This window comes from Chitinophaga hostae, assembly GCF_018224885.1.
GTDB classification, from domain to species: domain Bacteria; phylum Bacteroidota; class Bacteroidia; order Chitinophagales; family Chitinophagaceae; genus Chitinophaga; species Chitinophaga hostae.
In genome coordinates this window covers 1-115,343 of record NZ_JAGTXB010000011.1, presented here as the reverse complement: position 1 = coordinate 115,343, position 115,343 = coordinate 1, and the positions used below count along the sequence as shown (strand labels likewise).

Annotated in this window: 94 protein-coding genes (1 of these 94 running past the window's edge); 45 read left to right on the top strand and 49 right to left on the bottom strand. The window is 47.6% G+C overall.

Annotated elements, in window-relative coordinates; genetic code table 11:
• A protein-coding gene (locus KE626_RS21485) for an ABC transporter permease (protein ID WP_211975024.1) crosses the window boundary here: on the bottom strand, positions 1 to 1,158 show its start. Its footprint begins 1,245 nt before the window's first position; only the first 1,158 of its 2,403 coding nucleotides appear in the window; its start codon is at positions 1,156 to 1,158; its stop codon lies beyond the left edge, outside the window.
• A gap of 399 nt (positions 1,159 to 1,557) precedes the next feature.
• Here KE626_RS21485 and KE626_RS21480 point away from each other — a divergent pair, with 399 nt between their 5' ends.
• Together KE626_RS21480 and KE626_RS21475 are read left to right on the top strand one after the other, a co-directional pair.
• On the top strand, positions 1,558 to 4,824 hold the full coding sequence (locus KE626_RS21480) for a SusC/RagA family TonB-linked outer membrane protein (protein WP_211975022.1): 3,267 nt from the start codon (positions 1,558 to 1,560) through the stop codon (positions 4,822 to 4,824).
• Between the two features lie 12 nt (positions 4,825 to 4,836).
• Entirely contained in the window at positions 4,837 to 6,309 is a 1,473-nt protein-coding gene (locus KE626_RS21475; RefSeq protein ID WP_211975020.1) for a RagB/SusD family nutrient uptake outer membrane protein, read from the top strand.
• A gap of 110 nt (positions 6,310 to 6,419) precedes the next feature.
• Here KE626_RS21475 and KE626_RS21470 read toward each other — a convergent pair whose 3' ends face one another.
• Positions 6,420 to 6,836 (bottom strand): hypothetical protein, encoded by a 417-nt coding sequence (locus KE626_RS21470; protein WP_211975018.1) that lies wholly within the window; start codon positions 6,834 to 6,836, stop codon positions 6,420 to 6,422.
• A gap of 313 nt (positions 6,837 to 7,149) precedes the next feature.
• Between KE626_RS21470 and KE626_RS21465 the strand changes: the two genes are divergently transcribed.
• A complete protein-coding gene (locus tag KE626_RS21465) occupies positions 7,150 to 7,761 on the top strand; it encodes a hypothetical protein (RefSeq protein WP_211975016.1) in 612 nt (203 codons plus the stop codon).
• On the opposite strand, the gene KE626_RS21460 is transcribed toward KE626_RS21465, so the two are convergent.
• From KE626_RS21460 to KE626_RS21445, 4 genes are all read right to left on the bottom strand, one after another.
• Entirely contained in the window at positions 7,753 to 8,223 is a 471-nt protein-coding gene (locus KE626_RS21460) for a MarR family winged helix-turn-helix transcriptional regulator (RefSeq protein WP_211975015.1), read from the bottom strand. The two genes, KE626_RS21465 and KE626_RS21460, sit on opposite strands and share 9 nt — an antisense overlap.
• A 5-nt stretch (positions 8,224 to 8,228) precedes the next feature.
• The gene (locus KE626_RS21455; RefSeq protein ID WP_249207619.1) at positions 8,229 to 8,726 is read right to left on the bottom strand and encodes a GNAT family N-acetyltransferase; all 498 of its coding nucleotides are present in this window, start codon (positions 8,724 to 8,726) and stop codon (positions 8,229 to 8,231) included.
• Positions 8,727 to 8,875: 149 nt separating this feature from the next.
• Positions 8,876 to 9,667: an alpha/beta fold hydrolase gene (locus KE626_RS21450; RefSeq protein ID WP_211975014.1), complete on the bottom strand. Its 792-nt coding sequence runs from the start codon at positions 9,665 to 9,667 to the stop codon at positions 8,876 to 8,878.
• A gap of 235 nt (positions 9,668 to 9,902) precedes the next feature.
• Complete coding sequence (locus tag KE626_RS21445) at positions 9,903 to 12,377, bottom strand: hypothetical protein (protein WP_211975013.1); 2,475 nt, start codon at positions 12,375 to 12,377, stop codon at positions 9,903 to 9,905.
• Between the two features lie 382 nt (positions 12,378 to 12,759).
• Between KE626_RS21445 and KE626_RS21440 the strand changes: the two genes are divergently transcribed.
• The gene (locus tag KE626_RS21440) at positions 12,760 to 13,137 is read left to right on the top strand and encodes a VOC family protein (protein ID WP_211975012.1); all 378 of its coding nucleotides are present in this window, start codon (positions 12,760 to 12,762) and stop codon (positions 13,135 to 13,137) included.
• A gap of 94 nt (positions 13,138 to 13,231) precedes the next feature.
• On the opposite strand, the gene KE626_RS21435 is transcribed toward KE626_RS21440, so the two are convergent.
• Together KE626_RS21435 and KE626_RS21430 are read right to left on the bottom strand one after the other, a co-directional pair.
• Entirely contained in the window at positions 13,232 to 13,762 is a 531-nt protein-coding gene (locus KE626_RS21435; RefSeq protein ID WP_211975011.1) for a YbhB/YbcL family Raf kinase inhibitor-like protein, read from the bottom strand.
• Positions 13,763 to 13,844: 82 nt separating this feature from the next.
• Entirely contained in the window at positions 13,845 to 14,711 is an 867-nt protein-coding gene (locus KE626_RS21430) for a helix-turn-helix domain-containing protein (protein ID WP_249207617.1), read from the bottom strand.
• Positions 14,712 to 14,820: 109 nt separating this feature from the next.
• On the opposite strand from KE626_RS21430, the gene KE626_RS21425 reads away from it, so the two are divergent.
• Positions 14,821 to 15,396 carry a Crp/Fnr family transcriptional regulator gene (locus tag KE626_RS21425; protein ID WP_211975009.1) on the top strand — a complete coding sequence of 192 codons (576 nt, stop codon included), beginning with the start codon at positions 14,821 to 14,823 and terminating at the stop codon, positions 15,394 to 15,396.
• Between the two features lie 3 nt (positions 15,397 to 15,399).
• On the opposite strand, the gene KE626_RS21420 is transcribed toward KE626_RS21425, so the two are convergent.
• The 3 genes from KE626_RS21420 to KE626_RS21410 form a co-directional block, all read right to left on the bottom strand.
• Positions 15,400 to 16,074: a DUF4386 domain-containing protein gene (locus KE626_RS21420; RefSeq protein ID WP_211975007.1), complete on the bottom strand. Its 675-nt coding sequence runs from the start codon at positions 16,072 to 16,074 to the stop codon at positions 15,400 to 15,402.
• 94 nt (positions 16,075 to 16,168) lie between these two features.
• Positions 16,169 to 19,063 (bottom strand): polysaccharide lyase family 8 super-sandwich domain-containing protein, encoded by a 2,895-nt coding sequence (locus KE626_RS21415; RefSeq protein WP_211975005.1) that lies wholly within the window; start codon positions 19,061 to 19,063, stop codon positions 16,169 to 16,171.
• Positions 19,064 to 19,139: 76 nt separating this feature from the next.
• A complete protein-coding gene (locus KE626_RS21410) occupies positions 19,140 to 23,108 on the bottom strand; it encodes a two-component regulator propeller domain-containing protein (RefSeq protein WP_211975004.1) in 3,969 nt (1,322 codons plus the stop codon).
• Between the two features lie 285 nt (positions 23,109 to 23,393).
• Here KE626_RS21410 and KE626_RS21405 point away from each other — a divergent pair, with 285 nt between their 5' ends.
• From KE626_RS21405 to KE626_RS21390, 4 genes are read left to right on the top strand one after another with little or no spacing between them, the layout of a single operon-like run.
• Entirely contained in the window at positions 23,394 to 26,510 is a 3,117-nt protein-coding gene (locus KE626_RS21405; RefSeq protein WP_249207615.1) for a SusC/RagA family TonB-linked outer membrane protein, read from the top strand.
• 10 nt (positions 26,511 to 26,520) lie between these two features.
• The gene (locus KE626_RS21400; protein WP_211975003.1) at positions 26,521 to 28,554 is read left to right on the top strand and encodes a RagB/SusD family nutrient uptake outer membrane protein; all 2,034 of its coding nucleotides are present in this window, start codon (positions 26,521 to 26,523) and stop codon (positions 28,552 to 28,554) included.
• A gap of 17 nt (positions 28,555 to 28,571) precedes the next feature.
• Positions 28,572 to 29,483 carry a DUF5017 domain-containing protein gene (locus KE626_RS21395; RefSeq protein ID WP_211975002.1) on the top strand — a complete coding sequence of 304 codons (912 nt, stop codon included), beginning with the start codon at positions 28,572 to 28,574 and terminating at the stop codon, positions 29,481 to 29,483.
• 3 nt (positions 29,484 to 29,486) lie between these two features.
• Positions 29,487 to 30,722, top strand: coding sequence for a glycoside hydrolase family 88 protein (locus KE626_RS21390; RefSeq protein WP_211975001.1), 1,236 nt, complete (start codon positions 29,487 to 29,489; stop codon positions 30,720 to 30,722).
• Between the two features lie 73 nt (positions 30,723 to 30,795).
• On the opposite strand, the gene KE626_RS21385 is transcribed toward KE626_RS21390, so the two are convergent.
• Positions 30,796 to 31,248, bottom strand: coding sequence for a DUF1569 domain-containing protein (locus KE626_RS21385; protein ID WP_211975000.1), 453 nt, complete (start codon positions 31,246 to 31,248; stop codon positions 30,796 to 30,798).
• Between the two features lie 134 nt (positions 31,249 to 31,382).
• Here KE626_RS21385 and KE626_RS21380 point away from each other — a divergent pair, with 134 nt between their 5' ends.
• The gene (locus KE626_RS21380) at positions 31,383 to 32,369 is read left to right on the top strand and encodes a GlxA family transcriptional regulator (protein ID WP_211974998.1); all 987 of its coding nucleotides are present in this window, start codon (positions 31,383 to 31,385) and stop codon (positions 32,367 to 32,369) included.
• 7 nt (positions 32,370 to 32,376) lie between these two features.
• Here the strand turns inward: KE626_RS21380 and KE626_RS21375 are convergent, their stop codons facing one another.
• The 3 genes from KE626_RS21375 to KE626_RS21365 all read right to left on the bottom strand — a co-directional run bounded on the left by KE626_RS21375 (position 32,377) and on the right by KE626_RS21365 (position 35,485).
• Positions 32,377 to 33,531 (bottom strand): tetratricopeptide repeat protein, encoded by a 1,155-nt coding sequence (locus KE626_RS21375; RefSeq protein WP_211974996.1) that lies wholly within the window; start codon positions 33,529 to 33,531, stop codon positions 32,377 to 32,379.
• Between the two features lie 46 nt (positions 33,532 to 33,577).
• Positions 33,578 to 34,495 carry a helix-turn-helix domain-containing protein gene (locus KE626_RS21370; RefSeq protein ID WP_211974995.1) on the bottom strand — a complete coding sequence of 306 codons (918 nt, stop codon included), beginning with the start codon at positions 34,493 to 34,495 and terminating at the stop codon, positions 33,578 to 33,580.
• A gap of 84 nt (positions 34,496 to 34,579) precedes the next feature.
• Complete coding sequence (locus KE626_RS21365; protein WP_211974994.1) at positions 34,580 to 35,485, bottom strand: NmrA family NAD(P)-binding protein; 906 nt, start codon at positions 35,483 to 35,485, stop codon at positions 34,580 to 34,582.
• A 193-nt stretch (positions 35,486 to 35,678) separates the two neighbouring features.
• On the opposite strand from KE626_RS21365, the gene KE626_RS21360 reads away from it, so the two are divergent.
• From KE626_RS21360 to KE626_RS21310, 11 genes are all read left to right on the top strand, one after another.
• Positions 35,679 to 36,461, top strand: a complete 783-nt coding sequence (locus KE626_RS21360) for a helix-turn-helix domain-containing protein (protein WP_211974991.1) — start codon at positions 35,679 to 35,681, stop codon at positions 36,459 to 36,461.
• A 94-nt stretch (positions 36,462 to 36,555) separates the two neighbouring features.
• Positions 36,556 to 37,368, top strand: a complete 813-nt coding sequence (locus tag KE626_RS21355) for an alpha/beta fold hydrolase (protein WP_211974989.1) — start codon at positions 36,556 to 36,558, stop codon at positions 37,366 to 37,368.
• 577 nt (positions 37,369 to 37,945) lie between these two features.
• Positions 37,946 to 41,137, top strand: a complete 3,192-nt coding sequence (locus tag KE626_RS21350; protein WP_211974987.1) for a SusC/RagA family TonB-linked outer membrane protein — start codon at positions 37,946 to 37,948, stop codon at positions 41,135 to 41,137.
• Positions 41,138 to 41,152: 15 nt separating this feature from the next.
• Entirely contained in the window at positions 41,153 to 43,042 is a 1,890-nt protein-coding gene (locus KE626_RS21345; RefSeq protein ID WP_249207613.1) for a RagB/SusD family nutrient uptake outer membrane protein, read from the top strand.
• A 24-nt stretch (positions 43,043 to 43,066) separates the two neighbouring features.
• The gene (locus KE626_RS21340) at positions 43,067 to 44,248 is read left to right on the top strand and encodes a DUF5000 domain-containing lipoprotein (protein ID WP_211974985.1); all 1,182 of its coding nucleotides are present in this window, start codon (positions 43,067 to 43,069) and stop codon (positions 44,246 to 44,248) included.
• Positions 44,249 to 44,276: 28 nt separating this feature from the next.
• Positions 44,277 to 45,362, top strand: a complete 1,086-nt coding sequence (locus KE626_RS21335; RefSeq protein WP_211974983.1) for a DUF4998 domain-containing protein — start codon at positions 44,277 to 44,279, stop codon at positions 45,360 to 45,362.
• 20 nt (positions 45,363 to 45,382) lie between these two features.
• Positions 45,383 to 47,419 carry a beta-N-acetylhexosaminidase gene (locus KE626_RS21330; RefSeq protein ID WP_211974980.1) on the top strand — a complete coding sequence of 679 codons (2,037 nt, stop codon included), beginning with the start codon at positions 45,383 to 45,385 and terminating at the stop codon, positions 47,417 to 47,419.
• 35 nt (positions 47,420 to 47,454) lie between these two features.
• On the top strand, positions 47,455 to 49,338 hold the full coding sequence (locus KE626_RS21325) for a family 20 glycosylhydrolase (RefSeq protein ID WP_211974979.1): 1,884 nt from the start codon (positions 47,455 to 47,457) through the stop codon (positions 49,336 to 49,338).
• 34 nt (positions 49,339 to 49,372) lie between these two features.
• Positions 49,373 to 52,138, top strand: a complete 2,766-nt coding sequence (locus tag KE626_RS21320) for a glycoside hydrolase family 78 protein (RefSeq protein ID WP_211974978.1) — start codon at positions 49,373 to 49,375, stop codon at positions 52,136 to 52,138.
• A gap of 16 nt (positions 52,139 to 52,154) precedes the next feature.
• Entirely contained in the window at positions 52,155 to 52,331 is a 177-nt protein-coding gene (locus KE626_RS35210; protein ID WP_428845039.1) for a VanZ family protein, read from the top strand.
• A 144-nt stretch (positions 52,332 to 52,475) separates the two neighbouring features.
• Positions 52,476 to 53,171: a peptidase associated/transthyretin-like domain-containing protein gene (locus KE626_RS21310; protein ID WP_211974976.1), complete on the top strand. Its 696-nt coding sequence runs from the start codon at positions 52,476 to 52,478 to the stop codon at positions 53,169 to 53,171.
• A 93-nt stretch (positions 53,172 to 53,264) separates the two neighbouring features.
• Here the strand turns inward: KE626_RS21310 and KE626_RS21305 are convergent, their stop codons facing one another.
• Positions 53,265 to 53,759 carry an SRPBCC family protein gene (locus tag KE626_RS21305; RefSeq protein WP_211974975.1) on the bottom strand — a complete coding sequence of 165 codons (495 nt, stop codon included), beginning with the start codon at positions 53,757 to 53,759 and terminating at the stop codon, positions 53,265 to 53,267.
• A complete protein-coding gene (locus KE626_RS21300; protein WP_249207611.1) occupies positions 53,756 to 54,091 on the bottom strand; it encodes an ArsR/SmtB family transcription factor in 336 nt (111 codons plus the stop codon). Before KE626_RS21300 ends, KE626_RS21305 begins: the two co-directional genes overlap by 4 nt.
• A 109-nt stretch (positions 54,092 to 54,200) precedes the next feature.
• Here KE626_RS21300 and KE626_RS21295 point away from each other — a divergent pair, with 109 nt between their 5' ends.
• The gene (locus KE626_RS21295) at positions 54,201 to 55,310 is read left to right on the top strand and encodes a calcium:cation antiporter (RefSeq protein ID WP_211974973.1); all 1,110 of its coding nucleotides are present in this window, start codon (positions 54,201 to 54,203) and stop codon (positions 55,308 to 55,310) included.
• A 30-nt stretch (positions 55,311 to 55,340) separates the two neighbouring features.
• On the opposite strand, the gene KE626_RS21290 is transcribed toward KE626_RS21295, so the two are convergent.
• The 11 genes from KE626_RS21290 to KE626_RS21240 all read right to left on the bottom strand — a co-directional run bounded on the left by KE626_RS21290 (position 55,341) and on the right by KE626_RS21240 (position 70,248).
• The gene (locus tag KE626_RS21290; protein ID WP_211974971.1) at positions 55,341 to 56,018 is read right to left on the bottom strand and encodes a hypothetical protein; all 678 of its coding nucleotides are present in this window, start codon (positions 56,016 to 56,018) and stop codon (positions 55,341 to 55,343) included.
• 7 nt (positions 56,019 to 56,025) lie between these two features.
• The gene (locus KE626_RS21285) at positions 56,026 to 56,574 is read right to left on the bottom strand and encodes a pyridoxamine 5'-phosphate oxidase family protein (protein ID WP_211974969.1); all 549 of its coding nucleotides are present in this window, start codon (positions 56,572 to 56,574) and stop codon (positions 56,026 to 56,028) included.
• A 47-nt stretch (positions 56,575 to 56,621) separates the two neighbouring features.
• The gene (locus KE626_RS21280; protein WP_211974968.1) at positions 56,622 to 57,149 is read right to left on the bottom strand and encodes a 5' nucleotidase, NT5C type; all 528 of its coding nucleotides are present in this window, start codon (positions 57,147 to 57,149) and stop codon (positions 56,622 to 56,624) included.
• Between the two features lie 269 nt (positions 57,150 to 57,418).
• Positions 57,419 to 58,180 (bottom strand): 3-keto-disaccharide hydrolase, encoded by a 762-nt coding sequence (locus tag KE626_RS21275; RefSeq protein ID WP_211974966.1) that lies wholly within the window; start codon positions 58,178 to 58,180, stop codon positions 57,419 to 57,421.
• Between the two features lie 82 nt (positions 58,181 to 58,262).
• Positions 58,263 to 59,414 carry a Gfo/Idh/MocA family protein gene (locus KE626_RS21270; protein ID WP_211974965.1) on the bottom strand — a complete coding sequence of 384 codons (1,152 nt, stop codon included), beginning with the start codon at positions 59,412 to 59,414 and terminating at the stop codon, positions 58,263 to 58,265.
• 28 nt (positions 59,415 to 59,442) lie between these two features.
• Positions 59,443 to 60,483 (bottom strand): sugar phosphate isomerase/epimerase family protein, encoded by a 1,041-nt coding sequence (locus KE626_RS21265; RefSeq protein WP_211974964.1) that lies wholly within the window; start codon positions 60,481 to 60,483, stop codon positions 59,443 to 59,445.
• Between the two features lie 22 nt (positions 60,484 to 60,505).
• Positions 60,506 to 61,705 (bottom strand): class I mannose-6-phosphate isomerase, encoded by a 1,200-nt coding sequence (locus tag KE626_RS21260; RefSeq protein ID WP_249207609.1) that lies wholly within the window; start codon positions 61,703 to 61,705, stop codon positions 60,506 to 60,508.
• Between the two features lie 4 nt (positions 61,706 to 61,709).
• A complete protein-coding gene (locus tag KE626_RS21255) occupies positions 61,710 to 62,789 on the bottom strand; it encodes an aldose 1-epimerase family protein (RefSeq protein ID WP_211974963.1) in 1,080 nt (359 codons plus the stop codon).
• Between the two features lie 29 nt (positions 62,790 to 62,818).
• Positions 62,819 to 65,512, bottom strand: a complete 2,694-nt coding sequence (locus KE626_RS21250) for a c-type cytochrome (protein WP_211974962.1) — start codon at positions 65,510 to 65,512, stop codon at positions 62,819 to 62,821.
• 101 nt (positions 65,513 to 65,613) lie between these two features.
• Positions 65,614 to 67,095 (bottom strand): RagB/SusD family nutrient uptake outer membrane protein, encoded by a 1,482-nt coding sequence (locus tag KE626_RS21245; RefSeq protein ID WP_211974961.1) that lies wholly within the window; start codon positions 67,093 to 67,095, stop codon positions 65,614 to 65,616.
• A gap of 24 nt (positions 67,096 to 67,119) precedes the next feature.
• Positions 67,120 to 70,248 carry a SusC/RagA family TonB-linked outer membrane protein gene (locus KE626_RS21240; protein WP_211974960.1) on the bottom strand — a complete coding sequence of 1,043 codons (3,129 nt, stop codon included), beginning with the start codon at positions 70,246 to 70,248 and terminating at the stop codon, positions 67,120 to 67,122.
• A gap of 246 nt (positions 70,249 to 70,494) precedes the next feature.
• Here KE626_RS21240 and KE626_RS21235 point away from each other — a divergent pair, with 246 nt between their 5' ends.
• The gene (locus KE626_RS21235) at positions 70,495 to 71,238 is read left to right on the top strand and encodes an SGNH/GDSL hydrolase family protein (protein WP_211974959.1); all 744 of its coding nucleotides are present in this window, start codon (positions 70,495 to 70,497) and stop codon (positions 71,236 to 71,238) included.
• Positions 71,239 to 71,443: 205 nt separating this feature from the next.
• On the opposite strand, the gene KE626_RS21230 is transcribed toward KE626_RS21235, so the two are convergent.
• On the bottom strand, positions 71,444 to 71,971 hold the full coding sequence (locus KE626_RS21230) for a hypothetical protein (RefSeq protein WP_211974957.1): 528 nt from the start codon (positions 71,969 to 71,971) through the stop codon (positions 71,444 to 71,446).
• A gap of 130 nt (positions 71,972 to 72,101) precedes the next feature.
• Here KE626_RS21230 and KE626_RS21225 point away from each other — a divergent pair, with 130 nt between their 5' ends.
• A complete protein-coding gene (locus KE626_RS21225; RefSeq protein ID WP_211974956.1) occupies positions 72,102 to 72,620 on the top strand; it encodes a 3'-5' exoribonuclease domain-containing protein in 519 nt (172 codons plus the stop codon).
• 36 nt (positions 72,621 to 72,656) lie between these two features.
• On the opposite strand, the gene KE626_RS21220 is transcribed toward KE626_RS21225, so the two are convergent.
• Together KE626_RS21220 and KE626_RS21215 are read right to left on the bottom strand one after the other, a co-directional pair.
• Positions 72,657 to 72,884: a VF530 family protein gene (locus KE626_RS21220; RefSeq protein WP_211974954.1), complete on the bottom strand. Its 228-nt coding sequence runs from the start codon at positions 72,882 to 72,884 to the stop codon at positions 72,657 to 72,659.
• A gap of 33 nt (positions 72,885 to 72,917) precedes the next feature.
• Entirely contained in the window at positions 72,918 to 73,949 is a 1,032-nt protein-coding gene (locus KE626_RS21215) for a GntR family transcriptional regulator (RefSeq protein ID WP_211974949.1), read from the bottom strand.
• Positions 73,950 to 74,130: 181 nt separating this feature from the next.
• On the opposite strand from KE626_RS21215, the gene rhaT reads away from it, so the two are divergent.
• Genes rhaT through KE626_RS21180 form a run of 7 tightly spaced genes read left to right on the top strand, consistent with a single transcriptional unit; the run spans position 74,131 to position 86,102 of the window.
• Positions 74,131 to 75,186 (top strand): L-rhamnose/proton symporter RhaT, encoded by a 1,056-nt coding sequence (gene rhaT / locus KE626_RS21210; RefSeq protein WP_211974948.1) that lies wholly within the window; start codon positions 74,131 to 74,133, stop codon positions 75,184 to 75,186.
• A gap of 43 nt (positions 75,187 to 75,229) precedes the next feature.
• Positions 75,230 to 77,356 carry a bifunctional aldolase/short-chain dehydrogenase gene (locus KE626_RS21205; RefSeq protein ID WP_211974947.1) on the top strand — a complete coding sequence of 709 codons (2,127 nt, stop codon included), beginning with the start codon at positions 75,230 to 75,232 and terminating at the stop codon, positions 77,354 to 77,356.
• Positions 77,357 to 77,390: 34 nt separating this feature from the next.
• The gene (locus KE626_RS21200; protein ID WP_211974946.1) at positions 77,391 to 78,665 is read left to right on the top strand and encodes a sugar isomerase; all 1,275 of its coding nucleotides are present in this window, start codon (positions 77,391 to 77,393) and stop codon (positions 78,663 to 78,665) included.
• Between the two features lie 15 nt (positions 78,666 to 78,680).
• On the top strand, positions 78,681 to 80,078 hold the full coding sequence (locus tag KE626_RS21195; RefSeq protein WP_211974945.1) for an FGGY-family carbohydrate kinase: 1,398 nt from the start codon (positions 78,681 to 78,683) through the stop codon (positions 80,076 to 80,078).
• Positions 80,079 to 80,112: 34 nt separating this feature from the next.
• Positions 80,113 to 81,048: an alpha/beta hydrolase gene (locus KE626_RS21190; RefSeq protein WP_211974944.1), complete on the top strand. Its 936-nt coding sequence runs from the start codon at positions 80,113 to 80,115 to the stop codon at positions 81,046 to 81,048.
• A 10-nt stretch (positions 81,049 to 81,058) separates the two neighbouring features.
• Positions 81,059 to 84,307: a glycosyl hydrolase gene (locus KE626_RS21185; protein WP_211974943.1), complete on the top strand. Its 3,249-nt coding sequence runs from the start codon at positions 81,059 to 81,061 to the stop codon at positions 84,305 to 84,307.
• A gap of 22 nt (positions 84,308 to 84,329) precedes the next feature.
• A complete protein-coding gene (locus tag KE626_RS21180; RefSeq protein ID WP_211974942.1) occupies positions 84,330 to 86,102 on the top strand; it encodes an alpha-L-rhamnosidase-related protein in 1,773 nt (590 codons plus the stop codon).
• A 43-nt stretch (positions 86,103 to 86,145) separates the two neighbouring features.
• On the opposite strand, the gene KE626_RS21175 is transcribed toward KE626_RS21180, so the two are convergent.
• The 7 genes from KE626_RS21175 to KE626_RS21145 form a co-directional block, all read right to left on the bottom strand.
• Positions 86,146 to 86,598, bottom strand: a complete 453-nt coding sequence (locus KE626_RS21175; protein ID WP_211974941.1) for a MarR family winged helix-turn-helix transcriptional regulator — start codon at positions 86,596 to 86,598, stop codon at positions 86,146 to 86,148.
• Between the two features lie 22 nt (positions 86,599 to 86,620).
• Positions 86,621 to 87,040 (bottom strand): SRPBCC family protein, encoded by a 420-nt coding sequence (locus tag KE626_RS21170; RefSeq protein ID WP_211974940.1) that lies wholly within the window; start codon positions 87,038 to 87,040, stop codon positions 86,621 to 86,623.
• Between the two features lie 135 nt (positions 87,041 to 87,175).
• The gene (locus KE626_RS21165) at positions 87,176 to 88,534 is read right to left on the bottom strand and encodes a Gfo/Idh/MocA family oxidoreductase (RefSeq protein WP_211974939.1); all 1,359 of its coding nucleotides are present in this window, start codon (positions 88,532 to 88,534) and stop codon (positions 87,176 to 87,178) included.
• A 226-nt stretch (positions 88,535 to 88,760) separates the two neighbouring features.
• Positions 88,761 to 89,189 (bottom strand): MarR family winged helix-turn-helix transcriptional regulator, encoded by a 429-nt coding sequence (locus tag KE626_RS21160; RefSeq protein ID WP_283093170.1) that lies wholly within the window; start codon positions 89,187 to 89,189, stop codon positions 88,761 to 88,763.
• Positions 89,190 to 89,213: 24 nt separating this feature from the next.
• Positions 89,214 to 89,891 (bottom strand): type 1 glutamine amidotransferase domain-containing protein, encoded by a 678-nt coding sequence (locus KE626_RS21155; RefSeq protein WP_211974938.1) that lies wholly within the window; start codon positions 89,889 to 89,891, stop codon positions 89,214 to 89,216.
• Positions 89,892 to 89,902: 11 nt separating this feature from the next.
• Positions 89,903 to 90,328, bottom strand: coding sequence for an organic hydroperoxide resistance protein (locus KE626_RS21150; RefSeq protein ID WP_211974937.1), 426 nt, complete (start codon positions 90,326 to 90,328; stop codon positions 89,903 to 89,905).
• Between the two features lie 155 nt (positions 90,329 to 90,483).
• Complete coding sequence (locus tag KE626_RS21145; protein ID WP_211974936.1) at positions 90,484 to 92,010, bottom strand: M60 family metallopeptidase; 1,527 nt, start codon at positions 92,008 to 92,010, stop codon at positions 90,484 to 90,486.
• A 304-nt stretch (positions 92,011 to 92,314) separates the two neighbouring features.
• On the opposite strand from KE626_RS21145, the gene KE626_RS21140 reads away from it, so the two are divergent.
• The 5 genes from KE626_RS21140 to map all read left to right on the top strand — a co-directional run bounded on the left by KE626_RS21140 (position 92,315) and on the right by map (position 95,793).
• Positions 92,315 to 93,178: a TIGR02452 family protein gene (locus tag KE626_RS21140; protein WP_211974935.1), complete on the top strand. Its 864-nt coding sequence runs from the start codon at positions 92,315 to 92,317 to the stop codon at positions 93,176 to 93,178.
• Positions 93,168 to 93,713 (top strand): riboflavin biosynthesis intermediates N-glycosidase, encoded by a 546-nt coding sequence (ybiA, locus tag KE626_RS21135; protein WP_211974934.1) that lies wholly within the window; start codon positions 93,168 to 93,170, stop codon positions 93,711 to 93,713. The genes KE626_RS21140 and ybiA overlap by 11 nt, the downstream gene beginning before the upstream one ends.
• Before the next feature lies 1 nt (position 93,714).
• Positions 93,715 to 94,248: an RNA 2'-phosphotransferase gene (locus tag KE626_RS21130; RefSeq protein WP_211974933.1), complete on the top strand. Its 534-nt coding sequence runs from the start codon at positions 93,715 to 93,717 to the stop codon at positions 94,246 to 94,248.
• A 251-nt stretch (positions 94,249 to 94,499) separates the two neighbouring features.
• Positions 94,500 to 94,931, top strand: coding sequence for a preQ(1) synthase (locus KE626_RS21125; protein WP_211974932.1), 432 nt, complete (start codon positions 94,500 to 94,502; stop codon positions 94,929 to 94,931).
• 97 nt (positions 94,932 to 95,028) lie between these two features.
• Positions 95,029 to 95,793: a type I methionyl aminopeptidase gene (gene map, locus KE626_RS21120; protein ID WP_211974931.1), complete on the top strand. Its 765-nt coding sequence runs from the start codon at positions 95,029 to 95,031 to the stop codon at positions 95,791 to 95,793.
• Positions 95,794 to 95,795: 2 nt separating this feature from the next.
• Here map and KE626_RS21115 read toward each other — a convergent pair whose 3' ends face one another.
• Positions 95,796 to 96,827 carry a sialidase family protein gene (locus KE626_RS21115; RefSeq protein ID WP_211974930.1) on the bottom strand — a complete coding sequence of 344 codons (1,032 nt, stop codon included), beginning with the start codon at positions 96,825 to 96,827 and terminating at the stop codon, positions 95,796 to 95,798.
• A 79-nt stretch (positions 96,828 to 96,906) separates the two neighbouring features.
• On the opposite strand from KE626_RS21115, the gene KE626_RS21110 reads away from it, so the two are divergent.
• Complete coding sequence (locus KE626_RS21110; RefSeq protein WP_211974929.1) at positions 96,907 to 98,085, top strand: THUMP domain-containing class I SAM-dependent RNA methyltransferase; 1,179 nt, start codon at positions 96,907 to 96,909, stop codon at positions 98,083 to 98,085.
• A gap of 62 nt (positions 98,086 to 98,147) precedes the next feature.
• Here the strand turns inward: KE626_RS21110 and KE626_RS21105 are convergent, their stop codons facing one another.
• Together KE626_RS21105 and KE626_RS21100 are read right to left on the bottom strand one after the other, a co-directional pair.
• Positions 98,148 to 99,260 carry an alpha/beta hydrolase gene (locus KE626_RS21105; RefSeq protein WP_211974928.1) on the bottom strand — a complete coding sequence of 371 codons (1,113 nt, stop codon included), beginning with the start codon at positions 99,258 to 99,260 and terminating at the stop codon, positions 98,148 to 98,150.
• Positions 99,261 to 99,423: 163 nt separating this feature from the next.
• Positions 99,424 to 99,897 (bottom strand): Lrp/AsnC ligand binding domain-containing protein, encoded by a 474-nt coding sequence (locus KE626_RS21100; protein WP_211974927.1) that lies wholly within the window; start codon positions 99,895 to 99,897, stop codon positions 99,424 to 99,426.
• Between the two features lie 169 nt (positions 99,898 to 100,066).
• Here KE626_RS21100 and KE626_RS21095 point away from each other — a divergent pair, with 169 nt between their 5' ends.
• Both KE626_RS21095 and KE626_RS21090 read left to right on the top strand, forming a co-directional pair.
• Entirely contained in the window at positions 100,067 to 100,933 is an 867-nt protein-coding gene (locus KE626_RS21095; protein ID WP_211974926.1) for a class I SAM-dependent methyltransferase, read from the top strand.
• A 112-nt stretch (positions 100,934 to 101,045) separates the two neighbouring features.
• Positions 101,046 to 101,690, top strand: a complete 645-nt coding sequence (locus KE626_RS21090; RefSeq protein ID WP_211974925.1) for a hypothetical protein — start codon at positions 101,046 to 101,048, stop codon at positions 101,688 to 101,690.
• Here KE626_RS21090 and KE626_RS21085 read toward each other — a convergent pair whose 3' ends face one another.
• On the bottom strand, positions 101,691 to 102,128 hold the full coding sequence (locus KE626_RS21085; protein ID WP_211974924.1) for a nuclear transport factor 2 family protein: 438 nt from the start codon (positions 102,126 to 102,128) through the stop codon (positions 101,691 to 101,693).
• 95 nt (positions 102,129 to 102,223) lie between these two features.
• Between KE626_RS21085 and KE626_RS21080 the strand changes: the two genes are divergently transcribed.
• Positions 102,224 to 102,454 (top strand): DUF3820 family protein, encoded by a 231-nt coding sequence (locus KE626_RS21080; protein WP_211974923.1) that lies wholly within the window; start codon positions 102,224 to 102,226, stop codon positions 102,452 to 102,454.
• Positions 102,455 to 102,565: 111 nt separating this feature from the next.
• Here KE626_RS21080 and KE626_RS21075 read toward each other — a convergent pair whose 3' ends face one another.
• Positions 102,566 to 103,030, bottom strand: coding sequence for a bactofilin family protein (locus KE626_RS21075; protein ID WP_346344446.1), 465 nt, complete (start codon positions 103,028 to 103,030; stop codon positions 102,566 to 102,568).
• A gap of 9 nt (positions 103,031 to 103,039) precedes the next feature.
• Positions 103,040 to 104,119 (bottom strand): ParM/StbA family protein, encoded by a 1,080-nt coding sequence (locus KE626_RS21070; RefSeq protein WP_211974921.1) that lies wholly within the window; start codon positions 104,117 to 104,119, stop codon positions 103,040 to 103,042.
• A gap of 145 nt (positions 104,120 to 104,264) precedes the next feature.
• On the opposite strand from KE626_RS21070, the gene KE626_RS21065 reads away from it, so the two are divergent.
• Together KE626_RS21065 and KE626_RS21060 are read left to right on the top strand one after the other, a co-directional pair.
• The gene (locus KE626_RS21065; RefSeq protein ID WP_211974920.1) at positions 104,265 to 104,762 is read left to right on the top strand and encodes a hypothetical protein; all 498 of its coding nucleotides are present in this window, start codon (positions 104,265 to 104,267) and stop codon (positions 104,760 to 104,762) included.
• 89 nt (positions 104,763 to 104,851) lie between these two features.
• Positions 104,852 to 106,711, top strand: a complete 1,860-nt coding sequence (locus tag KE626_RS21060; RefSeq protein WP_211974919.1) for a M1 family metallopeptidase — start codon at positions 104,852 to 104,854, stop codon at positions 106,709 to 106,711.
• 26 nt (positions 106,712 to 106,737) lie between these two features.
• Here KE626_RS21060 and KE626_RS21055 read toward each other — a convergent pair whose 3' ends face one another.
• From KE626_RS21055 to KE626_RS21040, 4 genes are read right to left on the bottom strand one after another with little or no spacing between them, the layout of a single operon-like run.
• Positions 106,738 to 107,760 carry a DUF4249 family protein gene (locus tag KE626_RS21055; protein ID WP_211974918.1) on the bottom strand — a complete coding sequence of 341 codons (1,023 nt, stop codon included), beginning with the start codon at positions 107,758 to 107,760 and terminating at the stop codon, positions 106,738 to 106,740.
• Positions 107,761 to 107,762: 2 nt separating this feature from the next.
• Entirely contained in the window at positions 107,763 to 110,339 is a 2,577-nt protein-coding gene (locus KE626_RS21050) for a TonB-dependent receptor (protein WP_211974917.1), read from the bottom strand.
• A 58-nt stretch (positions 110,340 to 110,397) separates the two neighbouring features.
• Positions 110,398 to 111,375: a FecR family protein gene (locus KE626_RS21045; protein ID WP_211974916.1), complete on the bottom strand. Its 978-nt coding sequence runs from the start codon at positions 111,373 to 111,375 to the stop codon at positions 110,398 to 110,400.
• 47 nt (positions 111,376 to 111,422) lie between these two features.
• Entirely contained in the window at positions 111,423 to 111,986 is a 564-nt protein-coding gene (locus tag KE626_RS21040; protein WP_211974915.1) for an RNA polymerase sigma-70 factor, read from the bottom strand.
• 494 nt (positions 111,987 to 112,480) lie between these two features.
• Between KE626_RS21040 and KE626_RS21035 the strand changes: the two genes are divergently transcribed.
• The gene (locus KE626_RS21035; protein ID WP_211974914.1) at positions 112,481 to 112,693 is read left to right on the top strand and encodes a hypothetical protein; all 213 of its coding nucleotides are present in this window, start codon (positions 112,481 to 112,483) and stop codon (positions 112,691 to 112,693) included.
• Here KE626_RS21035 and KE626_RS21030 read toward each other — a convergent pair.
• The gene (locus tag KE626_RS21030) at positions 112,674 to 112,880 is read right to left on the bottom strand and encodes a hypothetical protein (RefSeq protein ID WP_211974913.1); all 207 of its coding nucleotides are present in this window, start codon (positions 112,878 to 112,880) and stop codon (positions 112,674 to 112,676) included. The genes KE626_RS21035 and KE626_RS21030 overlap by 20 nt on opposite strands.
• 90 nt (positions 112,881 to 112,970) lie before the next feature.
• On the opposite strand from KE626_RS21030, the gene KE626_RS21025 reads away from it, so the two are divergent.
• Together KE626_RS21025 and KE626_RS21020 are read left to right on the top strand one after the other, a co-directional pair.
• On the top strand, positions 112,971 to 114,329 hold the full coding sequence (locus tag KE626_RS21025) for an acyl-CoA dehydrogenase family protein (protein ID WP_211974912.1): 1,359 nt from the start codon (positions 112,971 to 112,973) through the stop codon (positions 114,327 to 114,329).
• 75 nt (positions 114,330 to 114,404) lie between these two features.
• Positions 114,405 to 115,160: an SGNH/GDSL hydrolase family protein gene (locus KE626_RS21020; RefSeq protein WP_211974911.1), complete on the top strand. Its 756-nt coding sequence runs from the start codon at positions 114,405 to 114,407 to the stop codon at positions 115,158 to 115,160.
• Positions 115,161 to 115,343: the final 183 nt, after the last annotated feature.

Below are 115,343 nucleotides of genomic sequence, written 5' to 3'. Positions count from 1 at the left end.
AATCAACGGTTGAAATAACACCGTGATCGTAAAGTTTTTATCTGCCAACTGGTTAAACAACGGTAGCAGTATCATTACCAGCAACATGGAAAGCAGGAAGGCCATGCTGCTCATGCTGCAGGCTTCTATCATAAACTGCGTGATCAGCTGGGAGCGCCTGGCGCCGATCACTTTCCGCACACCTACTTCCTTGGCGCGTGTAGCAGCCCTGGCTGTGGCCAGGTTTACAAAATTGATACCCGCAATTAACAGGATAAACAACGCCACAAATGATAATACGCGTACATAGAAAGCGTCCCCGTTTTTGCTGAGTTCATAACGGAGGTTAGAATAAAGATGTATGGAAGATAAGGGCTGCAGAAAGTACGTATAGTCCTGGTTGTTAGCCTTTATTTCTGCACCTACATATTGATAAGCGAGACGGGCAATTTGTTGCTCAAATGCCGCAGCGGATGCACCTGGTTTTAACTTGACAAAAGTTTGCACCGCTGTGCCATGCCAGTTATCGGTAGTTCGTTTGAACCATTCCTGCCGGTTAACCGCGACCGAAGAAATAATAAAATCGGGTCTGAAATATGTATTAAAAGGAATGTTTTTAAGCACGGCTGTCACCCGGTAGTGTTTATCACCAATGGTAATTATTTTATTGAGATAGTTACTGGCATTGGCTTCCCTGCCAAAGTATTTTTCCGCTTTTTCGGCCGTCAGCATCACCCCGTCTGCCTCGTTCATAGCGGTACGTGAATTGCCGGCCAGGAGCGGATATGGCAGTACTTCGAGCATATTGCTGTCTGCCAGGAAAACAGCTTTTTCCACGATCTGTTTTTGGATGCCCGTACCTACTACGGCATTGTTGAAATACTCGAAGATGCGCGTAGCGGTTGCCACCTGCGGATACACCATTATCGCCTGCTGCAGGTTACCCGGCGTAGAGGCAAACCGGATCGCGGGGTTGGTCTTGGTTTTTACTGTTTCACCAATCCTGTAAACATCCTGTTGCTGCGGTATCCAACGATCATAACTGTACTCGTCTGTTACATAAATGGCAATGAAGAAACAGGCAGTAAGCCCCATGGTAAGACCTGTAAGATTCAACAGGCTATGGGTGATGTTTTTACGGAAACTCCGCCACGCTATTTTTAACTGGCTTCTGAACATACAGTGAAATTGTAATCATCCGGTAGCGAAGTAAATGCCAAGCTCGGAGGTGTTGATTATCAGCAGCTAAAATAAATGATGATCGTCCGCTTTCAGTAGCAGGTGTTCATTTCCGGACACTCGTTTTACCGGCCATGTAGTTTTAGCGCTTTGTTTGTAGCCAGTAAGGTAAATTTATCTACACAAAATAAACCCGGTATATAATAGTCTATTAATTTTGTGGACTAAAAAAGTGTTGTTACTTTTAACGCTGAATGAAAATTTAATGTCGCGCAATTAGCCCGAATCTTTTATAAACAGTTTTATCAACTGGCCCTTGCATATCAGTGAGCATTTTAACAGATGCTTTCTCTTCCGCAGGCATAGCAATAGCCTGTGGCGGGGCCTCAAAAATCACCTATGGACTCTTTTTACTTTTGGTCTTTCAAGAAAAAATGGAGGAGCATATTTTTGCTCGTTACTTTATTGGCTCCATTATATCTGCTGGCACAGGAAAAGCGTGCAGGCGTTACCGGTATAGTCCGGAACGAACGGCAGGAGGGCATTCCCGGCGTATCCGTAGTGGTGAAAAATGAAACCACCGGCGCTACTGCTGCTGCGCAAACAAATGCCGGCGGTGCCTTCCGCTTTACAAATCTGACTGCCGGCGGTCCTTACAGCATACAGTTTTCTTCTATCGGTTACGAGCCAACGTTGCTGACCGGTATCACTTTGTCAGATGGATCGCCGCAACAGTTGAATACCACGCTGAAAGAATCTACTTCTTCGCTGAACCAGGTGGTAGTAGTGGGTTATGGTGTACAACGGAGGAAGGAAATTACCGGCGCCGTTGCCTCTGTACGGGCCGCAGATCTGAAAGATCAGCCGGTTACCAGTTTTGAACAGGCCATTGCCGGTAAAGTACCGGGCGTGCAGGTACTGCAAAATACCGGTGCGCCGGGAGGCAGCATCAGCGTACGTATCAGGGGATTGAACTCCATCTCTGCTGGTATCGATCCGTTATACGTAGTGGATGGGATTCCGTTATCGAACGACCTGAAAAACCTGCAGGGATCTACCGATGTAGTCAACATTACCGGGCAGGCATCTTTCCAGAAATCACCTGATCCGCTCAGCACTATCAACAGCGATGATATCGCTTCCATCGATATCCTGAAGGATGCTTCATCTGCCGCCATTTACGGCTCCAGGGCCTCTAATGGCGTGGTGTTGATCACTACCAAAAAGGGGAAGACTTCCGGGCCGCCATCCTTTGGCTATAGCATGTACGCGGGCTTTCAGCAGGCCAGTAAGAAAATAAAACTGATGGATGCCTATCAATGGTCGAAGTTTAGCTTTGATGCAAAGAATAATGCTTACCTGGATGCCAAACCATCCGGCAGTATTACAGACGATAACGCTACCAGGGGGAATTCAAACTTCCAGATCGCTCCTGAAATACTGCCTTATCTTGCAGGTACCCAGGGGCTGACCAACACCGACTGGCAGGATGCCCTGTTCAGAACCGCGCCTATACAGAACCATACGCTGTCGGCCTCCGGGGGCAGTGATAAGTTCCAGTACTATATTTCCGGTAATTATCTTGATCAGAAAGGGATCATCCTGGGGTCAGGCTATAAAAGATACGGACTCAGGGTAAATCTTACTGCTGAGCTGACACAGCAACTCCGGATAGGCGTATCCGTGAATCCCACCTTCGATCATTATGACCTGATCAACAGTGAGGGGCCATGGACGTTCGATGGCATACTCAGCAATGCCCTGAAGGCATCGCCGGTGTTCCCGGTATATAATGCCGACGGATCGTTGGCTACCAACCGCCAAAACGTTTGGGCTTATGGCTACTCCGGTGGTGAAAACCCTGTTGCACTGGCCACCCGGATAAAAGACAAGATGGACCATGTGCGCAATCTTGGTAGTGCCTGGGCGGAATATGAAATCATCAAAGGACTAAAGTTTAAAACATTCTTTGGCTCAGATATCAATCACTTCAGCCGTAACTATTTCCGGCCGTCTACCCTCGGAAGTTATAAACCGGTACAACAGGCAGCGCCTACCATCCCCAAAGGCTCGGCCCAAACGGCATTGTCTACCAACTGGCTTTGGGAAAATACACTCAGCTACCAGTTCAGCATACATAGTAAACACCGCTTTGATGTATTGGCAGGTTATACTTCCCAGAAGAACGTAACCAAAGCCAACGAAACCGTTGGTACCGGTTTTCCTAACGATGCCGTACAAACGATCAATGCGGCGACCATTACCAGTGGCACCTCTACAGAATCGCAGTGGTCGCTGCTTTCTTACCTGGGCAGGATCAACTATAACTACGCTGATAAATATTTTGTTTCCGCCAGTATCCGCGCTGACGGTTCCTCCCGCTTCGGGGCCAACAACAAGTGGGGATATTTCCCCGCGGTATCCGGTGGATGGCTGATCAGTAACGAATCCTTCTTTAACATAAAAGCCATTTCGGAACTGAAAGCCCGTGTAAGCTATGGCACCTCGGGTAACTTCCAGATCGCTAACTATGCTTCCTATGATCTGTTGTCGTCTAACGGTTATGTGCTGGGCAGCGGCAATGGCACCGCTGTAAACGGCGTAGGGTCCTCGCAGCCGGCTAACCCGGATCTTACCTGGGAAAAAACGGTGCAGTTAAATGCTGGGTTAGACATAGGCCTGTTTGGTAACAGGATCTACCTGAGCGCCGACTACTACCGCGCCACTACCTCCGACTTGTTGTTGAACGTACCGGTGGCGCTGAGTTCCGGCTTTGGTACTGCCCTTAAAAATATCGGTAAAGTACGTAACAGCGGTGTGGAGTTTGGGCTGAATACCCGTAACCTGACCGGTGCTTTTGTATGGAACAGCAGCTTTAATATTGCGGCCAATAAAAATGAAGTACTGCAACTGGGCGCCAACAATGCGCCTATCATTTCTGACGGGGGTAATGGCACCATTTCACAATTGTATATTACCCGGGTAGGTTCGCCTATCGGCAGCTTCTATGGCTATGTAAACGGAGGCTCTTTCAAAGACCAGGCGGCGATAGACGCTTATCCGCATTACGCTACCACCAGGCCCGGCGACCGGAAGTTCATTGATGTAAACGAGGATAAGAAAATTGATGCCAACGACAGAACAGATATCGGCAGCTATTTCCCCAGGTTCATCTGGGGGTTTTCGAATGAATTCCGTTATAAGGGATTTGACCTTACAGTAGCATTGCAGGCCTCGAATGGTAATAAAGTGATGAACCTCCAACGCCGCTTCCTGTACAACGGCGAAGGTAACGCCAACCAGATGAAGGAAGAACTCGGCTATTGGAAATCACCTACGGATCCTGGTGATGGAAATACCATCAGGCCTAACCGTGTAACCACCGGCAACAGCGCGCAACCCAGCTCATTCTTTGTTGAAGATGGTTCGTATGTGCGTTTACGTAATATCACTATCGGCTATACGTTTAATCAGCACCTGTTGCATAATAAGATACAGGGATTGCGGCTGTATGTTTCCGGGCAGAATATTTATACCTGGACCAACTACACCGGCTACAACCCGGAAGTGAATGCGAGACCGGATAGCCCGTTGTCGCAGGGAGAGGACTATGGAACTTATCCGTTACCAAGAACATTCACCGCAGGTATCAATCTTTCATTTTAAAAACAGGAACTTATGAAGTTAAATATCACAAAAGCAATAGCAGGCTTGTCGCTGGTAACGGTTATATCTTCCTGCAGTAAAGATTTTATTAACCTGGCGCCGGTATCCAATCAAACTACCGCCACTTTTTTCAAAACAACCAACGACTTCCAGCAGGGGGTAAACGCTATCTACGACGGGTTGCAGAGTATCCGTACTTATGGCAAGTCCAGTTACTACCTGATGGAAGTAAGAAGTGATAATACGGATATCCTTGACCGGGGAGCATTGGGTGGTGTGGCCTCGCAAATTGATCTGTTTACGGAAACGACCACCAACCCGTTTCTTACGGATGTATACGCAGGATCTTATGTAACCATATCACGGGCCAATGCAGTGCTGGACCAGGTAGATGCCGCCGCTATCCCGGATTCATCCAAAAAACAGTTTAAAGGCGAAGCCCTGTTCCTGAGAGCATTTGTTTATTTTGACCTGGTACGTTTATATGGAAAAGTGCCGCTGGTGATCAGAACAGAAACCACCGCCGAGGCACAGCATGATAAACGAAACGACGTAGCCGAAGTATACGGACAAATAGAGAAGGACCTGCAATCTGCTGCTGCACTGCTTCCTGGCATATATACCAATGTGAATGATGGTGGCAGGGCTACCGCGGGTACAGCCAATGGATTATTGGGTAAGGTGTATATAACGGAGAAGAAATGGGCCGCCGCCACAGCGGTGCTGAAAAACGTGACCGGCTATACGTTGTTGTCTGATTACGCGGCTTTGTATAACCCGGCTAACGCGGTTAACGCTGAAGTGCTGTTTACCGTGCGCTTTAAAAAAGGGTTAAGCCCTTCTGAAGGGAATACCTATTTCACCGATATGGTGCCGTTTTCGTTTTACTATAATGGTGTCGCCTATGGGGGATCCAATAACAACCGGCCCACCAATGACATGGTATCCGCTTATGAGAAAGATGACAAACGCCTCATAGCCTCACTGGATACCGTATCGCTTAAAAATGCCACTACCACACAACGTGGTAACTATGTAAAGAAATACCTGGATGTACCCGGTGCTACCGGCGACGGTGGCAGCAGTTTCCCGGTATTGCGGTATGCGGATGTGTTGTTATTGCAGGCCGAAGCCCTGAATGAACAGGGCTATAGCGCGGCTACTGGCCCCGGCACCGCTTTTGATTACCTGAACCAGGTAAGATTGAGAGCCGGGTTGAAAGCCAGAACGACTGCTGAATTGCCTGACCAGGGCAGTTTCAGGGATGCTGTTTTCAGCGAAAGAAGGGTGGAGCTGGCGTTTGAAAACAACCGCTGGTTTGACCTGATCCGTTATTCAAAAGGGCTCGCTATACTGCAGGCGCATTTGCTGAAAGAATACAATCTTTCAACACCGGTGCTTACACCTGCGCGGTTATTATTTCCCATTCCGCAAAGCGAAATAGATATTCATAACGATCCAACCAATTTTCCTCAGAATCCATGACGATAGGCGGTTTGCGCTAAGCGGCGCTGCGTAAAGCGTTTTGTTTTTGTATGGCCGGGAGCACGGGGTGTGCTACCGGCCCGGGTATCATTTTACCGGTATTGAAATGATCATGGCCGTTTAAAATGAATTTCCAGTTTCATATGACGATGTTTGTTATTATAAATTTCGTCATCTTCCCGGAATATCACTAATTGCTGGGCCGTGAGCGTTTGTATCCTGAACGTAATGGCGTCGCCATTGGCTTCCTGCAGTGTCAGTTCCTTGGTTTCGCGGTCGATGGTATAAGATTCGTATCGTTGTCCGCCGTCATCGATGGTGCCGTTTTCCTTGAATAGCATTACATCGGAAGGGACGAAGGAGCTGTCTGTTTTTTCAAATGATTTCTCATCGTTTTCGGTGGCGCTGATAATGGATTTTACGGGGAGCCATTTCCCGGTAATCTTGCCATTTGTTTGACTGGTTGGAATGTTAGTACATTGGATGTGCAGAAAACAGACCAGGAAAAGTGTATATATACTGTTCATATTTTGTATCTTTAGAATGATCAGATGTTAAATCCCATCAGGATATCATAAAGTAGGACGAGGGCCATGTGTACAGGCCGGTGATATTTATTTGTTGTTATGCGGATGATCAAAGGTGTTGAATGACTACTCTTTCGTATTCCGGGAACTTTTCTTGTTCCCATGTGCTGTGAAACGCAGCGTTATTGGAATGTATGGATTGCTTGCATATACCTGAACCTTTATTACGCAAAGGTAGCTAAAATCGGGGTGAGCGGTAATAAGGACCAGGTATCTTTTCCACATATTGTTTTATCATTAAAAAGTTGGCGTTATGGCAGATAATATTGCAGCACCGTTTATACCGGCGCAATATACGGGTGAGGCGACTACCACTACAGAAACGCGGGCGTTGGTGCATGAAGCGGCCGCCATTGCCTTTTTTAAAACTGCCGTTGCGCGGCTGGTGGATGTAAACAATTGGGCCTCGTTGAGCGGGGGACTGTCGTCAGAATTTCAGTTGACCGACCTGGCGGCCAAACCGGCAGAGGGACCTGCGGAAACGGGGATGTATATACGAATAAACATTCCCGGACCCGGCACCAATGCGGGGAAGGGGTTCGACTGGGTAAAGGTGGAGCAGAAAGAGCATGTGATGTTAAATGAGCACCAGGAGGTATATTTTATCCGGGCCCGGCCTTCCGAGCATCCTATACAAAAGAGCGCCGGGATAGCGCATTTTCTGCGTAAAGAAGCCAGTAGTTCTTTTGTATTGGAAAGAAACGGGAACGAAATAACGGCGGCTGTATACGGGCGTAATGAAGTGCCCAATACCCAAACTGCTGATATTGGCGATAAGATCAGGAATGCAGTAGTAGGATCCAGCGGCGCCATTGGCATATCTAAGTTGCAATGGAAGGCACTGGTAAAAGGCTTATTAGAGTAGCCGTTCCCGTTCGAGGAAACCCCGCGTTTTCAATTGTTGTTCTACTTCTTCAATCGCTTTCATCAGGTTATTTTTGGTATCGGTAAGCGCTGTCAGGGCCACCACCATCCTTTTCCATACCGGCTGCATCTGCACCACCAGTTCCTTTCCCTTTTCCGTGAGTTGTATCAGTCTTTTCCGCTCGTCGGTTTTATCTTTTTTGGAGCGGATCAGTTTTTGTTTTTCCAGTTCTTTCAGCAGGCTGATGGTAGAGGGATGAGAATAGCCGATCTCATTGGCAATTTCCACTACCGGCAGTACCGGTTTCAGGTGCAGGGTATAGATCACCGGAAACCATTTCGGCTCAAACTCGATGTTATTGGCTTTGTAGATCAGCTGTCCTTCTTTGCGCAGCTGATCACTGAGCCGTTGCAACCGTGTAGAAATCGCCAGTATGCCTGACTCATCAATCACATTCGTCATATCCGTTAGTCGTTAAGGTGTAAGTGATAGAATACGTTATCGGCATTCATCACAGGAAAATACGAAGGCAAATCCGTTTTTTTGATTTCTTTAAAATTATTACGTTCATAAAAACGCCTCGCAGCAGCGAGTTTGTCGACCGTGCCCAGGTAAAGATCCGTTATCTGCACCGTTTTGCAATAAGCCACCAGCTGATCCAGCAGCTGCTGGGCGATACCCGCTTCTTTACCCCGGAAATTTTTCTTTACAAACATTTTGCGAATAGCGCCGGCGTTATGACCGGTGGCAATCAGGGCAATGGTGCCCACCAGTTCGTTGTTCGCAATCGCGCCCCAGAAACCACCGCCTGTCTGGTGATAATTGGTTTCAATATCGTGCAGATCCGGCTGATCTTCGATGGTGACCGGTACATTGAATTCTATTTGCTGGATAGGCAGGATCAGGTCAATGATCTGCTCACAGAATTGATTGTCAATGGTTCTGATAGTATATGCCGTACTCATTTGTATTGATTTATGGTATAAAACTACGTAGTTGACTACATAAATAAAAATTTATTTTAGAATTGGGTAGTTGAAGCTGCATTTGCAGCATATCTGATTCATACATTATCAGGAAGAAAGAGGGCATGCGGGATGCATTCCTCGTAGTATCAGATTGAAGCTAAGAATGTTTTGATGGCAGTGGCAAACCGTTCGGGCTGGTCGAGGTGGAGACTGTGACCTGCTTCCCGGATCTGTTCCACGCGGAGTTCCGGATTAAACTGTTGGAGCTCCTCCGCAACCGCAGTTGACACCACGCCTTTATCACCAAATATGAGGAGGGCCGGAACGTTGCTGTTACGCAGCAGCTGTTTGTAGTCGGGGTTAGGTGGGGTGAGCACATCAAAAGCGGCCATGCTGGTTTGAAGTCTTGCCCGGGCAAATAGTTCCAGTGTTTCCTGCGACCGGGTGGGATGCCTTACCCGGGCTGCCGCCAGTACCTCCTCATACGACAGGTCAAGTATCTTCCTGTGCTGGTCGGCAACATCGCTGTCATACACTTCACGTTGAACCTCCGGGCTCAGGAATGTGGGATCTGCCAGGATCAGGGCGCCGAGCAGACCGGGGTTGCGGGCGGCCACCACAGCCGCAGTCATTCCTCCCATGGAATGCCCGAGCAGGATGGGGCGCGGAAGTGTCAGGGCTGTTATCAGGCCGGCAACATCGTTTGCAAGATCTTCGTATTGATATCCATTGTCAGGTACGTCGGAGTTGCCATGTCCCCTGGCATCCGGCATAATGATGTCATAGTCTTTTTTCAGTGTACGTGCCAAGCCTGTCCAGCACAGGCCATTGGTCATCAATCCATGGAGCAGTATCAAGGGAGGTTTGCTGCCACCGGTTCTTGTATAATGTATACAGATGTTATTTGTTTGGCAGACGGCTGTTTTCCAGGCGGGCATTTGCTGTTTTTTCCGGGTTGTGAAGTTCCCGGTAAAGGTAATTAGTTATGCGGATTTTTCGGGACAAATCATCGCTGAGAATGGCGTAATGTGATGTTGGTAAGGGTTTGGGGGTGGTCGGTTTTTACCGGAGAGTATCGGATGGAATTGTTCCTGTAACCATTGCTGCAGAGATCAGGATGGATCTCCGCAGCAATGAAGGCATAGTGATACCTGTTCAGTTGCAGGCAGCCGTTTAGTGGTTCGCCCGGATTAATTCAGGCTGTCCGCTCGCACGGATTTCCAGTTTCACATCAGCACCATTTTCGCCTGAGTATTTCCCATCGAAAACAATTTCATTTTTATCGGCCGACAAAACCGGCAGCGGCTTACTCAGTTCCACTGTTTGTACTAACTGCCATTGCTTATTGTACAGTCGTATTGTTTTGCCGTCGCATTTCAGGAATTGGTTTCTCTTCAGGCTTACCGGCAACACCAAAGCATCCTGGTGATTGATGGTGATCGATACCTGGTCGAAAGTAACATCAGGATCATAATCTTTATCCTTGCCACCAGCAAGTGAAATAATAAATGCGATGGGTTGGGAAGCGGCCGGATTATTAAACTGGAATGTTGAAAAAACAGGTTCCCCGGGTTGTTTCATTTGTTGGGTATGCTTGAAGTAGGCATTGTACACCGGTGTTAGCCTGTATTCATTATTGCCGGTCATCTCCAGGTGAAATTCATGTTTCAAACTCCGCATCTGCTCTTTCCGGGCTTCGTTAAAGATATTCTTCATACGTGCCTGTTCCCAGGTTTTGATCAATCCGAGTACCTCATCTTTCATACCGTGTTTCTTCAATGTTTCCAGGCTGGTAGCCAGTCCGAAACCGGCGTTATACCCGGCGCCCATGGCGAGCATCCATTCTATATCTTCCGGCGTGGTTTCCGGGCGCAGGCTGAACCAACCTAACATAGACGGCATCAGGTTGCGGCGGAAAAACTGCTGGTTCTTGAGGCGTAATTGCAACTGGCTTTCCCTGAAGCCTGCATACCAGGGTTCTCCCCAGTTCATGCGGGTATAGATATGCCAGAAGTAATGACCGGGAGTGCTGGCATCATTGATCACTTTCCCTCTTAATTCGGGCTTCAAATGATCGTACCAGTTTTTAGTAAATAGCTGTTTGGCATATTGGCCCATACCGGAAGACAAACAACCTTCGAGTCCATCGAAAGAAATCTGCATCAGGCCTGTTTCATTGAAAAGGTTAGCGATGGTGGTCGACATTTCCTCCTGCAGCGCGTAATCGGTAAGAAACACCTTATAGGCGTGATCAGCCAGTTTGTTTACCGTATCATTTTGCTGATGCGATGCGGCGGTGGTACCAAAGGCGCCGCGCTGACAGTCCAGCAATTTCCACGGGGCCGCAGCAGAAACGCTTCCGTAACGGATAATTTCATTACCGATGGTGATTGCCTTTAATGTATTATTTTGAAATTGATTGAAGAAAAGAGGATCTTCAATTCCGACTTCTTTTGCATTGGCATCAATCGCTGCACTGAGCTTTGAATAGCCTGCTTTTCCCAACCGGGTATCAGGTACCGGTGTTACATATGGGTCATTGGTGGTGATAAAGTTGGATAAGGTATGTACACCTAATCGCACGCCCTTAGCCTTCGCTGCTTCCACGCAGGCTTTCATGCTTGCCCAGTTTTGCGGAAACTCCTTCGCATGCAGCTTGAAGTGACCCCAGGTATCAAAAGGGTCGCCATGATACAGATAACGAAGGCCGGCCTGTTTGGTAACCGCTATGGCCTCCTGGAGGTTGTCAACACCAAAATCCATGATCAGGTATGATTCAGATGCATGTAATGCCTGTTTACCCCATTCGCCGTCCAGCAAAGGATGGGGCAATCCTTCTTTTACTTCAATCTGGGAAATGGTGGGTAATATATCCCCATTCGTTACGCCGAAAAGAGCAATCTTGCTGCCAATAACGCCCCCATCTTTAAAGGCGGGAGCCAGGTAAGCGGAATACCCCCAGTTCTCTACCACGCGGTCTTTGTCGCGGTTACGGCAATATGCCTGCAACACAGCCCCGAAATCTGTAGGGCGTGCTACATCGCCCCTGAACAACTGTTTCTTCAGGTCATCTTCTTTTACATCCACTTTATTACCGCCATCAAATACATCATACGATGGCTCATTGTCGGCTTCTGAATTTGGATATCCTCCCAGCGTTTTTATATTCAACGCCTGGATACCGATAGCAAATTCCCTGTTGCGCACAACACCCACGGTTTCGCCCACCGTATCTGCAATCGTGGTAGGATATGGGCCCCATAACACCAGGTCAATATTTTGAGATGGCGTAAGACTCACCAGTTCAAAACTGATATAGCTATCGTTGCGCTGCACTTTTATCTTTGCTTCAACGCCGGCCGGGTAAGATAACGCCAGCTCTGACTTTTTAGGATTCCATTCACAGGCCTGGGAGGGAAGTATATTCCCGTCCTTTTTGATGCTCATCAGGGAAGTCGCCTTGCCGGCAAACAGGAATTCCTTTTGCAATGCGAGGCTTTTCATACTGGTCAGCTTTCCGGAATTATCCAGTTGAAGGCTCCATTGCCTGGTTTTGAAGGCTACCTGCCCGCTGGCCGGCAGCACTGCTACTCCTACGCTGACTGCCAGGAAGAGTAGTAGATTTTGGAAGAAACATCTTGGTTTCATTTCGATATTTTACTTAAGTGAAGGGTGCGTATTTGCACAAACGTGTAAGTTGCAGCTTTTAATCCTGTTATACTACCGTATTTTTTGCTTTTACTGCCGCTTTTTTTGCCCATAACAGCCGGCCTGTCTCTAAAAAAATTTATCTGGTCAGATAACTGCCTTATATTGTAATCAATTTCATTATTACTGCCGTCTAAAAAATGTAGCAAAGAGGATAGTACCTGTTGGAACGGGATGCTCTGAAAGAAAGTTTTATTTTATTATTGTTTAATAGCAACAAATGATAAAAAGAACACTAATAATTTTGGCGCTTGCGACATCATTCGGTTTTGGTTTCGCATTCAATACAGTTTTGACTAAGACAACCAAAAAACAAATCAAAATGAAACGAGTAACAGGAATCGGGGGCGTTTTCTTTAAATGTAACGACCCGGAGAAAATCAAACAATGGTATAAAACCCATCTCGGTTTTGATACCGATCAATATGGAGCAAAGTTTGAATGGCGGGAAGATGAGGACTCCACAAAGAAAGGGTCTACGATATGGAGCCCTTTTCCCGAAAAGACTAAATATTTTGAGCCTTCATCGAGGGACTTTATGATTAACTACCGCGTTGAAAACCTCGAGGCGCTCGTTGAAGAATTAAAAAAAGAAGGAGTGACCGTATTGGATAAAATAGAAGCCTACGACTATGGAAAGTTTGTACATATTCTTGATGTAGAAGGAAACAAAATTGAATTATGGGAGCCGGTCGACTGACGGCAACCTATCTCACTAAAAAAATCAGCAAAAGGATTTATGATGACCATAAATCCTTTTGCTTTTTGGTACCAGTACAAACGATGAGGGACTGCTAATGTTTTTGCCCGTATACCAGCAGAGAAGCCTTTGCCAGGGTAATGGGCTGTATATTGAAGCCAACAAATGCCGGGGTCACATTTTTATCCAGTTCCAGTTTTTTACTTAATGCATACACGGTAATAACATAACGATGTGCCGGGCCGTCGGGCGGGGCAGCTCCTACGTAACCCGGAGTGCCAAGGTCGGTATTGCTTTGCACCGCGTCTTCCGGCATTAAATGCAGTGAGGGATCTCCTGCACCGGCTTTAAGTTCCTGTGCAGTAGCCGGAATATTGAAAACCACCCAATGCCAGAAACCACTGCCGGTTGGGGCGTCCAGGTCATACACCGTTACCGCAAAACTGCTGGTATTCTCCGGCGCATTTTCCCAATACAGTTGGGGTGACTGATTTTTGCCGGAAAATCCCATACCGTTAATATACTGGTTGTCGGTAAATTGTCCTCCAAGCTCGTTGCTCTTCAATGTAAAAGTTGCCGAAAGGGCATTGCTGCCGGATAATGCAGCTCCTGTTAATGTTGCCATAATCATTTGAATTTTTATCAAAGGTAGCCGCGGAAAGGGCCGGCAACAGATAGGGCGGCGTTCAAAAAGTGTTGTTAAACGTTCAATTTGAAAGTTGGTATTGCTTCGGCGTTATTCCATGAATTTGTTTAAACGACTGAATGAAGCTGGATAGGTTCTCATAGCCCAGTTCGAAATAAATTTCGCTTGGTTTGCATTCCCCCTGTTTAAGTAGCTGAGCCGCTTTCTGCATCCGTTTTTCAAGCAGCCATTTATTGGGAGAAGTGCCGTAAATTTTGGCGAAGCGACGTTTGAAAGTGGATAGACTCATATTACACAGAAAGGCCAGTTCGTCTACTGTTACCGCATTGGAAATGTTATCTGTCACTGCATGACGGATCAGTAAATCATCGTCGGCATGGTAGCCGAAATTGCGGAGCTGCCGGAGTTGCTCAGGATAGCGCTCACTTATATATAGCAGCAATTCCTCCAGTTTTACTTTTCGCATTTCGGAAGATAGCGGCTGCCCGGCGGCCAGCATAAAACCGAGCGACTCAATAAAGTTTACAAGGAATCCGTCTTTTTCAAATACCAGGAACGGCACTTCATTGTTTTGCTGATGGGATGTTCGGGGGGAGACCGGATGACGAATGAAGAAATCTGCCAGTACTTTATCTTCGCAAAAAAGCAGTATACTCCTATAACGGCCATCAGTTGCTGCCATCTTCTCGCTCATCAGGCAGTTACCGGACGACAACAATAAAAACTGGTCAGGGTTGATGGTTACCCGGGTGCCGGCGTATTGAACACTTTTCTGCCCTTCGAGTAAAAAGCTGAATAAGTTTTGCTGCAATTTGATCCTGGCGTTGATGCTCACTACATCTGAGTTATATCGCATGATGGAAATGGGTTCCACCAACAGTTGTGAACCGGCGGAATGGAAATGAGCGGATGCCATTGACTTCTTCATAATGCTACCCGGTTTTAACAGCAGCACAAAGGTAATCGGATAAATAAAATAAACGAGATTTCGCCTGATAACAAAGATCAAATGCTACTTTTACATCAATCGGAAAAAAATGGAAAATGAACTGTTGGCATTTTTATCAAAACTGGATGTATTTACTGGTAATGAAATAGATGAACTGGGAAACCTGTTGACCGTTAAAACAGCAAAGAAAAATACAGTAATAGTTAAGCAGGGGCAAGTTTGCTGCGATTGCTATTTTGTACTGAAGGGCTGTTTGCGGCAATATGTTATTTCAGACGGCGCCGAAAAAACAATTGCCTTTTACACAGAGGAACAGGCAATTAATTTTTATACCAGCGCTGTACAAAAGAAACCATCACAGAGCTTTTTGATCAGCCTGGAGGATACTGTTTTACTGGTTGGAAACCCCGAAATAAACGCAGGAATGTTCGCCAGGTTTCCCAAACTGGAACAGCTCACACGGAAAATGATGGAAGAATATTTTGGACAGACACAGGATTCATTTGCTGAATTTATGACCTCCTCTCCGGAAGAACGTTATCTGAATTTGTTGACAAAAAGACCGGAGCTCATGCAAAGGGTTTCACTATCCCACCTCGCCAGCTATCTTGGAATAACGCCGGCGTCTTTAAGCAGGATCAGAAAACGGATCATCAAAAAATAATCATCAGGCGCACAGGTATTTTTTTCGGCAGATATAAATAAGCCAGACCGCTAATGCCATCTCACCAAGGGCCATGGGCAAAGCCAGTATCATATCAACCTTATTGCGATAAACTTCATACAGTGGCCATAGCTGATGACTGACATTCGTAGATATATAACAAGCTCCTGCAAAGAGCACCAGGAATACCAGCGTTTTGGGTACAAAGCCTGCGTTTTTGAGCACCATACCCAGTATGCATAAATGAATACCGAAAATGATCAGACCAAGGGACCACGTATGTAGAAATAAGTCCAGGTTATTCATCACCATCTCTTTATCCTGTGGCGTATCCTGCAACTGATGCCCGGCTGATACCAAATACGTAATCGCTTTACCCAGTATTGCGGCGTACATCAATCGTGATGCGGCACTTATCAGTGAAAGTAACGGGCTTGCCTTTTTAAACAGCGCATATAATGCCAGGGCAACAATTACATCTAAAATCAAAATAATAATAAATGAGGCTATCACCGATGTTAAAAGCCAGCTTGTATTATTGAGACGGCTTACCGTGGCATCGCCGTTGCCGGCCACATATAAACGCTCAAATGCAAAACCATAGCCAAATCCGGCAACCACTGCCATGGTAAGCAGTGAGATGCCGGCAATTGCAGATATTCTTCTTTGACTCATCATAACACAAAAATATTCCAACAGGGCATTACATTTTTTAACTATAGTTAAGAAATGCGGTGATTGTTACCATCCTGTGGAAAATTTCCTGCCAGACTTACATCTTCACCACTTTTTTCACCAGTTGTTTTCCCTTGCTGCTTAATATCAGCAAATACATCCCCGGTGGCAGATCATTGACTGATATCTCAAACTGTTGCCGCCCATCGGGTTGTTTCACTTTCACTGTTTTGCCGGCAGCATCGCGGAGCTCCGCTTTCTGCCAGCGTTCGGCGCCGTTTACATAGATGAATGCACCTGCCGGATTGGGAAAGATGCTGATCCCCGTTTTTGTATCTGTGGTTTTTTCTAACGTCATTATCCGGGCAGTGTTACCGGTACTGCAAACCAGCATGGGCCGCCGGGAAGAGTCACTGCTTTCACGCGAGTTAAAGATGGCATCGGTGGTGGCGCCGGCCAGCGCTGATACCAGCTTTAAAGTAAGCACACCATCCGTTGATTGCTGGGAGAGGGCGATGCTGGTTACATCCCACTCGGCGAAGTTGCCCGCTGCACGCCCCATAATGGTATCTACCGCACTGGTAGCCGCCGGCATATTGTTGTAGGTGATCCCGGATTCGGTCCAGCTGTCGTTGCTCACATATTGCGCCACCCAGGGAACGCTTGATATACTGGTGTTAGCATAGTTCACATACATCCGCAGTTTTATCTGGCTGGTGCCCGCAGGCAGTGCGCCTACATTAAACCTGAGAAATATTTCCCGTGTATAGCTTACCGTTGCATCCTGCTTCAGTACAAGAGAGGCGGTGCCATAGTTCACGCTGCCGTAGGTGGAACCCCCTCTTACGTAGGCATCTGCCACTGCAGTAATAACGGCAGCCGGGGAGTAAACAGGCGTTTGGCTGTTGACCAGGTATTGAACGGACGAACCGGCAAAGGGTCCGGAAGGCAGATTGGCCGTTAGCTCACGTGTTTGCGAAATACCCGGAAGGTCCAGCAATATGTTAACCGGCGAGGATGACTGTGCGGGATCAGCAACAGTAACTTTCACATTTGGGGTACCCACATTGCGTAGCATCAGCGCACACGGACGATCAACCGTAACCGTCAGCGAATCTTTATGGAAAGTACCTGCCTGGTAAAACACCATCTGCCATATATTCAACGTGCGGTGATATACCACCTGCGCATTGGCCGTATTCTGCTCAACGCTTACTGCTGCGGTATCATATGTACTCATGTTTTGCCCGGGTAATACATAATACACATAGGCGCCGTTGGTTGGTGAAGTGCCATGATTAAACCAAAGCTGAAACACATCCATGTTCTGTACAGTGCTGCTGCCGCCATTGTTGATGCTTTGCCAGGTACCGGATTGCGATTGCATGCTTAGCTGCAGCTGGCCGCCCGCAGGAAAGTAATAGCTGATGCCGTTGTGCGTGATCCATTTTAAAGTGTTGTTGTAACTGTAGGTACCATTGGCAACGGTATTCACCGCGCCATTCACGTTGGCAGATACAGCGCCGTTGAGGAGACATTGGTTTACAGTGGTATTGATGGGCTGTGCGGCGGTGGAACTGATACCCGCACCTAAACAAACGATTTCGTTGTCGAAGAAGAACCAGGCTTTGCGGGCCTGTGTATTATAATCAGAGAATTGGAGCGCTGACATGCCATACAGGGAGTCGGATACGCCGCCCGCAAAGGCAGTGGCGCCGAAATTGACGCCCCAGGGGCTGCGTACGGGGATAGTGGTGATATAGGGAACAGTGGTACCTGGTATCCTGCTCCAGTCCCATACAGGAGGAATGTTATAGTATTCGTTGCCGGCGGCGGCAATATGTGTGGATCCATCCGACAGGTAGTACCCTTTCAGGTTCTCGCCGTTGCCGTTTTCCTGCTTGGCGGTACGGGTGGAGGTCATATGTACCCCAAACAGGTAGCGGGTACGATGATGTAAGGTGTAGTCTGAACGCCAGAAATGAGTATGCAGGGAGGGCAGCAAATACCCTGGCGGCTGGGTACCATTCAGTCGCGCGATGTTCTCGTCGTATTCCCCGATATGGGCGGTATCCAGCACTTTAAGTTTTTCCAGGTGGGCGGTAACGCCAACGGCTAATTGATTTACGCGGCTGATGCTGCGGCCGTTGGTGCCATAGTCGATATAGCGGGAACGGATGGCCTTGAGGAAACCGTTCCGTACAAAGTTGCTGAACACCGACAAACGGGTCCCTGACAAAGCATAGGAGGTGCCACGGAGATAATATGCGATTTTGGTTTCGCCTTCCACGAATACAGAACCATAACCAAAGAAATACAATTGAGGACCATGCTGCTGATAGGAGTAGTCGTGCTGTATCCCTTCCGCAGTGGTGAGCATGAGGGGGTAAAATACCTGGTCAACACTATATTGCATCAGGGAGTCGTTGGCGGTCAGGCACGACCGGTACATAAAATGGGTGGCCACATCCAGCTTGTTGGCGCTGGTTTGACTGCCCGGGTTGCCGCGGTTCATCTGGGTAAGCAGGGCGGTACGCAGGCTACCCAGGCTTTGCGGCACTGTATCCAGCAGGATGAGGATTTCACCGATGCGTTGGGGATTGGAGATCTGGTTATGGTACCAGTTCCAGCTTTGCGGATCGGCGGTGTTCCAGTAAGTGAGACTATTTACGATAGCGGTGAAAAGGGTACTGCTGTGATAATATGAACTGGCTGATTTCGTATAGGCCTGTGCAAACGTCTTTACCCGGTTGATGTGTACATCGGCTGTATAAGAGGTGGAGCTATAGGCATAGTTCACATCCGGCCAGGCGCCATTGGTTTGCAAGGTAGCCAGCGTACCGGTTACGCTATTGTCTAAGGTAGTGGTGTTGCTCGCTTGTGAGAGCAGCTCCGACCGGATCCGGTCCATAATAGTGACGTAGGCAGTTTGCCCCCATGCACAGGACGCATGACAGAAAAGGCTGAGGATAAGCAGCAAGTTTATTTTCATAACAGTGGGTTTGAAACAAATCTAATGATCCCTGTCTGTTGGGCGGGGTGGTTTTTACAAGTAAAAGGGGGGATTTTTATAAATCGGCTGCTTCGGCAAACTCCGAAGGCGTTTTCCCAAACTGTTTTTTAAACTCCCGGCTAAAATATTTCCGGTCGTTGTAGCCAACCATGTAGGCCACCTGGTACACAGTATGTTGACGGGTACGTATAAGGGTGGCGGCTTTTTTCAACCGGAGGGATTTTACAAAGTCGTTCACCGACATATTGGTAACGGCCTTCAGTTTTTTATACAGCACGGGTTGACTCATGGCTACTTTACGGGCCAGCATTTCCACGCCAAATTCGGGGTCGTCCATATGTTCTTCTACCAGGGTTATTACCGTTTCCAGGAAGGCATTATCCACGCTGTTGGAAAGGGCATCGGGTATGGCTGTTGTTGTTTGCAGCTGCCGGCTAACGCGTTCGCGTATTTTTTCACGGGAGGTGAGGAGGTTCCGGACGTGGAGTGCCAGCACTTTGGTGCTGAAAGGTTTGGTGAGATATAAGTCCGCCCCGGTTTCCAGGCCGCTGACATGATCTGTTTGCGAGCTTTTGGCGGTCAGCAGTATTACAGGTATATGACTGGTGCGTGCATCGGTTTTAAGTGCCTGGCAAAACTGCAGCCCGTCCATTTCCGGCATCATCACATCGCTGATCACTACATCGGGGATCTGTGCTGTGGCGGTGGCCAGTCCGTCTGCCCCGTTTGCGCTTTCCAGTACCAGGTATTGGTCCCGGAAGGTTTGGCTGATAAGCGCGCGCAGTTCGGGATTGTCTTCCACAATATGAATAGTAAAAGGTTGCAGCGCGCCAACGGCGATGGCATCAGGATCCATGGCAGGAAGCGGTGCCGTTGCCGGCATAACGGGCATCGCAGCTGCGGTGCTTATGGTATGTTGGGAGCCATCAAAATGTTTGGCGCCCGGTGGCAGGGAAACTGTAAAACAGGTACGTCCTTCTTTTTCCGGGGTAGACGGTTCACTTTCCACGCTGAGCATGCCTTTGTGCTGCTCCACGATATTTTTGGAGAGCGCCAGCCCTATGCCGTACCCGGTGTTCTGTACGCCGTGATCCTGTACCTGGAAGAAGTTGGTGAATAATTTGTCGAGGTAGGCAGGCGCAATACCGCGGCCATTATCGGTGACGGTGATCACCGCAGTTTGCCGTACCTGCGTAACATGCAGCTGGATGCGGCCACCATCAGGCGTAAATTTAAATGCGTTGCTGAGTAGATTGAAAAATACTTTTTCCAGCTGTTCGCGGTCGAAATAAACCAGGGCAGTTTCCATATCATGCCGGAATTCCATACTGATATTCCGGTCAAGGGAAATTTCGCGGAAGCTGGTGTATATCTGGTCGAGAAACGGGATCAGATCCTGTTCCTGTATATGCAGTTTGAGGTGATTGGTTTCCGCCTTGCGGAAGTCCATCAATTCGTTCACCAGCTTCAGCAGCCGGTCGGCATTGTTGCGCAGCTGCGAGAGGGTGGATTGCAGCGGATCATCTTTCTTCAGCACATCCATCATCTTTTCTACCGGCACCAGCAGGAAGGTGAGGTGCGTACGGATTTCATGGGAAACATGTGTGAAGAAATTCAATTTCACCTGGTGCAGCTCTTCTTCCTTGCGCAATAATGCCCAGAGGAAAAAGAAACGGGTAACGAAGAATAACAACAACGCAAAACATAACAGGTAAATGCCGTATGCCCACCAGGTTTGCCAGAATGGTGGCAGAATAGTGATGCTCATCCTGGCGGGTTCACTCCAGATGCCATCGTTGTTGGCGCCTTTTACCCAGAATGTATAATGACCGGAAGAAAGGTTGGTATAGGTTACCGCCGGATTATCCGTTTCTATCCAGTCGCGGTCCGCACCCTCAAGCCGGTATGCATAGCGGTTTTTGTTGCTCTTTACATAGTTGAGCAGCGCAAACTCCAGCGTAAAAACTTCCTGGTTATGATGGAAATATAACGCATTTGTATAGCTGATATCCTGTTGTAACAGCCCATCCTGGCGCCCGATGCCTACCGGTTTGTTGAAGAGCCGCAGCCCGGTAAAGCGGATGGCAGAAGGGCGGGAGTTGGTAATGATCTTCCCGGGAAAGAAGCTGGTAATACCGTTGTATCCACCGAAGAGGAACTCGCCCTGGCTGTTGCGCAGAAAGGAATTGTAATTAAACACATTGCCCGCGATACCGTCACTAACAGTGTAGGTCCGAAAGGATTGAGCTGCCGGATCAAAACGGACAAGTCCATTATGAGTGCTGATCCACAGGTAATGCTGGTCATCTTCCAGGATCCCGATCACATTATCGTTTGGCAAACCGTCTTTTTCTGTGTAGTGCCGGAGGAGTTTAAAGTTGGGATCATACTTCATCAATCCGCCAAAATACATACCCACCCAGATATTATGTTGAGCGTCTTCCTGTATGGAATTAACATAACCCGGTTGGATCAGCCGCATGAAGTCTGCTTCAAAAACATACAGATTACTGATGGTACCAATGAGGATGCGGTGGCGTGAATCTTCTAAAATGTACCGGATCGATTGTTTGGCAGCAATGCCGGTCAGGATAGAATCGGCTTGTTTTTCCAGCTCGTGGCCGTTGCGGTGGAGCAGGTACAGATGGTTGTTGGTGCCCACCCAGAACCTGTTCCGGCTATCCTCCAGCAGCGCCGTTACCTCGCTGGAATAAGTATTCGGATCCCTGGTATCATAGAAATAGCGTCTGAAGTTTCCCTGCTCCAGCAGGTTCAGGCCGCCGCCATGAGTGGCAGTCCATATGTTGTGATCTTTGTCTTCATATACTACCTTCACCAGGTTGGATCCGAGACTGGTGGGTTGGTCATTATGTTTATAAGAGGTAAACTGCCGGGTAACCCGATTGTAATAATTCAGTCCTCCGCCTTCTGTGCCAATCCAGTAGTTGTGCTGGGTATCCTCGAGAATACTGCTGATCACGTTGTTGCTGATACCATCGAGGGGGGGATGTTGTTGCCAGGCTGTAAAAGAGGAGCCATATGGATGTACCATATTTACGCCGCCAAAATAGGTGCCCATCCAGATCACACCGTTGCTATCTTCATAAATACTGTGGATGGAATTCTGACTAAGGCTATTGCTGTTACGCGGTTCCTGCTGATAGTGCCTGCTGGTCATATTCACCGGGTCTACAATGCTCAGCCCTTCCTGTGTGCCGATCCACATGTGGCCGGCCTTGTCGCGGAGTATACGTCTTACATTATTATTAATAATGGCAGGTTGCTGCAGTGGAGAAAAATGATGGGTAGTAGGATCATATATACTAACCCCGCCGGTTTGCGTGGCCACCCATAATTTGCCTGACGCGTCTTCCGTGATGCTGGTAATAAAATTCATGGTCAAACCGGAAGCCTGTCCGTCTTTATGCCGGAAGGTTTCAAAATGGTTGCCGCTCATTTTGGTAAGACCATTACTGGTGCCGATCCAGATATTCCCCTGTCGGTCTTCATACACACAACGCACCACATAAGCGGCAATGTTATCCGGGGTGAAGAATTCCTGCCGTTTACCATCCAGGAGGTAAAGTCCATTGTTGGCGCCCACCCAGTGCCGGCCTTTGCTGTCTTCGTAAATGCAATTGATATTTAATTGCTTGCCTGGATCAAGCTCCACACGTTTGAAACGATCGAGCTCGGGATCATAGGTAGCCAGTCCCGCTGAGCTGCCTACCCAGAAAAGGTTTTTCCGGTCGCGGTACAAACACATGATCTGGTTGCCGGGAAGAGAGAAGCTGTCTCCGGCCTGCTGACGGTAAATTTTAAAACGATGTCCATCGTAACGGTTGAGACCATATTGTGTACCATACCAGAGAAATCCCTGGGCATCTTCTGCAATTGACAATACAGCGTTATGGGATAAGCCGTGTTCAACGGTGAGATGATTGAATGTCACTTCCTGCCCGCTGCTTTTTGTAAAGGCAGCCAGGATCAGCAGGCATAAGAACAGGAAGCACCTCGAAATCATCCTCTAATATAACAATTGTATTTACCTCAAAGGGTGTTTTTATAAATATTCTCTTTTTACTATTTTGATAATCAGCAGATTGGAGGGGGATTTATAAAATTCACCCCATTCATTTATGATTGTCACCCCCTGATCCGGCATCGTTACCACATATTTGTGCATCACGAGTATTTCCGCACAATTCCACTTTTTATGATGACTAAGACATGCCAATCAACCAACAGGGGAAGAGGGTCTTGCTTCGCCTTCCTTTATCTTTTTGCAGGAGTCATATGGATGTTCCTTATGCCGTTTTCTCTTTTTGCACAACAGAAAAAAACAATATCCGGTACTGTAAGCGCCAAAGATGGTACGCCGCTGATAGGGGTAACAGTAATGGTGAAAAATGAAAAAACGGGTACAAGTACCGACGGCAACGGGCATTTTAATATTTCGGCAACACCCGGAGCCACGCTGGTATTTACTTTTATCGGTTTCGGAAAAGTAGAACAGCCGGTCGATAGCCGTGCAGCATATGATGTACGGATGAGTGAGCAGGCCGGTATGCTCAATGATGTGGTGGTAGTGGGATATGCTACCCAGCAACGTAAAGACCTGACCGGTGCGGTAGGTAGTGTGAATATGAAAGATTTTGAGAAGGCGCCCGTAAAATCGTTCGATGAGGCGTTGGCAGGCAGGGTAGCTGGGGTAGCTGTGGCGAGTAATGATGGTCAGCCGGGATCGATCTCCAACATCGTTATCCGTGGCGCAGGATCTATCACACAAGATAATTCCCCGCTGTATGTAATTGATGGTTTTCCTACAGAAAGTTCAAATGCAAACGCTATCAGCCCCGGTGATATTGAATCCATTGATGTATTGAAAGATGCATCTGCTACTGCCATCTATGGCGCCCGTGGCTCCAACGGTGTTATCCTCATTACCACAAAAAAAGGGAAAACAGGCCCGCCGCAGGTTACCTATAACGGTTATTATGGCTGGCAGCAGATACCCAATAAAATTCCATTGCTAAACGCTTATGAATTTGTCAGGTATGTGGGAGATATCAATCCTGGTATCTACGATTCCGTGTATCTCGCCGGAGGCGCGAAACTGGAAGACTACCGTAATAAGGAAGCCACAGATATGCAGGATTTTATTTACCAGGTGGGTCAAAACCAGAACCACGATATTGCGGTGCGCGGTGGTAACGACAAAACCCGGTATTCGCTCTCCGGTAATTTTAATAATCAGAAGGGGATCATTATCAATGGTGGCTTTAAACGTTACCAGGGCAGGTTTTCACTCGATCAAACCGTGAGCAGCAAATTGAAGGTGGGTATTAATGTCAACTATGCCTACAATGAAACTTTTGGTATCCCGGTATCTGCCACCAATTTCTATGCATCCGCCACTACACTTTATTCGGTATGGGGATTCCGTCCCACGACCAGTATTTATGGCCGCGACAGCGCGGTGAACCTGGTCGACGAGTTTTACGATCCGGGAAATGAGCTGGCGAACAACCAGGATTACCGCGTAAACCCGTTACAGAATATTCAGAACCAGTATACGATGAATAAGGTGAACAACCTTTTCGCTAACGCATACGCCGAATACGCCATCACCAAGGAACTGACCTTGCGCATAGCTGGTGGCATCAACAATGTGAATACAGAAATTGACATCTTCAATAATTCCAAAACACAGTCCGGCAGCAAATGGAACTCCAATGGAGTGAACGGCAGTGTTGATTTCCGGCCTACCTCCTTGTGGCGTTCTGAAAATGCGCTTACCTATCGTAAAAACTGGAACAAACTCCACCACCTGACCGTACTTGGCGTATTTGAAGCACAAGGATATAAAAATTCGCAACGCAAATTTTCTGCTAATCAAATCCAGAATGAAGATCTCGGAATGGATGCCATTGATCTGGCCGCACCAGCCAATACTTCATTGACTTCACTCAGTTCCAGCTGGACAATGGGTTCCGGCGCGCTGCGGGTGAACTACGATTATGATTCGAAATATCTTTTCGCGGCCTCCCTTCGTGCAGATGGATCTTCCAAATTTGCGGCCGGCAACAAATGGGGCTACTTCCCGGCAGTATCAGCGGCCTGGCGCTTCAGCAGCGAGCCGTTTATGAAAAATGTACGTTTCATCAGCGATGCCAAGATCAGGCTGGGCTACGGTGCGTCGGGGAATAACAGGGTGGGGGACTTCGCCTACCTGTCGCAGTTACAGCTTACCAATAACCAGTACTGGTATGCTGCAGGTAATGGTCCCCTGGGCATTGGAGCGGTGATGATTTCTTCCGGTAATAAAGATTTGCGCTGGGAAACTAATGAGCAAACCAATATAGGGCTGGATCTGGCTCTTCTGAAAAACAGGCTCACACTGACCGTTGACGCGTATTTGCGGACCACAAAGGATCTGCTGCTGTATGCTGCATTACCCTATGCACATGGAATCGAGAATGCGCAAGGATTTAAAAACGTGGGCCAGCTGCAAAACAAGGGACTGGAGATCACAGTAACCGGCGTGATTGCCGACAGCAAAGCGTTCAGCTGGAACAGCAGCTTTAACATCAGTTTTAACAGCAACAAAATACAATCGCTGGCAGAAGGACAACAATCCATTCTTTCCGGTTCCGGCACTTTTTTCAATACCACTTACTCCGGCTTGTTCCCTTATATTTCCGTGATTGGCAGGCCGCTGGGCGAAATGTATGGATTAGTGTTTGATGGCGTATACCAGTATGGTGATTTTGATGCGATGCCAAATGGCACCTACCTGCTGAAACCTGATGTGCCCACCAATGGCGCCGCGCGAAATGCTATCCGTCCAGGTGATATTAAATACAAGGATCTGAATGGTGATCTGCAGGTGAACAACCAGGATTACACTATTATCGGCAGCGGTTTACCAAAACATACAGGCGGTTTTAGCAACGATTTCCGTTATCGCAATTTTGATCTGAATATATTGCTGCAATGGTCGTATGGTAATGATATCATCAATGCGAACCGGTATGTATTTGAAGGTGGTATTGTGAACAATCCCAACCTCAACCAGTTTGCTACTTATGCCAACCGCTGGACGCCCACCAATCCAAGTAACACCCTGTTCCGTGCAGGCGGTATGGGTAATGCAGCCTATTCTTCCCGCGTAATTGAGGATGGTTCCTATCTGAAACTGAGAACCGTTTCGCTGGGATACAACGTGCCCGGTTCTTTGCTGAAGCGTGCGAAAATAAAAAATGTACGCATCTATGGCGCCGCACAAAACATTTATACATGGACGAAGTATTCCGGTATGGATCCGGAAGTGAGCGGAAGACCGGGGAATCTTACCCCCGGCTTCGATTATGCCGTTTACCCGCACTCATTGTCTTATGTGACCGGTTTAAATGTAACCTTCTAAAATGATGAACATGAAACGTATTTGCATCCTGGCATGTATAGCAATAGCAGGGCTTACTTCCTGCAAAAAATTTCTCGATACCAAACCAACGGATTTTTATACCAGCGACAATTATTATGGAACAGAAGCGCAGCTGCAGCAGGCCCTGAATGGCGTGTACGGCGATCTGATGCGCCCCGAACTTTATGCGCAGGTAATGGGTTTCAACTTTGTATCCACTACAGACGAGGTGATGTCCAACCGCACGGCAGACGGCGATGCGCGTGGATTGCGTTATAACTATGATGCATCGCTTGTACATATTGCCGGCATCTGGCGCTATGCATACGTGGGTATCAATAATATTAACGCCTTGCTTGATAATATCGACAAACCCGCAATGGATGCTTCCCGCCGTAATATTATCAAAGGACAGGCCTTGTTTCTGCGTGGCTTCCTGTATTTTATTCTTACCAGTAATTATGGAGATGTGCCGCTGGTCCTTCACACACCCGCCATCAATGATGTAAACATGCCCCAGGTTAAACAGGCGGATATGTATAAACAGATTGAAAAAGATATGAAGGAAGCGGAGATATTGTTGAAAGACTATACCGTTACCCAGGCGAAATTTAATGACGTGGTAACACTCACCGCCGTGCAGGCCATGCTGGCACGCGTGTACCTTTACTGGGCCGGTTATCCGCAAAATAATACCACCAAATACCAGGATGTGATCACCTATACAGATAAGGTAATCCTTTCCGGGCTTCACGCATTGAATCCCGATTATCGCCAGGTATTCATCAACCTGGCCAGGGACCAGTACGATGTGAAAGAAAATATCTGGGAGCTGGGCTCTCTGGGCGCAGCTGCCGGTGTAGTGAACAAATCGGGAAATGACATCGGCAACTTTGTAGGTATCCAGTCTACAGTTACGGCGTTGGATTCTACTTCCTACAATGCTGCGGCATGGGTGTGGGTGACCAAAAAATTATTCGATTCGTATGAGGTGGATCCTGGCGGGGTGGCGGCTCCTAACAAGGCTTCGCTGGATATTCGCCGTGACTGGAACTGTGCCGGCTATATCTATACCGGAACAAATCCACGTGTAAAAGCAACCCGTCCGAATCCCTGGCAGATGTGTGCCGGCAAGTTCAGACGGGAGTATGTGCCGCAGGCCATCCGCAACACCAATGGTGTAGGCGGTACCTACAATATCAACTGGCCGGTGATCCGTTATTCAGATGTATTACTGATGCGCGCAGAGGCGGAGAACTACCTGAACGGCCCTGCGAATGCTTATAACTATATTAACCAGGTAAGAAAAAGAGGATATGGATTAATGAATGGGAACGTGGTTAAATCCATTACCATGGTGAAACTGGGAGATGGTTATACCCAGGCTCCTGCCGTAAGCATCACCGGCGGCGGTGGCAGCGGCGCCACCGGAACTGCTATTGTTACCGGCGGCAAAGTAAACGGTATTTATCTCAGCAATCCCGGCGCATTAACGCCAGGGTCTTATTATACCTCCTCTCCGGTTGTAGTGATTGGCACTTTCTGGACGCCAGGCATCAGCTATGCAGCGGGTATGCAAATTACCAACAACGGAATGCTGTACACCGTAACAACGGCAGGTACTTCCACCAATACAGCACCAACTCATACCACGGGTGCTTCTGATGCTGCTGTAACCGGCGCCGTATTTACCTATGCGGGAGAGGCGGCCACCGCTACGGCCACTATCACAGTGGGCAATGAATCTGATCTTACACCGGGGCTTAACAAAGAGGCATTTCAGCAGGCCATTCGCGATGAACGGATGCGCGAGCTGTGTTTTGAAGCAGTGAGGAAGGCCGACCTGATCAGGTGGGGAAGTTTCGTGACAGACATGCAGAACTTTGCGGCATGGGCTACGTCCAACGGCGCAGGTGTAACATCTACCGGCAACCCTAACGGTTTGCAGGGGATACGCAATGTGAGTGCCCGGCATGTGATGTTGCCGAAGCCAACCTATGAGCTTAACCTTAACCGCCTGTTGACACAAAACGAAGGCTGGTAATTAAAAAAAGTACAACCATGAAAAAATCACTCCTCATATTATTGCCTATCCTGGCGGCAGCCTGTTCTAAAAAACTGGAAGTAGCTGCACCGGATTTTAATGTTACGTTAGATCCTGCACGGCGCGTAGCAGACACGTTTACTTATCGATTGGGAGATACGACCCGCTTCAAATTCAGCGGCGCCGCAGGTAATATCGCATTTTACTCCGGGGAGCCCGGCAAGCGTTACGATGGGCGCAGCGCTGCTTATAAGCTTGGCCGCATTATGCTGAGCTTTTCTTCCAAAGCGGAATTCGGTACACAGGCGAATACCCTGCAGGTATTGGCGACTAACAAACTAAAGGGCCTCGATTCTGCTGCCGTAACGGATGCTGCATGGACAAACATCAGTAACCGTGGCACACTGGCAAGCAATGCTACCGTGGCGCCTTTTGGCGCAGTTGATGTCACCGACCTGGTGGCAAACGAAAATGATTCATTATTCATAGCTTTTAAATACAGCGGTGTAACGGGTACCACCCAACGTACCTGGACGATCACCGAATTTACAGTGAACAATGTATTGCCGGAAAAAACTGTTTTGTTAAGCTCCTTGTCAACAGACGTTGCTTACTGGACACGTTACGGCAATGTATGGAGCCCTGCCAATGGCCGGTGGACAGCATCTGCTACGGATCTTAAAATCACAGGAGGTAACAGCAGTGCATCCGGCAATACCAGCTGGATTGTCACCAGGCCATTGTATGCAGGCCGTGTTCCGGGCGATGTGAGCACCGGCATTAAAAGTATCAATGAACCGGACAAGCAGGAATATGCTTATGTATATCCGGCTCCCGGCGTATACAGGGTCGCCTTTGTGGCGTTTAACCACACGCTGGATGAAGAAAAAAGTGTGATACGGGAACTTATCATTAAAGTGACACCATAGCATATGAAACCATTGCTTTATCTTATTTTAGCCGCCGGCCTGACTGCCTACACTGCAGGCGGGGAGATGGATTTTATCAGCACTAACGCGGGCTTTGCGCAGCAACAGCTCAGGCATATGCTGAAGGATACGGAATCCCGTGATAGCCTGGCTTTTCCCCGGACCATCAACAAGGAAGGGAAAATGATCACCACTTCGATGTACGACTGGACGCCCGGCTTTTTTCCCGGCTCGCTCTGGTATGCCTACGAACAAACAAAGGATCCCGTGTGGCAGCAGGAAGCTGTAAAATGGACGGAAAAACTGGAACCGCTGAAAGATTTTACCCAGCACCATGATCTTGGTTTCATGATGTATTGCAGTTATGGCAATGCTTACCGGTTAACCGGAAACAAAGCATACAGGGATATCCTTATCCAGGGCGCCCGTTCACTCAGCACGCGTTTCAGCCCGGTAACCCGGAGCATCAAATCCTGGAATGCGTTTAAGTCATGGCATGGGCAGCAGATGTATTATTACCCGGTGATCATTGACAACCTGATGAACCTGGAGTTGTTGTTCTTTGCTTCCAGGGAAACCGGCGATACCAGCTTTCGTCATATCGCGGTAAGTCATGCGGAAGCCGCCATGCAGCACCAAATACGCCCGGATTACAGCTCATATCATGTTGTATGCTATGATACGACCAATGGTCAGGTACTTGCCCGGGAAACCGCGCAGGGATTTGCGGATAATTCTACCTGGTCACGCGGTCAGGCATGGGGTATTTATGGATTTACGATGATTTACCGGGAAACAGAGGATCCGCGTTTCCTCAAAACGGCGGCCGGTATGGCCGACTGGTTCCTGGACAACAAAAATCTTCCGGCCGACAAAGTACCTTACTGGGATTTCAATGCCGAGGAAGCAGGATTCAAACCAGGCATACGTTCCAATGCCAACAATATAAAAACAAAATACCGGGATGTTTCTGCGGCCGCTATTGTGGCATCAGCCTTGTTTGAACTGAGTCGCTATGTCGACAACAGCAAAGCTGCTAAGTATCGCCAGGCAGCCATCACTATGTTGCATTCGCTGGCGGGAGCCGCGTACAGGGCGCCTGCGGAAAAGAACGGTAACTTTATACTGATGCACAGTGTGGGAAGCATTCCGCACAATGCCGAGATCGATGTGCCGCTGGTGTATGCGGACTACTACTTTATGGAGGCGTTGCAGCGGTATAAGGCTTCGCTAAATTAGCATCCCGGGGTCCCCACACGGTCCTCTTTAAAGGGCCATGTGGGACTTCGCAGGGCGCCGTATAAAGCTGCCGCTACGCGTTAAACTGCCGCAGGTGATGGTCGAAATGCTTATAGGCAAGAATGCCGATTTCGTCTACTTTCATTTTGCCAAAGAAATCGTGTACAAAACCCGGGTTCGAATAATGGGCATATTCAGCTACCTGCTCCATCCAGAGCTTTTTTTCACGTTCTACGTCACCGGTCTTTTCTTTTGAAAAAAAGGCGGATCCTGCGGGCATATTTTTTTTCATTGGACTGTCATCTTTCACCATTCCCTTTAATGCCATTTTACCAAAAATCCACCCCAGTAAGCCCTGTGTATAGTCATATTGTTTCTTTCCCAGGATCCAGTTGTTCCAGATGGTGCAATGCTTTGCCATTTGATAAACACTCATTTTGCCCCACTGTGGAGTGCTTTTGGGAGTGAGAGAATTAATTCTGCCAATCAATTCCTCCCTGGTTGTGTTGTCAAATATTGTCTTCATAACAGTTTGTTTAAGGTTTCTGAAGCAAAATTATGACGGCATCTAAAGGTCATCACTGTGCTAAAGTGACAATGAACAGTGCATTTTGTGCCATTTTTTTTGTGTAGTTTTAACTAAGCAATACCCAAATGGTAATGAAACATATTTCAATTATAATATACGAAGAGGTGTTACCGACGGCGGTTTCCACCACAGCCGCTTTACTGGCCAGCGCAAATGAGGCTGTTGTAAGGAAAGGCCTGCCAGCTCCTTTCCGGATAGAGCTGGTGGGGGTGCGGCTTAAAACTGTGCAGCTGAATATGCCTATACGGTTTGACTGCAGCAAAACGCTTGCTGATGAATTTGACACAGATATCGTTATCATTCCGCCAATGGGTACCGATCCGGCAGGTATCGACTCCCTGCTCAGCAAAAACCGGGAACTCATCGGCTGGGTAAAAGATAAATATGATAAAGAAGCGGAGATCATCAGTCTCTGCACCGGAACTTATTTCCTGGCAGAATGCGGCCTGTTAAATGGAATGCCGGCTACCTCTCACTGGGGCGCCATTGAAGACCTGCAGCAACGATATCCCTTAATCGATTTTAAGGCGGAACATGTGGTTACCCATTCCAAAGCTATTATAACCGGTGGGGGAGGGTTTTCAGCTTTAAATGCGCTGCTGTATTTTATAGAAACACACTGTGGTAAAGACATTGCAGTAGAGCTGAGCAAATACTACGCGCTGGACTACGGCCGAACCTCCCAAAATATTTTCACCATCTTTTCAGGACGCCGCCAACACAATGATGATGACATACACAAAGCACAAAGTTATATTGAGAAGAAGTTTGAATCAGATATTTCTGTGGAGCAAATTGCCAGGGAAGTAAATATGAGCAAACGGAATTTTATCCGCCGGTTCAAGAGCGCCACCTCGTTAAGCCCCATAGAATTTATTCAGCGCATAAAAGTAGAAGCCGCAAAAAAAGCGTTTGAATCCGGAGAAACCAATATTGCAGCAATTACTTATAGTGTGGGTTATAACGACCTGAAAACATTCAGGACGGTATTTAAAAGAATCACCGGTTCTACGCCGGTGGAATACAGGAATAAGTACAGGACCAGGACGGTGGCTTAGGCAGCGGTTATTTTGCATCACAAAACTCCCGCCTGGCATCCAGGATCATTTTACCGTTGTCGCCCAAAAATATAGCTTGTTTTAAATCAGCACAGATAATCACCCGTTCGTTTGCAGGGATATCCGGGACATCCTTGGATGCTATAACAGTTACGTCCCTATTTCCGGACAATTTTCTGCCGCTGCCCAACTGGTATTTCCTTATTCGCGCAAAAGCCCTGTTGGACAAGGCTCTTTCAAAATAGGGTTCAAATACCAGGGCCTTGTTGAAGTCAAGGATAGCTTCGTCAAACAGGAAGTTGTTTAACTTCATAGTACCCCTCGCAAAATAAGCCTCGGCATAGGTACTATCAAGATCTATGGCTTTTGAATAATTTTTGATGGCCGCTTTATAGTCGCCTTCCTTATAGGAAGCATGCCCCTTGGTCATCATTTGCTCTATCTTCTCCAGGCGTTTATCAGCCGTGATGGTCCCGTTTTTTGCGATCTCAACCGCCCGTACCTGACCGGTGGAATAGTAGACGGTTGTTTCACCATCCATTGTTCCATCCCTGAAAGAACTCCGTTGTCTTACCTGTCCGTTAGGAAAATACATTTCCCAAACGCCGGTTTCTTTTCCGTTTACAAATTCTCCTTTCTGTTTTAGTACTCCATTTTCGTAGTATTCTTTTTCGGTACCATTTTGGATTCCGTTGACATAATAATTTTCTGCTGATACCAGGCCATTTGAGTAATATTTCGTTAGAAGCCCTTCTGCTTTCCCGTTTTGAAAAGCTCCCTCATGTTGTTTTCGTCCGCTATAATAATAGTCTATGAACTTGCCGCTGTAAAGATTACCGTGGAAATACCATACTCCATTCTTTCTTTCCATTTGTTTTAGAGACGGAATATTTTTCGTGTCGTCAGACCGGGTACGATAGGCTTTTGTAAAAATGAAAATGGCTCCGGCAAATTTATCGTAGCCCAGGGCATTCAGGGAGTCCCTGTTTTTAATAACGGTAATATCAGCTACGTCTGCTTCTATAACCTGGTTATCTTCTTCAGGGTCCTCTATTACCGGGATAGAGTCAACAATGTACATGATAGCTTCCCTGGTATTTTGCGCAACGGAATAAAGGCTGCAGGCAAGGAATAAAACCAATAAAAAAACAATTTTTTTCATGGTATGGAATTGGGTTGTGCTAAAAGTAAGCTATTATAGGCAACTATCAATTAAACGACCTCCGGAACTCCAACGGCGAAAGACTGGTTTTACTTTTAAATAACTTACTGAAAGACTGGGAGTGCTCAAACCCTAATTCATAAGCAATCTCACTGACAGATAACGTTGTAACAGATAATTTCTCCTTGGCTTTTTCAATCAGTTTATCATGAATCTGTTGCTGAACAGTTTGCCCGGTTAATACCTTTAACAGGCTGCTTAAATATTTAGGCGACAGGTTTAGTGCGCCGGCAATATGCTGCACAGTGGGTAATCCGTTTTTTACCAGGTCGTCGCTGTTGAAAGCAGCTGTCAGCAAATCTTCCAGCTGATCGAGGATTTTATGATTGGAAATTTTCCTGGTGATGAACTGGCGGTGATAATATCTCTCCGAGTAGTTCAACAGTGTTTCTATCTGCGAAATGATGATTTGCTGGCTGAATTTATCAATGTTGGAATGATATTCCTGCCGGATGTTTTCAATAACATTGTTAAGCGTGAGTTCCTCTTTTTCGGAAAGAAATAATGCCTCGCTGACCGAATAGTCAAAATATTTATACTGCCTGATAGTCTTTGCCAGGGAAGTATTCCACAAAAAATCGGGATGAACCAGCAGCATCCATCCGGAACGTTCTTCTGTTGTTTTTGCATCCGTTTCAATCCTGAAAACCTGGTTGGGCGCCATGAAAAACATCACTCCTTCATCAAAATCATATTGCTGTTGTCCATACAGCATTTTTCCGCCTATCCCGCGTTTTATCGAGATGGAATAGAAGTCAAATATACAGCTGGACTTGGCTCCTGGCCTATGTTTGATAGCAGCATAATCCACCACGCTGATGAGTGGATGTTCCGGCTTCGGCAAACCCCGGAGCTGATGAAATTCGCTGATCGTTTTAATTCGGTGTGGTGTTATATCTGCCATAGTGTTTTAAATCTGTTGAGGAACCAGGTGTGCAGATGCATATGATTCCTCAACAGGTTTGTTTCCAGGGTGAAGGTAACTATTTTACTGTTGATGATAAACTGCGGCAAATTCCTTTACAAACTCAGTAAATCTGACCTCGCCTAATACCGGTTTGTTCCGGTAAAAATCTTCATACAAAACACCGGAATGCATGGCAGCCTGCATTTCTGCAAAGCCTTGTGCTACCTGGGCGTTCATCCCGATTGCCAGCCAGTTATCCAGTAATTCATCGTCGGGAATCACCGACCATTTTAAGTCAGGTTTGCCGATAGCGGCGCCCAGCAAAGAGGCGATCTCATTCGGTGATACTTCATCGCTGGCTACGTAACGGATTTTTCTTCCCTCAAAAGGTGTCGAAATTTCTTCGGCAATGACGGTTGCAATATCTACCGGTGAAACCCAGGGATGTTTTTTATCGCCGCCGTAGTTCTCCGCAATAGCGCCCTGACCTTTGATGCTGCGCATAAACGCGAAGAAATTAGTGTAGAATCCTACCGGACGGATAAATTTAATGGATACATCTTCCGGCAGTTGCTTCAAAATCTGCTCTACATTGTAATGGAAAGCAAGAATACCGTTGCCTTTGTCCATATGCGCACCCACGCTGCTGAGATGTACCACCTGTTTCACGCCCGAGGCTTCGATGGCCTGTTTGTAGTTGTACCCGATCTCCGTGATAGTGCCGATGAAATCAAGATCTTTGTTAAAGAAGCCGCCAACGGCATCGAGCGTTTCCATTAAATACACGATATCTGCTCCCCGGAAAGCAGCCGATAAAAAGTGAGCGTCCTGCATAGTGCCAATGGCAGCCTTTGCACCTAAAGCCTCGATATCTTTTTGTCTTTCGGCGTTGCTGCTGATAACGGTAACCGAATGTCCTTTTTTTACCAGCTCTTGTGTGAGCGGTTTCCCAATATGCCCTAACGAGCCTGTAAGTACGATGTTCATATATTGTTTTTCTGTTGATGCAAAAGTCCACCACAAACAGAAAACGGGTGTAACCAAAGCACGCTTTGTTGTAGTCAAAAGGAGGAAAAAGGAATAATAGCAGCTGCTGCCATTTGTGATTAAGCGGGAAGCTGTTCCTGAAATACCCTATATTGAGAGATCCCGGGGCATGCGGGTAAACAAAAATATTTGCTTGGTTAAACATGAAATCATAGCGCCAGGAGCAACATTAAGTTCTTATATCCGGTACTTCTGGACATTGGAGGTAGCGCGTAAAACTACCGTTGAATTGCCGGTGCGGACATTCGTAGATGACTCCCCGGGAGCAGTGATCGAATTTTCAACAGGCAGGCAGGAGTTTTATCCAAGGAGATCCATGCTATATGGACAAACAACTTCACCCACAAAAAATACAGACAATCCCTCGTTTCTCGCAATAGGGGTACTTTTCCAGCCATGGGCCATAAAAGAGTTATTTGGCATCAATGCCCACGAATTAACCAATCAAAGAATTCGCTTGGATGAATTTCTGCGGATGCCTTTTACCGAAATTATTTCATCAAAAAAAACCATACCGGATATTATAAAAGTGCTATCACATTACCTGGCAGGGATGGCTGATGTAAGCAACCAGGATGCCCTGATACGGCATTGTATCCGGTACATAAAAACAGGCGTGGCAACAATAACTGTTAAGGAGCTATGCGATTGCTACCGCCTTTCAGAAAGACAATTGGAGAGAAGGTTTTTGTCGGCCATAGGCGTTACACCCAGACACTATATCAAAACAGCCCGTTTCAAGGCCGCTATCGGGATGATGGCTGACCGGTCGTTCGATAAACTATCGGACATCGCCTACCGGTTAAATTATTTTGACCAGGCGCATTTCATCAGGCAGGTGAAAGACCTTTCCGGTTTGACTCCCGGGCTATTGCAAAGCCGGTTACATACAACGGTGGCAAACATCATCCTGTAACCACTGGTCATTGTCGGAAACTTACAATTATCGATAGCAGATGGCAGGTATTTTTGCAGGAGATATTACTGATTGATAAAAGTAAACTGACAAGATGTACAATGATAGCATCAGGAATTTAATGCTCCCGGCACTCGCCACGCTATTGCTCATGCTGAACGAATCCTGTAACATCATGAAGCAACGACCCAAAGATACATTTGTATTGGTACACGGCGGCTTTCATGGAGCCTGGTGTTGGGATAAGCTAAAACCGCTAATGGAGAAGAAGGGCTTCAGGGTGATCACTCCCGATCATACTGGGCAAGGGAAGGAATTGTATCATTATACAGATAACATTGGCGCCCTGCTCGAAAAGCAGGAGCGGCCGGTCATGTTGCTTGGTCATAGCTCCGGTGGAATGGTGATTACTGAACTGGCGAAAAAATATCCCGGCAAAATAAAAGGCCTGATCTATTTGTCAGCATTCCTCTTACCGGAAGGGATGTCTCCACCGGAAATTATGCGGAATGATACGGTATCACTGATGTCATCTTCGTTAATAACGGATGAAAGCAATGGCACAATATCAGTCGATAAAAAGAAGGCAAAGCAGTTGTTTTATGCAGATTGTGAAGATGCGATAGCACAATGGGCGATTGACAGACTAAGCCCGGAGCCGGTTGTGCCCATGGGCAACAAAAAGCCGGGTCAAAAGAATATGGTATCCCCGCAGCCGATACCCCGGTTTTATATTGAGACGCTGAACGATAACGCCCTGGGGATCAGCAGTCAACGGCATATGCAGACGCTCTCTTCCTGTGATAAAATATATACACTCAGCAGCGGGCATTCACCGTTTTTGTCGCAACCCGCTAAACTGGCCACCGTATTGACTGAAATAAGTGACTTCATTAATGAGAAATAATATTAGTTAAAAAATGAGATAGTCGTCCGGATATGAAAACTGCCCCAAACACGAGGTACCTGCCGGAACAGGATGGGGCAGGATGCCGGAAACAAATTTGTTTTTTAATTTGCTATCACTTTCTGAGAAGAAAGTATCTGAAAAGCCGAAGATTATACAGTGAACAATCATAGTTGCAGCAATAAAGGGAAATAGTATTGCAGAGATCCCCGAGTTTCCTTTGTTGCTTCAGCTACGACGCTATGCTGTACGGACTGTTTCAGTTTCACGTTTTTAGTACAACCAAAAATGTAGCGAAAGATTTACACGCAATTGGTATGCGGTGAAATGATCGTGTAATACCACTTCCACATTAGCAAATCAGGTATTTCTACATCTTGTCGTCGATGTTGACAGCAGGTGGCTTCCCTATGACCGGAACCGCCGGTGATCAGCTATTCCGGCAGCAGATGGATCGGATGCCGGATATTTTTATAATAAGATCAACTGAAATCCACAAACGCTTCAACAGCCCGGTATCTTCGAAACAGTAGCACCACATTTATCCATCTCATCAAATTGTAATTAGCGCTGCGCTATGAAAAATTCTACGTACTGGAAAACACGTTATTTTCTTTCACCACTCCTGCATAGACTATGCAACAAACGACTTTTTCTCGTGCCTGTCATGTTGTTGTGCTGCACCCTGTTATCGGCGCAACAACCCATTTTCATCTCCGGGGTCGTTGTATCTGCCGACGATAACTCCCTTATCCCGGGTGTAACGGTGCAGGTAAAAGGCTCCAATAAAGGCGCCACTACCAATGAAAAAGGAAAGTATTTTCTCGAGGCGAAAGCGGGCGACTCCCTGGTATTCCGCTATATCGGCTTTATAGAAAAGCGCGTAAAAGTAGGTAACCAGCAAACCATCAACATCAGCCTGCAATCTATCTCCAGTCAGCTGAAAGACGTAGTGGTGGTGGCCTTTGGTACCAAGAAAAAAAGTGATATGGTGGGATCTGTTACCACCATCCGCCCTTCGGATCTTAAAGTCCCTTCCAGCAATCTCACTACGGCGCTGGCCGGCCGCGCTGCCGGTGTCATTGCATTTCAGCGCAGCGGAGAACCCGGCCAGGATAATGCGCAGTTCTTTATCCGAGGTGTTACCACCTTCGGATACAAAAAAGATCCGCTGATCCTGATCGATGGCGTGGAACTCACCACTACTGATCTTGCCCGCCTGCAGGTGGATGATATCGCCAGTTTTTCTATTTTGAAAGATGCCAGCGCCACAGCCCTGTACGGCTCAAGAGCCGCTAACGGCGTAATACTCGTTACTACCAAATCGGGCGCCGTAGGCAAGGCGCATCTCTCGTTCAGGATAGAAAACTCCTTATCGGCCCCCACCAAAAATATAGAGCTGGCCGACCCGGTTACCTATATGAAGCTGGCCAACGAAGCAGTACTCACCCGCGACCCGCTCGGCGCATTGCCCTACAGCGATCAGAAAATAGATAACACCATCGCAGGTACTAACCCCACCGCCTATCCGGCGAACGACTGGCGCAAACAACTGTTTAAAGATAATACCATGAATCAGCGCCTAAACCTCAGCATCAGCGGCGGTGGCGGTGTTGCCAGGTATTATGTATCCGGCGCCTACAACCGCGACAATGGCCTGATGAAGGTAGACCGGCGAAATAACTTCAATAACAATATCCGTTTAAACAGTTATAGTCTTCGCTCCAATGTAAATGTCAACTTAACAAATACTACGGAAATGGTAGTACGCTTAAGTGGTAGTTTTGATGACTACAGCGGTCCCCTCGATGGCGGCGCCAGCATGTACCAAAAGGTGATGCGGGCAAATCCCGTACTGTTCCCGGCCTATTACCCGGCAGACGAAGCGCACCGGTTTGTAAAACATATCATGTTCGGCAACTACGAAGAAGGGCAATACATAAATCCCTATGCCGATATGGTAAAAGGATATAAAGATTATTCCAGGTCCCTCATGCTGGCGCAGATAGAGCTGAAACAAAACCTGAAAGCGATTACACCCGGACTGGTGGCCAGTGGTATGGTCAATACCAACCGGACTTCCTATTTTGATGTCAGCAGGTTTTATAATCCTTTCTGGTACGATATGGATGCCTATGATAAGTTAACCAATACCTATTTTATCACCAATACCAACCCTAACGACGGCACGGAATACCTGGGCTACCGGGAAGGTGATAAAACGATCAGCACCTCGTTTTACCTGGAATCGCGCTTAAACTACGACCGCACTTTCGATAAAAGCGGTGTTAGCGGAATGCTGGTATTTATGGCACAGAACCGTTTGAATGCCAACGCCGGCGACCTGCAGCAGTCGCTCCCTTTCAGGAACCTGGGACTGTCAGGCAGGGCTACCTACGATTACGATAAACGCTACTATGCAGAAATCAATTTTGGCTATAACGGGTCCGAACGTTTCGATAAAAACCATCGCTTCGGCTTCTTCCCGTCTGTAGGTATCGCCTGGACGCTCTCCAATGAAAAATTCTTTGACCCGATCAAATTAGTGGTGTCCAATGCCAGGCTCCGCGCTACTTACGGCATTATCGGTAACGACGCCATCGGGTCGCCACAGGACCGCTTCTTTTACCTGTCGAATGTAAACATGAATGATCAAAACCGGCAGGCCACCTTTGGGCGTGATCCGGGAACTTTATACAGCCTGAACGGCATATCCATCTCCCGGTATGCTAACCAGGATATTACCTGGGAAACTTCCAAACAAAAGAATATTGCACTGGAACTGGGACTGTTTAATAAGCTGAATATTACAGCGGAATATTTTTCTCAATACCGCGATCATATCCTGATGACCCGCGCCGCCATCCCGGAAGCCGCAGGTTTTGCCGCTCCCATAAGAGCCAATGTAGGCATCGCTTCCGCCAAAGGCGTGGATATTTCTATGGATTACAAACAGTTCTTTAAAAATGATTTCTGGGCATCTGCTATGGCAAATTTTACCTACGCCAGCAGCAAATACGAAAATTATGAAGAACCAAAGTACAACGAATGGTATCGCTACCATACCGGTTATTCCATCAATCAAACCTTCGGATATATTGCGGAAAAACTATTTGTAGACGATAAGGAAGCCGCCAATTCTCCCAAACAGAACTTTGGCCAGTACGGCGGCGGCGATATCAAATACCTCGATGTAAACAGGGACGGACAAATCACCGAAGCCGATAAAGTACCCATCGGTAATCCTACGGTGCCTGAAATCGTGTACGGCTTTGGCTTTTCTATGGGTTATAAAAACCTGGATATTTCTGCCTTCTTCCAGGGAATGGAAAATGAATCATTCTGGATAGACCCTTCCGCCACTTCGCCATTTGCTTCCTATACCTACCCGGGGGAAATAATATCGGGTAAGCTGCAAAACCAGCTGCTGAAAGCCTATGCGGATGATCATTGGTCGGAAGACAATCAGAATGTACACGCGCTCTGGCCACGGTTAAGTCCCACCGTAAATCAGAACAATGCACAAACCAGCACCTGGTTTATGCGCGATGGCGCTTTCCTGCGCTTAAAACAGGTTGAAATCGGCTATACTTTGCCGGCAAGATGGCAGAAGAAAATGCGGACTTCTACCTGCCGGTTTTATCTCAATGCCACCAATTTATTATCGTTCAGTAAGTTTAATTTATGGGATGTGGAAATGGGCGGAAACGGCCTCGGATACCCGGTGCAACGGGTGTTTAATATTGGACTGAACCTGGGCTTTAATTAACACAAAACAAAAAGAATGATGAAAGATAATAGCATACTAAAGATTTTCATGCTGCTTGTTTTACTGGCATGTAACTCCTGCGCAAAATTCCTGGACGTAGTGCCGGACAATGTAGCCACCCTCGATAATGCCTTCACAACCCGCATTGAAGCAAAGAAATATTTGTTTACCTGTTATTCCTACCTGCCTAAAAATGGCACCCTCGATGATGATCCGGCAATAGTAGGCGGTGATGAGCTTTGGCGCTTCGCCAAGGAATCCGGTTTTTTTAGTATGGCCCAGGGATACCAGAATGTAGTGTCCCCACTGGGCGACAGGTGGTCGTTTTACTTCAGGGCTATCCGCGATTGCAACATCTTCCTGGAAAATATTGGCAAAGTACCGGATCTGGAAGAAAGAGAAAGAAGGAGGTGGGTAGCAGAAGTGGAATTCCTGAAAGGCTATTACAACTTTTACCTGGTGATGATGTACGGGCCAATACCACTCGTGAAAACGAATTTACCGGTCAATGCCGATGGCAGCGAAACAAACCTGTTGCGCGCACCGGTGGATTCCTGTTTTAACTACATCCTCCAGCTGATCAATGGCGCCACCGGCAACCTGCCGCCCACCATCATTGATCCCACCAATGAGCTGGGCCGTGTTACACAACCCATCGCACTGGCGGTAAAGGCCAGGGTAATGGTATACGCTGCCAGCCCATTGTTCAATGGTAACACGGATCAAGCCGGACTTAAAAACCGCGATGGTACACCGCTGTTTAATACTACCTTCTCCAAAGTAAAATGGGATTCTGCTACCGCCGCCTGTAAAGCCGCCATAGCAGCCTGTCACCAGGCAGGCATGAAATTGTATAAGTACCGCCCGGATTTCCAGCAGTTCAATCTTTCTGATACCATCATGACCCAGCTAAGTATCAGGAATAGTTTTTGCGAAAGATGGAACAGCGGCATTATCTGGGCGAATACGCAAACCAATTCCATCGGCTTTCAGCAATTGATCACCTCCTATATTGATCCGCAGAACAGGGATATCACCATTACCCATGGCCAGCTATCGCCGCCATTGCACATGGTGGAATTATTTTATTCCAGCAACGGCGTGCCCATCACGGAAGATAAAACATGGGATTATAATAACCGATATTCCCTGAAAGTAGCGGGTGAAAAAGATAAGCTGTATCTGCGGAAAGATTATACCACCGCCAGTTTGAACTTTAACCGCGAGCCAAGATTTTATGCGGACCTGGGTTTTGATGGTGGTATCTGGTATGGACAAGGACGTTACGATGATAAAAAATACCAGGACCTGTTTTACCTCGAAGCAAAATACAGGCAGCGGAATGGCTTTGGTAAACCGGATTTTGGCACCATCACCGGGTACTACCTGAAAAAAGCCGTACACTATCAGAATGTGATAGGCACCGGCAACGATTACTCCGTTACCTATTATCCATGGCCCATCATGCGCCTCGCAGGTTTATACCTGCTATACGCGGAAGCATTAAATGAATCAGAAGGTCCGGGAGCAGAAGTGTACAACTACGTAAACCTCGTACGCGAACAGGCAGGACTGAAATCCGTGGAATCTTCCTGGAGCACTTATTCCAACAATCCCGCTAAATATACCAGCCCCAAAGGAATGAGGGATATCATTCACCAGGAAACGCTGATTGAACTGGCCTTCGAAGGACAACGGTTCTGGGACCTCCGTCGGTGGAAAGAAGCGCAAACAGTGCTAAACAGGCCGGTTAAAGGATGGGATCTGATACAGGAAACAGCATCGGCTTACTACCGTCCAAAAACAATCTTTAACCAGGCATTCGGACTGAAAAATTATTTCTGGCCTATCAGTGAAGGTACCCTCTCCACCGACAGAAGCCTGGTGCAAAACCTCGGTTGGTAATCATCGGGCATAAAAATAACAAGCATGAAAAAACTACTTTATATCATAGCAGTCATATTAATAACAACCGCCTGCAAAAAGGAAGGCCGGATCGACTATACCGATGGCAACACCCCGGCGCCCGCGCCCATCAGCGAGGTGAAAGTAATGGCCAACCCGGGAGGCGCACTGCTGACCTATAAAATACCCGCAGATCCCAACCTCTCTTATGTGAAAGCGGTTTACGAAATACGCGAAGGAGTTTTCCGCGAAGCCAAAGCGTCTTACTATACCGATACCATCCGCCTGGTAGGATTTGGTGATACGCTGGTGCATAATGTACAGCTATTCAGCGTGGGCAAAAATGAAAAAGCATCTTCCCCGGTAGCGGTTAAAGTACAGCCGCTGCGGCCCCCGGTTCAGTCCACCTTCGCTTCCATTACCATGGAGGCTACCTTTGGCGGCGTGCAGATCGCTTTTAAAAATGACGCGAAAGATAATCTGTCCATTACGGTTATGCTCGACTCTACCGGGCAAAACACCTGGACTACCGTCAATACTTTTTATACCGGCGCTCCCCTGGGGAACTACTCCGTACGCGGGTTTGACATTACGGTAAGAAAGTTTGCCGTATTCGTGAGGGACCGGTGGAGTAATAAATCTGACACATTGATCAAAACACTGAAACCGATTTACGAAGCACCGATACCTAAAAATACCTGGTCGGCGCTGCGCCTTCCTACCGATACCTGGGTACCGGCAGAGGCCTACACCATTGAGCATTTGTGGGATAATAATATCCAGGGATATGGCAGCATATTCGCTTCCACCAATTCTTCTATACTGCCCCAGTGGTTTACGCTGGACCTGGGGAAGAAAGTGGTGCTGAGCCGTATCGTGGAGCACCAGATCTCATCGGGTCACTTCTATGCAGGTTCCGCGGTGAAGAAATTTGAACTCTGGGGATCGAATGATCCAAGTCCTGATGGCAGCTGGGATCATTGGGAGTTGTTGGGTTCTTTTAACTCATTCAAACCATCCGGTTTGCCATTAGGACAAACGAGCGCGGAAGATCTCGATTACGCCTGGTTTAAGGGAGAAGATTTTTCCTTTGACCGCCTGTTGCCGGCGGTGCGGTTTATCCGTTTTAAAACGCTGGAAACTTACAGCATGTCCGGACAGATAGTAATAGCAGAGCTGGACCTGTGGGGGCAGGAAGCTCCCTGATATTTTTTGAAATTTTAAAAAGAAAAAAATGCGGAATATATTTTATCTTTTTGTACTGATTGTTTTCCTGTGGGCCTGTAAGAAAATGGACAGCACCTACAAACAGTTTGTAGTGCCGGATGGGATTGTTTATACCGGGAAAGCCAATATGCCGGTGGTACATGCCGGCCGGAACAGGGCTAAAATTTCCTGGCTGCGGGGTTCAGACCCAAATCTCGCTGCCGCCAGAATTTACTGGAATAATTTTACAGATTCTGCCGATGTGCCCATTCCACCCAAAGGAGATACCATCACGTATATGATTAATAATTTACCGGAAAAGAGTTATTCTTTCGTCATCAAAACTTTTGATGGAAAAGGGCATACGTCCGTGCCGGTGGAGTTATTTGGCGCCAGTTATGGAGATGTATATCAGTCCAGCTTATTAAGCCGCCCGGTAGACGAAAGCATATTGTATACAGATTCAGTATCGCTGAAATGGGGCGGCGCGGATATTTCCAATGGGGCATATGCCACCGAAGTGAAATATACCAGCCTGTCAGGAAATGAACGGGTACTGCGGTTTCCGGCCAGTGCCGCTACCTCCGGTATCACAGACATGAAACCAGGCACCACCTGCCAGTATCGGACCCTGTTTCTGCCTGATTCGTTAAGCATAGATACTTTTTATACGAGCTATGCTACCAGCAAGCCTTTTTTATTCAGTCCAACAAACTGGCAGATCATCGCTTTCTCCAGTCAGCATCCCGGTGATGAAAACCTCGTAACCAATGTGATCGATGGAAAACCCGGTACGCGCTGGCATGCATGGGTGGGTAACTCTTCCTACCCGCATTTCTTCGTGGTAGACATGGGCGTGCAACATATGATCACTTCGTTTACGCTGTACCGGAAAACCGACGACGACCGCGCCTGTGATACATTTCAGTTGCTGACCAGCATCGATAATATTAGTTGGACAGATGCCGGCGTCTTCAATTTTAACCGGACTATCAACGATGGGCAGTCTTATGATATACCCGCCCATCCGAAGGCGAGATACTTCAAATTCATTGGCCTCACAGGCCCTCAGTCTTATATCGTGCTGGGAGATATCAGTGCCTATGGCTTCTGAGGTGATACTAAAACAAGTTTATGCTGTTAATCTGTTACAGAAGGAACAAAAGATGGTTAATAACGATGATCGTTTGGCTGTTGTCAGTAAATGCGCCGTTGTATGCCCGGCAGCCCTCGCTCATTCCCCTGCCACGAACCGTAAAGTGGAGCGACAGCCGTTTTTTGCTGGATCGCTGCAAAACGATTGTGGTGACTGATAGCATATTGCAAAAAGAAGCACAGGGTTTAAGAGAGATGTTAACAGCAAAAGGTTTTAATACCAACATCCGGCAACAAGCCGTTGCCACTAACGCCATCGTGTTGAAGCTGGGAAAAGTACCTGCATCTTATTTGCCGGAAGAAGCCTATCAACTGCAGGTTACCGCGAAACAGGTACTTATTGTCGCCAATACGCCGCATGGTATTTTTAACGGGCTGCAAACGCTGTATCAGTTGATAAACGGATCATGGGTGGCGGGTTGTAATGTGCTGGATTATCCCGCTTATGCCTGGCGCGGATATATGGTAGATGTTGGACGTAACTACCAGTCGCTCATACAGCTGAAACAACAGATAGATATCATGAGCCGCTATAAGCTCAACATCTTTCATTTCCATTTAACAGAAGATGTGGCCTGGCGCCTCCAGGTACAGCGCTATCCCGCGCTCACTGCGCCGGAGCATATGGCCCGGAACAAAGGGCAATACTACCGTATTGCAGAGATGAAAGATCTTATTCAATATTGTAAAGCGCGGTATATCACGCTGGTACCGGAGCTGGATATTCCCGGTCATAGCAGCGCATTTAAAAGGGCTACTGGCGAGGATATGCAAAGCCCGAAAGGTAGCCGGATAGTATTGGATATTATCAACGAAGTATGCAGCACGTATGATCTCCCGTTTTTACATATCGGTGCGGATGAGGTAGAGATTACCAATAAACAGCTGTTGCCCGATGTATCAGCTGCGATCCGGCAACATCATATGGAAGTGATCACCTGGGCGCCGGGCGGGGTTGGCACAGGCAGCACCATCCGGCAATTGTGGAAGAAAGAACCGCTGGCCGGCCAACAGGTAAAGTATATTGATTCCCGTTTCCTCTACCTGAGTGACTATGATCCGCTCAATAGCGTGGTCACCATTTTTAACCGGCAAATAGGTAGTGAAGAAAAAGGTAATGCACATCTGCTTGGAGGAGAAATTTGTTTGTGGAGCGATCGCAGGGTGGCCAGGGAAACCGATCTGCTGCAGATGACAGCGGTATACCCGTCTATGCTCGCCTTTGCGGAACGCAGCTGGCGGGGAGGTGGGAATGAGGGCGTTGTTTTTTTCCTGGGCAACGACAGCTCCGCAAGGGCAAAAGATTTTGCCCGGTTTGAAAAACGGCTGATCGATCATAAGCGTCGTTATTTTTCAACGTTGCCATTTCAATATGTAAAACAAACCAACATCCACTGGAAGCTGTTTGGCCCGTTTGAAAACAACGGCGCACTCGATACCCGTTTCTGGCCGGAGACCGCAGTTGCTTCCCTGCAGGATTCTATAGGCAGCATCCGCGCCACCGGTGGCACCATCTGGCTATGGCATACCCATGGCCCCGGCGGAGTGGACAGTGTGAAAGCCTGGTTGCCGGCGCCAGGGGAGCGTACCACCTGGTACGCTTTTACCCGGTTCTGGAGTAACAGCGATACTACCATGACTATGTTTACCGAGTTAAAAGATCTCTCCAGGTCGGGTGCTGATGCTACGCCACCTGCAGGGGAGTGGGATTATATGAAAAGCAGGATATGGCTGAATGAAACGCTGCTACCGCCACCGGCATGGGCGTTTCCGGGTAGGGAAGTGGGCCGGTTGGAGGATCCGCTGATTGATGAAGGTTTCTCCTACCGGCCACCTGCCCTGGTGTCCGTTAGGAAAGGCTGGAACAGCGTGCTGGTGAAACTGCCGGTAGATCGTTTTGATCCACTGAAAGACTGGCAACTGCCGCCCAAACTGATGTTTACACTGATACCGGTGCATAAAGAGGAAGGGATGAACTGGTATGAAACAAACATGCTTTTTGAACCCGGTAAATGAAAATTTTCTGAACAATGAATAAATTTCCAACGATTATGAAGCCATGTATTAATGCAAGGGTTTGGGGAACAACCTGTATTTTCGTATGCCTGTCGGCGTTATATAGTGCGCCGGCCCAAAGTCAGGATCCGGCTGCCGGTATCATCCCGGCGCCGGTAATGGTACAGCAGGGCAGCGGAAAGTTTACCCTCAGCCGGCAAACAGTTATCAAAGCAGATAACCCCGCCGACAAGGCCGTTGTTTTCCTGACCCGGTATGTAAATCATCTCCCGAAAACAAACAGCGCGGGGAAATCATCCACTGTTATTGAACTAACCGGCAAGGGCGCCGAAAGCTTACCCCAAGAAGGGTATAAACTAACGGTAACGCCTGCACGCGTTGTGATTACAGGTAAGGGCGCCGGCCTGTTTTACGGCGTGCAATCTTTTTTACAGTTGCTGCCTGCGGAAAACAATGGCGATGCAAAGCTGCCCTGTGTTACTATCGAAGACTATCCCCGTTTTGGGTATCGCGGTGTGATGCTGGATGTATCGCGCCATTTTTTTACCGTACAGGAAGTAAAAGATCTGATCGACCTGATGGCTGTTTATAAGCTGAACCGCTTCCACTGGCATCTCACGGACGACAATGGATGGCGTATAGCAATTAAAAAGTTTCCAAAGCTCACCAGCATTGGCGCATGGCGTGTACCGCGCTACAGTGGCTACGGCGCCAATGAAGCGCCCAGGCCCGGAGAAGCGGCTACCGATGGCGGGTTTTATACCCAGGAAGAAATTAAGGAAGTGGTGAAATATGCAAAAGACCGCTACATTGAAATCCTGCCGGAGATAGACGTGCCGGGTCACAGTCTGGCTGCCATCGCCGCCTATCCCGAACTGTGCTGTACCAAAGAAAGTGCCAGTGTAAATCCCGGCAGCAATTTTTCTAAATGGTACGACAATGGTAAATATGAAATGCTGCTCGACAATACCTTAAACCCGATCGATGAAAAGGTGTACCAGTTTCTTGACGAGGTATTTACCGAAGTGGCAGCGCTCTTCCCGTACGAATATATTCATATAGGTGGCGATGAATGCTATAAAGGCTACTGGGAAAAGGATGCCGGCATACAGGCTTTTATGAAAGAAAAGCAGATGAAAAAAAGCGAGGAAGTACAGAGCTATTTTACCACCAGGTTAGGTCAGCTGCTGCGTAAAAAAGGGAAGAAAATTATTGGTTGGGATGAGATCCTGGAAGGCGGACTGGCAAAGGATGCCGCTGTGATGAGCTGGCGTGGGGAGCAAGGCGGTATTGCCGCCGCAAAATTAAAACATGAAGTAATCATGTCGCCCTCTACCAACGGGCTGTATTTTGATTACGGTGAAGCTGCGCCGGACCTGTTGCCCGCCAGTATGGGAGGTTACTCTGCCTTGTATCGCTATGACCCCGTACCCAAAAGTTTAACACCGGAAGAACGTCCCTATATCCTGGGGGTACAGGGGAATATCTGGACAGAATTTATTGCCACCGTACCACGTATGCACTATATGATACTGCCACGTATGCTGGCACTCGCAGAACTGGCTTGGACACCGGCCGATCAAAAAGATTACAACAGCTTTTCTGAAACAAGGCTGCCGGTGCAACTGGCCCGGTTCGACAAGCTAGGCTATAACTACCGGGTGCCCGCTGCATTTATTCCAACAGATACTACGATGACGGGGGAACGTTTTTCTCTGAAATTGAAACCGGCTGTTCCGGGTGCGAAAATTTATTTTACGCTGAACGGAAAAGCCCCGGACATCACAGACCGGGAATATAGCAACGCCTTTACTTTTATTGTGCCACCAAATGAGAAAAAGATTTTCCAGGCTATCGTAGTAACGCCGTCGGGTAAACGAAGCGCCATAAGCAGGATCGTATTGGAAAATAAAAAATAGACAGACAGGATTTTTAACGCAATAGCAACGCATCATGCTGAAATATAAACTGGCGGTTGTAGCGATATTATTACTGGGGAAGTTAAACGCCGCTGCTGACAACATTATCCGGATCGTTCATCCGCAATGCGAATATGGGAACAATCCATTGGGCGTGGAAGCGGAACAACCCCGTTTTTCCTGGGAAATAACTGGGGGAACACGGGGCGTAACCCAAACAGCGTATCATATCCTGGTGGCCGATAGCAGGGAGCTGTTAATGAAGCATACAGGCAATATATGGGATTCACGGAAACAGAACAGTTCACAGTCGATACAGGTCCCTTTCCTGGGGACCAGGCTGCTGCCCGCAAAAACTTATTACTGGTCTGTGCAGGTTTGGGATAATAAAGGCAACGTATCAGCCTGGAGCGAACCTGCGCAATGGAAAATGGGACTTACGGAAAAAGAGGACTGGCACGATGCCGCATGGATTGCTTATGAAGATATACCGGCCGGCTCAAAGGAGATAGCCAACAAAGCGGTAGTGAAAGGCCGCAATATTTTGCCGCTGTTGCGAAAGGAGTTCTCCGTTAAGAAGGCAGTAAAACACGCAACCTTGTTCATCGCTGGCCTTGGGCAGTTTGAAATGAGCCTGAACGGGAATAAGGTGGGCGATCATTTCCTGGACCCGGGATGGACGCAGTTTGATAAACAAACCCTTTACGTCACCTTTGACCTGACAAGTTTAATACGGCCTGGTGGTAACGCTTTGGGGGCGATGCTGGGAAATGGTTTTTATCATATTCCACAGGAGCGTTACCGTAAGCTTTCCGGCACCTTTGGTTTTCCTAAAATGATCTGCAGGCTGTTGCTGGAATATGAAGATGGCACTGCAGAAAATGTGGTGAGCGATGCTTCCTGGAAAACAGCCCCGGGGCCGGTTACCTTCAGCAGTATTTATGGAGGGGAGGATTACGATGCTAACCTGGAACAGCCGGGGTGGAACCAACCTTCTTTTGATGACCGGCAATGGAAAACAGCCCTGGTAGTAGAAGGACCCGCTAACCTGCGAAGCCAGACAGCAGACCCTGTAAAGGTGATGGACACGCTTACCGCCAAAAAGATCACAGCACCTAAACCCGGTGTATGGGTATATGATCTCGGACAAAATGCTTCCGGCATTCCGGATATAGCCGTTACCGGTAGTAAAGGCGCCGTTGTGAAAATTATACCGGGCGAGCTGATAGATGACAAGGGACTCGTTACCCAGCAAGCTTCCGGCGGACCTTACCTCTTCGACTATACGTTAAACGGTAATGGCACAGAAAAGTGGCGCCCCCGGTTTTCGTACTATGGTTTCCGTTATTTGCAGGTAGAAGGCGCAGTGCCATCGTCCGCAGAGAACCCGCAACAGCTGCCGGTTTTACAAATGGTGCGTGGGTTGCATATCCGCAATGCTGCTGCCGCCGCCGGGGATTTTGTATGCTCTGATGATATTTTTAACAAGACGTGTCAACTGATCAACTGGGCGGTAAAAAGTAACATGGCCAGCGTATTCACTGATTGCCCGCACCGCGAAAAACTGGGCTGGCTGGAAGAGGCGCACCTGATGGGAAATGCCATTCAATACAATTTTAATGTGGCCACATTGCTCACAAAAATATCCGCCGATATGCAGGATGCCCAGCTGGAAAACGGTATGGTACCGGATATTGCCCCGGAGTATGTAGTGTTTGAAAATGGTTTCCGGGACTCGCCGGAGTGGGGAAGTGCTGCAGTGATAGTACCGTGGAATGCTTACCTGTGGTATGGCGATAAAAGGATCCTGGAAGAAAACTACGATATGATGCATCGGTATGTGGACTATCTCCGGAAAAAATCGGTAAACGATACGCTCAGTTATGGGTTGGGCGACTGGTTTGATATTGGTCCGAATGGAGTAGGGGAATCGCAGAATACGCCCAAAGGAATCACTGCTACTGCCTTTTATTACTACGATCTCACCATTCTTGGCAAGGTAGCACAGGTATTGGGGAAAATAGAGGATGTTCGGCGATACAGGGAGCTACAGCAGCAGGTGCGGGCTGCATTCAACAACGGATTTTTCAATAAACAGACCAAACAATATGCCACCGGAAGCCAGGCGGCCAATGCCCTGGCGGTCTACATGGATCTGGTGGAACCATCCGAAAAAACAGCGGTCGTGGAAAATATCGTTGCAGATATCAGGCAGCGGAATAATAGTCTCACTACCGGTGAAATCGCCTTCAGTTACCTGTTGAGGGTATTACAGGCAGCCGGCAGATCCGATCTGATCTACCTGATGAATGCCCGTTCGGATGTGCCGGGCTATGGCTACCAGGTGGCACATGGCGCCACCGCACTCACTGAATCGTGGCAGGCTTATCGTTATGTATCCAACAATCACCTGATGCTGGGGCATTTGATGGAATGGTTTTACAACGGTTTGGCAGGCATTGGCCAGGCGCCGGGAAGTGTGGCATTTAAACAAATTGTCATCCACCCCCGGCCGGTGAGTGATGTTACGTTTGCCCGTGCCAGTTATCATGCTCCCTATGGACTTATAAAAAGTGACTGGCAAAAAAGGGATCATTCATTTGAATTAACGGTGGAAATACCTGCAAATACTACTGCAACGGTTTATCTCCCGGTTGGCGCCGGCGCTAACGTATCAGTAGATGGAAAGCCTGTTAGCGGGGTAGAAGCCGTTCGTTTTATCAGGAAGGAAGGCACGGAGGCGCTGTACACCATCGGATCGGGCGCCTATCATTTTAAAGTAGCCGGATCGCCCCGGTAATAGCGATACTTTTGAAATCACGCTGTCTTTCACAGGCGCAATGATCCTGTATGAAATCTGCCAGTTATGGATGCCTCAGCGGACATTTGACCTAAAAGACATCGTTGCCTCCGTTTTGGGTGGACTGTTTTCTTACCTGGTTTTTCGATTGGTCAATAGCAGTAAAAGGATTGCTGGTGCGGATCAGCATTGATGTTAGTATAATTAAATCAGGCCAATAACATAGAAAATGATTTGTTAATATTTTCGCCGGACTTGATTATGTTTTCATCCTGTCTTAGATTGGGGCCGAATGGAGCGCGCTAATTTATTAAGAAAGACGATAATACTATTGTTATTGATCCTGCTACGCCTGGTAAGTACAGGCCAGGTGCGGATTAAGGGAACTGTATATGACCGGTCTGCACGAATCGGTATGGTAGGCGTGAGCGTAATGAGCAATTCCGGCGCCGGCGCGGTGACTGATTCAGCCGGCCACTACACCATTGTTGTACCTACCACGGACTCGATCAGCTTTTCCTACCAGGGAAAATCCACCATGAAATTTGCCGTAAGAGAAATTAACCCGCTCAGACCTTATGATATGAGTCTGCGTGTAGATGTGCATACCCTGCCTACGGTAGTAGTGTCTACCCTCCGTCTCGGCGATTACAAAACTGATTCACTGAAAAACCGCGAGGAATACCGGAAGATCTTTGATTATTCACCGGAATATTTATCGGGTGGGAGCGGCGGCATGGGAGTGGGCATCAACCTGGATGCATTACTCAGCATGAAGAAAATCAAGCGGATGGAGAACTTCAGGCGATTTATGGAACGGGAAGAGCGCGAGAAATATATCGATCACCGCTTTAATAAGGCGTTGGTAAAGAAAATAACAGGCCTGGAATCTCCCGCACTTGATACCTTCATGAAAGAATACCGGCCCAGCTACGAAATGCTGCTCAGTTTTGAAAATGAGTACGAATACTATAAATTTATACAGGAGTGGGGGAAGTACTTTGCTGAAAAATGGAAGCGCGATCATCAATAACGGCTACGGCTGTACGCTTTCCCTGCGATGTTAAAAAGGAGAGGAAAACATGGATGAACAATTTTTGAAGCGCCGGTAGTCACGTCTTTCCTGTTATTGTGCCAGGTAGTTTGCCAGCTTGTTAAAGGTACCTCCAAAACCCTGTTCCATCCCGTCTTTGATGGATATAAATGCAGCCGTTTCTGCATCACTGGCATTCACCGGGCGTCCTGTTAAGATAATAGTGGTTTTACCAGCTGCTTCTTCAAATCTTAACTGGTAAAATATTTCCTTCGGTATTTCTATGTCAAACGGCGCCTTTACAACATTTGCCTGCTCGTCTGCAAACGCATTGGTAAATTCCAATAAATCGTATGGTTCAATTTTTACGAACAAAAAACGGCCATAGGACACATTTCCATCGCTTTCCATTTTGAAATGAAAAATGCCGCCCGGTCTGAAATCAAGTTTTATAACACTGTTGCTGGTTTCTGCCGGTCCCCACCATGCATTTAATGCTTCGGCGGTGCTAAAGGCTTTAAACACTTTTTCTTTGGGTGCATGGAATACATGCGTAAGCCGGAATGTTGTGTTTGTTGCAGTAGTCATTTTTTAGTTTTTTTAGTTGCCTGAACTTTAGTAAGATACTTGTCAAGTGACTGGAACTGTATTGTCCAGAACTGTTTGTATTGGTCTATCCAGCCTGCTACTTCTCCCAGTTTCTCCAGTTTTGCCTCACAATATCTTTCCCTGCCCTGTTTGGTGATCATGATCAGACCACATTCCATCAGGATTTTTACGTGTAGTGATACTGCCTGCCGGCTCACGTCGAAGTGCTCTGCAATAGCATTCAGGTGAAGCGGCTGCTTTGCCAGCATACCGATAATCTGCCGTCTTGTGGGGTCGGCAATTGCCTGGAATACATCCCTTCTGATTTCCATTATATGCAAGTATTTGATTGCAAATATATACGCAAGTATTTACTTGCGCAAATTTATTTTGAAAGAAATAGATAGTATGAATGTCTTTTCTTTTCAGTAATTTAAATACATGGCATTCAATCACTTTCTCTACAAAAGATGGAAAATAGCATTACCGCTGTGGTCAATTATCAGTCCTGTTATAGGGCTGGTATTGCTTGCCCTGGCTGCAACACAGCAGAGCGGCATTTTTGCAGCGATCATGGGAATATCGCTGATCAGTGTGGTGTTATCTGCTGTGCATCATGCGGAAGTAGTGGCGCATAAAGTAGGGGAGCCTTATGGTACCCTGATATTGGCATTGGCGATTACGGTAATTGAGGTTTCACTGATTGTATCTATTATGCTCACCGAAGCAGGACAGGATTCCACATTGGCCAGGGATACAGTGTTTGCAGCTATCATGCTGATCCTTTCCGGTATCATCGGGATGTCGCTATTCCTGGGCGGCTATCTATACAAAGAACAGGCATTTATTAAACAGGGGGTGAGTGCGGCATTGGTAACATTGTCTGCCATTTCTGTTTTAACACTGGTGCTGCCCAACTATACTACTACCCAGGAAGGACCGATCTACTCCAACAGTCAGCTTATCTTTGTGGCTATTATTTCACTGGTGCTCTATGGTAGTTTTGTGGCGGTACAAACCATCCGGCACCGCGATTATTTTCTGCCCAAGGATGCTATTCCCGGCGATGAAGATGTGCATGCCGCTCCGCCGTCGAATCTGACAACAGGTTTCAGTCTTTTGCTATTGGTGGTAGCGCTCACTGTAGTGGTGCTGTTGTCAAAGAAATTATCACCCACTATTGAAAATATTGTTGTTAGTCTGGGGGCACCTAAAACCCTGGTAGGCGTTATTATCGCTGCGGTCATTCTTTTACCCGAGGGGATTGCTGCCATCAGGGCAGCCTCGCAAAACCGGTTGCAAACCAGTTTGAACCTGGCATTGGGATCTGCGTTGGCGAGTATTGGTCTTACAATTCCGGCGGTAGCCATCGTTACCTATTTTGCAGGCTTCCGCGTCACATTGGGGATTGACGCTACTTCCACCTTATTGCTGATCCTGTCGTTGTTTACAATCAGCATTTCTTTTAATGCGGGTAAAACAAATATCCTGCAGGGAATTGTATTGCTGGTGATATTGGCTACGTATATGTTTATCACGGTGGTGCCATAGGGAAGTAACTCAGAATTTGTAGAGATTCTTTTATATATCACTGTTGGGTAATCCTGTTAGTTCTGCGTAGGTGTCGAACCAACTCGCGTAGTCATGTTTGTTCCTTAAGCCATCCTTAATACCCGATATTAGTTTGTTCGATAGTATCATGAATTCTTCGGGCCTTTTACCAAACCAATGATGAGCCATATCTATAAAGTAGAGAGAGTGGTAATAATGCCGCGTGATATTGTATAATGGTATCCATTCGGGATCAAGCATCCGGTTAGACAATTGGAAATACAACGAGGCACATAATGGTGGATATTCCTCTAACCAAACTTGGTGGAAAATGATGTCGTATACCGTTGATATATACCACATGATTAAGAGATTATTTAGAACATCACCATTGTTGAGCAGTTCAATAGCCTCAGTTAAAAACAATGCTACGATATCTCCGCAACTGGCAGCGTTATCATAGTGGTCATGATAGTAAAAGTATCCTTCTGCCCGGGTAATTTCTGCCAACAACGCCAGGTTCAAAATATCTTTTTTTTCGCCGTGCAGTCGCAGAAACCTGTATAAATAATTCCTGTCTTCAATGAGTAGTTTCGCCGTCAGTCTGGCGATATCCGGACAGTAAACGGAACCGCCGGGATTTGTTTTAATAGTTGTTGCGTGTAGGTTACACAGCGCTTCGTAGGCGATTAATTCTTCCTGTTCCATATCATCTTTATCTTGCCAGGTCAGTTGGCAATCCGTCCAGGCTGATCCTGTTTTTTTCTGCTTTATAAAGTTCCAGTCCTTCAGGACCTTTATTGGCAGCCCATTTGGCGGCGTGGTCCCTTTCGCCGGTGTATTCGTATAATGGCACGCCAAAACCGCAGGAGGTTTGCACCTTGTGGATGTCTGCTACAATAATTTGCCTGGTGGCAGGTAACAATACAAAGTGCGCAGAAAGCTCCGGCCATTCCGGGTCACCGGGCAATACCGTATAGCCTTTCCCGTATAACCTTAATATATTGGGCGGACCATCGAAGGCGCAGAACATAAAAGTAATACGATTGTTTTCCAGTATATGCGCGGAGGTTTCATTGCCGCTGCCTACAATGTCGAGATAGGCCACCTTTGTGGGTGAAAATATGCGGAAACTATCGAGTCCTTTCGGGGAGAGGTTTACATGCCCCTGTGCACTGAGCGGGGCGGTAGCCACGAAGAACATTTTCTGGGCAGCGATGAATTCCTCATGCTGTGGTTTAATGTCATCAAAAAACTTTCCCATGTGTCAAAAAATTTAAGCAGTTTAAGAAAACGCGAGCGTCTTCCTACCTATAATAATTTCGTTGCGGCATCTTCCCAGTTCATAATGCGTTCATAACCCGTTTCATGTACATTGTGATGGCCATGATACAGATACGCTCTGCCTTTGAAATGGGTGAAGTTGCGGGTCAGGTCATCGATCATAATATCTGTTTGCGCAATAGATTTATCACCGCAAAAACAATACTGCTGCCAGGAGAGAAACGGAAAGAATTCCTGCAACCAATCGTACTTATCTTTCAGGGAGCTGGGGAACTCCATGGCAGCAGAAAGAATGTATACTTTATATTTTTTGTTCAGCTCCTTTACCACCTCCTGTGCGTGTGGAAATATTTCCAGGTCGCGGAAAAATCCTGGGGTGTTGAGGTATTCTTTTATTTTGGCTTTGTGTTCTTCCGGCAGGATGTCTGACAGGGTTTTGCCGTGTAATTCTTCTGTTGTGAATGTTTTGCCGTAGTCCCGGTAATACCATGCTCTGGCTTTTTTGATCGGGTCGGCAATAGTTTCGTCCATGTCTATGGCAATAGATAGCTGCATCGTTTCCTGATTTTTATACAGCTAAGATAACAAAAAAAGGACCGCCTTCGGCGGTTGTCTTTGCCCAGGATTTATATGATTTATATGATTTTAATGATTTTAATGATTTTAATGATTATAGCTAAGCCGGATAAAAATTTTTATCCTTTTGCAGAAGGTTTACTGAAAAGATGTAAACATCGTCCCAATAAAGAAATAAAATCAGAAAAATCATATAAATCATATAAATCCTGGGCAAAGACAACCGCCGAAGGCGGTCCCTCCGCGTCCTATAAACGTTTTAGCATAATATTCCGGTACTCCACCTTCATGGGGGGACCAACGTGCACCTGTACGCCCAGCAGCCCTTTTGACTTGCCGTTTACGGGGTCGTTGTCGGTAACATCACTCATCAGCACCTCGTTGATATAATGCTGCAGGTGATTGCCTTTTACTACCAGGCGGCATTTGTTCCAATCTTCACTGTTGATCAGGGTTTGCAGGGAATCAGAAGAGCCCAGCGAACCGGTAACGACGGCGGAAGTCCACGCGTTGTTTTTGATGCCATCCTGCAACGATACTTTGGGAGCGGGAATCAGTGTTTTCTGTCCCCGGTATGCCAGCGTGGTGCGGCCGCGTTCTTCATAGTTCTGCCCGGTATAGCGGTTGGCGCCATCAATATCTGCCTGGTATCCTTTCAGTGCATGTGGTACATTTTCTACCATCACACTGCGATAGTTGATGCCGCTGTTACCCCCTTTGGTGATTTTAAATTCGCAGGTGAGCTCAAAATTTGCCGGTTGTCCGCCCTGCCAGATAAGGAAAGTATTGGTTTTGAGCAATGTCTCCGGCGTTACTTCACCCACCAGGTTACCGTTTTCCGCACGCCAGTGAACGCCGTCGCCTTCCCAGCCTTTTAAAGTTTTGCCATCAAAGATGGGCACATAGCCGTTGTATTTGCCCATGCTGTTGCCGGTCTGACAGCTGCTGCCGGAAAACAGCACGGCTGCTGCCACCAACGGCATAAACAGTGCACTGGATCTTTTCAGCATAGTTGATGTTTTTAGTTGTGATAATTACTTCTACTTCTTCATTTACTCTTCGCTGCATTTCCTAAAAGCTAAAAGCTAATGGCTAAAAGCTGGCGGTCTCTTTCCACTCCCCGGAAGCCGCTGAGTCGAGGACCGCCTGGCATACCTGCTGTGTTTCAAAGGCTTCACGGAAGGTAGGCGAACAGGCTGTGCCCTGTTCCAGGCTTAACAGGAAGTCTGCCACCTGGTGCACAAACGAATGCTCGTAACCAATGCCCAAACCGGGAACCCACCATTTATCCATATAAGGCTGGTCACCATCTGTTACATGAATAGAACGCCATCCGCGCACCGTAGAGGCGTCGGCGTTATCAAAGTATTCCAGCCGGTTTAAATCATGCAGATCCCAGCGGATAGAGGCATTTTCGCCATTGATCTCGAATGTATATAAAGCTTTATGTCCGCGTGCGTAACGTGTTGATTCAAAAAGCCCTAGTGAGCCATTGCTGAAGCGGCACAAGAAGGAGCAGGCATCGTCAATATTTACTTTTTCCACTTTGCCGGTCAGCTGATGCATGCGTTCCTTTACAAAGGTTTCGGTCATACCGGTAACGGTGGTGATGTGCCCGTTCAGCCATATGGCGGTATCTATACAGTGGGAGAGCAGGTCGCCTACTACGCCGGAACCGGCTACATCTGCATCCATGCGCCACAGCCCTTCGCCGCCCTGTGGCAGGTTGGCATTAATGGTCCAATCCTGCAGGAAATTGGCGCGGTAGTGAAAAATGCGCCCCAGCTTCCCGGAGTCAATGATCTGTTTGGCTAAGGTCACCGCCGGCAAACGGCGGTAGTTATACCATACCGTATTGGGAACACCTGCTTTTTCAATCGCTGCCACCATCCCTTCGGATTCGGTGAGTGTGCGTGCCAGCGGCTTCTCACAAAGGATCATTTTGCCGGCGGCAGCCGCCGCAATGGCGATTGCTGCGTGCATATCGTTGGGCGTGCAGATATCTATTGCATCGATATCATCCCTGGCTATAAGCGCTTTCCAGTCTGTTTCCACAGACTCATATCCCCATTGCGCTGCAAACGCACGGGCCTTGCTTTCGGTGCGGGAACATACCGCTTTCAATACCGGCACATAGGCCAGCTGAGGAAAGAAGTTCTTTACGCGCAGGTAACCATTGGAATGTGTTCTGCCCATAAAACCACATCCTATTAATCCTATCCTCAGTTCTTTCTTTGTTGTCATAGTCGTCGCTGATTATGTGATTGAAAATCTATTCCTGCCAGCCGTGTAATGCTCTTACTGATATCATCGCGGCCAGGATATCATTCCAGGTTTTTGTCTGGGTCATGACTGCATTGGGGAACATACAGCCATCCCAGCAGATATGCCGGAATGCTTTTGTCAGTGCTCCGTTGCTGTCGCGCAGCCAGTGACCGGCATCTGTGGCGATATTCAGTTTGCCGTTAGGATCTGTTGCCAGGCAATGCCGCCCTGTTTTATCATGCGAACCGCTACCATGCACGGTGCCGTCGTTTTGCGCTACATGAAAATCAATGGTCCATGGCCGCAATGCTTCCGTAAGCTGGCGCAAGCCGGCTTCCAGTGCGGCACGGTCGTTCCAGTCAAAATCAGCCGGCAGTATCCTGTCTTCCGGGCTGTTATACCCCAGCAGGTACAGGAAGGTATGCGACATATCGGCCTGGAAACCAATATTGGGCCTGTTTACAGCCGATAGTGTATCCACCATCGCTTTCCAGCTATGCATGCCTCCCCAGCAGATTTCGCCCTCTGCGGCCAGTTTTTCGCCGTAGTCTGCGGCTACATCACAGGCTTCCCGGAAAGTTTGTGCAATCAGGCTCGTATTGCCGGCAGGATCCTGCGACCAGCTGTCGGGCGTGCAGGCGGAGTCAATACGTACCACGCCATTGGGACGGATACCCAGCTTCCGCAAGCGCTGACCAACATGACAGGATTTACGCACCTGCTCCACAAACCGCGCGCGCTCTTCTTTGCTGCCCATGGCAGCCCCCCCGCTGGGTGGCCATATCGGCGCTACGAGACTGCCTATTTCAAGATGGTACGAAGCTACTTTGTCTGCCAATCTTTTGAGGTCATCGTCGGAACTGTCTGCCGGCACATGCGGATCAAACAACCCGATATCGATCCCGTCGAATTTTATGCCATCAACTTCCGCTGCTGCGGTCATCTCCAGCAAAGTATCAAAGGAGATAATGGGCTCTGAACCGTCGCCTTTACCTACAATGCCCGGCCAGGTGGCATTGTGGAGCTTTGGATAATTATTCTGTTTCATAACGCAGATTTTTAGCAATCAATCAAAGTACCAGGTCAGGGTTACCCGGGCCAAAATGTTTCAGCATAACGATAGGATCGGTGGCAGAGGTATTTACAATTTTAACACCGGCCATCGCTGCTGTTTCACTGATAAAAAATTCATCATTGGTAAGTTGTCCGTAGCGGATCAGCGCCGGTGTTTCAATATCCCATACCCCCATTTTGCCATGGCCCTGCATCACGATGATGCCATAGGCAGCGCTGTCTTTTATGACGACGGTTGCACCCGGCGCCACGGTGAGTTCTTTGGCGCTGAATGCGGCCGACTTGTAACATACCCAGTTTTCCGTATAACCTTCTCCGTTAGCTGCAGTTTTTGGTGGCATGAAACGGTTTTGGAATTGTTCGGGGTCTACGTTCAGGTCCCAGTCGATGACATCCATAAGGGCGTCGTAATCGCCGATGCTTTCTTTTGGTGTGCCGTTCCAGAGCAGCACTTCGGGTACAATGGCTTCGTTTACGAGCGACTGGTACATCGCGAAAACATCAGATGCTTTTTGCGGTTCATAGGTACACAAACTACCCGGCGCATGCAGCAGCCCCGGGGGAACATCCCATCCGGTGCCGGGTTCCAGCCGGTAAGCCTGGGAATAGTTAGTGATCTTATTGTCGCCTTTGGTGAAATTCACGAGGCATTCCCGGATCTGTTCGCGGGTAGTGCCGGGCGCAATGCCCATAAAGGTGTAGGGGAAATCGCCGCCGTGATTATTTAACTGCGGCGGAAAATAATAGGCTTCGGGTTTGCCCGCCTGTCCTATCAGTGCCGCCTTTTCATCGTTGTGGTGGATGTGATGGGGGAGCGGTCCCATGTTATCAAAGAATTTGGAATACATCGGCCAGGCGCCATATTCATCCCAAAGCCTTTTACCGATCAGCTGATCCTTTAATTCGCTGATGGCATCTTTTAATAAAAACTGTTGCGTGGCGTTTCCATCGTTCACCACCACCATGCTTAAACCCTCATTTTCGCCCGTTAGCGGGCCGTTCTTTGCCGGGGTGGTGGATGACAGCCAACGTTCATCGATGCCGCCACGTTCGCCTCCCAGTACGTAATAATCGTCCGGGTGTAATTTGATCCGCCGCCCTGGCACACAAAATGATCTGGGAACCCAGGTTGGTGCCAGTCGGAGAATCCCTTGTCCCTGTTCGAGTGCTTTTTCAGCTAAACTTAATTTTTCCATGGCTTTAATGATGTATGGATGATGAAAGATCAGTTTGAAATTGTTTGATTTGTTCGCCGGTATGCAATACGTCTATCTGCAATTCATAGCTCCTGCTTTCGCCAGGGCCCAGCAGGATCAGCGTACCGTCTTCACGGGCTTTTGCCTGTCCAGTAGGTGGATGGGTACCGGGTTCCAGGCCCATCACATATTCGCCTTTGCCCCAGTGCTGCCAGTTGGTGAGCACTGGAAGTTGTTGTTTTTTAAACCGGAGCGATACCGCCAGTCCCAGGTCGGCGTTATGCACTCCGCATACGCACCAGCCGCGGGCATCGGCGGCAATATCAATGATGGCGGCTTCTTCACCGCCGCCGGCATGGCTGTCCAGCGGAGCCATACATTTTTTGTAGTTATTATCCTGCCGGAAGATGTGATCCGGGTTGCCTGCCCTGGAGCGCCAATCGCCCTCCCAGCAGATATCCGCCCCTTCATTTACCAGCGGCCACCCAAAATTGAAATGATATAGCAGCATATGCGGGGCAGTGGTATTCCCCCTGTTGATCACCTCATCATGCACGCGGATACCCGCCTGGCCAAGCGTTCCGGAAATGGTGCGTTTTAACATCAGCTGTGGTCCCAACGCCCGCACCTGGTGCATGATACCGGTAATGCTCATATCGAGCTGCCCGTTGGCAGGATCGGGTTGGATGATGGAAATGATCTCCGCCGGCGTATTGCTGATCGGGCCATGCAAGCCCCGTTCGCCGTACTCGTCTGACTCGGGACCGCCTACATGTGATAGGCCACAGGTAGTCATCAATCCACCGCCAAAGGTTTGGAGCCAGTCCAAACCTTTGTCAGTAATTCTTTCCGGCGCCGTAACGCCCGCATGGCTTATCCAGGCCAGGCTATGCTGGTTATAAAACGCATCTGCAATATCCATCGCCCGGTCAATTACTACTTTGTATCTTAAACCGGTACCGGTATTGACCCAGGCAATACGGGTGCCCCTGCCGGGCCCGTTGTCCAGCACTGCCGTTTCTATGCCGCCCAACTGTAAATGATGGGAGAGCTTATGATGCCATGGCTGTTTGGTAATATCCATCCGCGCGTTATTTATCTCTCAAAAAAATATTATTTACTGCCCAGCTGCTTTACCTGCAGGAAAACTGAATCCCCTTTGTTGCCACCGCTCTTCAGATAAGCCACCAGGTCACGCAGCTCTTCTTCATTCAGGCGGTTAATCAATCCCGGCAACATCACGGAAACGGTAGATGTTTTGGTGCCGGCCACATCTTTCTTCAGCAACTCACGCTGCTCTGTTGGGGCAAAAGGATTCTGCGAAATCACATATTTATCTTTGTCCTGGCTTACCAGCCGGCCCAATACGGACCCCCCGTTTTTCAACGAAAACACGGTAGCGGCATACTGGTCAGAAATAGTTTTGCTCGGATCAATAATTGCCTCCAGGATATCTTTGGTAGAAAAGCGTGTACCCAATTGCGTTAGATCGGGACCGGCAACGCCGCCTTCGCCACGCATACCATGACAGGAACTGCACAACGACGTGGCAAACATGGCCCGGCCCTGTTCAAAGTTGCGATTGGTTAAACCACTATCCACCACCTTTACCGCCTCCTCCAGTTTCCAGCGCCTGCCCGGCCCCTGTGGCTGCGGGAATCCCTGCGCCAGGTTACCGCCGCTGTTCAACAATGAATCGCCGGAGAGCTGGTTGAAATGTGCGAACTCATTTTTAGGCACATTAGCCAGCGCATTTTTCCGCGCACCGTTAATAAAGCCAATAAAACTATGACCGCCTTTAAAAGTAAATGCGTGATAGAACCATTTGAAATAGGCATCCTGTAATGCAGGCGTCCAGCCGTTCTTCGCCTGGCTTAATACCGTTGCATACCAGGTTTGCTGTAAAGGCGGCATTTTTGACAACATGCCGGCAATATCCAGTCCGTACTGCGGGTTGCGCAGGATAAGATCCGCCGATTGCATCGCTGTTTTTTGTGCAGCCGTATCATCTTTAGCTACCGCCAGTAAGGCCATGGTTTTTTCTACCGCCTTCGGCGCATTGAGGTATACCAGTACCTTACTCAGTGATCTGTTCAGGTCATTATCGTTTGCAGGATACTGCGGATCAAGATAGGCTGCTACCTGTGCGGATAAGCCTGCATCCGGTTTACCCATGCGCACAAACACCAGTTCAAAGGCGCGCAACAGGTCTATCTGCTGCGATGCGGACAGCTGCTGGTAGTTGATCGTCATCAGCTGGGGAAGCAACAGTTTCTTCACATCTTCCTTACCCTGACGGGCCAGCGCAATAGTACCCTGTATCAATGTTTGTGGATCTTTTTCCTGCAAAAGCTTATTCTGCCACTGGCTCACCGGCTGATTTTCAATCGCTATTCTTGCAGCGAAACGCACAAAGCGGTCTTCATTTTTCAGGTAAGGCCAGGCAAAATCAACAGCGCCTTCTTTAGGCCCGCCATGGTACGCTTCCAGCTTTCTGCGGATATCGGCGCCTGCAGTAGGTGCAGCGGCGGCCAGTGGTTCGTTGCTTTCTTTATTGTCTTTGTAATAAACGCGATAGAGATCTGATTCCAGTCTGCGGCCGCCTGTAAGGAAATATAATGCGCCATCAGGACCAATCACACCATCTGTTAACGGCAATGGGGAACCGGAAAGAAATTCCTCAGCACTCGCTTTGTAGGAAGCACCATCCGGCTGCAGGCTGATCGCATAAATAATTCCAAAGCTCCAGTCAAATGCAAATAATGACTTGCGGTATTTTTCCGGGAACCTTGCTTTGCCTCCATAAATCAGGTTGGTAGGAGAGCCCTGACCTATATTTAACAACGGCGGTAAATTATCAGGGTAGGCGGGCGACCATTTTTCAGTACCCGGGCGCCATCCGTATTCACTGCCGCTGGTGACCTGGCAAATACGGGTAGGACGGTACCAGGGAGTGCCAAAGTCCCATTCCATATCAGAATCGTAGGTGAACATATCACCGGCATCATTAAAGGTAAGGTCAAAAGGATTGCGGTAACCGGAGCTGATCAGCTCCCAGTTGGAACCGGTGGAATCAATATGCGCAATCCATCCGCCATGTGTATTCACCGTATTATCGTGACCGTTAGGGTCTTTGATAAAGGGCAGTATATTGTCGATGTTGGTAGACATGGGCACGCGGTAGCGGTTCATCTCCGGGATTTTGGTGAAGTTCCCGGCAATCACATAGATGGATTGACCGTCGGGCGCCAGCACAATGCTGTGCGGGCCATGCTCGCCTTCACCCTCCAGGGCTTTTATCAATGTAATTTTATCAAACTGATCGTCACCGTCTGTGTCCTGTAAACGATACAAACCACTGCCTTTTTCAAAGCGTTCGTCGCTGTTGTGGTTCACCATTACATACAGACTATTAAACGCATAGAGCAATCCTTGCGCATAACCCATGGATACTTTCTGGGTCGAGGTATCCTTGCCGATGTCCAGCTTTTCAATTTTCAGTTTAGCCGAATCCTCACCTACGGCAGGCAGCTGAAGCCGGTAAAGAAATCCGTACTGATCGGATACAATCATACGGCCTTTGTTATCAAAGGTCATGGATACCCAGGAGCCCTGTTTGTTGTCGCCTGGACTGTACAACCGTTCTGCCTTAAAATTATCAGGTAGTTTCAGCGCATCAATTTTCGGGTTTCCGGTTGCTTTTTCATTTGACGTAGAGTCGTTCCCGTTATTGCAGGCCACTCCTGTGGCGAAAACGGCGGAAATAAGCAGCAGCAGCCTGAATGGTCTTTTTTTGAACGTGGTCATAATATATTCTTGAATGAGTTCCTGAGATGATACTATTGGAATGGGTCGCGCGCTATAGCTGTAGTAATATAGCAAACGTTTCCTCATTTTTTTTACTTTTTTTACCAACCGGTATTTTGTTCAAATTTATTCAGTCGTATTTCTCTTTCAGGAATAGGATACAGTAACTGGTACGGCTGTATGTTGTAGGAGGCCGGGCTAAGTCTCGTTAGCCGTTTTTTCTCCGCTATACCATGGGCCGTCATCACTGATACGGCTTTACCGGTGCGCAACAGCTGGTACCAGCGCTGATCTTCAAAGGCCAGTTCTACCCGTTGCTCGTGAAATACGGTGTCACGGAAAGCAGGCTGGGCCAGCGCGGGCAGCGGATCAAGCCCCGCACGTTTACGTACCGGGTTAATATACTGCAGCGGATCCCCGTTGCCGGTTTCATTGATGGCTTCTGCCAGCATCAGCAATACCTGTGAGTAGCGGTATACCGGCCAGTTTTCGTTGGCACGGCCATCCAGCGCATAGGGCGGATGATAAAATTTCCTGATCAGCGGTAATTTACCCCCAAAAGCAACAGACTCTGCGAATGCCGTATTGGTAGGACTGTCATACATCAGGATAGAAGCATCCTTCCTTTTATCTTTTGCTTCATACGCGTTTACAATACTTGGGGTGGGCATGTTATTGCCACCCAGGTTACCATTAAAACCTGTCAGGTCTTTTTTCCCGTTACGGGGACCAAACACAAAGATGAAATTGCTGCTTTCTGTTTCAATACCGGAGTTGTACTGCACCGCGAAAACAGATTCAGTATTATTCTTTTTTGCCGGATCAAAATTATCCGCATAATTATCTACCAGCGAATAGTTCAACGTTACTACCTGTTGCAAGGTGCTAACAGCTTTGGGATAATCCTTCATGGTCATATACACATCACCCAGCAATGTTAGCGCAGCGCCTTTGGTAGCCCTGCCGGTTTCGTTGCTGCTATAGGTGGCCGGGAGGTTGGCTGCAGCATCCGTAGCATCTGCAATAATCTGTGCATATACTTCCGCAACGCTTGCTTTCTTTGGCGTGGAAGCCTCTTCCGGACCTGCCACTTCTTTCACCAACAGTGGCACACCGCCGAAAAGACGCACCAGGTGAAAGTAGTAGAGGGCCCGGATAAATTTGGCTTCACCGGTATATTGTTTTTTAGTTGTCTCGTTTGCAAATTTTACTGCATCAATGCGGGTAAGAATCACATTTGTTTGCTGTATGTTCCGGTATAATTGCGACCACACATTATTCACGTAGTTGTTGGTAGGCGTGAGCAGGAACTCGTCGATTTCCTCCCGCTGTTGCGCGCCGCGGTCACTTTCATCATACTGGTAGTTGGTGTTATCCGCTCTCATTTCAGACATCGACCAGTAGTCGCCGGTATACAGCTCCTGCATCAGGCCATAGCAGCCGTTTACCGCCCGCAATACCTGCGCCTCGGAGGTATAATAATTTGATCCGCTGGAAAAGGAATTCGGTTTTACATCCAGCATATTGTTACATCCATTCAGTGCGATCGCTAAAAGTGCGATACAGGTTATTTTCGTTTTCATGTTGCTATACTTTTAGGAGCTGAATTAAAAGGAGAGGTTGGCGCCGAGTGAATAAATTCTTGGTACCGGGTAGCTGGAATAGTCGATACCGGGCACCAGCGCACCACTGCCTCCTTTACCGAGGTAATTGGTTACTTCCGGGTTACCGCTGTATTTGGTAAACAGGATGGCATTCTGCACACTTACATATACTCTCGCACTCTGTACAAATCCAAATTTCGGAATGGCATAACCCAACGTAATATTCTTTACCCATGCATAGTTATTTTTTTCTACCGTCAGGGAACTTACGTCGCGGTACATTACCCTGCCACGTCCGGAACCATTAGTGGTAGGCACTTTCCCGTTGCCCGGATTGGATTCGGATCTCCACCTGTCAGCTACATCTTTTCTTACATTGAATACGCCGTCAATATTGCCGTTGTAGTCGTTGGTGGCATGTAAACGGTCTGCCCCCATGGACCCAACGACCAATACCCGCAGATCAAATTTTTTGTAGTTGAGGATATTGGTTAAGCCCCAGTTAAAATCCGGGTACGGATTGCCAATGATGGCAAAGTCTTCCCGCGGATTAATAACACCGTTACCGTTGATGTCTTTGAAACGGATATTACCGGGAATCGCGCCTGGAAAAGCAGGACCTTTATCTACTTCGGCCTGGTTCTGATAAATGCCGTCAAATACATATCCGTACAGCATGGCCAGGGGCTGACCTACCATACTTACGTTGGTAGGATTACCTTCACTGGAGTTGCCGGAGTAGATGGGCGCATTGTCTTTTCCCAGTGCCAGCACTTTGTTACGGTTAAAGGAAATATTGAAGTTGGTGGTCCAGGTCAGCGATTTGCTTTCAATATTGCGGGAGGAGATACCGATTTCCAGGCCCTTGTTCTCCATATCGCCTTTATTTTCTGTTACAGTACCAAACCCGCTGGACTGCGGTACTTCCACATTTAACAACAGGTCCTGGGTATTCCTTTTGTAGGCGTCAATAGTCAGGTAAACACGGTCTTTCCACAACCCAACGTCAACGCCTATATTCAGTTCCCGCATTTTTTCCCAGCCTAATCCCGGGTTACCTAAGGTATTCATTACACGACCGCCTACCAGCGCACCTCCCAGCACATAATCGCTGGTACCGATATTGCTCATGTAAGAATAGTTACCGATATTGAAGTTGCCGGAGAAGCCATAGGACGCTCTTATTTTCAGGTCGCTGAAAACGCGGGAGGTTTTCATAAAGTCTTCCTGTGAAATACGCCATCCCAGCGCTACGGACGGAAAGGTACCCCAGCGGTTATCAGGTCCGAACCTGGAAGAACCATCGGCTCTCACGGTAGCAGTAACCAGGTATTTGTCTTTATACGCATAGTTGATCCTGGCAAGATATGACAACAAAGCCCATTCAGTCTTGTCGGTAACACCCGGATTATTAGTGAGGGTGGCGGCTCCATTGATGGTTTTAATATCATCATCCGGGTAGTTGGCAGCATTGATACCTACAGATTGTTCCTTCTGCGACTGTACACTATATCCCAGCAAACCGGTAAAGGCATGGCCATTGTCGGTATTGTACTGGTAGGTGAGCGTATTTTCGTTTAGCCAGTTCAGGTAGTTACCGCTGATATAGCCGCCGGAAGGAATGCTGGGCGGAGCGGCGTTGGTAGTACCAATAGTGGAAGGTACAAAGAATTCACCGCTGCCTTCCTGGTAGTCTACGTTAAAAGTTGATTTAAATTTCAGGTTCTTGATGATTTCATATTCTCCGTAAGTATTAAACAGGATACGGGTGCTCTTCGATCTGTTCACCACTTCGTTCAGGAACATTACCGGGTTAGGTAAGCCAAATGTACCCGGACTCTGGATAAAAGCGTTGTAGCTGCCATCAGGTTTGTATACCGGCTCCATTGGGCTGGCAATACCAAAGTAGTTTCCTCTTCCTTCTCCGTTGGTGTTCCCTTTGCGGGTGGTGTACGAAGGCGCCACATTAAAGCCCACTTTGAAACGGTCAGAGAGATTGGCATCTACGTTGGCTCTTACGGAAAAACGTTTGTAACCGGAATTGATCACCACGCCATCCTGGTTATAATAACCTGCGGAAATGTAGGTCCTGATTTTGTCGGTACCGCCGCTTACGCTGAGGTTTATATCCTGCATAGGCGCTACCCTGGTAATAGCGTTGAACCAATTGGTACCTTCCCCGAGTTGTTCAGGATGACGGTAAGCTTCAGGAATATCCGCGTCTGTTGGTTCCCGGTGTTCGGTGAACCTGATGTTATCGCCGATCGCTTCTTTTCTGAACTGCGCAAATTCCTGCGCGTTCATCAGGTTTGGACGTCCTTTTTGAGGAATCTGCTGGATACCGTAGTTAGCGGAGAGTTGTACTACTGGAATACCGGAGCTGCCCCGTTTGGTGGTGATGAGTACCACGCCGTTGGCGCCCCTGGAGCCATAGATAGCGGTGGCGGAGGCATCTTTCAATACCGCCATAGATTCAATATCCTGTGGATTGATGGCATTCATCGGATCAGAAACCTGGTCGGAAGAAGAGGCCAGCGGATACCCATCCACCACGTACAATGGCTGGCTGCCGGCGCCTACGGCACCGATGCCGCGCACCTGCACCTGAGGGCCACCGCCCGGAATACCATTGGAAGTACTCACCTGTATACCGGCAATCTGTCCGGCCAACGCCTGGTCAGGACCCGCTACAGGCATGTCTTTCACGTTTTTCATGGAAACAATGCCGACCGACCCGGTGACATCCTTTTTTTGCTGGGTACCATAGCCTACTACCACTACCTGGTTCAGCACTTTATTGCTGGGCTCCAGTTGTACGCTGATTTTGGTACGGTTGGCTACATGAATGGTTTTTGAAATGTACCCGATAAAACTGAAAACAAGAGAATCTGCACCGGCGGCAGCAATAGTGTACCTGCCATTGGCATCGCTGAATGTTCCCTGGCTGCTGCCTTTTATACCGATAGTAACACTGGGTAGGGCAGCACCGGTGCCCGCATCTGTGAGTTGGCCGGTAATATTAATTTTTTGAGCGTGAACAGCGGAGCCGGTAAATAGTAACAATAACAGGGATACTCCAAATTGTGCAAGACCCGATGATCCTTTACGATAAAGGATGTAAGCTTTAATCATAACGAGTGGAATTATGTGTGATGAAACGGCGATTCTTAACGGAAATAAATTTAGTGGAAGAATAATGAATTCCTGTCCTGTTGCGTCCTGTACCATCCTGTACTGTCCTGTATTGCGGGGCGTAAAGCATAAGGCGCAAAGCAAAAACGGATTATATTATCTGCATCGCTTTTGTGTTGATTGCTTTTTTAGTATTTTGGGGTATTCATGTGATAATAAACAAAGACATAAACCCGATTAATAAAAATGAAAAAACTGAGCTGGCCTTTATTGGCATTATTTACTATGTTGGGTACCGCGGCGGTGGCGCAGAATACCGCCGAAGCAGATGCAAAACAAAAACAGAAGAATGAAGAGATGATGAAGCAGGACTGGGCCTGTTTAAAATGTTTCAGCGATGATAATGCCAAAGTGGAGGCGCCGAAAGCCGGCGAACAACGGGTGGTATTTATGGGAAATTCTATTACGATCGGCTGGAGTCATCTTAACCCTGATTTCTTTGCCGGCAAACCATATATCAACCGGGGTATCAGCGGACAAACAACGCCGCAGATGCTGATCCGTTTCCGTCCGGACGTGATTGACCTGCATCCCAAAGTAGTAGTAATCCTCGCGGGTACTAACGATATTGCAGGCAATACCGGCTATACGCCCATTCCCACCATCTTCGGCAATATCGTATCCATGGCGGAACTGGCCAGTGCCAATGGGATAAAAGTGGTGCTGTCGTCTGTGCTGCCCGTTTTTGATTATCCATGGCACAAAGGGTTAGATCCGGTTGGAAAAATTGCCGATCTGAATCAGCGCATCAAAGCTTACGCGGATAAAAATGGTTTTGTATACCTTGATTACTACACGGCTATGGCAGATGAACAGAAGGGATTAAAATCGACGCTTACCTACGATGGCGTGCATCCCAATAAAGAAGGCTACCAGGTAATGGGACCGCTGGCGGAAAAAGCAATCGCTGCCGCATTGAAAAAGAAATAATTGAAAAAAGTTTTTTCAGTAGCGTGTTTTATTTCGGGAATTTTCCTGTAATTTCATTACTCACCAAAGAAAAGGAGGTATTCATGCTATCTACAGAATATTCATGGACACCTGAGATTAATTTATTTTAATCCGGACGGCTCCATAAAAGAATCTGTTAACGCTTTGGCGTTAAAGGCATCCTAGCATAGCCGGGATGCCTTTTTCAATGTTGGGCGTTCCGCAGCATCGCTTTGCAGGCGGCCGCTTCTTTCTGTAACTCCGTTTCCGCAGAAATTTCATCTGATTCAAACCGGTTATGCCCCGTCGATATTTCGTCTGTTAATTGCCCGTTGAGAAAGTAGTAATAGCCGTGGAAGTTACTTTCATATTTATTCGGAATACGTTTCCCGCTCTTGCCGAAACGCGGCCCCCAATATTCATTGTATACATGAATGAGTGCATTGTTTTCATAATAGTAATCAAATATTTCAATGGCATCTTTGGTCTTACAACGCAGTCGCATCTTTACCAGTGAGCTGTCTTTGTAATAGCCCGTTAAGCGGCTGCTGATGGTGGCAGGGGAGAAAAAGGGCAGGTCTTTTTCGATGGTTATCTTCCGGAAAGTAGTATCCCGGTCAATTTGCCGGCATATGTTTTTTACGTGGATAGTCCGCTTGCCGGGTGCCTGGCTGCGGGCAACGTCACAACGAAATAAGCAAAGGGCAACCACCACCAAAAAGATATTTCTCATAACAGACTTTTGCAAAAGATAATATTTTTTCCAAAGCGATATGGGGTCCAATTTTGCAGATATAATTATGTATTATATTTTTGTGAGATGAATAACATATTGTTTAACCCAAAAAACAAACCTGTATCACATGGCTTTTATTATGGTGGACGTGGAAAGTGACGGACCTATACCTGGCGATTTTTCTATGATTTCATTTGGCGCAGTACTGGTAAATGAGCAGCTGGACAAAACTTTCTACGGTCAGCTGAAACCCATTTCAGAACGGTATATTCCCGAAGCGCTGGCGGTATCCAATCATACCAGGGAGGAAACGCTTGCCTTTGAAGATCCCGCAACAGTAATGCTGCAATTTAAGAACTGGATCCTGTCCGTGAGTAAGGACCGGCCCATTTTTATCAGCGATAACAACGGTTTCGACTGGATGTTCATCTGCTGGTATTTTCATCATTTCCTGGGTGAAAATCCTTTCGGCTTCAGTTCACAGAACCTGGGCAGCTTATATAAAGGAATGACGAAAGATACCTTTACAACGTTCAAGCACCTGCGGAAAACCAGGCATACGCACCACCCGGTGGATGATGCCCAAGGCAATGCAGAGGCGTTGCTGACAATGAAAAAGGAATTGGGGCTGAAGATAAAGTTCTAACAACCTGCAGCTGGGGAAGCTGCAGGTACGCCGGTGTTATTTAAGTTTATTTTTTCTCAGGGAATACACATAAAAATCTTCTACTTTCTTCCTCGCCCATGGCGTTTTTCTCAGGAATTTTAAACTGCTTTGCACAGACGGATTGCTGGTAAAACAGTTGATCCTGATTTGTTGTCCCAGCGCTTCCCATCCATAGCTTTCGTAAAGGTGAGTCACTATTTTCTCGAGTGTAAGTCCGTGCAGCGGATCGTTGGATATTTGCATGTTGCCCTTTTTATCTCCCCAAAGGTAGATAATTTACAGGGAAGCCCGCATGGTAACATAAAACGGAACCTCAATCTGCGCCCGGGAATGGTCTTGTATCAGCTGTGCAGCCATTTCTCCCATACACTTAAAATCAGTAGATATGGTGGTAATGCCGTTCAGGATAAATTTTTTTAATGGCGTTTCATTATAGGAAATAACCCCTACATCCTTGCCAATCCGGAGGTTCAGGGAAATAATTCTTTCTATCAGCAGCACCAGGTCATTTTCCCGCAGGTTGATGTATACATCTCCCGGTTGTATATCCTCTTCTTCAATCTCGCTTACTTTTTTGCTGTTGAAAGCATAGTTCTGGCAAAACTGTGCAAAGCCCTCGTATATTTCTTCCGGGTAATAGGTGTTTTCCGGGTAAATGATTTTAAGGGTGTGGTATTGCTGCAGCCGGTCCCTGGCCTGCTCCAGGGCGCCATAAATATCTTCCTGGAAGTTTTCATATACAGCGCCGTATTCGCCGGTTACCCCCTTTAATTTTTTATCCAGCAATATCAGCTTCTCCTTGGGAATGGTGTTAATCACTTCATCTACATGCTCCCAGCGCTCCCTGAAATGCGGGAGGATAACAATATGCGTATATTCGTTGATATTTTGCGACAGCAGCTTTTTGAATAAACTGAAGTCGCTGTTGTAAATATAAAAATCAATATTCGCCTGCTCCCCAAGCTTGTCCGCAAAAGAATCATAAATGATTTTTTTGTGTTCGCTCAGTTTGTTGAACAGGAGCAGTATTTTATATTGCTGGTCGAGATTGGTTTGCTGTACATAGTAACCTTTGCCTGGAACAGATCCCAGTATCCCCAGGCCTTTGAGGTATTTATAGGCCTTTTCGGCAGTATCCCGCGATATTTCAAAAGCATAGCTTACTTCATTGATAGAAGGTAAAATATCATCCTGCTGCACTTTCTGGTCTACAATTGCTTTGATAATAGAGTTGGCCAGCTGGTAATATTTGGGTGTAGCAGAAAAATCATCTATAAATAAATACTTGAAAATCGGATGTTGTTTCATGGCGCTATAGATATTAGTCTCGTGGAATTAGCTGTCAGCAACTTTTCCCGACAATGATAGTAATTTAATTCTACAATTGGTAAAGGATATTGGAAGCATGACAGTCCATGACAGTTTAAAATTATACATGCTTTATTTTTATGAAACAATAGTTTTCCACGTTACAAATTACAACGTTATTATGCAGGCTTTATTGGGAGTTTTATTCCACTTTATAGGTGGATTCGCATCCGGCAGTTTTTATATCCCTTACAAAAAAGTGAAGGGCTGGAGCTGGGAAAGTTACTGGATCGTGGGAGGGATATTTTCCTGGCTGGTGGTACCTTTGGTGGCAGCGTGGCTTACTGTTCCCGGCTTTATGGATATTATCCGGAGCACGGAAGGCAGCGTTCTTTTCTGGACTTATTTCCTCGGCGTATTATGGGGTATTGGCGGGTTAACCTTTGGATTGTCCATGCGGTACCTGGGCATGTCGCTGGGAATGGCCGTGGCTTTGGGCTTCTGTTCCGCTTTTGGAGCGCTCATTCCCCCCATTTACAGGGGGCTGTTTACCAACGATCCTAACACTTTTGGCGCCATGCTGCACACCAGCAGAGGGGCCTATGTATTGCTTGGCGTAGCGGTATGCCTGGTGGGGATCGCCATCTGCGGCCGGGCAGGGATGCTGAAGGAAAAAGAACTATCCGCCGAACAGAAAACTGAATGCATAAAGGAATTTGATCTGCGGAAGGGATTGGCCGTGGCTATTGTTTCCGGCATACTCAGTGCCTGTATGAGCTTTGCCATCAGTGCGGGTAACAGTATGGGGAAGGCCGCGGAGGCTAATAACGCGAACCCTTTGTTCAGGAACAATGTTATTTTTGTAGTGATCATGTTAGGCGGACTTACTACCAATTTTATCTGGTGCATGATCCTGAACACCCGGAATCAGTCTTTCAACGATTATACAAATAAGGAAACGCCCCTGGTAAAAAATTATGTGTTCGCCGCCATCGCCGGAACCACCTGGTTCCTGCAATTCTTTTTCTATGGCATGGGGGAAAGTAAGCTTGGCAACGATGCCAGCTCATGGATACTGCATATGGCTTTTATTATCCTGATTTCGGGCATGTGGGGCTTTGTGCTGAAGGAATGGAAAAACGCCAGCAGGAAAACATTCGCAACTATTTCACTCGGTATATTCACTATTATTCTTTCTGTAGTCCTGGTGGGATATGGCAATTCACTGGAAAATTAACCCGCAATATTATCACAATTAAAAAACGTTAAAATTATATAGTATGTCTTTAGATGGAACTACCACGCAATTCAGGCATGTCAGCTATTTATGGGATGAAGCAACAGCAGCCGGCATGGCTGGAGACGAAGTAGCCTTGTTGATCTATCGTTCCAATTTACTCGGAGCTGATCTGCGGCTCACCAACTATGGAGGAGGGAATACCTCCTGTAAAGCCATGGCTAAAGACCCATTAACGGGAGAGCAGGTAGAAGTGATGTGGGTAAAAGGTTCCGGCGGGGACCTGGGTACCCTTAAAAAAAGCGGGCTGGCTGCCCTGTATGTAGATCGCCTTCGCAGCCTGAAGGGTATTTACCGGGGCATCGCCCATGAAGATGAGATGGTGGAATTGTTTAACCACTGCATCTATGACCTCAGCTCCAAAGCGCCTTCTATCGACACCCCACTCCACGGATTTCTTCCATTTAAACATATCGATCACCTGCATCCGGATGCCGCTATCGCTATCGCGGCAGCCAAAGATGGTAAAAAGATCACACAGGAGTTATTCAATGGCAGCATCGGTTGGGTGCCCTGGCAGAAACCCGGCTTCGATCTGGGCCTGCAACTGAAACAATGCCTCGATGAAAACCCCGGCATCCGGGGTATCATGCTTGGCTCGCATGGTCTCTTTACCTGGGGCGATACGGCCTATGAAAGCTATATCAATACCCTGGAGGTAATAGAACGCTGTGCCGAGTACCTCGATAAAAATACGGGCCGTCATAAACCGGTATTTGGAGGGGCAAAAATCGGGGCGCTGTCATCCGAAGCACGCAAGGCCCAGGCAGGGGCATTGGCGCCGGTTTTGCGGGGCTACTGCTCCTCACAGCAGAAAATGGTGGGGCACTTTACCGACGATGCACGAGTGCTGGAGTTTATCAACTCCAACGACCTCGACCGGCTGGCTCCCCTGGGCACCAGCTGCCCGGATCACTTCCTGCGCACCAAAATAAGTCCGCTGGTATTGAACCTGGCCCCGGATGCAGCCCTCACCGACGTGGCAGCCGTAAAATCCGGACTGGCCCCGCTCTTTGATGCCTACCGCATGATGTATACCGACTATTACAACACCTGTAAACATCCTAACAGCCCCGCAATGCGGGATCCTAACCCGGTAGTGATCCTCTATCCCGGAGTAGGTATGTTTACCTTCGCAAAGGATAAACAAACTGCCAGGGTAGCGGCAGAATTTTATATCAATGCCATCAATGTAATGAAAGGGGCGGAAGCCATTTCAGCATATACCTCCCTGCCGCGACAGGAAGCGTTTAATATTGAATACTGGCTGCTGGAAGAAGCAAAGCTGCAACGCATGCCTAAACCCAAAGCCCTCACCGGCCGCATCGCCCTGGTTACCGGCAGCGCCGGTGGTATTGGTAAAGCCATCGCTAAAAAGTTTGCGGAAGAAGGCGCCGTAGTAGTGATCAACGATAATGATGCACAACGCCTCGCCACCGCCACGGAAGAATTCAATAAACTTTACGGTAAAGACGTATTCGCCGCTGACCTGCTCGATGTAACCGACGCCGCCTCCATTCATAAAACCTACAATACCGCCGTACTGGCCTTTGGTGGCGTAGATATCGTGGTTAACTGCGCCGGTCTCTCTATTTCCAAACCACTGGAAGATCATACCGAAAAAGACTGGGACCTGCTCTACGATGTTTTGGTAAAAGGACAGTTCCTTGTTACGCAAGCAGGGGCAGACATTATGCGTAAACAGGGAACCGGTGGCGATGTGCTGAATATTGTCAGCAAAAACGCCCTGGTATCCGGACCCAATAACGCCGGCTATGGCTCTGCCAAAGCCGCACAACTGCACCTCAGCCGTCTCAATGCGGCCGAACTGGGAAAAGATCGTATACGCGTTAACGTGGTAAACCCCGACGCGGTGATCTCCGACAGTAAAATATGGGCGGGCGCCTGGGCGGAAGGCCGTGCCAAAGCTTACGGTGTAAAAGTGGAAGAACTGCCTGCGTTTTATGCCAAACGGACACTGCTGAATGAAATCATTGTACCCGAAGATATTGCTAACGCCTGCTATGCTTTCGTAGGCGGTTTGCTGAACAAAGCTACCGGTAATGTACTCAATGTCGACGGCGGCGTAGCCATGGCCTTTGTGAGATAAAAACAGTATTTTATCCTGCTTTAAAAACTGAATCATGCTAATAGAAAAATATAAAATAGCCGAACATAATGATGCACTGATGGCCACCCATCGGCGTGCATTCGACTACATTGCCGGCGAAATACCACAAACAACGGAAATACTGCAACGGCTCGCGGCTTTCCAGGTGGGCATCCCCAGCTGGGCGCTCGGCACCGGTGGTACCCGCTTTGGTCGCTTCCCCGGCGGAGGGGAACCACGCAGCCTCGAAGAAAAAATCGAAGACGTAGGGCTGCTGCACCAGCTCAATCAGTCCAGCGGCGCCATATCCCTGCACATTCCCTGGGATGTGCCCTCCAACGCGGCACATATAAAAGCCGTGGCAGCGCAGCATGGTCTGCGTTTCGACGCCATGAACTCCAACACCTTCCAGGACCAGCCCGGACAACAACACAGCTATAAATTCGGTTCGTTGCAGCATGTCAATAAAGCTGTGCGTAAACAAGCCGTGGAACATAATATTGAAGTGATCAGGCATGGCGTGGAACTGGGATCGGAAGCACTGACCGTTTGGTTGTCTGATGGCTCCTGCTTTCCCGGACAGCTAAACTTCCGCCACGCTTTCCAGAATACCCTGGAAGGACTCCAGGAAATTTACGCTGCATTACCCGATAACTGGAAGGTATTTGTAGAGTACAAAGCAGCAGAACCTAACTTTTATTCCACTACGGTGGGCGACTGGGGCCAGTCGCTGCTGTACGCCAATAAACTGGGCCCGAAAGCTTATTCCCTCGTGGATCTGGGTCATCACCTGCCCAATGCCAACATCGAACAGATCGTTTCACTGCTGCTGATGGAAGGTAAGCTCGGGGGCTTTCACTTCAATGATTCCAAATTCGGAGACGATGACCTCACCGTAGGCAGCATCAAACCCTACCAGCTGTTTCTCATTTTTAATGAACTGGTAGACGGGATGGATGCAAGAGGCATGAACCATAATACTGATCTGGGCTGGATGATCGACGCTTCACACAATGTGAAGGATCCGCTGGAAGACCTGCTGCAATCAGTGGAAGCGATCATGATCAGCTATGCGCAGGCATTGCTGGTAGACCGCAAAAAATTGCTGGCAGCACAACAGGATAATGATGTGGTAACAGCACAGGAAATATTACAACAGGCATTCCGTACGGATGTCCGTCCACTGGTAGCTGCAGCGCGACTGCAAGCCGGCGGCGCATTGCAACCACTGGCTTTGTATCGTTCAGAAAAAGTGAGAGCGAACCTGGTACAGCAAAGAGGATTGAAAACTATGGCCACCGGTCTGTAACCATTTAAAATTGTTATGAGCGAAATTCCCGTTATAGCCATTTTTGATGTTGGCAAAACCAACAAAAAGCTGTTTCTCTTTGATGAACAGTACCGCATCGTCTTTGAGCGAACAGCCCGTTTTACGGAAACAACGGATGAAGATGGAGCGCCCTGCGAAAACCTGGAAAGCCTTCGCCTCTCTGTGTTTGACTCCTTGAGGGAAGTCTTTCGCAGAAAGGACCTGGTAGTTAAAGCCATCAATTTTTCTGCCTATGGCGCCAGCCTCGTGTATATTGATGAAGAAGGGCGCCCATTAACACCGCTGTACAGCTACCTGAAAGATTATCCGATCGCTCTCGGAGAACAGTTCTATCAGCAGTATGGCGGCGAACAGGCATTCTCCATCCAGGCAGCGTCACCGGTGTTGGGCAGCCTGAACTCCGGTATGCAGTTGTACCGCCTCAAACATACACGCCCTGAAGTGTATGAAAAGGTGAAGTACGCGCTGCACTTACCGCAGTACATGAGCTACCTGCTGTCCGGCGTTGCCTGCTCGGATATTACCAGCATAGGATGCCACACCAACCTATGGGATTTTCAGCAAAATAATTATCATACGTGGGTAATAAAGGAAGGGGTGCTGGAAAAGCTGGCGCCTCTTTTTTCCTCCGGAGAAGTAATGCCCGCGGCATTTCCCGGCAATAGCTATGTAGTAGGCACCGGGCTGCACGACAGCTCCGCTGCGCTTATTCCTTACCTGGTTAATTTCCAGGAACCTTTTGTGCTGATCTCTACCGGCACCTGGTGTATCAGCTTAAACCCGTTTAATGATACGCCGCTTACGGACGAAGAACTGGCGGCCGACTGCCTCTGTTATATGACTTTCCAGGGCAAACCGGTAAAGGCGTCGCGACTGTTTGCCGGGTATGAACATGAGCAACAGGTAAAACGTATAGCCGATCACTTTAACCAGCATCCGGGGCGCTACCGCAATGTTGAATTCGATAGTAACGTTATCCAACAGTTAAAAGAACGCAATAAAAGAGAAGATACACTGTTAACATCTCATCCGGAACTGTTACAGGTAACCGTATTCGGTCAGCGCGACTTGTCGTCATTTGCATCCGATACAGCAGCGTATCATCAGCTGATGCTCGATATTGCCAACGCGCAATACCTGGCTACCAAAAGAGTACTGAAAGGCTCTGCCGTAAAACGTGTATTCGTTGACGGTGGGTTCAGCAAAAATGCTATTTACATGAATTTGCTGGCTGCATTTTTTCCGGAGATGGAAATCTTTGCTGCATCTATGGCGCAGGCTACTGCCATGGGAGCGGCACTCGCCATCCATACTGCATGGAATAGCAAGCCATTGCCGAACGATCTGATCGCATTGAAATATTATTCGGCAACACATGATGTTACTTTCTGAAGTTTTGGTTAAATTATGATCAATAAATAATGCTATGCGTGCCCTCTTTACCTTTCTCTTTTGTTTTGTTGCCATCTTTGCCAACGCACAAAATGTAATACCATTATATGCCGGTCTTCCTCCCGGAGGAATTGCTTCACCGGATGAAGAAACCACCGATAAATATAACAGCCGCGCCCTCACCAGTGTGCCAACGCTCGCGCTTTATCTGCCTCCTAAGGAAAAAGCCACCGGCACCGCCGTGCTCATTTGCCCCGGAGGTGGATACTCTTCCTTGGTGTTGCAACGTGAAGGGTTAAATATTGCCGAATACTTTCAGCAACAAGGCATTGCTGCCTTTGTACTCAAGTATCGCCTGCCAGCCGATAAGATCATGACCGATAAAAGCAGCGGCCCGCTGCAGGATGCACAGGAAGCGATGAAAATCATCCGCACACGCGCACAGCAATGGAATATCGATCCCAAAAGGGTAGGCATCATGGGCTTCTCTGCCGGCGGCCACCTGGCTTCTACGGCAGGAACGCATTTCGATCGCCCGGTATTACCCGCCAACGCAGGTTTGAACCTGCGCCCTGATTTTATGATCCTCGTATACCCGGTGATAAGCATGGAAAAGAACCTTACACATGCCGGTTCCCGCAAACGTTTACTGGGTGATAACCCGGATGAGCTGACAGTGAAATACTACTCCAACGACCGGCAGGTAACACCGCAAACGCCCCCCACCATTATCTTTCATACAGGCGATGATAAAGTGGTAGATGTAGACAATGCCCTGTTGTTTTACCAGGCGTTACGGCATCAGCATGTTCCTGCTGAAATGCATATCTACCCGGAAGGCGATCACGGGTTTGTGTTGAAACTGCCCGTGGATGTGTGGATGCTCACCATCATGAAATGGCTGGGGCGCAGCGGCATGCTGAACCCTGATAATCCTTTACTACAGGGAGGTACAGGGCAGTTATACTGATACACAAAAAATGAAAACACCAGGTATGAACTACCAGACGGTTATAAAAAAGATAGGTTATTGCGCTGCGGTATGGCTGCTGTTATCGCCAACGGTGGCGGTCATGGCCCAGGGGAAGGGAATGCGGCATTGGTTTATATTTCCGCCGGACACCGTTAAACCAAGTATCTACTGGTATTGGATGAGCGATAATATTTCGGAGGAAGGCGTGAAGAAAGATATTGAAGCCATGGCGAAAGTAGGTATAGGCAGGGCTTTCATCGGGAATATCGGTTATCCGGAAGAAGAAGTGCCATATGGAAAAGTAAAATTGTTTTCCGATGAATGGTGGAAAATAACCCGCACGGCTATCAGTACCGCCTCCGGGAATAAAATGGATATCGGACTGTTTAACAGCCCCGGCTGGAGCCAGAGCGGAGGCCCATGGATCAAACCTTCCCAGTCGATGCGCTATATTGCCGGCGACGAAATTACCGTACATGGACCGCAGCAGTTATCCCAACCAGCGCCTGCCATCGCCAATTTTCAGACAGTAGCCGTTATCGCATTCCCGGCGCCCGCCGGTGATGGCGACGATATTGGCAAACACGCTCCCGTACTTACTTCTGATCTTGGATTTACAGCCATTGAAAAGCTGGTGGATGGCAATGTAACGGAGGAAGTAACGACCACGCAACCGGTAAACAAACCTGCACCTGCCGGCATAGAAATGGCTGTGAAAGAAGATTTTACGGCACGCAGCCTGATCATATATCCCGCAGCCAAACCATTTAAAGCACAGTTCGAACTGCAGGTAAAAGAAGGGAATAGCTGGCGCTCCGTTAAAACATTTGAATTTGATCGCAGCAACCCGGCTCCCAATGTAGGCTTCAAGCCCTATGCGCCTGTAGCCGTTTCCTTTAAAGCCGCTACCGGCAGGCAGTTCCGGCTGCTGGTCCACGACGGCCATCCGGCATTAGCAGAAATTAAATTACTGGCAGCCCCGCGGATAGAACGCTTCGAGGAAAAACAATTGGCAAAAATGTTCCAGACACCGTTGCCGTTGTGGAACGAATACCAATGGCCGCAGGAACCTGAGCCGGATGGTAATGGACAGATCATTGACCCTACCCAAAGTATTAACCTCACCAAAAATTTATTACCCAATGGAACCCTCAACTGGAACGTTCCTGCGGGCAACTGGATAATCGTGCGTTTTGGTATGCTGCCAACCGGTGTCAACAACGGTCCTGCCTCTAAAGAAGGGATAGGATTGGAAATAGATAAGATCAGCGACACCTGGTCACAGCACCACTACGATTCTTTTGTAGGAAAAATCCGTAACAGTATACCGGCAGCAGAACGGAAAGCGCTGAAATGGGTGGTGGCCGACAGCTATGAAACCGGCTCCCAGAACTGGACGGATGATATGGCGGAAGATTTTGTAAAACAATATGGCTACGATCCTTTACCCTGGCTGCCGGTATTGTCCGGAAGGGTAGTAGGTTCCGCGGATCAGTCAGATCGTTTCCTGTGGGACTTGCGCCGCCTGGTGGCAGACCGGGTGGCTTATAAGTATGTAGCGGGTTTGCGCAAAGCAAGTCATAAGGACGGGCTGAAACTCTGGCTTGAAAACTACGGCCACTGGGGATTTCCGTCGGAGTTTCTCAAATACGGCGGGCAGGCGGACGAAGTAGCCGGCGAGTTCTGGAATGAAGGTACTTTGGGAGACATTGAATGCCGCGCCGCCTCTTCTGCCGCGCATATTTATGGCAAAACCCGCGTGGCGGCGGAATCGTTCACCGCCGGCGGACAAGCATACGCGCGTTATCCGGCCCTGTTGAAACGACGCGGCGACTGGTCTTTCACCGAAGGGATCAATCATACCTTGTTACACGTGTTTATAGAGCAGCCTTACGATAGCCTGGAACCCGGAGTGAACGCGGGATTTGGTACGGAATTTAACCGGAAAAACACCTGGTTTTACCAGGGCAAAGCATTTATAGATTATATCAGGCGATGCAATTATCTCCTGCAGCAAGGCACTCCCATTAATGACATTGCTTATTTCATCGGCGAAGATGCCCCCAAAATGACGGGTGTAAGAAATCCCGAAATCCCCAAAGGCTATTCGTATGATTATATCAATGCTGAAGTAGTCATGAATCGCCTGCAGGTAAAAGACGGTAAACTGGTGTTGCCGGACGGCATGAGCTATCGGCTCCTGGTATTGCCGCAACTGGAAACCATGCGCCCGGAACTGCTGGGGAAAATAGCCCAACTGGTGAATCAGGGCGCCACCATCCTCGGACCCGCACCCAAACGTTCTCCCAGCCTCCGGAACTATCCTGCGGCAGATACGCAGGTGCAGCAGTTATCGGCCGCGCTGTGGGGAACCCAACCCGGTCCGCAAAGAAAATATGGCAAAGGGCAGGTACTCAGCGGCATCAACATGGAAACAGCACTGGCGATTTTACAATTAAAACCGGATGTGGCGCAACTGCCCGCAAAGGTACTGTATACCCACCGCGTCACAGCAGAAGGAGAAATATATTTTATCACTAACCAGTCGGCAACAATCGTGAACTTATCACCTGCATTCCGTGTTGCAGGAAAACAACCGGAATGGTGGGATGCCGTTTCCGGCGAAACCCGCGATTTGCCCGGCTTTACCATTGCGGATGATAATACCGTAGTGCCGTTAACGTTAGCCCCTTATCAGAGCGGCTTTGTTATGTTCCGGAAAACAGCATTGGTAAGACACAGCAACCGCCCTAACTTCCCCGCACCTGTGATATTACAGGAATTGAACAAGCCCTGGACAGTTACCTTCGATCCCGCTAAACGTGGTCCCACACAACCTGTCATATTTGACCGGTTAACAGATTGGAGCAGCAACGCTAATGAGCAGATCCGTAACTATTCCGGTACAGCGGTATATGAAACGGATTTTGAGGTAGATAATATGCCTGCTGCATCTGCATTATACCTGGACCTTGGCGGCGTAAGCGTAATGGCGGAAGTTAAGCTGAACGGTATCGCGCTGGGTACTGCATGGACAGCACCGTATACCGTAGGCGTAAGAAATGCCTTGAAAAAAGGGAACAACAGGCTGGAAGTAACCGTAGTAAATACCTGGGTAAACCGCCTGATTGGCGACAGTAAACTGCCGCAGCAGGAACGTAAAACATGGAGTAACGTAAACCCATATACGCCCAATGATAAGTATCAGTCTGCCGGTTTGCTGGGCCCGGTAAAACTCACTGCGGTGAACTATTAATTTATAAAAACGAACTTAATACATGAAAATATGCTCCTGGTTTTTGTTGTTAAACAGCCTGCTGCTGTGCGGCATACCGGCCCTGGCGCAGTTGCCGCCGGTGTTTGACAGCACCCGTATGGCGGCGGTCCAAACAACACCTACGGTACGGCGGTATTTATCTCCCGAAAAAATTATATGGCAAACCTCCAACGCCGGCAGCAGTATTACAAACGCAGCACGCTTCCTGTTGCAAGGCAATGGGCAGGCCGACCTGGCCAATCAAAATATGTGTGTGCTGAAAAGTACCGCCACTGAACATCCTGGCCTGTTGTTCGATTTTGGTAAAGAGCTGCATGGCGGTCTGCAACTGGTAACAGGGATGTATAAAAGTGGTAAACCGGTAAAGCTGCGGGTACGATTCGGCGAATCGGTAAGTGAAGCCATGAGCGATATTGAACCTGGTAAAAACGCCACCAACGACCATGCCATACGAGATATGATCGTGGAAGTACCCTGGTTGGGTAAACTGGAAGTTGGCAACACCGGCTTCCGTTTTGTTCGGATTGACCTGCTCGATGACAACGTTGAACTGCAACTAAAAGAAGTACGCGCGATTTTTGTTTACAGGGATCTGCCTTATATCGGTTCTTTTAATTGCAGCGATGAGTTGCTGAACCGGATCTGGCTCACAGGTGCTTATACTGTGCATCTTAATATGCAGGACTATTTGTGGGATGGTATTAAGCGCGACCGCCTCGTGTGGATCGGCGATATGCATCCCGAAACATCTGCTATCAGCGCGGTATTTGGTTATAATGACGTGGTGCCCAAAAGCCTGGATCTGTCGCGTGATATTACGCCGCTGCCGCAGTATATGAATGGGATGGTATCGTATTCTATGTGGTGGGTGCTTATTCAGCGCGACTGGTACCAGCACACTGGTAACCTGGCATATCTGAAAGAACAGGCCGTTTACCTGAAGGGGTTGCTGGATCATCTGTCCGGGAAAATAGATACGGCTAACAGCGAAGACCTGCAGGATGGTATCCGTTTTCTCGACTGGCCCTCCAGTGAAAATAAAGCAGGTATCCACGCCGGCTTGCAGGCCATGATGATCATGACCCTCGACGCCGGAGCTGCGCTGAGCAAGGTATTGAATGATGCTGCCACGGTAAAGAAATGTGAAGCCGCCATTGCCCGCCTGAAAAAAAATGTACCCGACGCCAGCGGCTCCAAACAGGCCGCCGCTTTACTGGCCTTGTCAGGCCTGGTGCCGGCCGAAAAGATCAACAGGGAAATACTGTCTGTTGGCGGTGTTAAAGACTATTCTACTTTCTACGGATACTATATGTTGCAGGCAAAGGCCAAAGCAGGCGACTACCAGGGAGGGCTAAACGATATTCGCAATTACTGGGGCGCTATGCTGAAACTGGGCGCCACTACGTTCTGGGAAGACTTTAACATGGAGTGGCTTCCCAATGCGTCGCGTATTGATACGCTGGTGCAGGCCGGACAAAAGGATATCCACGGCGACTACGGCGCTTACTGCTATAAAGGATTCCGTCATAGTTTATGCCATGGCTGGGCTTCCGGGCCAACGCCCTGGTTAACGGAACATGTGCTGGGCATATCAGTAGTGGCGCCCGGTTGTAAAGTGATTAGAATAGTGCCTCACCTGGGAGATCTTCAATTTGCCGAAGGAACTTTTCCTACGCCGTATGGTGTGATAAAAGTAAAACATACCCGCGCGGCCAATGGGAAAATACAGTCTGTGATCAATGCGCCGGCGCAGGTGAAGGTGATAAGAGAGTAGCATCATTTCGTGAGGAGCAGGGAAATCAATACTGTCCTGCGCCTCATTGCTCCAGCAGCAATCGTAATTTCCTGTTGAACTCACTTGTTTTAGCGCCTAAGGGTTCAAAGAAATCCTTATCAAATTTTTCCACTACTTTAATCGCCTGTCGTGTTACTTTTTCTCCGTTTTCCGTTAAGGCAACTGTTTTAGCGCGGGTATCGGTGGCGTGTTCCTTTCGTTGCAACAAGCCTTTGGTTTGTAATGTGCGTAGTACCGTAGAGGTAGTCATCGGGTCTATCTTGGAATGGGCCGAAAGCAGGATCTGTGTTACCGGCTCGTCCTGTTGTGTGAGCCACAGCGTACTGGCCAGCAATACGAACTGGGAATGGGTAAGGTCGTATTTCTCCAACGCTTTCCTGATCGCTCTTTGCCATAAACTGGTTACCTGCCATAACAGGAAGCCTGGACTTTCTTCAGCGGCATCTACACTAAAGGCATTATCGTCTTTTTTCATGCGGGCATTTTTACAAAAATAATTATAGTTTGCCGGCTACCCGCACCTGATTTTGCATTTCCTGCGGTAAGTTATTCACAATATCCTGCGCTACTATTTTCTCCCATAAAAAGCCGAGTATACCTGATACTGTCATGGTGACGGTTAATTTCAATCCTTCAGGAGTATCTTCAAACGTATGCTCTCCGTACATTTTAGCCAGCGGGAAATGGGTAAGGTCTACAAATTTGCTGTTAGGAATGGTTTCATACAGCTCAATTTTAATTTTAGGTCCCTTTTTAGGCTTCAGTAGAAAATGATTACCCTTTTCAAATTTGCCTTCCAGCTTAGCATATTCAATGCCATCGTCCCAGGTATGCCAGTTGTTGACGTCTGCAAACAGTTTCCACATTTGTTCTTTGGTAGCGTCTTTTGTTACGAGTGTGTGAGATTGTGACCACATAATTTTTAGTTTTTTGATTGAATAATTATTTATAAGTACAAATATAATAAGTATACTTAGTATTTTGAATTAAATTATCACAAGATAAAAATACGATGTTAAAACAACGGGGAACGCCTTGTCAGCACGGAAAAGCTATATCAGTGGATGTTCCCACGGACCTCTGTAAGGTCGTTGTAACAGCGCAGTGGCAGCGGGATCGCCGGTAATGATCCGTTTCTGCGGATCGTAGCTCAGCGGGCGCCCGGTTTGCTGGGAAAGATTGGCGAGAATACAACTGGCAGTGGAAATATGGCCTTCTTCAATATCGGCCACAGGCCGACCGCCATTTTTGATAGCGCCGAGAAAATTGAGCATATGCGGGCGGGTGGCAGGGGCGGCGTTGAGTTCAATAGCCGGTTCGGTAACATCTTCCGGGTATTTTTCTCTTTCATACACCACATCTTTATGAACAGGTGTGCCATTTCCTTCGGGTATAAAATCGTAAGACATCGTGCTGGCTGCAAGCGTACCCTTTTCGCCGTAGAGTTTAAAAGACCACGGGTATTTGGGGTCGGCAGGCGTGCCCCAGGTGCGGTGCTGCCATACGCAGTTCAGTCCATCGTATTCAAAAATGGCCGACTGGGTATCGGTGATGTTAGACTTACCTTCCTTCTGTACATATATACCTCCGGTAGAAGTGATCCGCTTGGGCCACCCCAGCTGCAGCATCCAACGCACGGTATCAAACATATGCACGCACATGTCGCCCATAATACCATTGCCGTATTCCATAAAAGTACGCCACCAGCGTACATGGGGCAAACCATCGTAAGGACGCAGCGGAGCAGGCCCGGTCCACATCTCGTAGTCGAAGAAGTCCGGTACGGTCTGTACCGGCGGATTACCGTTGTTTCGCATATGATAGTAACAACACATTTCTACATGCGATATTTTGCCCAGTAAACCGGCATCCACAATATTCTTCTTTGCATCAATCAGGTGCGGTGTACTTTTCCGCTGTGTGCCAACCTGCACAACGCGGTTATATTTCCGTGCAGCAGCCACCATTGCTTCGCCTTCTATTACATCCACGCTGATCGGTTTCTGCACGTATACATGCGCGCCGGCTTTCAGTGCATCAATCGTCTGTAAGGCATGCCAGTGATCTGGTGTGCCTATCAGCACAATGTCCAGCTCATTTTCTGAAAGCATTTTCCTGTAATCGGTATACAGTCGCGGTGTGGCGCCGGAGGCCTGTCTTTTACGGACCATTTCACCGGCATCCTTCAACATATTTTTATCAACATCACACAGGGCCACCACTTTTACCGGGGCTACCTGTATAAGACGGAATAAATCACTTTTCCCATACCAGCCGGTACCTATGAGGCCTACCCGGTAAGGTTTGTCAGGATTGATAAAGTCGAGTGCGCTGGCGCCTATGGCAGACAATGCAAGCGTAGCTGTAGCGCCTTTAAGAAAACGGCGGCGGTTGATATTAAAGTTGTCCATAATCGTGGAATATCGTGATCGAATAGATTAACAGGAAAGAAAGATAATCATTCAGGAGAACAAATTATAGCCTGGGAAGAATATAAATAAAAATGGCCCTTGCTGCTTTTCATTAATGTCGGCACTTTACCGACATTAATGAAAAGCAGCAAGGGCCGTATAATCAAAGTAATCACAGTCCAATCTCCATTCATCAGGACAATCAAACTAATCAGGTTAATCACAGTTAATCACCGTTGTGTCTCGTTAAAACACCGTCGATCAACGGCTTCAGCGTACTATATTCTTCTGCCGTAAAACCCATACTGCAACTTATTTTTTCAGGAATATCGGCAGCAGCTGTTTTGAGCTGAGCGCCTGCTTCAGTAAGATGAATATTTACAATGCGCTCATCTTCCTTACTCCGTACCCGCTTAATTAACTTTTTACTTTCCAGTCTTTTCAGTAAAGGGGTCAAAGTACCGGAATCCAGCAGCAGCAGCTTGCCCAGCGCTTTAACAGACAACACTTCGTGTTCCCACAACGACAGCATTACCAGGTATTGCGGATAGGTGAGGTCTATCGCAGTTAAAAAAGGCTGGTAGTGTGAAGTGATCAGTCTTGATACTGCGTAGAACGAAAAGCAAAGCTGATTGGATAATTTTAGTTGTTTCAATGAGATGTATTTAACAACGTAAAATTAAGCTAATGTTTCGATTAATATTTTAGCTACTTCTGCGGAAGAAGCCGGATTTTGCCCGGTGATCAGCAGCCCGTCTTTTAACGCGTAAGAGTGCCAGTCCTTTCCCTTGCTATAAATGCCACCCAGCTTTTTGAGTTCGTCTTCTAACAGGAACGGTACTACGTTAGTCAGCTGTACCGCTTCTTCTTCTGAATCACTAAAGCCGGTTACTTCCTTACCTTTTACCAGTGGCTCGCCATCTGGTCCTTTTACCTTTACCAGTGCAGCGGGAGCATGACAAACAAAAGCCACCGGCTTATGTTGCTGATAAAATGCTTCGATGAGTGCAATGGAACTGGGATCGGTGGCCAGGTCCCATAAAGGTCCATGTCCGCCCGGATAGAATACGCCGTCGTAATCATCTGCACGTACCTCGTTTAATTTTACGGTGTTGGCCAGCTTTTTCTGCAGGGCCTCATCCTGTTTAAAACGAGTGGTAGCAGCTGTCTGGAATTCGGCCAGTTCGCTTTTAGGATCAATGGGTGGTTGTCCGCCACCGGGAGATGCGAGGGTTACTTCAACGCCTGCATCCGCCAATACGTAATACGGCGCTGCAAATTCTTCTACCCAGAAACCGGTTTTGTGACCGGTATTACCCAATTCGCTGTGCGAGGTCAGTACAATCAATACTTGCATGAGGAGCGTGTTTAAATAAGTTCTAACTCAACATTTATATTACCACGGGTGGCGTTGGAATAGGGGCATATCTGGTGGGCCTTCTCTATTAATTCCTGTGCCAGTTGCTGCGCTACTTCCGGAATGGCCACCTGTAATTTTACCGCTAAACCATAGCCGCCGTTTTCATTTTTACCCAGACTTACATCCGCTGTAACGGTTGTTGTGCCACTGTTTACCTTTTGTGTTCTGATCACCAGGTTAAGCGCGCTGTCGAAACAGGCCGCATAACCGGCTGCAAACAATTGTTCAGGATTGCTGTATGCGCCGCCGCTGCCGCCCAGTTCTTTTGGCATTCTTACGCCAAGGTCCAGAACGCCGTCGGATGATTTAACATGTCCGTTTCTGCCGCCCGTTGCGGTGGCATAGGCAGTGTATAATTTTTCAAGTGTTGCCATGAAGATTAAAATTTATTGTGTAAAATTAAATTGTGTACAATCAAATACCAAATTTATTTTTTCATGGCTGTTTATGGGTAACAAAAAAAGGACCACCGGTGTTTAGCGGTGATCCTTTATAATAAACGGTTATTGACGGATATGGTGGTTGGATCTTATTCAGGAAAATGATAGGGCATCCAGCCCGGTAAGCGGGCTAATTCGGCCTTTACGGGTCCGCTGACAGGGATTCCCCAGGTTTCAAAGAAAGGGGCCACATTGCGTCCCGTTACCTCGGAAAATATTTTGGCCCACAGGTCCCGCTTCTGCTCGTCGGTTTTGGCGTAACTGCCTCCCGGATCTTTCCTGGCCAGCTCATGATAACGACGGAAAAAGGTTTTAAACGCCTCCCAGCCGAATGCTTCCTGCAACTGGCGGAACATAATCAGGCCAAGAAAAGGTTCCTGCTGCCAGGTGTCGTAATCAGCGCCCTTTTGAAAATACTGTTGTATCATCCGCTTGGTATTTTCATTGGAAACACCCGGATGGGCGCCATTTCTTCCGCCTACCAGTCTGTCGAACATATACAGCGAGAAGAAATTGCAACTCACCTCCGTGGAGCCGCCAAACACCCAGTCAAGGTTCTGCATGTTATGACCGATTTCATGGAAGAAGCCCCAGTTGGCTCCGCCTTCACTGGGCACCAGCAGCCGGCCCGGATCAATCATCACATCAGCAGAAAGCTGATGAGTAGAAGGGGAGTGATGCGCCATAATCGGATAACCACTGTGCAATGCACCTCCGGCAAGCTGTTCGTCTATCACCATGCGCTGCGGCCGGTACACAGGTTGCGGTATCTGCGCCAGCTCCATTTCGCCGGCTACAATCAGGTTCCACAGCATCATAGTGGAATCGGGCTGTTTTACTTTTTGTAATACGGTGTCAGGAAGTGTGAGGATCATTTTATCCGACATCAGCTCACCCCAGGGCGCCTTATTGCTTTTCAGCTGTTCCGCCCATTCCGCAGGTGTTGTTTTGCCCAATACAAATAAAGGTGCGGCAATACCCCCGCTGATGGTAAAATCAGCTTCCCAGCCGGCCGATTGAGGGGCCGCCAGGATATATACCAGTCCGCCGAAGGGACTGGCAATTTTCACTGTTCCTTTGTTCAGCGGCACCCGCTTTGTCACCATCGGCATCCGTCGCCAGGCTTCTTCCCAGGCCATCCAGTAGCCCAGGTAGTCGGTATGAACCCCTATCTGTACCCAGATGTCCCTGTTGATCAGCGAGTCGGGTACCCGGATGCTAACCACCTGTCCGGCCGGCGCATACAAGCCTGTACTGTACAGGTTATGCTGAAGCGGACTGGAATATTCCATCCGCGAAATAACCGGTACATCACTACCCGGAATTTGATGATGCCCGAGGTGAACCGTCCGGGTTTCCGCCACGGCGCCGGTTTTCACCGCGCCCGGAAAATAAGCTGCCGACGGATGCGCTTTTATATTTTTGTATGCAGGGCTGGTGGATTGTGCTATGCACCATTCATTGATCTCTTTTCTTAAACCGCTGTCTTTTACAGGTAAGGTGGCGCCGGGATGTATAACAATGTTTTCGGGCTTAACAACGGAAGCCACCTGTTGCCCCCGGCTTGTAACAGCGGCCAATAACAGCATACCGGCAGGCACAAAGTATTTTATCATCTTCCAGGTTTGATCATTTTAAGTTAATACTAACTGTGGTGGTTACACGTTATTTTTTTATCAAGATAAAAAGACAGCATGAATTGTATCCCCGCCGGTACCCGCCGCCAGACGCATCTGACCACTGATCCGCGCACCTCATTTCTTCATTTATTTTTATCTCCCAAAAAATAAATATCAGTATTAGATAAATATTTCTTTACTTTGCGTCATAATGACGTAAACAAATTTTAAACCCACAGGGATAAAGAGAAAAAGGTTAACCCCACCAATATTTCAACGCCCTGATGAAAACTAACAGGCCATGAACAAAAGCAAAAGAGTAGCCGTCGCACACGAAACCCTTGATATTATTGAGAAGGGCGGCTATCAGAATAACCGCGGAGAACTAATACATATAGGGGATACACTACAGCATTCCATTGTCAACACCATTCATTACCGGCCGGACGATTTCCCGCTGCTGTTTAAACAACGCGATGAAATGTTGAAAACGGGAGCCGTACATCATACGCATATTTCCGTTACCGCGGAAACAACCTTTGCAGCGGCGCGGAGGCTCATTGTAACAGAAGGGGTTTCCAGGGTTTGCTGCCTGAACTTCGCTTCCGCAAAAAATCCGGGTGGCGGTTTTCTTGGTGGGGCACAAGCCCAGGAAGAAGCGCTGGCGAGAGCAAGTGGCTTGTATGCCAGCCTCAGAACAAAACAGGTGATGTATGATATTAACAGGGCCAACGGCACCTGTCTGTATACAGATAATATGATCTATTCACCGCTGGTACCCGTTTTTCGCGATGATCATGATGCTTTACTGGATCAACCCTATCACGTGTCGGTACTCACTTCCCCGGCCGTCAACGCCGGTGCTATCAGGAATAATGAACCGGAACGGCTGAAGGACATGGAAGCGGTGATGCTCGGCAGGATAGAGAAACTGCTTTCTGTAGCCGTTGCACAAAAGCAAACAACACTTATTCTCGGCGCCTGGGGCTGCGGCGTTTTCAGAAACAATGCGGAAGATGTGGCCCGCTGGTTCGCACACCATATTACAAACAACGAAGTATTTAAACACGCATTTGCACAGGTCGTATTTGCCGTTTACGAATCCGGTGAGAAAAAGTATAATTTAAATGCCTTTAAAAACAGGTTTGAATACCATGAAGTATAATAACAAATGGCTGATCGAAAAATATCAGGCCAAAGAGAAAATAAAATTTATCTTCTTCTGGGGACACCGCACATCTGCCGATGGAAGCATTACCCAGAGCTGCTTTAGTCAGTGGTATCCATCTGCATTTACAGCAGGGGAGGTTACCTATAAAACCGCTGAACACTGGATGATGGCCGGTAAGGCGAGACTTTTCGGAGATGATATCACCTTCGGAAAAATTTTGCAGGCCAACACGCCTGATGAAGCAAAAAAATTAGGGCGGCAAGTGAAAAATTTTGATGCGCCTACCTGGGATGCCCATAAATTTGAACTGGTGGTAACAGGAAACTATCATAAGTTTTCACAGCACCCCGAAATGAAACAATTTTTAGTAAATACCGCTGATCGCGTATTGGTAGAAGCCAGTCCTATGGACCGTATCTGGGGCATAGGAATGTCGGCCGGTAACGAACAGGTGGAGAACCCCTTACAGTGGCGCGGCCATAACCTCTTAGGTTACGCGCTCATGGTGGTCAGGGATCAATTGAAATAATATGAACATAAAATCTATCAGTAAATTTCTGAGCCTTATACTCCGGCATAGCCCGGAAACAATTCAACTGCCGCTGGACGACCACGGCTGGGCCGATGTTGACACCCTGCTGGCACAATGCAAAGCACATGGGCGGCCCTTTACTTTTGCAACACTGGAAACGGTTGCGGCAGAAAATGATAAACAACGGTTTTCTTTCAATGAAGATAAAACCAGGATACGGGCCAACCAGGGACATTCACTGGAAGTGACGCTCGATCTGCCGGTGGCTACACCGCCGGAGTTCTTGTATCATGGCACGGTCGATAAGTTTATCAAAGCAATCAGAACTACCGGCCTGCAGAAAGGAAAACGGCATCATGTACACCTTTCTGATAACCTCAGCACCGCAGAAAACGTAGGCAGCAGGAGAGGAGCACCAAAAATCCTCACCATTCACAGTGGCCGCATGCATCGGGATGGCATACCCTTTTATCTGTCCGTAAACGGCGTTTGGCTGACAGATGAAGTACCCCCGCAGTATATAGCGATCTAGCTTTTAGGCATTAGCTTTTAGCTGTTAGTAATGCAGCAAAGACCGAAGAATAACGGGGATAGCTTTTTTAGCTACTGGTAATGCAGCAAAGACCGATAGGTAACGGGGATAGCTTTTAGGCATTAGCTTTTAGCTGTTAGTAATGCAGCAAAGACAGAAGAGTTATGATGCTTTTTAGTTTTTTGAAATGCAACAAGAACAGCTAATTGATAATCTTGTTATATTTACGGAATTCTAAAAGCTAAAAGCTAATGACTAAAAAACTGTACCAGCATATCGACAAGACATTACTGAAAGGTCTCCCCAATCCCTCAAAGGAAAAATATGAAATGAAGATCAAAGTGCCGGAGTTTACTTTCCTCGGAGTACAGGAACAACCGGATTTCGCAAAACTCTACATCACCTTTTACCCCAAGGATAAGATCATAGAGCTGAAGTCACTTAAACATTATGTATATCATCTCCGTGATATCATTGTATCCTATGAAAGGCTCATCAACATTATCTACGATCATATGATGGACGTATATGGCGCCGATCGTTTAAGGATTACTCTGATCTGTAATCCCAGAGGTGGTATCAGCTCCAAACTGGTGATTGACTCCGATTGGAAAGATCGTGGCGGCAACGAACGTTTCAAGGATTATCCTGAGCGCGATGATGAGTGGGGAATACTGATGTAAGCTGTTGGCTGTTGGCAATAGCGCGGAGGCCGGATGGCTTATGATGAAAGACGGCGTTTCGTTACCTCTATTTTTTCGTACTTTTAAATAAAAAAATATGTCTATCACAACAGAAGCAGAGCTTAACGGCATGAAAAGGGTAAGTGAGGCAGTAGCTGTTACCCTGAGAGAGATGAGGAATTATACCAAACCCGGTATGACCGCCAGGGAGATAGATGAATTTGGAGGAGAGATACTGAATGCGCTGGGCGCCAAATCAGCACCCAGGCTAACTTATGGCTTTCCGGGCTGGACCTGCATCAGCGTAAATAATGAGATTGCACATGGTATTCCGTCTGACAAGAAGGTCATACAAACAGGCGACCTGGTCAACATAGATGTATCTGCTGAACTGGATGGCTACTGGTCAGACAATGGAGGCTCCTTTGTGCTGGGAGAAGATATTCATCAACATCAGCGTCTCGTGGATGCTTCAAAGGCGATCCTCTATAAAGCGATCCATTACATCAAGAGTGGTACCCGTGTAGCAGATGTGGGCAAACTCATAGAAACCGAAGCTCGGAAATCGGGGTATACGGTGATCCGTAACCTCGCAGGACATGGAGTTGGCAGAAGTTTACACGAGGCTCCGGACGACATCCTGAATTGTTACGTACGGTTTAATAAAACCCGTTTCAAAAAAAATGCAGTAGTGGCAATAGAAACATTTATTTCCACCAACTCTTCGTTTGCCAACCAAAGCAATGACGGCTGGACCCTCGTCGGCAACAAAGGAGGCTTTGTAGCCCAGCATGAACACACCATTATGGTAACTGAACGGGAACCTATCATACTGACTGCTGCCAACGAAATATGGAATTGATACTATCTGATTTGTAACGTAACAGCACGGATATTTTTCCGGTCATCTGTATAGGTGATATGCACCAAATTATTTGTGGCGGCGACTATGGCTGGATAGCTGTATTCGCCGCCTTTATGTTTCTCCAGCACATACACATCTTTCCATTTTTCCCCGTCCCTGGAAACAGCCACCCGTAGCTCGTTGCGGCCGTTAGACCAATGGTTTCCGGCAATCAGCGGATTGTACACTAGCACCTGTAACCCATCCGGCCGCGTAACCGCATCAATACCGGAGTTGGGATTTGGAAGAGACAGTCCCTTCACCGTTTCCCATGTAGCGCCATCATCCCGCGACCAGCTGCTGCCCACTACATTTTGCCTGCTTCTGAAAAGCGCTTGTAAACGACCATCTGCATAGGTCAGTATCGTTGGCTGAATCACTCCAAAGGTATCACAGGGGATACTGATCTGCTGCCACTGATGCCCGGTGCTGTCGCTGATTTCCATATGTGATACCCAAACATTACCCTTTATACTCTCCGTGCTGGAAGGATGCAGCAGGCGGCCATCAGGCAGTTGTATACATTTGTTTTTGATGGGCCCGAGTATACCTGCCGGTAGTTTTTCGGGAGATGACCAACTAATGCCGTTGTTATGGCTGTACCGGGCCATGCCCCACCATTCCCGCGGGTTAGGTCCTACTTTATAAAACAAACAAAGCAAACCAGCCCTGGTGCGGAAAAGCACGGGGTTCCAGCAGGGATAGCGAAGCGTGTCGCTGATAATGCCATCTGCCAGTTGTACCGGCGCCTGCCACTTGTTTTTATCAAAAAAAGCAGCCCATATTACTACATCTTTACTGCCTTCCTCTTTGCCGCCAAACCAGGCGCTCAGCAAACGGCCGTCCGGCAGGGGAATAATGGTAGACGCATGACTCGAAGGCGTTACAGGAACCGGCATAATAAGATTATTACGCACCAGCCGCGCGCTGGTTTGCGCCTGCACGGATATACAAAGCGTCAGCATCCAAAGGAGGGAAATATAGTGTCGCATAGATGGCAAGGTATAATTGAGGGAGTTAAATTAAGGAATACAAGGGGATTATCATAAAGATTGGTAAATTTGCCGCCTTATGTCTTTATATACAACAAAGGGAACCGTTACGATCACCTGTAACAAACGCCTGACACCTTACCTGGAGCAGGAAGTAAAAGAACTGGGATTCACCGTGGAAGAAACTTTCGTAACGGGTGTACGGCTGCATGCTTCCCTTAATGAATGTATTCGCCTGAATCTTAACCTGCGCTGCGCCAGCCAGGTACTATACAGCCTGAAACAATTTGAAGCCCTCGACGGAGATGAAATATACAGCCAGCTGCATACTTATCCCTGGGAAACAATACTGCCCGCAAATGGCTATTTCTCTATTACCAGCAATGTGCAGAATGAATCGATCAACAACAGCATGTTTGCCAATTTGCGCGTGAAAGATGCCGTGGTAGACCGTTTACGGGAGAAGACAGGTAAGCGTCCTTCTACCGGGGCAGAATTGACCGGCGCCGTCATACACCTGTTCTGGAAAAATGAAAACGCAGAAATATTTGTAGATACCTCCGGCGACTCACTGGCAAGACATGGCTATCGCAAAATACCAGGTCGCGCCCCCATGCTTGAAGCCCTGGCTGCATCTACCATTTTAGCCAGTAAATGGGACCGCAAAGCGCCTTTTATCAATCCAATGTGCGGCTCCGGCACCGTAGCTATAGAAGCGGCACTGATAGCCACAAACAGCCGCCCCGGTCTTTTCCGCGACAACTATGCTTTCATGCACCTGCAGGGATTCGATGAAAACGTATACCTTAACGAAAGAGGGTTGCTGGAAAAACAGATCATAGAAGTACCCGGTTTACGGATCATTGCCACCGACCTGAGCGAAGCGGCCATTGTAAATGCCCGGAAAAATGCGAAAGCAGCCGGCGTAGAAGACATGATCGAATTTAAAGTATGCGATTTTGCCGGCACGGAAGTGCCGGAAGGCGCTGCCGGCGTGGTATATATGAACCCCGAATATGGCTTGCGTCTTGGTGAAATAGAAGAACTGGAAGAAACATACGGCCGTATCGGCGACTTCCTCAAACAAAAATGTGGAGGCTACCACGGTTACGTTTTTACCGGTAACCTGGAACTGGCCAAGAAAGTAGGGCTGAAAGCAAAACGCCGGCTCGAATTTTACAATAGTACCATCGACTGCCGCCTGCTGGAATACGAACTGTATGCGGGTACCCGCGATCCCAGGAAACTGGAAGTATAAATGATATCAATATAAAGGCTTCCCGCAATACATGGGAAGCCTTTATATTTGAAGCATACCCACTAGTATTCCCTGCTATATTTATCCGGATCATGGGTCAGCAACGAATCCAGGTGTTTACCGAAACCGGTAGCTGAAATACCTTTCAGGTATTCATCAAAAAAACGTGATGTAATACTGCCAATCACTGCCGACCGCCCTTTGTCAAGATCTCCCAGCGTTGGCTGCACGTGCTCCGCAACGGCTATCATGGAAGAAAAGTCTTCATGCCGCGCGTTCTTTATCTTTATAAAATATTTGGGGGCAGCACTGCTATGCTGCTGTACATCATAGATAGAATCTACTTTAGGAGGATGCTCGCTGCTCAGATAACAATAAGGGACTTTAATGCTCTCCGGTTGGGTGTAGCCGTTGCGCGTCATCTTGTTATACATGCTATCCCATTCCGCTTCACTGCCATATCGATGTATTTCCGTGCCATCAAAAGATAGCAGGCACTTAAAATCACCTGACTGCATGGCAGCTTTGGTGATGGCGCTGCCGCCCATACTCCAGCTAAGCAAGCCTATGTGGGACGTGTCGGCCAGTGGTATCTGCGACAGTTGCTGCTTCGTAAATAAAATATCTTTTACCTGCTCTTCCAGGTCTTCTGCAGCGGTCATATAACCAGGGTAAAGCCCTACAGAACTGATAGCGGCAACAATATATCCCTGTTGCACGAGCTGTTGAAATAATATAATGTTTTCCCAGCTGCTCCCATTCATCCCCGCTGCATAAATGATCACCGGGTATTTTCGTTTATCCTTTGCCGGTAGTGGCGCATCGTACACTTGTGTGTTGTAATGAAATATACGCGCAGCACTATCCAGTTTAAATTCCTCCGCTATAGCACCTGCGATATAACTGCTTTCAAGGTGGCAGCTGTCTTTAGGCAAACTGTAGTCGAGCCGCAACGCTGCCATATCCAGGATATCACCATAACTCAGCGGAACAGTATGCGTTATTTTCGCCGCCGGGTAAAACAGGTCAATTTTTACAGGCCGGAATTTTTTATCAAAATTCCGGGAGCTGTCGTAGGTTTTAATGCTGTAAAGCCCCGTGTAATAAGACTTAGGAGGTGCAGGCTTACAGGCAAAGAAGAATAGTATGATTACGGGGAGTATAGCATGTTTCATACGGCAGTAAATTATTTTCACCGGGAAGCTAGTACTAAATCCTGCGTAAAGGGAGGGGCGTTTGCTACTTTAACTTTTCATTGATTGGGTTGCTTATCATGTATGACGGGCATAAAAAAAGCGCTGCTTTATCGAAGCAGCGCTGCTAAAAATAAATATCGTGCTACAAAACTTCGCTCACATTGATCGGCCTGGAAAAACTTTCTTCCAGCGAAATAATCGTTTCCGTGCGTTCTATTCCTTTAATATGCTGCAGATCATCCTGCAGTATTTTTCGCAACTCACTGCTGTCCTTACAGATGATTTCTGCAAACATACTGTAGGAACCGGTGGTGTAGTTCAATCTTACAATCTGCGGAACCTTTAATAACTGCTTGGCTACGTTTTCGTACAAAGAACTCTTTTCAAGGTAAATACCTATAAAAGCCAGTACGTCGTAACCAATGGCACGCAGATTTACCTGCAAACGGGTACCTTTGATCACACCCATTTCATGCAGCTTTTTGATGCGCACATGAATGGTACCGCCCGATACAAAGAGTTTCTTTCCCAACTCGGCATAAGAAATACCTGCATCAGTCGACATTTCCGATATGATCTGTAGGTCTAATTTGTCAATATTTAATGAGTGGCTCATTTTCGCAAAGCAATTTAGATTTTTTTCTAAAAATAGGTATTTTTTTGAAATAATCGCAAAATTGATCCTGAGAATAGCTTTTTTATTTGCGAAAAAGGGACAAGCGAGATGAACAGCTGCCAATTTTTAATTAAATTGATGGGTATTTATCCCTTGTAAAATACAATCCATGAAAGCTAATGTGACGAGTAGAACGGCCCAATACATGGCCCTGTTCAGGGCATTGGAAACAACCCGCTCCAAAGACCACCGACTCTTTACCGATCCATTTGCAACCTGGTTCCTGGACAATGGGCTGAGAACAGGCGTTTGGTTATGCCGTATTCCTGGCTGGAGAGCAATAGCAGAAAGGATCATAAAACGAAAGATACCCGGCGCACTGACCTCCGGTATTGCCCGTACGAAGTTAATAGACGATCTGTTGCAACAGGCGGTGAAACAGGGCGCACAACAGGTATTCATCCTGGGCGCCGGTTTTGATACCCGCGGACTTCGCCTGTCGTTTCTCAAAGATATCAGGGTGGTGGAAATTGACCATCCTAATACAGCGGCCTATAAACTGGCCAGGCTGCGTGCCCATAAAGTACCCGCTAAAGTATTTTACTACCAGATCGATTTTAATAAACAAAGTCTCGACCAGCTAAGCGCTCAAAATAACTTCGATTTCAGTATTCCCACTGTCGTTATCTGGGAAGGAGTGACCAATTACCTCCATAAGGAAGCCATAGACAATACCTTTGCATTCCTGCAGCGCTTCGCTGCCGGTTCCACCGTCATATTTACCTATGTACACCAGGATGTACTGGATAAACCTGCTACCTTTTTCGGCGGCGAAAAGCTGCTACAGGACGTAGCAGACCTGGAAGAAAAATGGACCTTTGGCTTTGATCCGGCAGCCTTACCTGGCTACCTGGAAACATTTGATTTTCTGCTGGAAGAAGACCAGGGAGCGGCTGATTACAGGAAGAAGTATTTGCCCGGACGGGAGGAGAAAGGCTATGAATTTTACCGGGTAGCCAGCGCACAAAGGAGGTAGATTTCTTTCAAGTGGATAACAAGAGACGTCACGGTCACTGAAAATGGTTAAACCTTTTATAGCCGGGGCTTGTTGTTTTATGACAATATGAAGCCCGTTAAAACCATTTTCTATGAGAGCAACGATCATTACAGCGCTGTTGGGCGCGATGTTACTATTGGGTGCGTGCGGTACTACTGTTCATATGACAGGGACCTGGAAAGCACCGGAAACGCCGCCAGGCGGATATCATGATATGTTGGTGGCAGCCGTTACTTCCAATACAGGCGCACAACAGGTAGTGGAATCCAAAATGGTGGAAGCCTTGCAGAAACGCGGCGTGGTGGCCGGTCGCGGACTGGATATATTTCCCCCAAAATTCAACCCGAAGGAGGATGCAGATAAAGAAGCCGCCGCAAAAAAAATAAGGGATGCAGGCTATACAGCTGTTTTAACCGTGTCGCTGGTGAACCGCGAATCACAAACCAGGTATGTACCAGGTACGATGTCCTATGCTCCTTACCCCGCTTATGGCTGGTATGGCCGATTTTGGGGATATTACGGCTATATGTATGGCGCCGCCTATTCGCCGGGATACTATACTACCGATAAAACCTATTTCCTGGAAAGCAATCTGTACGATCTTTCCCAGGACGGAAAACTGATTTGGTCCGGTCAATCGGAAACATATAACCCCAACAGCCTCGAATCATTCGCCAAATCTTTTGCGGCACAGGTAACTGCTTCGCTGAACAGTGCAGGTCTGTTAAAGAAATAATCAATGGCTGTTGTCGTAATAGGTGTGGTCGCTTTCTATTTTGCCATCGTCTACCGTAAACACCGTGCAGATCGGAAGTTGCCATTTCTTGCCGTCGGTACCCGTGCCCGATGAAATAAACTCAACGGTGATATGGTTTTTATCACCATACATAGTTACCACTTCGTCCTGAACGTCCGGGAACATTTGCTGTAATTCCTGGTATTTTTTGATGATCTGTGCATGTGTTTGTGGCACGGCTTCACGACCCAATGATGGATCCAGGAAAAGGGCGGTGTCCTTGTAACAGGCCGCCAGGGTATTCCAGTCGTGTTTATTGAAGGCCTCAAAGAGATCTTTCACCACTACAGTATTGGCGTTGGCAAGACTGATTTTTCCGCCGGGTTGCACACACCCGGAGAAGGAGAGCGCCAGCAGCAGGAACAGGCTGTTTTTCATGCGGATATATTTTTGAGCACTGACAAATTACGAAGAAGCATGCTAAAACAGATTTATAATTTAAATTGCACTTTAATTACAAATCAGGATTTTATATGGAGATGACACAACCGGATCCGGAGTTGTTGCAGCAACTGGTCGTGATGAAGATGCCCTTTGGTAAATATAAAGACGTGATCCTTTGCGACCTGCCGGTGAGCTACCTGGAGTGGTTTCAGCGCAAGGGCTTTCCCAAAGGTAAACTGGGCATGCTCCTTGAAACCATGCTGGTGATTAAAATGAACGGATTGTCCCAGCTATTGGATCCACTGAAAAAAAGAAGATAACGAATGCGGTCTGCACCGATATAACGCCCACGAAGCTACGTAAACAAAAAAGGCAGGTTCTTTATAAGAACCCGCCTTTTTAATATGATATTATATTGACAGCGCCGGTAGTTAAAACCAGCTGGTATTTTGTTCTTCTTCCTCTTCACGGGCAGCAACATCCGCAGGAGCGGCCACTTTGGCTTCTTCTGTTTCCGGTTGATGCTCGGCTTTTTGCACAGGTTGCACATTTTTACGAATAGCACCTTCCACTACCGCACCTTCTTCTATCTCCAATACCATAGCATTCACATCACCTTTTACAAGGGCTTTGTTGCTGATATGGGCTTTGTTACTGATGTAAACATCGCCATACACTTTTCCATGTACCACCAGGTCGGCAGCATATATATGGCCACGTATACTCGCCGTTTCACTCACCACCAGTTTGCCGCTGGTTTTTACGTCACCTCTCACATTACCATCTATTCTGCCTGAAACAGAAGCGTCGATGCTGCCATTCACGGAAACCGTTTTAGGAATGCGAAAGGCTCCGGGAACAATTATATTTCGGAAAATATGTCTGACATTGATCACAAGTACAAATTAGAGGGTGATGGGATTAGGGTTAGGTGTTACGCCGGGCGTATGTTGCCCCTGTTCATCGAAAGTAGAAATAATGGAACTGGAATTACCAAGATCCAGACCTACACTTCGCTGTGGCTTATTATCTGAAATTCTTAATGAATTATAAAGGTAACCGATGCTCATGAGTTTTTCAGGCTCCGGTGCTACTTCTACCGGGATAAAGTCACGGAACTCTTCCACGAAAGCATCTGTCAGCTCGCGGTAGTGCGCGCCTCCACCCATGAGGTAAATTTTTTCACAGGTTTCAAAGTCCAGGTCCGTGAAGTAACTGCGCATGAGCGGGGATACCACTTCCTTATAATACTGTGTCAGCACGCCCTTGCGCATGTCGCGCAGATCAATACGCTTACGGTTGGTGAAGATAGAACCTTTCATAAAGGCATCATCCACCTGGTGCTCGTTTTTCATTTCCAGGTAATGCTTCTGGTTCAGCTCACGGGTGAGGTTATTGATAGCATAACGAATGCCGTGGGAACTGAAGCAGGTACGATGAATAAGACCATCGCCGGTAGCCATACCACCTTCAATGGTGCCGAATCCGAAACTTACTGCAATAAAGTTATCCAGCTGCGGCTCGTTGATCGTTTTCTTTAAACCAATAATACCGCCTACAATTTCCGGGATCACTTCATACTTTTCAATGTCAAACATCGCCTTTTTGAACGACCCTTTGGTGTTATAGGTCTGTGTATCGTAGTCGATCAGGAAATGTCGTTTGCTCAGGAAATGCTCTGCCGCTGTTTTGTAAATATTATATGTTGAAAATGGAAAACCAACGGTCAGGGCAATAGGCTGTTGTACCTTATCGATCGTATTTAACAAAGCAGCTTTGAATAATATTTCATAGTCTTCTTCAGTTGGCGACGCATTGGTGACCCTGCCAGGATTAATACCACCCCGTTTGGCAAGATTACCCACCAGGTACCAGGTGTCATCTTTCTTGATTTTTAACCCATTGAGTAAGTCTTTACTTGAGTTTTCCGTGTTTCCGAATGCGGTCTCAAATACGCTTGGGAAGCTGGTTGTAGATACTTTCATAGTGCTTTGTTATAATAACGAATGTAGCCGTGACTCTCCCCGGAAGGAGGGTTTTCATCGGGATTGAAATAGTAGTTAAAGATATAAAATATTAAAACAAGGGGATGACAACCAGTGAATTTACGCTAAATTTAATACAGCGGTCTTGAATTTCAAAATAGAAACCATAAAAGAGGAAGCTCCTCCATCTGATAATAAAACACCTGTTTCCGCGTTAAATAAGCGTCCCCTCGTCCCCGTATCTATACTCACTTTCATACTCATTTACATGAAGTACCCGGCCCTCCTTGTTTTCATTTTGCTGTTGGCATGCCATTCTTCCCAAAAGGTATACCAGGCGCCCGCAGTAGGAGCAGAGGCGCAGTTTGACCGGGGACTCAGGCCGGAAAAGCACCCTAAATATCTCTTTGATAAAAAAACAATGAAGGAGATGAAGGAGCAGGGCACTGTCAGTACTTACTCCAGTAAACGCCGTAGTACCGCACGCACTATTCCGCTGCCAGGCAAAGGGGCCAATGGAAAGGATAGTGTTGCAGCCCCGGTCGACAGTCTGCATAGCGTTACAGACTCCACCAAAGCGCCGCTTGTGCCGGCGGACAGCACACATCTGCCTGTCGACACCACCAGGCGAATCAGCGGGTAGTCCGTTTCATTCCTGCTTTTTTACAGCTTGCCTGCCACTCATTTTCCGGGTAATTCCCTACATTTGAAGCTACTGCTTTTAACTAGCTTATGAGGAAATCTTGTATTTTTTGGCTCCTGCTGCTCATTGCACAGCAGATCATTGCCCAAACCCCATTATATATGCCGCTTGGTATCAGGAAGGCATATGATCAGCAAACACGTACCTATAGCGGTAAACCGGGTGGTAAATACTGGCAGAACAAAGCCGGGTACGATATCCACGTTAACTTTGATCCCCGCACCAACCTGGTATCAGGATCCGAAGAGATCAGCTATGTAAATAACAGTCCCGATACCCTGCACATGGTCAATTTTAAACTGTTTCCCAATCTCTTTCAGAAAGGAGCGGTGAGAGCGATGACTGTTTTTCCGGATGACCTGACTGAAGGGGTAGTGATCAAAAATATGAAGGTAAACGGTACGGATAAGCCCGTACCGGTGCCCACCCGCAGTACCAATATGCCGATGGGTATACCGGACCTCTATCCCGGGCAAACAGCGACTTTCAGTCTCGATTTTTCTTATAAACTGAATGAAAATACCCACATCAGGACGGGTGCTGTGGACGCCGGCGCTTATTTCATCGCTTACTTTTTTCCTCGCATCGCCGTATATGATGATATTAATGGCTGGGACATGATACCTTACATAGGTACCCAGGAGTTTTATAACGACTTCAGCGATTTTCGTGTAGCCATTACAGTGCCTGGGCCGTACACCGTATGGGCCACCGGCGACCTGAAAAATACCAGTGAAGTATATACCGATAAATACGTGCAACGCATTGCGGCCGCTGAAAAAACAAACAGCGTGATTGCCGTGATAGACAGCAATGATCTCAAGGCCGGTCACATCACCCAGCCGAAATCCACGAATACCTGGCGCTTTGAAGCTGCCAACGTTACCGACTTTGCCTTCGCCCTCAGCAACCACTACCTGTGGGATGCCACCAGCGTGGAAGTAGATGCAGCTACAAAAAGACGTACACGCGTTGACGTTGCTTTTAATGCTGCGCATGCCGACTTCTTCGACGTAATCCACTATGCCCGCATTACCGTTGATAAAATGAGCCATTACTTTCCCAGGTGGCCTTACCCGTATAATCACGAAACGGTTTTCGACGGACTGGACCAGATGGAATATCCTATGATGGTAAACGATAATCCCCTTGCAGATAAAGCACAGGCGGTTGAACTCACCGATCATGAAATATTTCATACGATGTTCCCTTTTTATATGGGCACCAACGAAACCCTCTACGCCTGGATGGATGAAGGATGGGCCACCATCGGGGAATGGATTATTTCACCCTGCATAGACAGCACCATCGTGGATGACTATGGTATGGGACCTTATAATTTTATTGCAGGCAAAGCAGCCGACCTGCCCATTATGACACCCTCCAATCAAACTACGGAGGCCTATGTTACCAATTCTTACCCCAAACCTGCGCTGGGTTACCTGTATATAAAGGATATGTTGGGCGATAGCCTTTTCCTGAAAGCCCTGCATTATTACATCGCCCAATGGAATGGCAAACATCCGCAACCCTATGATTTCTTTTATTGTATGAATACCGGAGCAGGGAGGGATATGGACTGGTTCTGGAATCGCTGGTTTTTTGAAAATGGTTATCCCGACCTTGGTATTTCCCGTGTAACGCAAAAAGGAAAACAAGGAGTGGTGGAAATTATTTCCAAAGGCAACAAGCCAGTGCCCGTGGATGTAACCGTTTGGTTTGATGATAACAGTACTGCCAAAATACATCGGAGTATTGACTGTTGGGAAAAGGGAAATAAAATGGTATCACTCACGTTTCCATCTCCCAAAAAAATAAAAAAAGTAACGCTGGGTAGTACCTGGGTAGCGGATATAGATAAAGCGGATAACGTATACGAGATAAAATAATCCCGTTTACCATTGCCTGCTGACTGCTATAAAGTATCATAATACAGGTAATACAGCTTCTGAAAGCATCCGCCCACAATGCCTAACCCGCCCTGGGTATTACTCCTGAGCTGTATTGCCTGTATCAGGCTGTTTAATCCCGGGTTACGCTTTACTTTTTCGTAGGTGAGCAGGAAGTCGTAGTATTCTTTGGAAACAGATTTTACATATACCAACACCCGGCCTACGGGGGCAATGGCCTCTGCCGGATTGCTGCTCAGTGCGGTAGCATTGATATAGAAATAGGTGTTGAGAGGTTTTCCCATTTGAGTGAACAGGATGCTGTTATAATTCTCATTCAATCCGCCAACCTGGTTATTGTCTGCATTCTCATCCTGTGTATAGCAAGGGATACGGAGATAGTCGTTCAGGAAAAAGCTATCTTTTTTTGCCTTGATATCCGGCCTGTTCTTTACCTGTTCATAGAGCGCCTCGTTTTCACTTTTGCGGTAGCGCACGCCCTGGTAAGTGAAGCTGGTATCTACAGTGACACTTTGTTTCAATGCTTCCATGACGAGGTACTGTCTTACTCCCGGTAACGGGTATACGGTGAAATTGAAACGAAGCACCGGCCGGCCATTCAACAAGGTACGAAGCGTATCTTTAAGATCTACTCTAAACGGTGGCGGGATTGCCACGGTGGCGGTAACGGGTTTCATTCCCGGAACCATGACCTGTACCTTGTAAGGGCGGCCCGGATCGAGTTTGTTTTTACCCTGGTAAACGCCCATGTTGTTGGCGGGGGCTTTCACATAGCCAAGGGTTTCCAGCACCTGTCCGTTTTTATCCATCAGCTGCACATCGGCATCGGTTACCACTTCGAAACTGTTGTCAACACCAGGGCCAACCGGCTTGCTCTTGCCAACCCGCACTTCCGCGATATTATTGGCTACCAGCTCACTGTACACAACAGCCTTAGGTACCGCTTTATTAGGAGGCAGCGGCAACTCCTGCTCACATCCCTGCAGCAGCAAACACACAATCGGCAATAATATAAACAGGTACTTCATCACTAAAATTTGAAAGTATAAGTCAGATAAGGCAACGTTCTGAACAAACTATACTGGTATAACTGTAACGGGTATATGTCGTCGTATGCAAAGTAGGAAAACTGGTCAAAGCTCACGATAAACGGATTGGTACGATTGTAAATATTATACAATCCACCGGAGATGACATGTTTAAACCGCCTTTCATTACCAAGATTTAATGTGGCGCCGATATCCAGGTGATGTACCGCATGCAGGCGGTAGTTGTTCAACCTGGAAATATACGGCAGGTAATTTACCTGGTAGGTAGAAAATGGAGAGTAGCGTTCGTCCAGGTATCCGTTGATATTACGTCCCCAGTCGAAGTCCGGGAATATCTGCACCGGTAGCGTAAAAGGAGCACCGGAAGCAAACTTCCAGGATGCGGATACATTCCATTTCGGATTAAAACGGTATTTGAGTGCGAGGGAAAGATTGTGTCGCCGGTCTTCCTTATATGGATACATTTTCCCGCCGTTTATCCTGTCAAACTGCCGCCATGCCCAGGAAAGCGTATAAGAAAAAATACCGGTCAACTTACCCTGTGTTTTTTCCAGCAGCAGTTCGCTGCCATAATTATAACCGTTACCGGCAATTACTTTTTTCTCCCAGAGGTCCGAGTTATCGAATATATTCAGCACCGTATTGGTCGTTACAATATCTTTCAGCTGCTTATAATAAAGATTCACATTGAGCCGCCACTGGTTAGTCCATTGGCGTTGGTAGGCCAGGCTGTAGGAAAAGGCATGTTCCGGCCGGATGTTTTCAGTGCTGGGCACCCACAGGTCTGTTGGCAGGTTGATCACCGGGGTGGTTAACTGGTGTACAAACTGTGTCATCTTTGCAAATGATGCCTGTATATATTGCGACCTTGGCAGCTGCCAGCGCAGCATAATACGTGGCTGTGCGCTGGCATAGAAGGATGACCTTTGGGCCAGCGCGCCGAAATGCAGGCCGGGGCGCACAATCAGCCGGTCATTGAGCAGTCTCAGCTCATCTTCTGCATAAGCGGAAATCTCCGACATATAATAAATAGGCGCCTGCCGCTGCGTAGCTTCTCCCGCTTTGATATTTGTATGATAAGCGGTGGGCGCAAAGTTGTGGTACGTATAGCCGCCACCGAAAGAGAGATGATGCATGTTGTTGATCGCATATTCCGTTTCGTTTCTTATAGCAATGTCTCTTACCCTGGAAACCCCTTTTCCCCTTACCGACAGTGAGTCGAAGAAGGAGAGGGGAATGGTGGTATTCTGTGTAAAGAGATTATAAAAACGGCTATACGTGGCTATGGTGTTGGAAAATATTCTTGGATTAACTACCCGCGTCCACTTTACTGCTGCAGTAATATTACTCCAGTCAAAATTATAATCGTCGAACAGCTGTATAATCGGGTTATCACTCTGGATAAACATTTTATCCTGTCCTTTATAAAAGCTGGCGTAGATCCTGTTTTTACTGTCGATGATCTGGTTTAGTTTGAAGTTAACATCATAGAGATAATACTTCCCATAATCTTTGATGTATTTTCCCCCATAAGCATCGACCAGTGATCTGCGAACAGACAGGGACGCAGAGCTTTTATCTTTCACAATGGGGCCCTCCAGTAAAATATTTCCTGAAACCGGGCTGAGTGTAAAGCTGCCATGCCACTCTTTCATGTTGCCGTCTTTCGTGCGGATATCCACTACCGAGGAAAGACGACCTCCATAGCGTGCAGGAAAGGCATCTTTGTATAACGATACGTCTTTCAGCGCATCGCCGTTGAAGATGGAAAAGAGCCCGAACAGATGCCCGGTATGATAAAGCGGTACGCCATCAAGCAGGTATAGGTTCTGATCAGCTCCGCCGCCCCGGATAAGCAGGTTACTGCTGCTTTCAAGAGAACTGCCGGTACCGGGATACAACTGCAGTGATTTTAATACATCTTTTTCTCCCAGCAGTGTGGGGAAGTTAGATACATAGCCCACGGGCATATTGAGGTAGCCGGGCTGCGAGGTAACGGATTCCTTCTCGCCACTTACCACTACAGTTTGCAGCATGCTTTGAGCCTCCAGGTGCATATCAAGCTGCCCTTCATCGGGGGGCGGCAGGTGCTGAAAACGAGGTTTGTAACCAACATGCGAAAACACCACTCCCTGGCAGGTATCCGGTACCTGCAGGCTATAGAAACCATAGGCGTTGGTTTCAGTACCTTTCCGGGTCAGGGGATCATATACTGATGCCCCGATGATGGCTTCGTTACTGTTGACCTCTTTTACAAAGCCGCTGATGGTGTAATATTGTGTTTGTGAACTTTCCCGCAGCAGGAATATTTTTCCATTGAGCGCCGCGGCCTGTATGCCAGAGCCCTGCAGAATCGTATTCAATACAGCGCCCGTTGTATTTTCGGTACCGTTAAGCTGCACTTTCTTATTGAGGTGCAGGAAACTGGAGCTATAGGATACACTGATCCCCGTTGTTTTTTGTATATGCTGTATAAAATAGAGGATAGTTCCCTGCCTGGACGGCGGTGTATAGGGCTGCTGGAGAATTTTATCACCGCCTGTTTGTGCGCGCAGCAAAACAGCCGGTAATAACAATAACAGGCAACTGGATAAATAGATAAAACACCTTATGAGACTACTGTGTGATGACGATGGTGTCGCCGTCTTGTTGGTAATGAAACCCGAGCAATAGTTGTAATTCATGCAAAACATCATCACAGGACTGATTCCGGAACGTGATCGTCGCTTTCTGCTGCGATGCCGTTTCCCGGTATTTTTCATCAACCCTGATATCTTTTGCGTAAAAGTCGGCTAATTGTGGCAATATTTCAAGTAGTGAGAGATCATTAAATTGCAAAACCCCTGTTTTCCAGGCAATAAAGTTTGGATTGTTGTTTTCCCGTGTATACAACTGACCATTTCCCCATATACCACTTTGGCCTCCGGCCAATATCACAGCGGTGGTATCGCCTTCCAGGCCCAGCTTTACCCTGCCGGAAGCTACCGTCACTGCGGTGCTGTCTTTCCCGGTTTGAACGGTAAAGGAAGTCCCTAATACTTCAATAACAGATTGGTTGGGTGTTTTAACAAGGAAAGGATGCCCGGGATCGCTGGCGATCTCAAAAAATGCTTCCCCTTCCAGTTCCACTATGCGTTGATTATGATGGTAACCGTTGATATACCTGATACGGGCTCCCTGCCGAAGGGTAACCACGGATTTATCGGGCAGCTCCAGGCTCTTTATTTTGCCATCGTTGGCAGCCATTTCATGCTTTTTCAGGGAAGAACGGCTCTCCAGCCACCATGCGCCTGTCGTTAACAGCAGGAGGACAGCCGCGGCAGCAGCATATTTTGTATAAAGTGATTTCACACGGGAAACAGGTGGTTGAATAGCCTGGTTTGTTTTCTCCCATGCAGCAGCAGTGTTATATTGTCTTTGAGAACCAACAGCAGAGGAACTATCCTGCCATAGTTTTGATAATATCGCATATTCCTCCCTGTTTTCAGGAGAGGCGTCGAGCCATTGCTGTAATGCAGCGGATTCTGCTTCATTACATTGACCGGATAGCTTCTTAGCTATTAGTTCATGCAGGTAGGTGTCAAATTGCTCCATAATACAGTGTGCTCTACTTAGATAACGCTCATTAACATGTTCCCCCTCTATAAAGGGAAAAATAATTTCAATAAAAACAGTATTCCAACCGGCAATCCATATTGTTGCAAATACTTTCGCAACAGCTTAAGGGCGCGCCCCATATAGTTTTCGACGGTTTTTGCAGAAAGGCCGAGTTTCAAAGCTGTCTGCTGATGTGTCATGCCGTTTAACCGGCAACAGGTAAATACTTCCCGGCATTGTGGCGGGAGGTTGGCAATGGCTTCATGTATCAGTTGCCCGTAATACGGTTTGGCATTTTCTATTTCCCTGGCCCCAGGATCCTCTGAAATATCGGAGATCCATTCAAAGCCTTTGTTACCGGCCTCTTCCGTATTTAATTTACGCAGCGCAGAAATAGAATTATTGCGGACAGCACGAAACAGGTAAGCTTTTATATTGGGTATGCCGATCAGCTCCCGGTGTTTTTCCCAGAGTTTGATAAACGTCTCCTGCACAACATCTTCGGCCGCGGCATCATCTTTAAGGAAACTATGGGCATAGTTACATAAGTCATTGTACTGTGAATGAAACAACGCTTTATATGCCTGGTAAGAAGGTGATGTAATCATTTAACCTTCACAATGTTTAGATATTTGAAATGATCGTTGCGAAAGTAACTATCTTTTTTGAAAAGCGAAACGAATTACAACAAAGAATAAGATTCCTGGCAAGGGCTTCCCCTGCGCCGGTTACGATTTTTCACTTTTTTTCAAATTAATAGAGGGATATCCGTTTTAGCGCGTTGTTATACTATAACTGCTATGCCTGTATGTTTGCAGAAGTTTTTTTTAGTTGTGTTTTTTAAAACCGGGGTTGCATTTGGTTCTATGCAACCCTCTTTTTTCTCCTGGTTCAAGCTCCTGCCAACATCCTGTTTTATCTCCCGCTCATTTACCCCGATACCCGTTAACAGTCGGTTTACCAGTAATATCTCTTCCGTAAAAGTTATTTGCAATCCATTGCAATGAATTGCCATTTCGCCGTTGCGTATAAAAAATGCCAGGAAGGCTTAGAAACCGGACAAAACATTTGGCTACAGGCATGGTATTGACAATGTTGAAAGATGAAATGTCCACCCCTGTCAGGAACAACGGGTAGGGAAGATGGTATCGTCAATATGGACGGGGAACTGAAAAGCTTTCCATATAATAAAAAAGCACAATCCGAATCCTGCCGTCCCTTCGGCAAACACGCCACCGCCATTCCTACAGTTCAACGCGGTGCTCTGTTTCCTTCGGATGGACTGAGCTATACTTCTACAACAACCTGGTGGTAACGTGGTAACACCCGCCAAACAAGGCGTACAGGGAGATATTCATGTCAGCATAGTTATAACTAATACGGGCAAACGAAAACGACACGAAGTCGTACAGCTTCATCTGAAGGATAAAGTAAGCAATGCTATCACCTGCGTAATGCAGCTGCGCGGTTTTGAACACGTAACCCAGTGAACCTGGTATCACAGGATAATGATAATTACCGGGTTGATCATAGGCTATAGTTATTTATCTTCGTTCATCAGGATAATTATCTTAATCACTTTAATCAAAGTCATGTCCGGAACTCTTTCAAAACTGAAAAACGCATACCATCTGCTGAAAAGCATTGATTTTGCGATGCTCGCAAAGCTCTCCGAAAAAGTAGACCTGCCAAAAGTGATGGCATCCCTAGCAAAAATGGATGACACCCAGCTGAACGGGCTGATGAAAATGCTCAGCAGCGGTGGTAAAAAGAAAGAATTGCCGCCCATTGAAGGCGACTTCTATGACCTGGGAAGCAAACTGAATACAGAAGACCGGGCACTGCAGCTCAAAGTACGGGCATTCATGGAAAAGGAAATCAAACCCATTGTAAATGAATACTGGCTGAAAGCAGAATTTCCCTTTGAAATAATTCCCAAATTCAGAGAACTCAATATCTGTGGGGTTACCTATGATGGGTATGGCTGTCCCAACCGCTCTTTCCTGATGGAAGGCATTATTGCGATGGAGATGGCCAGGATTGATGCTTCGGTAGCCACATTTTTCGGGGTACAGAGCGGACTCGCTATGGGCGCTGTTTATATGCTGGGATCAGAAGCGCAGAAACAGGAATGGCTGCCGGGAATGCAGCAGCTGCAGCTGATAGGCGCCTTCGGTTTAACCGAACCGGAAGTAGGCTCCGGTACTGCAGGCGGGCTAACTACCACGGCTAAACGAACTGGTGATACCTGGGTATTAAACGGACAAAAGAAATGGATAGGCAACGCTACCTTTGCAGATGTGATCGTAATATGGGCAAGGGATGTGGACGATAACCAGGTAAAAGGTTTCCTGTTACGGAAGGATACGCCCGGCTTCAGCGTGGAAAAAATTCACGATAAAATGGCCCTGCGTATTGTACAGAATGGCCTCATTACGCTCACCGACTGCCGTATTGCAGAAGCCGACCGGCTGCAAAACGCCAATTCCTTTAAAGACACGGCGAAAGTGCTGCGTATGACGCGTGCAGGCGTAGCCTGGGAAGCAGTGGGTTGCGCACGCGGCGCCTATGAAAATGCGTTGGCGTATACCCGTACCCGTGAGCAGTTCGGCAAACCGATCGCGGCATTCCAGTTAATACAGGGCCACCTGGTGGAAATGTTGTCCAATCTCACCGCCATGCAAACCATGGTATACCGCTTATCTGAAATACAGGATGCCGGCAATTTAAAGGATGAACATGCCTCCCTGGCCAAAGTATTCTGCACCCTCAGAACCCGTGATGTCGTTAGCCGCGCCAGGGAAGTAATGGGAGGAAATGGTATCCTGTTGGAATATAACGTTGCCCGCTTTGTGGCCGACGCAGAAGCAATTTATTCCTATGAGGGCACCAAGGAAATCAACTCACTCATAGTGGGCCGTGCCATCACCGGTTTTAGTGCTTTTGTCTAAAAAATATCAATTCTTTTTTATAGTTTAATGCCCTATTGCGGAATTACTGCAATGTCACTTAATATAAATTCCACTATGAATCCATTAAACCGTCGTAATTTTCTCAGGAACGTATCCCTGGGAAGTGTTGCTGCCATTAGTATTCCCAATATTGTATCAGCAGCGGTATCCGCAGAGAAAACCAAAAAAGTCACGCTGAAAAAAGAAGGCGTGGTGCTATTCCAGGGCGACTCTATTACCGATGCAGGTCGTAAGCGGGATAACGACCAACCCAATACAGGAGCGGCCCTGGGGGGAGGTTATGCACTCATGGCAGCAGCAGATCTCCTGCTCAAAAATGCAGATAAAAATCTGAAGATATATAACAAAGGCATCAGCGGTAATAAAGTATTCCAGCTGGCAGATCGCTGGGATATTGAGTGCCTGGCTATAAAGCCTGATGTGCTCAGCATTCTCGTGGGCGTAAATGATTTCTGGCATACGCTGAACGGCAACTACAAAGGTACTATACAAACCTACAAGCAAGACTACGACAAACTGCTGGCCCGTACCAAACAACAGCTGCCGGATGTACAGTTGATCATTGGTGAACCCTTTGCCGTAGCGGGTGTGAAGGCGGTAGATGAGAAATGGTATCCTGCATTTGACGAGTACAGGGCTGCCGCGCGGGCATTGGCCGACAAATACCAGGCGGGCTTCATTCCCTATCAGGCTGTTTTTGATAAAGCTATAAAATCCGCTCCCGGCGCCTATTGGACCGGTGACGGCGTACATCCAAGCGTTGCCGGTGCCCAGCTGATGGCGGAAGCATGGCTCCAATGTGTGAAATAATTCAATGCCTTATTTATACCTGCTGCACCGGTCAAACATCGCCGGTGCAGCTTTTTTGTTAACCTCCTCCATCTCCCGGTCTCTACCCATTTTGGTGATTAAGTACTTCTACTGAGCTCCAAACCCCCTGTGAATAATAGCTTTGCACCCATTAACCCCTTATTTTAACGTTAATATTTAATT

What these genes read in the sequence shown, in the direction of transcription:
- KE626_RS21480 (WP_211975022.1), top strand. Translation starts at nt 1,558, where the DNA reads ATGGACTCTTTTTACTTTTGGTCTTTCAAGAAAAAATGGAGGAGCATA.
- KE626_RS21475 (WP_211975020.1), top strand. Translation starts at nt 4,837, where the DNA reads ATGAAGTTAAATATCACAAAAGCAATAGCAGGCTTGTCGCTGGTAACG.
- KE626_RS21470 (WP_211975018.1), bottom strand. Translation starts at nt 6,836, where the DNA reads ATGAACAGTATATATACACTTTTCCTGGTCTGTTTTCTGCACATCCAA.
- KE626_RS21465 (WP_211975016.1), top strand. Translation starts at nt 7,150, where the DNA reads ATGGCAGATAATATTGCAGCACCGTTTATACCGGCGCAATATACGGGT.
- KE626_RS21460 (WP_211975015.1), bottom strand. Translation starts at nt 8,223, where the DNA reads ATGACGAATGTGATTGATGAGTCAGGCATACTGGCGATTTCTACACGG.
- KE626_RS21455 (WP_249207619.1), bottom strand. Translation starts at nt 8,726, where the DNA reads ATGAGTACGGCATATACTATCAGAACCATTGACAATCAATTCTGTGAG.
- KE626_RS21450 (WP_211975014.1), bottom strand. Translation starts at nt 9,667, where the DNA reads ATGCCCGCCTGGAAAACAGCCGTCTGCCAAACAAATAACATCTGTATA.
- KE626_RS21445 (WP_211975013.1), bottom strand. Translation starts at nt 12,377, where the DNA reads ATGAAACCAAGATGTTTCTTCCAAAATCTACTACTCTTCCTGGCAGTC.
- KE626_RS21440 (WP_211975012.1), top strand. Translation starts at nt 12,760, where the DNA reads ATGAAACGAGTAACAGGAATCGGGGGCGTTTTCTTTAAATGTAACGAC.
- KE626_RS21435 (WP_211975011.1), bottom strand. Translation starts at nt 13,762, where the DNA reads ATGGCAACATTAACAGGAGCTGCATTATCCGGCAGCAATGCCCTTTCG.
- KE626_RS21430 (WP_249207617.1), bottom strand. Translation starts at nt 14,711, where the DNA reads ATGAAGAAGTCAATGGCATCCGCTCATTTCCATTCCGCCGGTTCACAA.
- KE626_RS21425 (WP_211975009.1), top strand. Translation starts at nt 14,821, where the DNA reads ATGGAAAATGAACTGTTGGCATTTTTATCAAAACTGGATGTATTTACT.
- KE626_RS21420 (WP_211975007.1), bottom strand. Translation starts at nt 16,074, where the DNA reads ATGATGAGTCAAAGAAGAATATCTGCAATTGCCGGCATCTCACTGCTT.
- KE626_RS21415 (WP_211975005.1), bottom strand. Translation starts at nt 19,063, where the DNA reads ATGAAAATAAACTTGCTGCTTATCCTCAGCCTTTTCTGTCATGCGTCC.
- KE626_RS21410 (WP_211975004.1), bottom strand. Translation starts at nt 23,108, where the DNA reads ATGATTTCGAGGTGCTTCCTGTTCTTATGCCTGCTGATCCTGGCTGCC.
- KE626_RS21405 (WP_249207615.1), top strand. Translation starts at nt 23,394, where the DNA reads ATGCCGTTTTCTCTTTTTGCACAACAGAAAAAAACAATATCCGGTACT.
- KE626_RS21400 (WP_211975003.1), top strand. Translation starts at nt 26,521, where the DNA reads ATGAAACGTATTTGCATCCTGGCATGTATAGCAATAGCAGGGCTTACT.
- KE626_RS21395 (WP_211975002.1), top strand. Translation starts at nt 28,572, where the DNA reads ATGAAAAAATCACTCCTCATATTATTGCCTATCCTGGCGGCAGCCTGT.
- KE626_RS21390 (WP_211975001.1), top strand. Translation starts at nt 29,487, where the DNA reads ATGAAACCATTGCTTTATCTTATTTTAGCCGCCGGCCTGACTGCCTAC.
- KE626_RS21385 (WP_211975000.1), bottom strand. Translation starts at nt 31,248, where the DNA reads ATGAAGACAATATTTGACAACACAACCAGGGAGGAATTGATTGGCAGA.
- KE626_RS21380 (WP_211974998.1), top strand. Translation starts at nt 31,383, where the DNA reads ATGAAACATATTTCAATTATAATATACGAAGAGGTGTTACCGACGGCG.
- KE626_RS21375 (WP_211974996.1), bottom strand. Translation starts at nt 33,531, where the DNA reads ATGAAAAAAATTGTTTTTTTATTGGTTTTATTCCTTGCCTGCAGCCTT.
- KE626_RS21370 (WP_211974995.1), bottom strand. Translation starts at nt 34,495, where the DNA reads ATGGCAGATATAACACCACACCGAATTAAAACGATCAGCGAATTTCAT.
- KE626_RS21365 (WP_211974994.1), bottom strand. Translation starts at nt 35,485, where the DNA reads ATGAACATCGTACTTACAGGCTCGTTAGGGCATATTGGGAAACCGCTC.
- KE626_RS21355 (WP_211974989.1), top strand. Translation starts at nt 36,556, where the DNA reads ATGTACAATGATAGCATCAGGAATTTAATGCTCCCGGCACTCGCCACG.
- KE626_RS21350 (WP_211974987.1), top strand. Translation starts at nt 37,946, where the DNA reads ATGAAAAATTCTACGTACTGGAAAACACGTTATTTTCTTTCACCACTC.
- KE626_RS21345 (WP_249207613.1), top strand. Translation starts at nt 41,153, where the DNA reads ATGATGAAAGATAATAGCATACTAAAGATTTTCATGCTGCTTGTTTTA.
- KE626_RS21340 (WP_211974985.1), top strand. Translation starts at nt 43,067, where the DNA reads ATGAAAAAACTACTTTATATCATAGCAGTCATATTAATAACAACCGCC.
- KE626_RS21335 (WP_211974983.1), top strand. Translation starts at nt 44,277, where the DNA reads ATGCGGAATATATTTTATCTTTTTGTACTGATTGTTTTCCTGTGGGCC.
- KE626_RS21330 (WP_211974980.1), top strand. Translation starts at nt 45,383, where the DNA reads ATGCTGTTAATCTGTTACAGAAGGAACAAAAGATGGTTAATAACGATG.
- KE626_RS21325 (WP_211974979.1), top strand. Translation starts at nt 47,455, where the DNA reads ATGAAGCCATGTATTAATGCAAGGGTTTGGGGAACAACCTGTATTTTC.
- KE626_RS21320 (WP_211974978.1), top strand. Translation starts at nt 49,373, where the DNA reads ATGCTGAAATATAAACTGGCGGTTGTAGCGATATTATTACTGGGGAAG.
- KE626_RS21305 (WP_211974975.1), bottom strand. Translation starts at nt 53,759, where the DNA reads ATGACTACTGCAACAAACACAACATTCCGGCTTACGCATGTATTCCAT.
- KE626_RS21300 (WP_249207611.1), bottom strand. Translation starts at nt 54,091, where the DNA reads ATGGAAATCAGAAGGGATGTATTCCAGGCAATTGCCGACCCCACAAGA.
- KE626_RS21295 (WP_211974973.1), top strand. Translation starts at nt 54,201, where the DNA reads ATGGCATTCAATCACTTTCTCTACAAAAGATGGAAAATAGCATTACCG.
- KE626_RS21290 (WP_211974971.1), bottom strand. Translation starts at nt 56,018, where the DNA reads ATGGAACAGGAAGAATTAATCGCCTACGAAGCGCTGTGTAACCTACAC.
- KE626_RS21285 (WP_211974969.1), bottom strand. Translation starts at nt 56,574, where the DNA reads ATGGGAAAGTTTTTTGATGACATTAAACCACAGCATGAGGAATTCATC.
- KE626_RS21280 (WP_211974968.1), bottom strand. Translation starts at nt 57,149, where the DNA reads ATGCAGCTATCTATTGCCATAGACATGGACGAAACTATTGCCGACCCG.
- KE626_RS21275 (WP_211974966.1), bottom strand. Translation starts at nt 58,180, where the DNA reads ATGCTGAAAAGATCCAGTGCACTGTTTATGCCGTTGGTGGCAGCAGCC.
- KE626_RS21270 (WP_211974965.1), bottom strand. Translation starts at nt 59,414, where the DNA reads ATGACAACAAAGAAAGAACTGAGGATAGGATTAATAGGATGTGGTTTT.
- KE626_RS21265 (WP_211974964.1), bottom strand. Translation starts at nt 60,483, where the DNA reads ATGAAACAGAATAATTATCCAAAGCTCCACAATGCCACCTGGCCGGGC.
- KE626_RS21260 (WP_249207609.1), bottom strand. Translation starts at nt 61,705, where the DNA reads ATGGAAAAATTAAGTTTAGCTGAAAAAGCACTCGAACAGGGACAAGGG.
- KE626_RS21255 (WP_211974963.1), bottom strand. Translation starts at nt 62,789, where the DNA reads ATGGATATTACCAAACAGCCATGGCATCATAAGCTCTCCCATCATTTA.
- KE626_RS21250 (WP_211974962.1), bottom strand. Translation starts at nt 65,512, where the DNA reads ATGACCACGTTCAAAAAAAGACCATTCAGGCTGCTGCTGCTTATTTCC.
- KE626_RS21245 (WP_211974961.1), bottom strand. Translation starts at nt 67,095, where the DNA reads ATGAAAACGAAAATAACCTGTATCGCACTTTTAGCGATCGCACTGAAT.
- KE626_RS21240 (WP_211974960.1), bottom strand. Translation starts at nt 70,248, where the DNA reads ATGATTAAAGCTTACATCCTTTATCGTAAAGGATCATCGGGTCTTGCA.
- KE626_RS21235 (WP_211974959.1), top strand. Translation starts at nt 70,495, where the DNA reads ATGAAAAAACTGAGCTGGCCTTTATTGGCATTATTTACTATGTTGGGT.
- KE626_RS21230 (WP_211974957.1), bottom strand. Translation starts at nt 71,971, where the DNA reads ATGAGAAATATCTTTTTGGTGGTGGTTGCCCTTTGCTTATTTCGTTGT.
- KE626_RS21225 (WP_211974956.1), top strand. Translation starts at nt 72,102, where the DNA reads ATGGCTTTTATTATGGTGGACGTGGAAAGTGACGGACCTATACCTGGC.
- KE626_RS21220 (WP_211974954.1), bottom strand. Translation starts at nt 72,884, where the DNA reads ATGCAAATATCCAACGATCCGCTGCACGGACTTACACTCGAGAAAATA.
- KE626_RS21215 (WP_211974949.1), bottom strand. Translation starts at nt 73,949, where the DNA reads ATGAAACAACATCCGATTTTCAAGTATTTATTTATAGATGATTTTTCT.
- rhaT (WP_211974948.1), top strand. Translation starts at nt 74,131, where the DNA reads ATGCAGGCTTTATTGGGAGTTTTATTCCACTTTATAGGTGGATTCGCA.
- KE626_RS21205 (WP_211974947.1), top strand. Translation starts at nt 75,230, where the DNA reads ATGTCTTTAGATGGAACTACCACGCAATTCAGGCATGTCAGCTATTTA.
- KE626_RS21200 (WP_211974946.1), top strand. Translation starts at nt 77,391, where the DNA reads ATGCTAATAGAAAAATATAAAATAGCCGAACATAATGATGCACTGATG.
- KE626_RS21195 (WP_211974945.1), top strand. Translation starts at nt 78,681, where the DNA reads ATGAGCGAAATTCCCGTTATAGCCATTTTTGATGTTGGCAAAACCAAC.
- KE626_RS21190 (WP_211974944.1), top strand. Translation starts at nt 80,113, where the DNA reads ATGCGTGCCCTCTTTACCTTTCTCTTTTGTTTTGTTGCCATCTTTGCC.
- KE626_RS21185 (WP_211974943.1), top strand. Translation starts at nt 81,059, where the DNA reads ATGAAAACACCAGGTATGAACTACCAGACGGTTATAAAAAAGATAGGT.
- KE626_RS21180 (WP_211974942.1), top strand. Translation starts at nt 84,330, where the DNA reads ATGAAAATATGCTCCTGGTTTTTGTTGTTAAACAGCCTGCTGCTGTGC.
- KE626_RS21175 (WP_211974941.1), bottom strand. Translation starts at nt 86,598, where the DNA reads ATGAAAAAAGACGATAATGCCTTTAGTGTAGATGCCGCTGAAGAAAGT.
- KE626_RS21170 (WP_211974940.1), bottom strand. Translation starts at nt 87,040, where the DNA reads ATGTGGTCACAATCTCACACACTCGTAACAAAAGACGCTACCAAAGAA.
- KE626_RS21165 (WP_211974939.1), bottom strand. Translation starts at nt 88,534, where the DNA reads ATGGACAACTTTAATATCAACCGCCGCCGTTTTCTTAAAGGCGCTACA.
- KE626_RS21155 (WP_211974938.1), bottom strand. Translation starts at nt 89,891, where the DNA reads ATGCAAGTATTGATTGTACTGACCTCGCACAGCGAATTGGGTAATACC.
- KE626_RS21150 (WP_211974937.1), bottom strand. Translation starts at nt 90,328, where the DNA reads ATGGCAACACTTGAAAAATTATACACTGCCTATGCCACCGCAACGGGC.
- KE626_RS21145 (WP_211974936.1), bottom strand. Translation starts at nt 92,010, where the DNA reads ATGATAAAATACTTTGTGCCTGCCGGTATGCTGTTATTGGCCGCTGTT.
- KE626_RS21140 (WP_211974935.1), top strand. Translation starts at nt 92,315, where the DNA reads ATGAACAAAAGCAAAAGAGTAGCCGTCGCACACGAAACCCTTGATATT.
- ybiA (WP_211974934.1), top strand. Translation starts at nt 93,168, where the DNA reads ATGAAGTATAATAACAAATGGCTGATCGAAAAATATCAGGCCAAAGAG.
- KE626_RS21130 (WP_211974933.1), top strand. Translation starts at nt 93,715, where the DNA reads ATGAACATAAAATCTATCAGTAAATTTCTGAGCCTTATACTCCGGCAT.
- KE626_RS21125 (WP_211974932.1), top strand. Translation starts at nt 94,500, where the DNA reads ATGACTAAAAAACTGTACCAGCATATCGACAAGACATTACTGAAAGGT.
- map (WP_211974931.1), top strand. Translation starts at nt 95,029, where the DNA reads ATGTCTATCACAACAGAAGCAGAGCTTAACGGCATGAAAAGGGTAAGT.
- KE626_RS21115 (WP_211974930.1), bottom strand. Translation starts at nt 96,827, where the DNA reads ATGCGACACTATATTTCCCTCCTTTGGATGCTGACGCTTTGTATATCC.
- KE626_RS21110 (WP_211974929.1), top strand. Translation starts at nt 96,907, where the DNA reads ATGTCTTTATATACAACAAAGGGAACCGTTACGATCACCTGTAACAAA.
- KE626_RS21105 (WP_211974928.1), bottom strand. Translation starts at nt 99,260, where the DNA reads ATGAAACATGCTATACTCCCCGTAATCATACTATTCTTCTTTGCCTGT.
- KE626_RS21100 (WP_211974927.1), bottom strand. Translation starts at nt 99,897, where the DNA reads ATGAGCCACTCATTAAATATTGACAAATTAGACCTACAGATCATATCG.
- KE626_RS21095 (WP_211974926.1), top strand. Translation starts at nt 100,067, where the DNA reads ATGAAAGCTAATGTGACGAGTAGAACGGCCCAATACATGGCCCTGTTC.
- KE626_RS21090 (WP_211974925.1), top strand. Translation starts at nt 101,046, where the DNA reads ATGAGAGCAACGATCATTACAGCGCTGTTGGGCGCGATGTTACTATTG.
- KE626_RS21085 (WP_211974924.1), bottom strand. Translation starts at nt 102,128, where the DNA reads ATGAAAAACAGCCTGTTCCTGCTGCTGGCGCTCTCCTTCTCCGGGTGT.
- KE626_RS21080 (WP_211974923.1), top strand. Translation starts at nt 102,224, where the DNA reads ATGGAGATGACACAACCGGATCCGGAGTTGTTGCAGCAACTGGTCGTG.
- KE626_RS21070 (WP_211974921.1), bottom strand. Translation starts at nt 104,119, where the DNA reads ATGAAAGTATCTACAACCAGCTTCCCAAGCGTATTTGAGACCGCATTC.
- KE626_RS21060 (WP_211974919.1), top strand. Translation starts at nt 104,852, where the DNA reads ATGAGGAAATCTTGTATTTTTTGGCTCCTGCTGCTCATTGCACAGCAG.
- KE626_RS21055 (WP_211974918.1), bottom strand. Translation starts at nt 107,760, where the DNA reads ATGAAGTACCTGTTTATATTATTGCCGATTGTGTGTTTGCTGCTGCAG.
- KE626_RS21045 (WP_211974916.1), bottom strand. Translation starts at nt 111,375, where the DNA reads ATGGAGCAATTTGACACCTACCTGCATGAACTAATAGCTAAGAAGCTA.
- KE626_RS21040 (WP_211974915.1), bottom strand. Translation starts at nt 111,986, where the DNA reads ATGATTACATCACCTTCTTACCAGGCATATAAAGCGTTGTTTCATTCA.
- KE626_RS21035 (WP_211974914.1), top strand. Translation starts at nt 112,481, where the DNA reads ATGAAATGTCCACCCCTGTCAGGAACAACGGGTAGGGAAGATGGTATC.
- KE626_RS21025 (WP_211974912.1), top strand. Translation starts at nt 112,971, where the DNA reads ATGTCCGGAACTCTTTCAAAACTGAAAAACGCATACCATCTGCTGAAA.
- KE626_RS21020 (WP_211974911.1), top strand. Translation starts at nt 114,405, where the DNA reads ATGAATCCATTAAACCGTCGTAATTTTCTCAGGAACGTATCCCTGGGA.